The 115343-nt window shown below is 40.7% G+C and carries 97 protein-coding genes and 12 tRNA genes (1 of these 109 running past the window's edge); 70 read left to right on the top strand and 39 right to left on the bottom strand.

Annotated elements, in window-relative coordinates; all coding sequences use genetic code 11:
• Both CDG62_RS14525 and CDG62_RS14520 read left to right on the top strand, forming a co-directional pair.
• Positions 1 to 2253, top strand: the 3' portion of a protein-coding gene (locus CDG62_RS14525; RefSeq protein WP_087528504.1) for a DUF6160 family protein. Its footprint begins 33 nt before the window's first position; the window shows 2253 of its 2286 coding nt (coding positions 34-2286); the start codon falls outside the window, past its left edge; its stop codon occupies positions 2251 to 2253.
• Positions 2254 to 2277: 24 nt separating this feature from the next.
• The gene (locus CDG62_RS14520) at positions 2278 to 3630 is read left to right on the top strand and encodes a hypothetical protein (protein ID WP_087528506.1); all 1353 of its coding nucleotides are present in this window, start codon (positions 2278 to 2280) and stop codon (positions 3628 to 3630) included.
• A gap of 58 nt (positions 3631 to 3688) precedes the next feature.
• Here CDG62_RS14520 and CDG62_RS14515 read toward each other — a convergent pair whose 3' ends face one another.
• The 4 genes from CDG62_RS14515 to CDG62_RS14500 form a co-directional block, all read right to left on the bottom strand.
• On the bottom strand, positions 3689 to 5407 hold the full coding sequence (locus CDG62_RS14515) for a proline--tRNA ligase (RefSeq protein ID WP_087528507.1): 1719 nt from the start codon (positions 5405 to 5407) through the stop codon (positions 3689 to 3691).
• Positions 5408 to 5502: 95 nt separating this feature from the next.
• Positions 5503 to 8607: an efflux RND transporter permease subunit gene (locus CDG62_RS14510; RefSeq protein ID WP_087528509.1), complete on the bottom strand. Its 3105-nt coding sequence runs from the start codon at positions 8605 to 8607 to the stop codon at positions 5503 to 5505.
• A 20-nt stretch (positions 8608 to 8627) separates the two neighbouring features.
• Positions 8628 to 9755 carry an efflux RND transporter periplasmic adaptor subunit gene (locus CDG62_RS14505; protein WP_087528510.1) on the bottom strand — a complete coding sequence of 376 codons (1128 nt, stop codon included), beginning with the start codon at positions 9753 to 9755 and terminating at the stop codon, positions 8628 to 8630.
• Positions 9756 to 9812: 57 nt separating this feature from the next.
• Entirely contained in the window at positions 9813 to 10451 is a 639-nt protein-coding gene (locus CDG62_RS14500; RefSeq protein ID WP_087528511.1) for a hypothetical protein, read from the bottom strand.
• Positions 10452 to 10731: 280 nt separating this feature from the next.
• On the opposite strand from CDG62_RS14500, the gene pilG reads away from it, so the two are divergent.
• The 6 genes from pilG (at position 10732) to CDG62_RS14470 (ending at position 19321) form a co-directional block, all read left to right on the top strand.
• Positions 10732 to 11115 carry a twitching motility response regulator PilG gene (gene pilG / locus CDG62_RS14495; protein ID WP_004694493.1) on the top strand — a complete coding sequence of 128 codons (384 nt, stop codon included), beginning with the start codon at positions 10732 to 10734 and terminating at the stop codon, positions 11113 to 11115.
• 27 nt (positions 11116 to 11142) lie between these two features.
• Positions 11143 to 11511: a response regulator gene (locus tag CDG62_RS14490; protein ID WP_004694491.1), complete on the top strand. Its 369-nt coding sequence runs from the start codon at positions 11143 to 11145 to the stop codon at positions 11509 to 11511.
• Between the two features lie 5 nt (positions 11512 to 11516).
• The gene (locus CDG62_RS14485) at positions 11517 to 12053 is read left to right on the top strand and encodes a chemotaxis protein CheW (RefSeq protein WP_004694490.1); all 537 of its coding nucleotides are present in this window, start codon (positions 11517 to 11519) and stop codon (positions 12051 to 12053) included.
• A gap of 50 nt (positions 12054 to 12103) precedes the next feature.
• The gene (locus CDG62_RS14480; protein WP_087528512.1) at positions 12104 to 14176 is read left to right on the top strand and encodes a methyl-accepting chemotaxis protein; all 2073 of its coding nucleotides are present in this window, start codon (positions 12104 to 12106) and stop codon (positions 14174 to 14176) included.
• Between the two features lie 164 nt (positions 14177 to 14340).
• Positions 14341 to 18855, top strand: a complete 4515-nt coding sequence (locus tag CDG62_RS14475; RefSeq protein WP_087528514.1) for an Hpt domain-containing protein — start codon at positions 14341 to 14343, stop codon at positions 18853 to 18855.
• 4 nt (positions 18856 to 18859) lie between these two features.
• Positions 18860 to 19321 carry a hypothetical protein gene (locus CDG62_RS14470; protein ID WP_087528515.1) on the top strand — a complete coding sequence of 154 codons (462 nt, stop codon included), beginning with the start codon at positions 18860 to 18862 and terminating at the stop codon, positions 19319 to 19321.
• 59 nt (positions 19322 to 19380) lie between these two features.
• Here the strand turns inward: CDG62_RS14470 and dapE are convergent, their stop codons facing one another.
• The 3 genes from dapE to CDG62_RS14455 all read right to left on the bottom strand — a co-directional run bounded on the left by dapE (position 19381) and on the right by CDG62_RS14455 (position 21811).
• Entirely contained in the window at positions 19381 to 20514 is a 1134-nt protein-coding gene (gene dapE, locus CDG62_RS14465) for a succinyl-diaminopimelate desuccinylase (protein ID WP_026056444.1), read from the bottom strand.
• Positions 20515 to 20634: 120 nt separating this feature from the next.
• Positions 20635 to 20775 (bottom strand): entericidin A/B family lipoprotein, encoded by a 141-nt coding sequence (locus CDG62_RS14460; protein ID WP_087010462.1) that lies wholly within the window; start codon positions 20773 to 20775, stop codon positions 20635 to 20637.
• Between the two features lie 157 nt (positions 20776 to 20932).
• Positions 20933 to 21811: a DUF1853 family protein gene (locus CDG62_RS14455; protein WP_087528516.1), complete on the bottom strand. Its 879-nt coding sequence runs from the start codon at positions 21809 to 21811 to the stop codon at positions 20933 to 20935.
• A gap of 97 nt (positions 21812 to 21908) precedes the next feature.
• Between CDG62_RS14455 and CDG62_RS14450 the strand changes: the two genes are divergently transcribed.
• The 13 genes from CDG62_RS14450 to CDG62_RS14390 all read left to right on the top strand — a co-directional run bounded on the left by CDG62_RS14450 (position 21909) and on the right by CDG62_RS14390 (position 24810).
• Positions 21909 to 22301: a YbaN family protein gene (locus CDG62_RS14450; protein WP_087528517.1), complete on the top strand. Its 393-nt coding sequence runs from the start codon at positions 21909 to 21911 to the stop codon at positions 22299 to 22301.
• Positions 22301 to 22804 carry a cell wall-recycling L,D-carboxypeptidase ElsL gene (gene elsL, locus CDG62_RS14445; protein WP_087528519.1) on the top strand — a complete coding sequence of 168 codons (504 nt, stop codon included), beginning with the start codon at positions 22301 to 22303 and terminating at the stop codon, positions 22802 to 22804. Before CDG62_RS14450 ends, elsL begins: the two co-directional genes overlap by 1 nt.
• Before the next feature lie 307 nt (positions 22805 to 23111).
• A tRNA-Val gene (locus CDG62_RS14440) sits at positions 23112 to 23187 on the top strand.
• Between the two features lie 25 nt (positions 23188 to 23212).
• A tRNA-Asp gene (locus CDG62_RS14435) sits at positions 23213 to 23289 on the top strand.
• Between the two features lie 49 nt (positions 23290 to 23338).
• Positions 23339 to 23415, top strand: a tRNA-Asp gene (locus tag CDG62_RS14430).
• 21 nt (positions 23416 to 23436) lie between these two features.
• Positions 23437 to 23512: transfer RNA gene (locus CDG62_RS14425), tRNA-Val, on the top strand.
• A 13-nt stretch (positions 23513 to 23525) separates the two neighbouring features.
• Positions 23526 to 23602 (top strand) — tRNA-Asp (locus CDG62_RS14420).
• 68 nt (positions 23603 to 23670) lie between these two features.
• Positions 23671 to 23746 (top strand) — tRNA-Val (locus CDG62_RS14415).
• 10 nt (positions 23747 to 23756) lie between these two features.
• Positions 23757 to 23833: transfer RNA gene (locus tag CDG62_RS14410), tRNA-Asp, on the top strand.
• Between the two features lie 63 nt (positions 23834 to 23896).
• Positions 23897 to 23972 (top strand) — tRNA-Val (locus CDG62_RS14405).
• A 50-nt stretch (positions 23973 to 24022) separates the two neighbouring features.
• A tRNA-Asp gene (locus tag CDG62_RS14400) sits at positions 24023 to 24099 on the top strand.
• A gap of 88 nt (positions 24100 to 24187) precedes the next feature.
• Positions 24188 to 24263 (top strand) — tRNA-Val (locus tag CDG62_RS14395).
• An 85-nt stretch (positions 24264 to 24348) separates the two neighbouring features.
• The gene (locus CDG62_RS14390; RefSeq protein WP_087528520.1) at positions 24349 to 24810 is read left to right on the top strand and encodes a DUF2750 domain-containing protein; all 462 of its coding nucleotides are present in this window, start codon (positions 24349 to 24351) and stop codon (positions 24808 to 24810) included.
• A 14-nt stretch (positions 24811 to 24824) separates the two neighbouring features.
• On the opposite strand, the gene CDG62_RS14385 is transcribed toward CDG62_RS14390, so the two are convergent.
• The 4 genes from CDG62_RS14385 to yccS all read right to left on the bottom strand — a co-directional run bounded on the left by CDG62_RS14385 (position 24825) and on the right by yccS (position 31361).
• Positions 24825 to 25394 carry a YdcF family protein gene (locus CDG62_RS14385; RefSeq protein WP_228254399.1) on the bottom strand — a complete coding sequence of 190 codons (570 nt, stop codon included), beginning with the start codon at positions 25392 to 25394 and terminating at the stop codon, positions 24825 to 24827.
• A 305-nt stretch (positions 25395 to 25699) separates the two neighbouring features.
• Entirely contained in the window at positions 25700 to 28366 is a 2667-nt protein-coding gene (locus CDG62_RS14380; protein WP_087528521.1) for a PepSY domain-containing protein, read from the bottom strand.
• A 174-nt stretch (positions 28367 to 28540) separates the two neighbouring features.
• On the bottom strand, positions 28541 to 29101 hold the full coding sequence (locus tag CDG62_RS14375) for a YcxB family protein (protein WP_004981126.1): 561 nt from the start codon (positions 29099 to 29101) through the stop codon (positions 28541 to 28543).
• Positions 29102 to 29186: 85 nt separating this feature from the next.
• Complete coding sequence (gene yccS / locus CDG62_RS14370) at positions 29187 to 31361, bottom strand: YccS family putative transporter (RefSeq protein WP_087528522.1); 2175 nt, start codon at positions 31359 to 31361, stop codon at positions 29187 to 29189.
• 141 nt (positions 31362 to 31502) lie between these two features.
• Between yccS and CDG62_RS14365 the strand changes: the two genes are divergently transcribed.
• From CDG62_RS14365 to CDG62_RS14340, 5 genes are all read left to right on the top strand, one after another.
• Positions 31503 to 32702, top strand: coding sequence for a multidrug effflux MFS transporter (locus tag CDG62_RS14365; RefSeq protein ID WP_087528523.1), 1200 nt, complete (start codon positions 31503 to 31505; stop codon positions 32700 to 32702).
• 152 nt (positions 32703 to 32854) lie between these two features.
• The gene (locus tag CDG62_RS14360; RefSeq protein WP_119496091.1) at positions 32855 to 33802 is read left to right on the top strand and encodes an IS30 family transposase; all 948 of its coding nucleotides are present in this window, start codon (positions 32855 to 32857) and stop codon (positions 33800 to 33802) included.
• Between the two features lie 935 nt (positions 33803 to 34737).
• Positions 34738 to 36039 (top strand): DcaP family trimeric outer membrane transporter, encoded by a 1302-nt coding sequence (locus CDG62_RS14350; RefSeq protein WP_087528720.1) that lies wholly within the window; start codon positions 34738 to 34740, stop codon positions 36037 to 36039.
• A gap of 505 nt (positions 36040 to 36544) precedes the next feature.
• Positions 36545 to 37786: a sodium/glutamate symporter gene (gene gltS / locus CDG62_RS14345; RefSeq protein ID WP_087528719.1), complete on the top strand. Its 1242-nt coding sequence runs from the start codon at positions 36545 to 36547 to the stop codon at positions 37784 to 37786.
• A 74-nt stretch (positions 37787 to 37860) separates the two neighbouring features.
• The gene (locus CDG62_RS14340) at positions 37861 to 39336 is read left to right on the top strand and encodes an alanine/glycine:cation symporter family protein (RefSeq protein WP_087528718.1); all 1476 of its coding nucleotides are present in this window, start codon (positions 37861 to 37863) and stop codon (positions 39334 to 39336) included.
• A gap of 72 nt (positions 39337 to 39408) precedes the next feature.
• On the opposite strand, the gene chrA is transcribed toward CDG62_RS14340, so the two are convergent.
• The gene (gene chrA / locus CDG62_RS14335) at positions 39409 to 40578 is read right to left on the bottom strand and encodes a chromate efflux transporter (RefSeq protein WP_087528717.1); all 1170 of its coding nucleotides are present in this window, start codon (positions 40576 to 40578) and stop codon (positions 39409 to 39411) included.
• A 138-nt stretch (positions 40579 to 40716) separates the two neighbouring features.
• On the opposite strand from chrA, the gene CDG62_RS14330 reads away from it, so the two are divergent.
• Together CDG62_RS14330 and CDG62_RS14325 are read left to right on the top strand one after the other, a co-directional pair.
• On the top strand, positions 40717 to 41715 hold the full coding sequence (locus CDG62_RS14330) for a patatin-like phospholipase family protein (RefSeq protein WP_087528716.1): 999 nt from the start codon (positions 40717 to 40719) through the stop codon (positions 41713 to 41715).
• A 302-nt stretch (positions 41716 to 42017) separates the two neighbouring features.
• Positions 42018 to 42539, top strand: a complete 522-nt coding sequence (locus CDG62_RS14325) for an acyl-CoA thioesterase (RefSeq protein ID WP_058869179.1) — start codon at positions 42018 to 42020, stop codon at positions 42537 to 42539.
• 244 nt (positions 42540 to 42783) lie between these two features.
• Here the strand turns inward: CDG62_RS14325 and CDG62_RS14315 are convergent, their stop codons facing one another.
• Complete coding sequence (locus tag CDG62_RS14315; RefSeq protein WP_004694446.1) at positions 42784 to 42987, bottom strand: hypothetical protein; 204 nt, start codon at positions 42985 to 42987, stop codon at positions 42784 to 42786.
• A 475-nt stretch (positions 42988 to 43462) separates the two neighbouring features.
• Here CDG62_RS14315 and CDG62_RS14310 point away from each other — a divergent pair, with 475 nt between their 5' ends.
• The 4 genes from CDG62_RS14310 (at position 43463) to CDG62_RS14295 (ending at position 47455) form a co-directional block, all read left to right on the top strand.
• Positions 43463 to 44467 carry a CobW family GTP-binding protein gene (locus CDG62_RS14310; RefSeq protein ID WP_213070680.1) on the top strand — a complete coding sequence of 335 codons (1005 nt, stop codon included), beginning with the start codon at positions 43463 to 43465 and terminating at the stop codon, positions 44465 to 44467.
• 68 nt (positions 44468 to 44535) lie between these two features.
• Positions 44536 to 45066, top strand: a complete 531-nt coding sequence (locus tag CDG62_RS14305) for a YaeQ family protein (RefSeq protein ID WP_087528713.1) — start codon at positions 44536 to 44538, stop codon at positions 45064 to 45066.
• 48 nt (positions 45067 to 45114) lie between these two features.
• A complete protein-coding gene (locus CDG62_RS14300) occupies positions 45115 to 45453 on the top strand; it encodes an FKBP-type peptidyl-prolyl cis-trans isomerase (protein WP_004981094.1) in 339 nt (112 codons plus the stop codon).
• A gap of 127 nt (positions 45454 to 45580) precedes the next feature.
• A complete protein-coding gene (locus tag CDG62_RS14295) occupies positions 45581 to 47455 on the top strand; it encodes a diguanylate cyclase (protein WP_087528712.1) in 1875 nt (624 codons plus the stop codon).
• 32 nt (positions 47456 to 47487) lie between these two features.
• Here the strand turns inward: CDG62_RS14295 and CDG62_RS14290 are convergent, their stop codons facing one another.
• Positions 47488 to 47934 carry a GNAT family N-acetyltransferase gene (locus CDG62_RS14290; RefSeq protein ID WP_087528711.1) on the bottom strand — a complete coding sequence of 149 codons (447 nt, stop codon included), beginning with the start codon at positions 47932 to 47934 and terminating at the stop codon, positions 47488 to 47490.
• Between the two features lie 337 nt (positions 47935 to 48271).
• Between CDG62_RS14290 and CDG62_RS14285 the strand changes: the two genes are divergently transcribed.
• Positions 48272 to 48748: a hypothetical protein gene (locus CDG62_RS14285; RefSeq protein WP_171405717.1), complete on the top strand. Its 477-nt coding sequence runs from the start codon at positions 48272 to 48274 to the stop codon at positions 48746 to 48748.
• 3 nt (positions 48749 to 48751) lie between these two features.
• On the opposite strand, the gene CDG62_RS14280 is transcribed toward CDG62_RS14285, so the two are convergent.
• The 3 genes from CDG62_RS14280 to CDG62_RS14270 are packed head-to-tail and all read right to left on the bottom strand — an operon-like array spanning position 48752 to position 51096.
• The gene (locus tag CDG62_RS14280) at positions 48752 to 49330 is read right to left on the bottom strand and encodes a TetR/AcrR family transcriptional regulator (protein ID WP_087528709.1); all 579 of its coding nucleotides are present in this window, start codon (positions 49328 to 49330) and stop codon (positions 48752 to 48754) included.
• Positions 49331 to 49336: 6 nt separating this feature from the next.
• Complete coding sequence (locus CDG62_RS14275; RefSeq protein WP_087528723.1) at positions 49337 to 50245, bottom strand: alpha/beta fold hydrolase; 909 nt, start codon at positions 50243 to 50245, stop codon at positions 49337 to 49339.
• A gap of 53 nt (positions 50246 to 50298) precedes the next feature.
• On the bottom strand, positions 50299 to 51096 hold the full coding sequence (locus CDG62_RS14270) for a crotonase/enoyl-CoA hydratase family protein (protein ID WP_087528708.1): 798 nt from the start codon (positions 51094 to 51096) through the stop codon (positions 50299 to 50301).
• Positions 51097 to 51295: 199 nt separating this feature from the next.
• On the opposite strand from CDG62_RS14270, the gene pnuC reads away from it, so the two are divergent.
• From pnuC to CDG62_RS14255, 3 genes are all read left to right on the top strand, one after another.
• Positions 51296 to 51871 carry a nicotinamide riboside transporter PnuC gene (gene pnuC / locus CDG62_RS14265; RefSeq protein WP_087528707.1) on the top strand — a complete coding sequence of 192 codons (576 nt, stop codon included), beginning with the start codon at positions 51296 to 51298 and terminating at the stop codon, positions 51869 to 51871.
• 8 nt (positions 51872 to 51879) lie between these two features.
• Complete coding sequence (locus CDG62_RS14260) at positions 51880 to 52149, top strand: hypothetical protein (RefSeq protein ID WP_087528706.1); 270 nt, start codon at positions 51880 to 51882, stop codon at positions 52147 to 52149.
• Positions 52150 to 52285: 136 nt separating this feature from the next.
• The gene (locus tag CDG62_RS14255) at positions 52286 to 52795 is read left to right on the top strand and encodes a DUF2505 family protein (RefSeq protein WP_058869189.1); all 510 of its coding nucleotides are present in this window, start codon (positions 52286 to 52288) and stop codon (positions 52793 to 52795) included.
• A 71-nt stretch (positions 52796 to 52866) separates the two neighbouring features.
• Here CDG62_RS14255 and CDG62_RS14250 read toward each other — a convergent pair whose 3' ends face one another.
• Positions 52867 to 54144, bottom strand: coding sequence for an MFS transporter (locus tag CDG62_RS14250; RefSeq protein WP_087528705.1), 1278 nt, complete (start codon positions 54142 to 54144; stop codon positions 52867 to 52869).
• A 213-nt stretch (positions 54145 to 54357) separates the two neighbouring features.
• Here CDG62_RS14250 and def point away from each other — a divergent pair, with 213 nt between their 5' ends.
• Entirely contained in the window at positions 54358 to 54843 is a 486-nt protein-coding gene (def, locus tag CDG62_RS14245) for a peptide deformylase (RefSeq protein ID WP_087528704.1), read from the top strand.
• A 34-nt stretch (positions 54844 to 54877) separates the two neighbouring features.
• Here def and CDG62_RS14240 read toward each other — a convergent pair whose 3' ends face one another.
• Positions 54878 to 55663, bottom strand: coding sequence for an AraC family transcriptional regulator (locus tag CDG62_RS14240; protein WP_087528703.1), 786 nt, complete (start codon positions 55661 to 55663; stop codon positions 54878 to 54880).
• A gap of 96 nt (positions 55664 to 55759) precedes the next feature.
• On the opposite strand from CDG62_RS14240, the gene CDG62_RS14235 reads away from it, so the two are divergent.
• Together CDG62_RS14235 and CDG62_RS14230 are read left to right on the top strand one after the other, a co-directional pair.
• Positions 55760 to 56980 carry an MFS transporter gene (locus CDG62_RS14235; protein WP_087528702.1) on the top strand — a complete coding sequence of 407 codons (1221 nt, stop codon included), beginning with the start codon at positions 55760 to 55762 and terminating at the stop codon, positions 56978 to 56980.
• Positions 56981 to 57117: 137 nt separating this feature from the next.
• Positions 57118 to 57585 carry a hypothetical protein gene (locus CDG62_RS14230; RefSeq protein ID WP_087528722.1) on the top strand — a complete coding sequence of 156 codons (468 nt, stop codon included), beginning with the start codon at positions 57118 to 57120 and terminating at the stop codon, positions 57583 to 57585.
• On the opposite strand, the gene CDG62_RS14225 is transcribed toward CDG62_RS14230, so the two are convergent.
• Positions 57582 to 57785 (bottom strand): amino acid transport protein, encoded by a 204-nt coding sequence (locus CDG62_RS14225; RefSeq protein ID WP_087528701.1) that lies wholly within the window; start codon positions 57783 to 57785, stop codon positions 57582 to 57584. The two genes, CDG62_RS14230 and CDG62_RS14225, sit on opposite strands and share 4 nt — an antisense overlap.
• A gap of 239 nt (positions 57786 to 58024) precedes the next feature.
• On the opposite strand from CDG62_RS14225, the gene CDG62_RS14220 reads away from it, so the two are divergent.
• The 4 genes from CDG62_RS14220 to CDG62_RS14205 all read left to right on the top strand — a co-directional run bounded on the left by CDG62_RS14220 (position 58025) and on the right by CDG62_RS14205 (position 62781).
• Positions 58025 to 59115, top strand: a protein-coding gene (locus CDG62_RS14220; protein ID WP_085940648.1) for an IS4-like element ISAba1 family transposase whose coding sequence is annotated in 2 segments (ribosomal slippage) — positions 58025 to 58565 and positions 58565 to 59115 — 1092 coding nt in all. Because the reading frame shifts where the segments join, the coding sequence is not laid out codon by codon here.
• A 35-nt stretch (positions 59116 to 59150) separates the two neighbouring features.
• On the top strand, positions 59151 to 59438 hold the full coding sequence (locus tag CDG62_RS14215; protein WP_213070679.1) for a hypothetical protein: 288 nt from the start codon (positions 59151 to 59153) through the stop codon (positions 59436 to 59438).
• A 53-nt stretch (positions 59439 to 59491) separates the two neighbouring features.
• Positions 59492 to 60624, top strand: a protein-coding gene (locus CDG62_RS14210) for an IS3-like element ISAba14 family transposase (protein WP_223155595.1) whose coding sequence is annotated in 2 segments (ribosomal slippage) — positions 59492 to 59744 and positions 59744 to 60624 — 1134 coding nt in all. Because the reading frame shifts where the segments join, the coding sequence is not laid out codon by codon here.
• Positions 60625 to 61026: 402 nt separating this feature from the next.
• Complete coding sequence (locus CDG62_RS14205; protein ID WP_213070678.1) at positions 61027 to 62781, top strand: P-loop ATPase, Sll1717 family; 1755 nt, start codon at positions 61027 to 61029, stop codon at positions 62779 to 62781.
• Positions 62782 to 62838: 57 nt separating this feature from the next.
• On the opposite strand, the gene metH is transcribed toward CDG62_RS14205, so the two are convergent.
• The gene (gene metH, locus CDG62_RS14200; protein ID WP_087527186.1) at positions 62839 to 66525 is read right to left on the bottom strand and encodes a methionine synthase; all 3687 of its coding nucleotides are present in this window, start codon (positions 66523 to 66525) and stop codon (positions 62839 to 62841) included.
• Between the two features lie 427 nt (positions 66526 to 66952).
• Here metH and CDG62_RS14195 point away from each other — a divergent pair, with 427 nt between their 5' ends.
• Positions 66953 to 68572 (top strand): inorganic phosphate transporter, encoded by a 1620-nt coding sequence (locus CDG62_RS14195; RefSeq protein WP_087527187.1) that lies wholly within the window; start codon positions 66953 to 66955, stop codon positions 68570 to 68572.
• Between the two features lie 91 nt (positions 68573 to 68663).
• Here CDG62_RS14195 and CDG62_RS14190 read toward each other — a convergent pair whose 3' ends face one another.
• The 3 genes from CDG62_RS14190 to CDG62_RS14185 form a co-directional block, all read right to left on the bottom strand.
• On the bottom strand, positions 68664 to 70211 hold the full coding sequence (locus CDG62_RS14190) for a hypothetical protein (protein WP_087527188.1): 1548 nt from the start codon (positions 70209 to 70211) through the stop codon (positions 68664 to 68666).
• Between the two features lie 145 nt (positions 70212 to 70356).
• The gene (locus tag CDG62_RS19375) at positions 70357 to 70524 is read right to left on the bottom strand and encodes a hypothetical protein (protein WP_087527189.1); all 168 of its coding nucleotides are present in this window, start codon (positions 70522 to 70524) and stop codon (positions 70357 to 70359) included.
• A gap of 118 nt (positions 70525 to 70642) precedes the next feature.
• Positions 70643 to 71260 carry a rhomboid family intramembrane serine protease gene (locus CDG62_RS14185; protein ID WP_087527262.1) on the bottom strand — a complete coding sequence of 206 codons (618 nt, stop codon included), beginning with the start codon at positions 71258 to 71260 and terminating at the stop codon, positions 70643 to 70645.
• Positions 71261 to 71420: 160 nt separating this feature from the next.
• Here CDG62_RS14185 and nfuA point away from each other — a divergent pair, with 160 nt between their 5' ends.
• Positions 71421 to 72059 (top strand): Fe-S biogenesis protein NfuA, encoded by a 639-nt coding sequence (nfuA, locus tag CDG62_RS14180; protein ID WP_087527190.1) that lies wholly within the window; start codon positions 71421 to 71423, stop codon positions 72057 to 72059.
• 174 nt (positions 72060 to 72233) lie between these two features.
• Complete coding sequence (locus tag CDG62_RS14175; RefSeq protein WP_087527191.1) at positions 72234 to 74294, top strand: TonB-dependent receptor domain-containing protein; 2061 nt, start codon at positions 72234 to 72236, stop codon at positions 74292 to 74294.
• A 55-nt stretch (positions 74295 to 74349) separates the two neighbouring features.
• Here CDG62_RS14175 and CDG62_RS14170 read toward each other — a convergent pair whose 3' ends face one another.
• Together CDG62_RS14170 and CDG62_RS14165 are read right to left on the bottom strand one after the other, a co-directional pair.
• On the bottom strand, positions 74350 to 75351 hold the full coding sequence (locus tag CDG62_RS14170) for a hypothetical protein (protein WP_087527192.1): 1002 nt from the start codon (positions 75349 to 75351) through the stop codon (positions 74350 to 74352).
• Between the two features lie 15 nt (positions 75352 to 75366).
• Positions 75367 to 76398 (bottom strand): alpha/beta fold hydrolase, encoded by a 1032-nt coding sequence (locus CDG62_RS14165; RefSeq protein ID WP_087527193.1) that lies wholly within the window; start codon positions 76396 to 76398, stop codon positions 75367 to 75369.
• 309 nt (positions 76399 to 76707) lie between these two features.
• Here CDG62_RS14165 and CDG62_RS14160 point away from each other — a divergent pair, with 309 nt between their 5' ends.
• Positions 76708 to 77322: a carbonic anhydrase gene (locus CDG62_RS14160; RefSeq protein ID WP_004694391.1), complete on the top strand. Its 615-nt coding sequence runs from the start codon at positions 76708 to 76710 to the stop codon at positions 77320 to 77322.
• 30 nt (positions 77323 to 77352) lie between these two features.
• On the opposite strand, the gene CDG62_RS14155 is transcribed toward CDG62_RS14160, so the two are convergent.
• Positions 77353 to 77994, bottom strand: a complete 642-nt coding sequence (locus CDG62_RS14155; RefSeq protein ID WP_087527194.1) for an arylesterase — start codon at positions 77992 to 77994, stop codon at positions 77353 to 77355.
• Between the two features lie 11 nt (positions 77995 to 78005).
• Here CDG62_RS14155 and CDG62_RS14150 point away from each other — a divergent pair, with 11 nt between their 5' ends.
• Together CDG62_RS14150 and CDG62_RS14145 are read left to right on the top strand one after the other, a co-directional pair.
• Complete coding sequence (locus tag CDG62_RS14150; protein ID WP_087527195.1) at positions 78006 to 78734, top strand: ABC transporter ATP-binding protein; 729 nt, start codon at positions 78006 to 78008, stop codon at positions 78732 to 78734.
• Position 78735: 1 nt separating this feature from the next.
• On the top strand, positions 78736 to 81225 hold the full coding sequence (locus CDG62_RS14145) for an ABC transporter permease (RefSeq protein ID WP_087527196.1): 2490 nt from the start codon (positions 78736 to 78738) through the stop codon (positions 81223 to 81225).
• 30 nt (positions 81226 to 81255) lie between these two features.
• Here CDG62_RS14145 and CDG62_RS14140 read toward each other — a convergent pair whose 3' ends face one another.
• On the bottom strand, positions 81256 to 82071 hold the full coding sequence (locus tag CDG62_RS14140; protein ID WP_087527197.1) for a rhomboid family intramembrane serine protease: 816 nt from the start codon (positions 82069 to 82071) through the stop codon (positions 81256 to 81258).
• A gap of 77 nt (positions 82072 to 82148) precedes the next feature.
• On the opposite strand from CDG62_RS14140, the gene mtgA reads away from it, so the two are divergent.
• Positions 82149 to 82823: a monofunctional biosynthetic peptidoglycan transglycosylase gene (gene mtgA / locus CDG62_RS14135; RefSeq protein WP_086208461.1), complete on the top strand. Its 675-nt coding sequence runs from the start codon at positions 82149 to 82151 to the stop codon at positions 82821 to 82823.
• Between the two features lie 110 nt (positions 82824 to 82933).
• Complete coding sequence (gene ppk1 / locus CDG62_RS14130) at positions 82934 to 85018, top strand: polyphosphate kinase 1 (protein WP_087527198.1); 2085 nt, start codon at positions 82934 to 82936, stop codon at positions 85016 to 85018.
• A gap of 86 nt (positions 85019 to 85104) precedes the next feature.
• Here ppk1 and oxyR read toward each other — a convergent pair whose 3' ends face one another.
• The 4 genes from oxyR to rubA form a co-directional block, all read right to left on the bottom strand.
• Entirely contained in the window at positions 85105 to 86007 is a 903-nt protein-coding gene (oxyR, locus tag CDG62_RS14125) for a LysR family transcriptional regulator OxyR (RefSeq protein ID WP_004981021.1), read from the bottom strand.
• A 13-nt stretch (positions 86008 to 86020) separates the two neighbouring features.
• Positions 86021 to 86959 carry an alpha/beta fold hydrolase gene (locus tag CDG62_RS14120; RefSeq protein ID WP_087527199.1) on the bottom strand — a complete coding sequence of 313 codons (939 nt, stop codon included), beginning with the start codon at positions 86957 to 86959 and terminating at the stop codon, positions 86021 to 86023.
• Between the two features lie 57 nt (positions 86960 to 87016).
• A complete protein-coding gene (locus CDG62_RS14115; RefSeq protein ID WP_087527200.1) occupies positions 87017 to 88195 on the bottom strand; it encodes an NAD(P)/FAD-dependent oxidoreductase in 1179 nt (392 codons plus the stop codon).
• 68 nt (positions 88196 to 88263) lie between these two features.
• Positions 88264 to 88428 (bottom strand): rubredoxin RubA, encoded by a 165-nt coding sequence (gene rubA, locus CDG62_RS14110; protein ID WP_004694381.1) that lies wholly within the window; start codon positions 88426 to 88428, stop codon positions 88264 to 88266.
• Between the two features lie 514 nt (positions 88429 to 88942).
• Here rubA and CDG62_RS14105 point away from each other — a divergent pair.
• Positions 88943 to 89485 carry an adenine phosphoribosyltransferase gene (locus tag CDG62_RS14105; RefSeq protein WP_087527201.1) on the top strand — a complete coding sequence of 181 codons (543 nt, stop codon included), beginning with the start codon at positions 88943 to 88945 and terminating at the stop codon, positions 89483 to 89485.
• 35 nt (positions 89486 to 89520) lie between these two features.
• Here CDG62_RS14105 and CDG62_RS14100 read toward each other — a convergent pair whose 3' ends face one another.
• Positions 89521 to 90027 carry a YqiA/YcfP family alpha/beta fold hydrolase gene (locus CDG62_RS14100; RefSeq protein ID WP_010326266.1) on the bottom strand — a complete coding sequence of 169 codons (507 nt, stop codon included), beginning with the start codon at positions 90025 to 90027 and terminating at the stop codon, positions 89521 to 89523.
• Between the two features lie 277 nt (positions 90028 to 90304).
• On the opposite strand from CDG62_RS14100, the gene lysS reads away from it, so the two are divergent.
• The 5 genes from lysS (at position 90305) to CDG62_RS14075 (ending at position 96992) form a co-directional block, all read left to right on the top strand.
• Positions 90305 to 91831: a lysine--tRNA ligase gene (gene lysS / locus CDG62_RS14095; RefSeq protein ID WP_087527202.1), complete on the top strand. Its 1527-nt coding sequence runs from the start codon at positions 90305 to 90307 to the stop codon at positions 91829 to 91831.
• A gap of 138 nt (positions 91832 to 91969) precedes the next feature.
• Complete coding sequence (locus CDG62_RS14090; RefSeq protein ID WP_087527203.1) at positions 91970 to 93415, top strand: capsule assembly Wzi family protein; 1446 nt, start codon at positions 91970 to 91972, stop codon at positions 93413 to 93415.
• Between the two features lie 478 nt (positions 93416 to 93893).
• Complete coding sequence (cysD, locus tag CDG62_RS14085; protein ID WP_087527204.1) at positions 93894 to 94808, top strand: sulfate adenylyltransferase subunit CysD; 915 nt, start codon at positions 93894 to 93896, stop codon at positions 94806 to 94808.
• 150 nt (positions 94809 to 94958) lie between these two features.
• On the top strand, positions 94959 to 96575 hold the full coding sequence (cysN, locus tag CDG62_RS14080; RefSeq protein WP_087527205.1) for a sulfate adenylyltransferase subunit CysN: 1617 nt from the start codon (positions 94959 to 94961) through the stop codon (positions 96573 to 96575).
• Between the two features lie 144 nt (positions 96576 to 96719).
• A complete protein-coding gene (locus CDG62_RS14075; RefSeq protein ID WP_087527206.1) occupies positions 96720 to 96992 on the top strand; it encodes a hypothetical protein in 273 nt (90 codons plus the stop codon).
• A 126-nt stretch (positions 96993 to 97118) separates the two neighbouring features.
• Here CDG62_RS14075 and CDG62_RS14070 read toward each other — a convergent pair whose 3' ends face one another.
• Complete coding sequence (locus CDG62_RS14070; RefSeq protein WP_087527207.1) at positions 97119 to 98285, bottom strand: sterol desaturase family protein; 1167 nt, start codon at positions 98283 to 98285, stop codon at positions 97119 to 97121.
• A gap of 247 nt (positions 98286 to 98532) precedes the next feature.
• Here CDG62_RS14070 and CDG62_RS14065 point away from each other — a divergent pair, with 247 nt between their 5' ends.
• The 6 genes from CDG62_RS14065 (at position 98533) to CDG62_RS14040 (ending at position 102360) form a co-directional block, all read left to right on the top strand.
• Complete coding sequence (locus tag CDG62_RS14065) at positions 98533 to 99054, top strand: PadR family transcriptional regulator (RefSeq protein WP_087527208.1); 522 nt, start codon at positions 98533 to 98535, stop codon at positions 99052 to 99054.
• Between the two features lie 9 nt (positions 99055 to 99063).
• On the top strand, positions 99064 to 99366 hold the full coding sequence (locus CDG62_RS14060; RefSeq protein ID WP_087527209.1) for a DUF3861 domain-containing protein: 303 nt from the start codon (positions 99064 to 99066) through the stop codon (positions 99364 to 99366).
• A 28-nt stretch (positions 99367 to 99394) separates the two neighbouring features.
• Entirely contained in the window at positions 99395 to 99655 is a 261-nt protein-coding gene (locus CDG62_RS14055) for a DUF2798 domain-containing protein (protein ID WP_087527210.1), read from the top strand.
• A 230-nt stretch (positions 99656 to 99885) separates the two neighbouring features.
• Positions 99886 to 100878: an NAD(P)H-quinone oxidoreductase gene (locus tag CDG62_RS14050; RefSeq protein WP_087527211.1), complete on the top strand. Its 993-nt coding sequence runs from the start codon at positions 99886 to 99888 to the stop codon at positions 100876 to 100878.
• 202 nt (positions 100879 to 101080) lie between these two features.
• Complete coding sequence (locus CDG62_RS14045; RefSeq protein ID WP_416232130.1) at positions 101081 to 101311, top strand: hypothetical protein; 231 nt, start codon at positions 101081 to 101083, stop codon at positions 101309 to 101311.
• A 146-nt stretch (positions 101312 to 101457) separates the two neighbouring features.
• Positions 101458 to 102360, top strand: a complete 903-nt coding sequence (locus CDG62_RS14040) for a helix-turn-helix transcriptional regulator (RefSeq protein WP_087527213.1) — start codon at positions 101458 to 101460, stop codon at positions 102358 to 102360.
• 141 nt (positions 102361 to 102501) lie between these two features.
• On the opposite strand, the gene CDG62_RS14035 is transcribed toward CDG62_RS14040, so the two are convergent.
• A tRNA-Leu gene (locus tag CDG62_RS14035) sits at positions 102502 to 102587 on the bottom strand.
• A 10-nt stretch (positions 102588 to 102597) separates the two neighbouring features.
• Positions 102598 to 102671: transfer RNA gene (locus tag CDG62_RS14030), tRNA-Cys, on the bottom strand.
• Positions 102672 to 102823: 152 nt separating this feature from the next.
• Between CDG62_RS14030 and folD the strand changes: the two genes are divergently transcribed.
• Positions 102824 to 103672: a bifunctional methylenetetrahydrofolate dehydrogenase/methenyltetrahydrofolate cyclohydrolase FolD gene (gene folD / locus CDG62_RS14025; RefSeq protein WP_087527214.1), complete on the top strand. Its 849-nt coding sequence runs from the start codon at positions 102824 to 102826 to the stop codon at positions 103670 to 103672.
• Positions 103673 to 103934: 262 nt separating this feature from the next.
• Positions 103935 to 104621, top strand: a complete 687-nt coding sequence (locus CDG62_RS14020; protein WP_087527215.1) for a class I SAM-dependent methyltransferase — start codon at positions 103935 to 103937, stop codon at positions 104619 to 104621.
• A gap of 24 nt (positions 104622 to 104645) precedes the next feature.
• Here the strand turns inward: CDG62_RS14020 and CDG62_RS14015 are convergent, their stop codons facing one another.
• A complete protein-coding gene (locus CDG62_RS14015) occupies positions 104646 to 105074 on the bottom strand; it encodes a hypothetical protein (protein WP_087527216.1) in 429 nt (142 codons plus the stop codon).
• 173 nt (positions 105075 to 105247) lie between these two features.
• A complete protein-coding gene (locus CDG62_RS14010; RefSeq protein ID WP_087527217.1) occupies positions 105248 to 106567 on the bottom strand; it encodes an MFS transporter in 1320 nt (439 codons plus the stop codon).
• A 538-nt stretch (positions 106568 to 107105) separates the two neighbouring features.
• On the opposite strand from CDG62_RS14010, the gene glpD reads away from it, so the two are divergent.
• On the top strand, positions 107106 to 108623 hold the full coding sequence (glpD, locus tag CDG62_RS14005) for a glycerol-3-phosphate dehydrogenase (protein ID WP_087527218.1): 1518 nt from the start codon (positions 107106 to 107108) through the stop codon (positions 108621 to 108623).
• 109 nt (positions 108624 to 108732) lie between these two features.
• Here glpD and CDG62_RS14000 read toward each other — a convergent pair whose 3' ends face one another.
• A complete protein-coding gene (locus CDG62_RS14000) occupies positions 108733 to 110565 on the bottom strand; it encodes a phosphoenolpyruvate carboxykinase (GTP) (protein WP_087527219.1) in 1833 nt (610 codons plus the stop codon).
• A gap of 415 nt (positions 110566 to 110980) precedes the next feature.
• Here CDG62_RS14000 and CDG62_RS13995 point away from each other — a divergent pair, with 415 nt between their 5' ends.
• The 4 genes from CDG62_RS13995 (at position 110981) to groL (ending at position 114864) form a co-directional block, all read left to right on the top strand.
• Positions 110981 to 111904 carry a diacylglycerol/lipid kinase family protein gene (locus CDG62_RS13995; protein WP_087527220.1) on the top strand — a complete coding sequence of 308 codons (924 nt, stop codon included), beginning with the start codon at positions 110981 to 110983 and terminating at the stop codon, positions 111902 to 111904.
• The gene (locus tag CDG62_RS13990) at positions 111901 to 112659 is read left to right on the top strand and encodes a metallophosphoesterase family protein (RefSeq protein WP_087527221.1); all 759 of its coding nucleotides are present in this window, start codon (positions 111901 to 111903) and stop codon (positions 112657 to 112659) included. Before CDG62_RS13995 ends, CDG62_RS13990 begins: the two co-directional genes overlap by 4 nt.
• Before the next feature lie 212 nt (positions 112660 to 112871).
• A complete protein-coding gene (locus tag CDG62_RS13985) occupies positions 112872 to 113162 on the top strand; it encodes a co-chaperone GroES (protein WP_010326285.1) in 291 nt (96 codons plus the stop codon).
• A gap of 67 nt (positions 113163 to 113229) precedes the next feature.
• On the top strand, positions 113230 to 114864 hold the full coding sequence (groL, locus tag CDG62_RS13980) for a chaperonin GroEL (RefSeq protein ID WP_087527222.1): 1635 nt from the start codon (positions 113230 to 113232) through the stop codon (positions 114862 to 114864).
• Positions 114865 to 115343: the final 479 nt, after the last annotated feature.

Genomic DNA, 115343 nt, shown 5'->3' with positions numbered 1-115343 from the left:
CTGTGTATCTGTGCAGCGAATCAAAGTTATGCATTACAAGCTTTGAATGATCAGATTTTAAGTGATGTAACGGGTCAAGATGGTATTTCAATTACTCATGAAGCTTCAAAAGTTGACATTAAACAGTTGAATTGGGTCGATCCAGCGGAAGCCGGAAAAACACCGATTAAACTGGGTTTACATAATATTGAAGTGAAAACGGCGACTGGTTATAACAATATTAAAACCAAACTCGATTTTGATGTGGGAACAACACAATTGGCCAATGGTACGCAAGGGGTTGGCATTCAGCTTTCTGCCAGTGTGTCGCCTTTTACCGCAACAGCTGCCCAAATTATGCTGATGTGTTCGCCGAATTGTGCAACGGGCGAAACAGATCAAAATTTAGGAAGTTTTAAGCTTTCGACTATTTCACCTTTTGAAGTGTACTTGGCAACGACGAATGGTCTGTTTAACCGCGACTCAAAGGCGCATTTAGATTTTAAATTGCAGAATGCCAGTATTAGTTATGGGCAAAATAATCAAGATTTAACCTTAAAAGACTTCAATTTCAATTTATCTGCTGATGGATATCTTTATATCGATGAAACGGAAGGTATAGTTCTTACTTCAAAGAGCAGCGTTGGCGATAATATTGTTGTTTTAGGTCGAGTGGAAGATAAGACTGATGTACATGACAGCCGCGTAGGCAATGCCACAAATCCGGGGTTAAACGTCGATTTACGTTATGGCTCAGCAAATTCGACTCACCGAAATTTAATTCGAATAGGGGCATCAGGTGCTTTAACCAATGGCAAGATCGCGTTAAATGCTGATCAGACTGGCGTTGCTAAGTTTAATACGGTCAATCGTGTTAACGGTAATGTTCAAGAAAATGAGGTGGTTGCCTCTGCAGGTTATAGTTTTAAGAATGCAGGTGGACTACATTTAAATGTATCGGCTGACTTTACCCGTGCAGGAAATAGTTTGCTCGGCGCTGCCACACCAACAACATTTGAATTAGGGCACACTGGCACAGGCAGTTATGCCATCGAGTTTTCAAATTTATCACCGCTGAACGTACGTACATCTACTGACCCCAACTCTGCAATAAACATTCAAAATGCCTATATTGATTTTGGACAAATTTATATCAATAACATCCGCACCAATTCAATGGGGTTCGTGGTCAATGATCAAATTAAGACGATATTGGGTGCGCAAAACTATGAGTTGATTTATAACCCATCACCAACGGGCAATGCTTCAAATATGGCTTTTATTGCTATACGTGGGCTCGATTTTCAAGCAATTGCACGTAAAGCCCGTTTTATTTCAGATAATTCAATTGCAGTCAACAATACTAACGAAGGAACATGGGGTTTAGGTATACCAATTTATAACCTAAATGCCAATGCAGCATTTTTTGCCAAGAAATATACCAATACCGCTGGAACAGTGAAGGATGGGTTGGGCTACGACATCGCAGTATCAACTGATGGTTATGGTGAAGATAGTCAGGGCAACCCTAAAACAACATCTATTATTGTCATTGATGGTGCGATGAGTAAGCATGGTGAAGAAGTTAACTACTATACAGGCTTACGCAATATTGACTCATATTTTAAAGCCAATGGTGTAATTGGTTTTAATGAAAATGAAATCTATATCAAAGCTGATAACTTATTGTTTGCAGCGAATGCGGAAATCGCAATTGGCCAGCTTCCTGGCTCATTATATAACTGTCCCGAAGGTGTTAATACCTGTGCCAAAGAAGTGGTAGCTATCAATAACTTTGCCAAAAAAGATGACGTTCTCGCATCGATTGCTTTTATGTTAGATGGGAAAGGTGAGCTTTTTATTATTCCAGGGCTTGAGGCTGTAGGTGGGACGCCGCAAAGCAATTACCTCTCATTTAAATCTAACTTTGAATTTAATACGTTAAGTAGCGCAGATTTGAGTAATGAAAGTAAAAAAGGCAGTTTTATAAGCCTCAGTAATACCGATAGCAATGGAACAGCAACAAAAACCTCAAGTTTTAACTTAAACAAAATGCAAGGTCACTTAGGCTTGAATGGCAAAATTCAGATGCAAAAGGATTCAGTTGTCATAGACAATCAAGTGCAATTTAACCATAAGGCATTAGCAGGAGGACAAGGAACTGCCTTTAGAGCGGAGGTTGCATTGTCTCCAACAGGTACCATGCAGAAGGTTGCAGATATTGCCATTACGGGTGGGGCTATGCGTAGCACATTAGGGATTACGCCGCGCTAAAAAGAATGACAAGGAATAAATAAAATGAATAAGTCTTTAATTTCAATTCTAATCACAGCAACATTAGGCTTGAGTCAAAGTTATGCGATGACCGCTTTAAATGACGAGGAATTGTCAGAAGTTGAAGGTCAGTCTTTAATGAATCTAGAGTTTCAGCAGGGGACGAATACAACCGATGCACAAGGGAAAACATATAATCAATCAAACATTGGTTTTTATAAGTTGGCCCTTAGTGCGGAATTGGAGCTGAATGCCAATATTAAAAAGCTTCAATTGGGATGTGGTGGCGACAATAATTCAATTCGAGCCAACAGTTGCGATATTGATATCGATCATATTGGGTTAAGTGGACTACCTGATGATCCAAACTATACATCGGATCAGCGCGCAGCGACTTCGGCATTAATCACAAATCCATTTATTCAGTTCGCTATTAAAAATCCGACCTCAGCAGCAACACGTGAGGTACTTGGTTTTCGTGTCAGTGCTGAAAAGATTAAAGGTTTGATGACCTTGGGTACTAATAATGATGTAGATGCAAATAATAATGCGATACCTAATGGAATTAATACCTTTAGTGGTTATATGAAAACCAAGACGGCATCTGGCACTGCAGTGACATCTGCTCGTAGCATGACTTATGCAGATACAGGTTTAACTATGAATGGTATTGTGCAAGGACGATTACTCGGAAGTAGCTCTGGTACAACTTGTGTAAGTGGCTTTTTAGACCCTTGTTATAACATTTCATATACATCTGATACTTATAATTTAAATCTATCTTCAACTACAGCACCTTTTACGATTAATTCGACAGTTGTGTCGGGGACTCGAATGAAAGATGTAACTTTAAAAGGGACGGGTACTGTTGGGCAAATTAATTTTAGTGGGCAATTAACAGCTCAAGTACTCGGTTTCTTAAACTTAGATAAACAGGTGTCAGGCAATATTACTGGGCTTAAAACGGATATCACTGTGAACCAAAGTTTAGGTTTAATTCATGCTTTGTATTTAAATAACCCTGCATCATTATCTTTGCAATCACAAGATATCCTATGGACGGGCGCTGCGGTTGGAGCAAATAAGGGATGGTGGTTGGCCATGGAGGATGAGGTGGAGTTGGGTAGCCTAAGCCCAACAACCAAAGTGGCAATTACCAATGAGGTCTTAAAACAAACTATTGCGGGTATTAATAAAGATCTAACGGATAATCCTCGAAATTGCGGTAACCTTTTAACAGGATGTGTTGGTGGTTCTGCATTAGTTGTTGGTAATGTTCCAATGAATACGACAACTTTGGATTTTCCACTGACTAATTTAAGCTTACAAGGGCAAAACTTTCGATCGAACTGCTATGGTGGTTTAAAATTCTGTTAGATATATGATCTAATAAAAAAACCCGCGATAATCGCGGGTTTTTTTATTCTAGAATGAATTATTTTGCAATTTTCGCCAATAACTCTTCTTTAGAAATGTTTACAGACTCAGCATCACGACGGCCTTTATATTCAAAAGTGCCTGCATCCAAGCCTTTTTCACCAATCACAATACGGTGAGGAATACCTGTAAGCTCTAGGTCAGAGAATTTCACGCCTGGACGTTCGTTACGATCATCTAGTAAAACATCATAACCTGCTGTCGTAAGTTCAGCGTACAGTGCTTCAGCTGCTTCTAAAGTACGTGGAGACTTATGTGCATTCATAGGAACAATGGCAACTTCAAATGGTGCAATTGCCACAGGCCAAATAATGCCTTTTTCGTCAAAGTTTTGCTCAATTGCAGAGGCAACCACGCGTGTTACACCAATACCGTAACAACCCATGGTTACCGTAAATGGCTTACCATCTTCACCTAGAACTTTACAGCCCAAAGCTTCTGAGTACTTTTGACCGAGTTGGAAAATATGACCGACTTCGATACCACGTTTAATTTGCAACGTACCTTTACCGTCTGGAGATGGATCACCCTCAACCACATTACGTAAGTCATAAACTTCGGTGAACTGTGCATCACGTTCCCAGTTTAGGCCAGTCACGTGTTTATCAACCTCATTTGCACCAGCAACAAAGTCAGACAGTACAGACGCAGCGCGGTCGACAATGACCGTTAAGCCTTTTTCAACTAAGCCTTGTGGTCCACAGAAACCAGCGGTTAAACCCAGTGCAACAAGTTGTTCTTCTGTTGCAAAAGTTAATGGTGATGCGATACGTGGATGCTTCTCCGCTTTAATTTCATTTAGCTCATGATCGCCACGTAAGAATAATGCAACTACTGGTGTTGTTTGGCTCTCTTCGGCTGCAATACCTTGTACTAACAAGGCTTTTACAGAGTGAGCAGGATCAGATTTTAAGAAGTTAGAGACGTCTGCAATGGTTTTTTGATTTGGGGTATCGACAATTTCTAATGCTTTGGTTGGCGCTGCACGTTCACCGACTAAAACGGCCTCAGCCATTTCAATATTTGCCGCATAGTCAGATTCAGTCGAGAAAGCGATATCATCTTCACCACTTGATGCTAATACGTGGAATTCGTGTGAGCCTGAACCACCAATTGAACCTGTATCTGCTTGTACTGGACGGAAATCTAGACCTAAACGGCTAAAGATTTTGCAATACGCGCTGTACATGATGTCATAAGTTTCTTGCAGTGATTCTTGGTTTGCGTGGAAAGAATAAGCATCTTTCATGATAAATTCACGTGAACGCATTACACCGAAGCGTGGACGAATTTCGTCACGGAATTTGGTTTGTACTTGATAGAAGTTTGCAGGCAATTGTTTATAGCTTTTGAGTTCATTGCGCGCAAGATCGGTTATGACTTCTTCGTGGGTAGGACCAAGCACGAAAGGGTTGCTATGGCGGTCTTTGAAACGAAGCAGTTCAGGGCCGTATTGGACATATCGACCAGATTCTTCCCATAAAGACGCTGGCTGAGTTACGGGCATCAGGACTTCGAGTGAACCCGCATTGTTCATTTCTTCATGAACGATCGCTGCAACTTTATTTAATACGCGAACGCCCATCGGCAGCCAAGTATATAAACCTGAAGCCAATTTACGAATCATCCCAGCACGCAGCATTAGTTGATGTGAAATCACTTCTGCGTCATTTGGGGTTTCTCTTAACGTTGCAAATAAAAAGCGACTCGCGCGCATGGAAACTGTCCTAAAATTTTAAACTTTGAAAGTCAAAGATTATACGATAAAAAATGAGGAGGCATGTCGACACCGCCTCAGAAAAATGTCGATTATTATGACATGATTTTACGTGCTTGACGCAGCATAAAGTTCTTAAAGTCATCTAAATAGGTGAAGATCACAGGAACCACCACCAAGGTCAGCAGTGTCGATGTAATGACACCGCCGATCACTGCATGTGCCATAGGTGCGCTTTGTTCACCTCCTTCACCTAGCCCTAAAGCCAGAGGTACCATGCCCATCACCATAGCACTAGTAGTCATCAAAATGGGGCGTAGACGTGTTTTACCCGCATCAATAATCGCTTGATAACGATCAACGCCGTGATCCATGGCTTTTTTAATGAAATCGATCAATAGAATTGCATTTTTGGTCACCAAGCCCATCAACATGATAATACCGATAATAGAAAACAAGTTCATGGTGGAGTTAAATAAGAAGAGCGCTAAAAATACCCCAATTAATGATAGTGGCAGGGAAGCCATAATCGCTGCAGGGTGAATAAAACTATTAAACTGCGAACCTAGCACAATATAAATAAACACAATCGATAAGGTGATTGCGGTCATGGCATAACCTGCGGATTCAGCCATGTCTTTGTTTGAACCTTGTGTGTCAAAACTATAACCTGCAGGAAGCTCAAAGTTGTCTTCAATTTTTTTAATATCCATGCCAATATCGCCTGCAGGGCGACCTGAAGTGTTGGCCTCAATCAGAACTTCCCGTGTTAGATCGCGTCGATTAATCTGCGATGCGCCCAGACTTTCTTCTAAATGGGCAACGCTAGAAAGGGGAATCAATAATGCTTGACCATTGGCATCCGTTTTTTGCGATGTTAGGTAAAGGTTTTGTACATCACTAGGTAAGCTACGTGCAGTTTCGGTTAGGCGTAGGTTAACGTCATAAGTTTCGCCTTTGTTGTCTTGCCATGTGGTGACATCATCCCCTGCAATTAGTGGGCGAATCACATTGGCAATTTGGTTGACTGATAGGCCCAAATCGCTGGCTAAGACCCGATTAATATGCACGCCTAAAGTCGGTTTAGGAGCTTTAAGTGAACTTTCTAAGTCGACAATGCCTTTGACTTGCGCAATTTCTGCCATAAAGCGGTCTGAAATTTTTTGCAATTCGGCTAAGTCTGGACCTTTGATGGAAATCATCACTGGCTTTTGTCCGCCCGATACCGTTTCATCTGCGGAGGCAATTGAGGTCACAGTAATGCCACCGACTTGTTGTAAGCGTTGGCGGAATTCATTGTTTAAATCGGTTAAGCTTTTCTTTCGTTCTGTACGTGACGTAACGGTTACGCGAATACTGACATGGTTTTTACCACGATCCGTAACACCATTAATCACGGCATAGGTTGCTCGAACGTCAGGGTGCTGCTGAATAATTTTATCGACTTGCAGCAGTTTGGCTTGTGAATATTCCAAAGAGGCGTCGACAGGTGTTTCGAATTTAATCCGAATCTCACCTTTATCTGGAACAGGGACAAACTCTGTTCCAATTAGTTCAGATAAGCCTAATGCGCCGAACAGTGAAGCTACAGCAATTATGAGGGTGATAAATCGGAAGCGTAAAGCAAGCTTGAGGAGTTTCTCATAGCCATGGCTGAGATTATTTAGTTTGCCAGAAATCCAATTGAAAAAACGTTTGATTCGATTGGGTGGTTTATTTGGATTATGCTTTTCGGCCCAATGTGCAGATAGCATTGGATCTAAAGTAAAGCTGACAAACATGGAGATCAGCACAGCAGTACTGACGGTTACGCCAAACTGATAGAAAAAGCGACCGATAATCCCCCCCATAAATGCCACGGGTAAGAACACCGCAACAATAGTTAAGGTGGTGGCTAGAACTGCGAGTCCAATTTCTTTGGTCCCATCAAGGGCTGCTGTGACAGGGTCTTTGCCCATGTCTGCATGTCGCACAATATTTTCACGCACGACAATCGCATCATCAATCAGTAAGCCAATGCTGAGTGACAGTGCTAGTAAGGTCATCATATTGATGCTAAATCCAAAGATCCAAATAAACGTCAGAGTGCCAAGAAGGGCAATCGGCAACGTCATACCTGTAATGGCAGTGGAACGGAATGAACCTAAAAACAGCAGGACAATCAAAATGGCAAGAGCGGCACCTTCAAGAATGGTACGTGCAACATCGGTGATGCTGTTACGAATCCCTTTGGATGAATCCACCACGACTTTTGCCGTAGTGCCTTTAGGCAATTGTTTTTGAATATCTGCTAAGGTCTCATAAGTACCATCGACCACGTCAATCACATTTGAATCGGAACTGCGTAAAATATCAATCGCAACTGCGGTTTTACCATCTAAATAGGCACTCGACTCAAGTTCGGCTTGGCTGTCTGAAATGCTTGCGACTTGGCGCAAATAAATTGGTACACCATTTTTATTGGCAATCACCAAATCGCCGAAGGCTAAAGGATGAATCACTTTAGACTTGATCTCGACCACGAGTTCACTGTTACCATGTTTCAACGTTCCACCTGGAACTTCGACATTTTCAGCTTTTAGCGTGTTAATGATCTGATCAATACCAAGCCCAAAACTTTGTAATTTGTGGGGTTCAATCTGTATGCGAATTTGTCGCTTGGCATCACCTAACAAGTTAACTGTACCGACACCAGAAACGGTTCTAAACTGTGGAATGATGCGCTGATCCAAATAAGAACTGAGCTCTTTCAGTGACATGTTTTGTGATTCAAATACAATCGACATCACGGCATTGGCAGAAGGATCGTAACGTTCAACAATCGGGTCTTGAATTTCATCTCGAAATTGAGCAGAGACCGGTGCAATTTTATCGCGGACATCTTGTGCGGCTACAGCAGAAGAAACATCAAGCTCAAACTCAGCAATAATTGTCGATAAGCCTTCGCTAGACTGAGAAATGACCTGTTTTAAACCTGAAATGGTATTGATTTGATCTTCCATTTTCTTGGTGATTTCAGACTCCACCGTTTCAGGCGATGCCCCTGGATAGGTGGTATAAACCACCACGAAGGGGAAATCGACATCTGGAAACTCCTCAACCCCCATTCTTTGCCAAGAGGCTAAGCCCAAAACCATCAGACAGAACATCATCATGATGGTAAAAACAGGATATTTCACACTAATACGGGTTAACCACATAGCAACAACCTTTTCTTATTTTATGGATTGATTGTCACCAGTTGATGCAAATCTTTTTCATTAAACTTGATACGACTAATCTGGTCGCCTGTTTGTAGTCCCTGTACTACGGCGCTGTTATTGCTATAGCGTTGTTCCAAGACTTCTATAGGGCTACGTTCAATTTTATTTTGACGAATCACCCATACATATGGTGTATTTTGTATATCTTGAATGGTATCCAGCGGAATAATTTGTCCTGTAATGGATTGTGAACCAAGTATATCACCCTCTACAAAAGTCCCAATACTTAATGAATTAATAGTTTCAATTGGCTGAGCAAAGAACTCGATTTGACGGCTCGCAGGGTCAGCAACCGGAGAAATACGAGTAATCTTGGCTGTCCGTTTTTGAGGATTGCCTTGCAGACGATATTCTATTTTTTCTCCCAAGCTTAAAGTGGCTTGTAGATCACTTGGAATTTTGGCCTGTATTTCTAAATGATTCGGGTTAATGATTTCAAATAGGGTTTGTCCTGCGGTTACGGTTTGCCCCGGTTCAACCTGACGTTGAGTAATAACTCCTGAAATTGGGCTTAGAATAGTGCCATCGCGATCCGCTTTTTCGGCAATGTCGACATTGGCTTGTTGGGCACGAACATTTTCTAATTGAGCTTGATAGTCCACAAGGCTTTGTTCATATTCCACTTTGGAAATAAAGCCCTGATTGAGTAAACGTTTTTTTCTTTGAACCATGCTTTTTGCAAGATTGGCTTGGGCTTGGGTTGAAGCAAAATTGGCTTGAGCTTGGGCAAGACGTGCAGCATTATCTTGATTATTCAATCGAACAAGCACTTGGCCTTTTTGAACGGCTTGTCCAACTTGAACGGAGACGGCGGTTGCTGTCGCTGTCACTTGAGCCTGAATGGAACTCTGATAGACGGCTCGAATAGTGCCAGTAAAAGCTGTACGTTGAACAGAAGGACCTTCTTGGAACTGGACCAAGTCTTGTGCTATCAGTTCAATTTTAGCTCTAGATGGAGTAGAGGGTGTGACATCGTCTTGTTTTTGGCAGGCAGAGAGGAGTAAGCACAAACACAGCGGGCTGAGTTTTAAAATAGAGAGCACTTGGCGGCTTAATTTGGGGTTTATACGTGGTGCAGCCTGCATTGAGTCAAATCCTTTGGTCTAGCGGCGAAAGTCAGCACACTGTAAATAAGACGCAGATTATTCAAGTGTTTTTAAACGAGCAATAATTCTGTCGTATTCAGCTCTGGTATTACGATAGTGACTTTGTAACGATTGTATTTGCTCTTTTTTCATGACAATATTTTTTGAATTATAATCAATCATATCTTGCAGCGGTTTCGGATTGCTTTTACCTTTACGCATGTTCTCTTTTTCTTGGCGTAAGAATCCAATACGGTCATTCTGTAATTGTTTTAATTCATCTTGCTGAAACTTAATCTGTTTTAAGATATAAGAAAGGGAAGTATTGCGTTTTTGAGTAGCGACTTGGCTGTTGGTATAAGCGCGTTTTAATTTAAGATCCGATTCGCGTTGCTTGGCTGCTGCTGCCCGTTGTGGAGCATATTGCGCATCTTTTTCTGCGTTGTATGGACGTGCTCGTTGAATCACTTGCATGTTGCTATCGAGTGCTTCATAACCATAGCGAATATGGTTTGGGGTGACATTGCTACTGACGTTTGCGATGCCTTTACTGTCGTAATATCGATACCAGACCGCTTTAGGTGGCTCGGCCATAATCGAGAAGGTCTGCAAACTTAGCAAAACCAGCAAAATGACTTTCGCAGTCATCCTTTTTTTTACGATCAAAGCAAGTTTGTGATTAAACTCCCTAAGCATCGATACCCCCAGTTTAAAGTTGACTAAATTACTTATTTACAAGCAATAAATAGTGCTATATTAGTCCTAAATTTAGGAATAAAAAATATAATCAGTCAAAAAAAAATCGACGGGTATAGGAAAGTGTGAAGCCGTTCTTAAAAAGAAGATGAAGTGTGGTTTTATGCGGAAACTGTTCGTTGAAAATATAAGTAAATATATGTTAAAAGTGTACGTAACTTGTAAAGCGTCTACGAATCTGTTTCTACAAACATTCTAAAAATGGGAAGGGTCATATTAAATGGACGATAAATTCCAGAATCTAAAAGTAATGGTCATTGATGATTCAAAAACCATTCGTCGTACAGCTGAAACATTATTACAACGTGAAGGTTGTGAAGTTGTGACTGCTGTCGATGGTTTTGACGCATTGTCAAAAATTGCTCAAGCAAATCCTGATATCGTATTTGTCGACATTATGATGCCGCGTCTAGATGGCTATCAAACGTGTGCATTAATCAAAAACTCACAAAATTATCAAAATATTCCTGTCGTGATGCTCTCTAGCAAAGATGGTCTATTTGACCAAGCCAAAGGGCGTGTTGTTGGTTCAGATGAATATTTAACAAAGCCGTTTAGTAAAGATGAATTATTAAATGCGATTCGTAATCACGTTTCAGCATAAATAATATAAGTGTAATTGGGGAAAATTATGGCGCGTATTTTAATTGTGGATGACTCACCTACAGAGACCTTCCGCTTTAAAGAAATTTTGGGGAAACACGGTTTTGAAGTGATTGAAGCGTCGAATGGTGCCGATGGTGTAACCATGGCTCAAGCTGAACTTCCAGATCTAGTGTTGATGGATGTGGTGATGCCAGGCGTTAATGGGTTTCAAGCAACCCGTCAAATTGCGCGTGGCGCAACAACAAAACACATTCCTGTAGTGATCGTCAGTACTAAAGATCAGGCTACAGATCGTGTATGGGGCAAGCGTCAAGGTGCGTGTGATTATTTAACTAAGCCTGTTGATGAAAACCAACTGATTGATGTAATTAAGCAACACCTGAACGCAGGATAAGCTCTATGGCAGCAAATGGATTTATCGAATTACTTCGACTTGCTAAACGTGGTAATAAAAACTACGTTTCAAACGAAAATGAGGTAAACCGCTGGTCGGGCATTGCTTTTGAGATGATGGGGCAATATTTCGTTGCGCCATTAGGTGAAGTTGCAGAGGTGATTTATCCTCCGAAATATACCTTAGTGCCAAATACTCAACCTTGGGTTGTGGGTTTGGCCAATATTCGAGGACGTTTACTTTCTGTTGCCGATTTAGCGCACTATGTATCAGGGCATCGTAGTGCATATTCACCGACTCAAAAAGTACTCTGTATTAGTCACAATGACCACTATGTCGGTTTAGTTGTCGATCAGGTTCTGGGGATTCAGCACTTTAATAAGAAAAGTTTCTTTTCTAAACACGAAGATTTAGATCGGAATTTAAAAGAATATTGCCAAGGGTATTTTCACCAACACAACCAACAATGGCATGTTTTCTTATTCAGTCGCTTATTAGACAATCCAAAGTATATGAACGCATCTATAAAATTTATAAATTAATATCATTGTCGCGCGCGAAATTATAAGGGCGTAAATCGGGGAGAAGCTGCATGGGCTTTAAACTTAAAAAGAAAAATACGGATGGAAGCAGTAACCGCTCAGGTGGAAATGCTTTAGTAGCAAAACTTCAATCACAGACGGAACAGTTTTCACGTGTATTTGGTGATAGTGAAAAGTCCAAGCCATTAATTTTGGGTGCGGCATTTTGTATCGTACTGGCAATTTTCTTACTGTTGTACCTATTCTATAGCGTACCTCGAAATAACGAATTCACCCGTAGCTTGGGTGATTTACGTCTTTTATCGCAAACGATTTCGCGTCAGGCAACTGAAGCAACAGCATCAGGTACACCTGAGGCCATTAAAAAACTGACAGAATCACAAAAGTCTTTTGCTGAAAATTTAGAAACAGTAAAAGATATTCACCCAAGCACAGATGCATTGCGTGAAGTCGATACACAGTGGAAAAAGGTTTCTGAAAATATTGATTTAATTGCATCGCAACAAAAAATCATTAACCAACTCTACGATACCAACATCGCGATTAGTGAAAGTATTCCGGGGATTCAGGCCGAATATAACTTAATGGTTGACCAAATGGCACGTCAAAATGTGCCAGCCAACCAAGTCGTGATTGCAAAAAACCAAGTATTCATTGCGGAACGTATTTTACGTTCAATTGGTTCTGTCTTGACGGGTTCAGCAAACTCACGTGAATCTGCGGATGACTTTAGCTCAGATACAGAAACCTTCGCGTCATACCTAAACGCTCAGTTAAATGGTAGTGCGGACTTAGGTGTAGAGCGTATTAATGATCCTGAAATGCGTGATTCTTTGACCAGTATTCAATCAGAATATGATGATGTACTGAAGTCGGCAGCAGCAACGGTTTTAAAGAACTCATCACAAATCGTTAAAGTACGCCAAGCGTCATCATCGATTTTTGAACAGTCGGATGCTTTGTTAAGCAATTTGAACAAATTGTCAGGTGGTACAGGTTTAGCAATTGCAATTCCTGCCTTAGGTTTAATTCTAGCCCTGATTGCTTTCTTATTCTGCGTATTTAAATTACTCGTACTTCGTGGCGAATCAGATAAAAAACGTGTATCTCGTCTACAAGATGAATATGACCGTAACCAAAACGCGATTTTACGTTTACTGGATGAGATTGCTGATCTTGCAGATGGTGACTTACGTTCATATGCAACAGTATCTGAAGACTTCACGGGTGCAATTGCCGACTCGATTAACTTCGCAATTGACCAATTACGTGACCTTGTTTCTCGTATTACCGAAACTTCTCAAGAGGTTGCACAATATACGGCAAGTACGCAGGGGATTACCAACCAGTTAGCCGAAGCATCTGAACACCAAGCGCAAGAAATTGCGGGTGCATCTGCCGCGATTAACGAAATGGCAATGTCGATTGACCAAGTATCTTCAAACGCTGAAGAATCTGCAGTGGTAGCAGAACGTTCAGTAAAAATTGCTGCAAATGGTGCGAACGTTGTAAACCGTTCAATTGAAGGTATGGATATCATTCGTGAGCAGATTCAAGAAACGTCTAAACGTATTAAACGTTTGGGTGAATCTTCACAAGAGATTGGTAACATCGTTGCCTTGATTAACGATATTGCTGACCAAACCAACATCTTGGCTTTAAACGCAGCGATCCAAGCATCGATGGCAGGTGAAGCAGGTCGTGGTTTCGCCGTGGTTGCGGATGAAGTACAGCGTCTTGCAGAACGTTCAGCTTCAGCAACTAAACAGATTGAAACACTGGTAAAAACCATTCAGACCGATACCAACGAAGCAGTAATTTCGATGGAACAAACCACGTCTGAGGTTGTACGTGGTGCGAACTTATCTAAGGATGCGGGTGTTGCACTGGATGAGATTCAAAACGTATCGGGTAATTTGGCAAAATTGATTGCAAATATTTCGGATGCAGCAAAGCTACAGTCAGCATCTGCGGGTCATATTGCAACTACGATGAACGTCGTACAAGAAATTACCTCACAAACCACCACGGCGACTTTCGATACAGCACGTTCGGTCTCAGAACTTGCGAACATGGCGGAAGCGTTACGTGAGTCTGTAACAGACTTTAAACTGCCTGATTAAGCGCATGCTTTGGGGGAGGTATGCTGCTCATGACTTGAGTGGCATACCAAATCAGGATATACATCAACTCAATTAGCTTGAGTAAAAAGACTGGTTTGGGATGATGGTTATAATGAAGTTTATGCACCTTTTTTGGGTAGCTGACAACGCAAGAAGCCTTAGCTATGAAAGAAATATTAAAACATTTAGTTGAAACGACAACGCTTCCGGAAGATAGTTATCTAGATCAAGATGCAGAAATTCTTGAAATTTTTGTTGAAGAAATTGAAGAAATCTTCGTTGAGTTAGATCCATTATTTGAAAAGTGGTACGCTGAACCGACACATCAAGAAACATTGTTGAGCATACGTCGTCACTTCCATACCTTAAAAGGTTCTGGTCGTATGGTGGGGGCAAAGTCAGCAGGTGAAACAGCGTGGGCAGTTGAAGACACTTTAAATCGTGTGATTTCAGGGGCTGTACCGCTTACAGCAACGGTCCAAAAATTTGCTAAAACAGTATTCAAACTGTTTCAATTTAAACTGTATCCGATATTCAAAGCGGTACAGGAAATTGATCTTGACCTTCGTCCACTGGTGTTAATTGGACAACAATTACAACAAAATCAAAGTTTAGAACCTGCACTAGAAGATTTGCTACAACTGTCTAATCATCTAAATAGTGATAATGATGTGACAGGATTAGAGCTGAGTGATATCGAGGTTGTTGATTCTGAGCCACAAGTTGCAGATGCTCCTGAACAGGATGATCAAGTGCATGATGTTCTAGAAGAAACTTTAGCGATCTTTATTGAAGAGGCGGAAGATCATTTAGCGACTATTGATCAGTTCCTAAATGCAGATGAAACCAAAGTACAAGATTACAATGGCTTAATCCGTGCTTTACATACACTGCGCGGTAGTTCGTCTATGGCGCAAATTGAGCATGTTTTTAATGCCAGCTCAAAAGTCGAAAATCTATTTAAAACCTTGGTTCAAGAAGAGATCGTTTCTACCTCGAAGGAAATCTCTTTACTCACCCAATATGCTGAATTTGTACGTGACTATTTACACGTGCTTGGGCGAGGTACGAACGAACAGCTTGACGTGGTTTACGCCACGTTCACTACGGCTTGGGATAATTATGGTTTCAGTATTGAAGACGTAGATAATGAGCTAAACCCACAAGGTATGGTTTCTAAGCTGATTGAGTTAAATATTGATCTGTTGCTTGATGCTGAGTTTGAGTTTGATCAGCGGGCTAAAGTTGAATATCCAGACTATATTCAGCACTTAGGTGAACAAGCAAAACAATTACTGGAATTCACCAATAACCGTGCTGCTCAAGGAATTCATGACTTTACTTCTGAGCTGTATGCTGGTTATCAGGCCTTATTGGAAAAGCCGGAATTACTCAATGTAGATTATGCATACGAGTTATTTGGTCAGGCACATCAAGAATTTATCCATTTATTTGATACTTTAGCTGCTGGTCAGCGCGTCATTCTGACTGAAGAAGTGCATAAAGCTCTCAATGAATTAATTGCTTTCGTACAGCAAGATGTTGAATCGACTTCGGCAATGGTAATTGAACCTGTCGCTGAGGCTATTGTTTCTGGAAGTACTTCACAACCAAGCCTTGATCTTGCACTGATTTCGCAGCAAATTGCATCGGATCATCAGCACAAGCAATCGAATACGGCCAACACCGATTTTGATGATGATTTGCTTGATATCTTCTTAGAAGAAGCCGAAGAATTATTAATGGGGATGGATCAGGATCTTAATACTTGGTCTCAAAATGGCAATGATCCAGCAGCACTCAATAATTTAATGCGTTATTTGCACACCTTAAAAGGTGGTGCAAATATGATTTCTGCACCTTTTATTGGTTCGATTGCACACGAATTAGAGTCTATTTATGAGCGTGTGATTCGTCAGCAAATAGCCACAACGCCACAGTTGATCAGCATCTTACGCTTAGTACAGGATGACGTCGCAGACCGAATTCAGGTCATTCGTACGGAGAAGGTTGATTATCCAGCAACATCGACCATCAATGTACTGCATAACATTCAGAGCCTAGTAGAGGGTACGGTTGTTACAATTTCTGCATCTGAGCCATTGGCTGAGACGTTTGTTGCCGCAATTGAAGAGGCTCAGGCTTCAGTTGAAGAACCTTTATCTAATGTAGATAGAATAGAAACAGAAACAGAAACAGAAACAGAAACAGAAACAGAAGCAGAAGCAGAAACAGCTGTTGTTGAGTCAGTAACTGCAATTGAAGCGTCGAGTGTAGTTGAACAGCTGGATACTCCGTCACTTGCACAAAACGAAGCAGTCAGCGCTGTTGAAGAAGCAGTTAGTCTTTTATCAATCGTTGAAGAAACCTTTTTGGAAGAAGCTGAAGAGATTTTAGCAACTACGGATGGCTTACTGAAACAGTGGACTGAACAACGTAGTGACCGTAGTGTGTTACTGCAATTGCAACGTGCTGCGCATAGCTTAAAAGGCGGCGCGCGCATGGCGGAGAATGAACCTGTTGGTGCGATTGCTTATGAGCTAGAAACTACATTTGAGCAATTTGCTGTACATAATTTCAGTTCAAACATGTATGACCCTTTATTGCAAACCGCATTTGAATGGTTAAAACAAGCTATCTTCAAACGTGATTTTAGTAATTATGATGGTCTAAAAAACAGCTTAGCATCTATTGACTATGTGGATGTGATTGCACAATTACCAACGCGTGTAACACAAATTGATTTACTCAATGCGGTACCAAGTTTTGAGTTTGTACAGGGTGATGGTACTGAGCCGCCAGCAATGCTGGGTGAGTGGAAAGAAACGACTCACTTGGATGGTGGTAATGAGATGATCCGTATCTCAGCTGATTTGGTTGAGAAAATGATCGACCTGTCAGGTGAAAATGCGATTAACCGTTCGCGTATCGAGATGGACTTAGGTCAGCTCGGCAATACGTTGAACGAGATGGAGCTTGCAATTAAGCGTTTGGCGGATCAGTTACGTCGAATGGAAGGCGAGCTTGAGAGTCAAATTATTGCGAAGCATGGTTCTGAAAACTCGCGCTACGCAGACTTTGACCCCTTGGAAATGGACCAATATTCATCGCTGAATCAATTGTCTAAATCCTTAGCCGAATCAGCTTCGGATTTGGTTGACTTCAAGAGCACTTTGGCAGAGAAGATTCGTGATGCGGAAGGCTTGTTATTACAACAATCCCGTATTCAAGCGGAAATTCAAGAAAGCTTAATGCGGACACGTTTGGTGCCGTTCTCACGTATGTTACCTCGTTTACAGCGTATTGTACGTCAGACCGCATCAACCTTGAATCGTCCAACGGAACTGGTCGTCCACAATACTGAAGGTGAGTTGGACCGTACGATTCTTGAACGTTTGGTTACACCGTTTGAGCATATGCTACGTAATGCAATCGACCACGGTATTGAAGATGCGGAACAACGTAGCGTTGCGAAAAAATCAGCGGCAGGCCAAATTGAGCTGAACATTAGCCGTCAAGGTACAGATGTGATTGTCAGCTTTAAAGATGATGGTAAGGGTATTGATGAAAGCGCAATTAAAGCGAAAGCGCTAAACTTAGGTTTAATTAAAGTCGATCAAGTGCTGGATAAACAGGAAATCTTACAGTTTATTTTCCATCCAGGTTTCAGTACAGCCAAAGAAGTGACGCAAATTTCTGGACGTGGTGTCGGTCTTGATGTGGTGCAAAGTGAAATTAAAGCACTGGGTGGACATGTCACGGTTGAATCGGAAATTGGACTCGGCACGACATTCATTATTCGTGTACCGACTACGGTAGCGGTGAGTGATGCCTTGATGGTAAAAGCAGGCGATCAACAATATGCAATTCCATTGGCACAGATTGATCGTATTGTGCGTATTGCTCCAACAGCATTGGATCAGTATTTCCACAGTAAAGATGACCAATTCAAAATTGATGGTGTAAGTTATAAACTACGCTATCTATCTGAGTTTTTATCTAATCAGCCGATTCCACGTTTGAGTAATATTGGACATTCATTGCCAGTGTTGTTGATTAAAGGCAATAGCGGACAAACCATTGCGTTATTAGTCGATCAGCTTATTGGTTCTCGTGCGCAAATTGTAGTGAAGCCAGTTGGGCAACAGTTTGCCAGTATTGGTGCAATTGCGGGCGCAACGATCTTGGGTGATGGTCATGTGTGCTTGATTTTAGATGGTCAGAACATTGCACGTCAGATTTTAAGTACCAAGCGTGTGACGCATGCAGCCGATCACCGTGACTTTGGTCGTCATCAGGATACGCGTCGTTTAGTGATGATTGTGGATGACTCGGTTACGGTACGTAAGGTCACATCGCGCTTATTAGAGCGTCAAGGCTTTGATATTGTGACTGCTAAAGACGGTGTCGATGCGATGGAGCAGCTTGAGAGCGTTAAACCAGACTTGATGTTGCTGGATATTGAAATGCCACGTATGGATGGTTTTGAAGTAACGAACTTGGTTCGTCACCACGAAATTCACCAGAATCTGCCGATTATTATGATTACATCGCGTACGGGTGAAAAACACCGTGAACGTGCTTTCAGCTTGGGTGTGACACACTATATGGGCAAACCATTCCAAGAGGCAGAATTACTTGCCAACATTCAGCAGTTATTGGCTGAAAAGCAGGGGTAAATAAATGAATGCAAATGTTTCAAAGAGTATGAATGAGCAAATCAGTCAGCAAGAATTGCAATATCTGATTACAGTATCAACAGGTTTTATTGATGCTTATATCATTGAATGCCATGGTAAAAATGCCATGCTCTTGCCTCAAAATATTGTTCTGTCTGCGCTCGACAGTGATACACAGGTGAAAACGGTAGAATGGCATGATCTTCATCTGCCTGTTTATGCCATCAACCGTCCAGACCAAATGGAAGGGGTGGCACTGGTGATTGAAGGGGACGATGCTTCTCAGCGCTTTGCTTTGATGTGTAATGAAATGCCGAAGTCAATTCGTTTACGTATTTCTGAAATTGTTGATGATGAAAGCCCTGCGAATGATCCCACTATTTTCCAATTGGTGCGTATGGGTGATGAGACTTACCACGTACCGAATTTAAATAAAATTCAGGCCAGTTTAGGTCTTTCTACTTAAGTTTGAATGTAATAAAAAAGGAACTCAATTGAGTTCCTTTTTTATGTGATTTTGAATACTTATGCCAAAAGGCCTTCTAAAATTTGTTCGTAAATTTCAGCAAGTGGTTCAAGATCAGCGACATTCACATGCTCATCAATTTGATGGATGCTGGCATTGAGTACACCAAGTTCAAGTACTTGAGCACCCGTAGGAGCAATAAAGCGACCATCAGATGTTCCGCCTGAGGTTGAAAGCTCAGTTTCTACACCAGTCACATTACGAATGGCATTTTTAGCAGCATTCACCAACTCACCCACTGGCGTCAAGAATGGTAAGCCTGAGTGCGTCCATTTAATGTCGTAGACTAAACCATGACGATCCAAAATCTCTAAAACACGTGCTTTTAATTCTTCAGCGGTCAATTCAGTTGAATAACGGAAATTAAAAGTTACGGTCATGGTGCCTGGAACGACATTGGTTGCCCCTGTACCAGCTTGAATATTTGACACTTGGAAAGACGTCGCAGGGAAGTATTCGTTGCCCTGATCCCAAACCGTATCACAAAGTTCAGCAACGGCTTTAGATGCCATGTGAATTGGGTTAATGGCCAAATGTGGATAAGCCACGTGACCTTGTTTTCCTTTCACTGTCAGTACTGCATTGAGTGAACCACGACGACCATTTTTAACAATATCACCGAGTTGATGTGTACTTGAAGGTTCACCCACCAAACACCACTTCATTTTTTCATTACGGGCTTCGAGTGTTTCGATCACTTTGACTGTGCCATTGATCGATGGGCCTTCTTCATCTGAGGTGATGAGGAACGCAATTGAGCCTTTATGATTTGGGTGTTTTGCAACAAAGCGCTCAGAAGCAACCACCATTGCGGCCAAGGCGGTTTTCATGTCTGCACTACCACGACCATAAAGTTTGCCATCACGAATTTCTGGGGCAAATGGGTCTGAGTTCCAAGCATCCAAATTACCTGTAGGAACGACGTCGGTATGACCCGCAAAGCAGAATACAGGTGCTTCGGTGCCTTTTCGCGCCCATAGATTATCAACATCATCAAAGCGCATAGACTCAATGTTGAAACCAATTTTTTTTAAGCGTTCAGCCATAATATTTTGACAGTTGTGGTCCACAGGTGTAACCGATGGCTGACGTAAAAGTTGGAGGCTTAAATCGAGAGTAGCAGAAGAGGTCATGCGCATTTCAAAGTCAATAAAACAGTCGGCACTATAATAGGCGATTAATCTCTGGAATGCGAAACTTAACAATAAAAAAACCTTATCGTTTAGATAAGGTTTATGGGACTTACAAGCAGATTATAATTTATCAGCAGTTTTATCAGCAGAGTTGGTCACGACATCGCCTACTTTGGACACATCTTTCCCTACACCGGCCACGGTATTACAGCCTGTTAAAACAAAAAGCATCACCAGTGAACCTAAAACAATTTTTTTCATCGCTGTCTCCAAAATTTTTAGTGTATTCATCAAATGATTTTGTTCTGATGTAGTTAGAGATTAAAAAATAAACACTTTAAAAAATAGCATGGTTTTGCAGGAGATAAGTAACTGTGTGTTGCGTTATGTATTTTTGTATAAAGTAACTTCTGAAAAATCAAGTTAAAATCAAATTTGGATTTCTGTACATATAAAACTGATTGTTTTGATTTTGTAAGTACAGTCCATTGGTCCACCAATGTGCCATTTGGCTGCTGACTTCAGCATTTGGGCAAATCCACTCTTGGCGTTGTAGGCGATAGTAATTCAAGTCGGCCTTTGGAATGACGTTACCCCAAGTGCCTAGTCGACGGTCTGGGTTGAGCCAATTGGGGAGGGAGTATGGGTTTAAAGCATCAACTGCTGTGAAACCATTTGTTAGAGGGAGAAAGAGTTGCCCTTTTACAACGGCAAAGCGAACTTGAATGTCTGTGTCTAAAGCTTGCTGGAATTGAAACTGTTTATGGGTAAAGTGTTTTAATTTTCTATTTAAAGTATCGGTACGATTCAAACCATACCATGTGGTTAAGCTTAGATCTGCTTCACCTAAATAATATTTCAACGCGACTTCCCAATGCTCGACTTGATTGGTTTCGGTATTTTTAATTAAAAAGTCTAGCTCACCTGTAGTCCGAGCACCATCAATGATTTGAATACTATGCCCCAATAACTCATATGGATGATAGTGATGATCTAGTAACCAAAACCAGATGAACATTTCAAAGCGCAGACCCAAACGGGTACTTTTCAGTTGAGCCATAAAATCTTCAAGTTCTTTCGGGTCTTGATCGAGCTGTTTAAGGCGAGATAAATAGGTATGGAAGTGTTGTTGCCAGTGCTCACTTGGATGAAAAAGAAAAGCATGAACTATAGCGAGTTCGGAAGGTGGTGCAGATAAAATATTTGGACTAGCTACAGCAAAAGCCAACTGGCGAACCAATGGATGTTTGAATTGGAGCCAAGGTTCGAATAACTGATGCTGTGAAATGAGATGCATGTGAATGCCTTAAAAAAGAAGCTAAATATGCAGAAGGACAACGGATAAACTTAAAAAACACTTTATACTACCGCAATTCGGTGCTCAGGAAAGTGGTATGAAAACGTTGTTTTGGCGTTGTTTAGTGGTGATCTTTGTCATCCTAGGCTTCATCGGTGCGCTGTTGCCGGGTATGCCAACCACTGTTTTTCTGATCTTGGCAGCTTGGGCTGCATCTAAGGGTTGGCCACAAATGGATGCCTGGTTACTCAACCATCCAAAATATGGCGCAACGTTAAGAGCATGGCGTGCCAATGGCACTGTACCACGTAAAGCGAAGTGGTTTGCCAGTATCATGATGTTGATCAGTGGTCTGCTCATGCTACTCACCAATGCTCCATTTTTAGTGAAATTATTTACCAATACGACCATGTTGCTTGTCGCAATATGGTTATGGTTCCGCCCAGAACCAAATGCAGTAATAGATAAAAAACAAATAGAGGACAACTGATGTCTTATGTAATTGCTGATGCAGACGTCTTGATTGATTTGGCTGAACAGACTTTAATGCTGCCTAAAAAGAATAAATTTTATCTGATCTCGTCGGGGAAAAATGGCATTGGCGAAACTGAAAATAGTGGTAAAACGCCGCGGGGGTGGCATCTCGTTGCTGAGAAGCATGGTGCTGAGCAACCTAAAAATGCCGTTTTTATCGCTCGAAAGCCTACAGGGGAGGTTTACAATACCGATTTAGCCAAGCAGTTTCCTGAGCGGGACTGGATTTTGTCTCGGATTTTATGGCTGAGCGGTTTAGAAGAGGGCTTTAATCGCGGGGAAGGCTGCGATACCTATCAACGTTATATCTATATTCATGGAACACCAGATAGTGAACCAATGGGGATGCCGATGTCGCATGGCTGTATTCGTATGCGTAATACGGATGTTATAGAGTTATTTGAATTAATTGATTGCAATGCACTGGTTTATATTTCTGAACATAAACTTGAAATATAAAATGAGCTGTTAAAAAATGTGCAAGCTTATTTTATGGAGTATTCAACGCTGTAATTTAAAAATATCAATATTCAATAGAAGAAGAGGATTAATCATAGAAACTGTGTATTTTGAGGAAAAAAAATTTAGGGAATAATCATTTTAATTTTCGCAAATATGTTAAATAACATACAGAAAATACTTATTTTTATACCATTTGACCTATTTTTTAATCACTCGATTGCAAAAAAGTGAAAACAAGCCGAAAAGCGTTTGACAGCCTGTAAAGATTCTCTATAATGCACCTCACAAACGATAAAGACGTTAAGGGCGCTTAGCTCAGTTGGTAGAGCGTCTGCCTTACAAGCAGAATGTCGGCGGTTCGATCCCGTCAGCGCCCACCAAGCCTTTACGTTAAAGATCTTACGTGCAGCGGTAGTTCAGTTGGTTAGAATACCGGCCTGTCACGCCGGGGGTCGCGGGTTCGAGCCCCGTCCGCTGCGCCACTTAAGATTTTTAATATTGTTTGTACCACATTGGTGACTTTGTGTAAGTGCAGCGGTAGTTCAGTTGGTTAGAATACCGGCCTGTCACGCCGGGGGTCGCGGGTTCGAGCCCCGTCCGCTGCGCCATTTATACAAAATCCTTAATGAGGGCGCTTAGCTCAGTTGGTAGAGCGTCTGCCTTACAAGCAGAATGTCGGCGGTTCGATCCCGTCAGCGCCCACCAGATTTTTTGCGATGCAGCGGTAGTTCAGTTGGTTAGAATACCGGCCTGTCACGCCGGGGGTCGCGGGTTCGAGCCCCGTCCGCTGCGCCATTCAAAGAATCAATTAAATTTAAGTTCCTGAGCTTAAGTTTAAAATCTAAGACTGACAATCTTAATCAGGGCGCTTAGCTCAGTTGGTAGAGCGTCTGCCTTACAAGCAGAATGTCGGCGGTTCGATCCCGTCAGCGCCCACCATATTTACGACGCAGCGGTAGTTCAGTTGGTTAGAATACCGGCCTGTCACGCCGGGGGTCGCGGGTTCGAGCCCCGTCCGCTGCGCCATTTAAATATAAATTTAAGTTCCTGAGCTTAAATTTGAACACTAAGACTGACAATCTTAAATCAGGGCGCTTAGCTCAGTTGGTAGAGCGTCTGCCTTACAAGCAGAATGTCGGCGGTTCGATCCCGTCAGCGCCCACCATATTCAAGCTGTAAAGCTTAATGACCCTAATTGCATTCGCAATTACCGTTGCAGCGGTAGTTCAGTTGGTTAGAATACCGGCCTGTCACGCCGGGGGTCGCGGGTTCGAGCCCCGTCCGCTGCGCCATTTCCTAGATCCCTTGTGCTAGTAAATGGAATCAAGCAAGATTTCTTTCTTGCATCATAAAAATAGCAATGCTATTTTTACTTCTCAAGGGCGCTTAGCTCAGTTGGTAGAGCGTCTGCCTTACAAGCAGAATGTCGGCGGTTCGATCCCGTCAGCGCCCACCATATTCCCTAGTCGTAAAAACCTTGCTTATCTCAAGCTGTTTTCATACACTTCTGTGCAATAATAATTTTAAAACATGACAGATTTATGAGAAATCCATATCAACGCAAAGCTGCATCTAAAAACCAAAATACTGCTTACGATCCTCTCCAAGTTTATCGCCTTTTTATTGAAACTATTGTGCATCAGGGCCATGTTTTGGCGTTGTATCATGATGGGTGGGCACTCTGTGCTACACCAACTGGACAGCGTTCATTTGCGGTGTGGCAGAGTAAAGGCTTAGCACAGCTTTTAGTGAAAGATAATTGGGCCGGTTATGAAATTCAGAGTATTGGTTTAACGGACTTGGTTGAAAAAGTGATTCCTTTTTTACGTGTTGAAAATACGACAGTGTCGATGAATTTAACACCAGAAGGGCAGAATGTTTTGGTTGCTCCTGAAAAATTACTATTAGATATTAAAAATTATCTGTATCAGTTTTCGATACAAAAGCCTGATTTATTCAAGCAATTACAATTACCTTCACCACGACATATTCGTCTGCATTAATATGTTGTTTTGCTTTAGTATTCGTTGAGTAGCCAACCGCTAATAAAGGCAAAATACTCCCGTAACCTTGCGTTATAGCGAGTTTCAAGTGGTGTTTTAGCACCGATCATGATGGGTGATTGATAACCTTGGCGAATTGCAATCGCACGACTACGTGGAATGTGGAAATCGCTGGTGACAATCGCAATCGGTTGTTCAATAGAGATATGTTGTTGAGCTAAAATCTTTTTGCTATTGAACAGGTTTAACTCTGTACTGGTACTTTGTTCTTCGGTGTAGATGCGATGGGCTGGAATATGGTGTTGATCCACCAAATATTGACGCATTGCGTTGGCTTCGCTGATGTTCTGCTGTGGAGATAGCCCACCACTTACAACAAGAATAGTTTCTGGATATTGTTTTACGTAATGAGCCGCCTGATCTAGGCGACTGGCTAAGGTTGGACTTGGTTTACCGTGCTTTAGCCCACTGCCAAGAACTAAAACGGCGGGTGCATTGACATGGGGTACGTTTTGTTCATTTGAAAATTTTAAAAAGAGAAAGAAAATGGCTAAACTACAAATCCATAGCAAGAAAATAGCCAAGTGTAACGCCATATTGATTGTCGGATTTTATTGGTTTGAATATAAGCCCTAAGCCTAGGGGCGGTGAGTGCATAAATCAGCAGACCTAATCCAATAAATAAAGGCAGGAGGATGCCGAAATCAAAGTGTAGTTGTAAAATAAAATACAAGCCATCTGCGAAAAGTAATGAACCGATGATAAAACTAATGATTCTTTTTGATTTTTGCATGTAGGCTTGTGAGTTTAGGCTTTGCATGGATTTTAGCAAATTTATATATAAAAAAACCGAGCACTGTGGCTCGGTTTTCTTATCTTGATTTAATGTTTAATAAACATCACGACGGTAACGACCTTCTTGGCGGAGTTGATCTAATTTTTCTTCGCCTAAGATTTCAATGAGGGCAGCATCAACATCGCTCGCCATACCATTAATGCTACCGCAGACATAAATGATGGCACCATTCTCAACCCATGCTTTAAGCTCTGTGGCTTGTTCACGCAGTTTATGATGTACATAAACTTTCTCTGCTTGGTCTCGTGAGAAGGCCAAATCTAAGCGCTGTAGCATACCTGTGGTTTGCCATGCTTCAATTGTAGTTTGATAGAAGAAATCATGTTCACGTTGACGCTCACCAAAGATCAACCAGTTTTGCGTATAGTCTAGACGGGTACGTGCATGGAGTAGACTCATTAAGCCTGCTATGCCTGTGCCATTCCCAATACAAATGATAGGACGGTTGTCATTGATTAAGTGGAATGATTCATTGGTACGAATACGTAGTGCGATAGGTTGCTGAAGCTCTGCATGTTGGGTTAACCAACCAGAACCTAAGCCCAGTTCACCTTCTGTATCTTGCTGTTGGCGAACGACCAAACGTAGCACTTGTTGAGTCGGTACACTTGCAATCGAATATTCACGTGTAGGTAAAGGACTCAATTGTTCCAGTAAATGTTCCAAGTTGGCAAAAGGTTCAACTTCTATGCTGAGGTTCTTATCCCAAAGTGCTTGCTCAATCGAAATGGCTAAAGACTCAACGATGGTTTGTGCTGCAATGTGATGCTTTTGCATAAAGGCTTGGATACGTGCGGTGCTGTTACCTGGCTGAACTTCGGCAATGTCACCAGCTTGCCATGTTGCATCGAAGTTGGTTTTGAGCTCAATATTATAGGCATGTGCTCCGACACTGTTTGGATTAAGTACTTCACGGTGTGCCAATGTCCATTGATCAAAGGTTTTGTCAATATTCATGGCTTGCAGTTCAAGCTTTGTTGCAGAGGCAAGAGCACTATTCCAACGCTGAATATCGCAGTTGTCTGCATTATTGACTTCAATGGTTGCAAATAAAGTATGCGCTCCATTGGCTTTTAACCAATGGTCAATGCGATGCCCAAAACTACAATAGGAGTCAGGGTATTCTTGAGAGCCTAAAGCCAATACGGCATAGTGAAGGTGTGACAAATCCAAAGTTGTATTTAAAAATTTCTTTTCAAAACTACTAGCTAAGTCAGGTGCTTCACCTGTGCCATAAGTACTTGCAATAAAAAGGACTTGTTCGACCGTTTTTAAGTCATCAAGTGTTAAGTGTTGCACCGCTTTTACACTTACTGGCTGTCTTGCTTCTTGTAAGCTGGTTGCAGTACGCCAAGCGATTTGCTCAGAAACACCCGTTTGGGTTGCATAGGCAATCAGCCACGGTTTCGCATTTGGATCAACTGGAACATTCAACGCTCCACCACGGGCTTGTTGGGTCAGTTTCTTCTGCTTACGACGTTTTAGATATAGCATCCAACCCGTTACAAAGAACAGTGGCATCATCAATGATGCAAACATAGCAAAGAATTGATAAATTGGGCCAAAGAAGCTACCACGGTGCACAGGAAGCATACTGCTCATGATTTTTTCATTCAGCTTCTTCTGCTCATACAACTCCATTTTTTCAATTTTTGAAGTTTGATAGTTGAAGACCGCTGAGTTTCGCGCCCGCTCATGCTGTGGAATTGCATCTACAAATGAAAGCTCAAGTGTACCATCAGGCTTTTTCGGAATATTTAGGGTCAGGGTTGAATAGTCACGACCAACTTGTGCATTAAAGCCTGTCCACGTTTGGGTTAAAGCAATTTGCACTTGTTCAGGAGATAAGCCTTTACGCTCACCATGTTGTTCGCCTTGGCCACGTTCGCCACGTGCAGTATGTTTACCTTGTGGACCGCCACGACCTTGCTCATGTGATTCTCCACCACGAGCACCAGTTTGTTCGCCGCGTGGGCCTTGAGCTACATCAGCATTGGGACGAGGTCCTTCTTGCATTTGTGCTTGTGGGCGTTCAACACCAAGCACTTTGAACATGCCATCGCGCCACCAATCATAAGACCAATACAGTCCTGTACAGGCCAAGATCAGATAAAAGATCACCACCCAAGTACCAACAACAGCATGCAAATCCCAAATGAAGTTACGTCCTTTCAATTTAGGTTTAATAAAAAACCATTGTTTGATGGAATGACGCTTTGGCCAACGTAAGTATAGGCCACTCAATACAAAGAAAATAAGCATGAGGGTACAAGCGCCCGTAATTTGTTTACCGACAGGACCGACAGTTAAATTACGGTGTAACTGTTGAATAAAGTTAAAAAACTCACGGCCTTTAACTTCGGGTAAGACTTCAGCAGTATACGGGTTCACCATCATGTTATAACCACGACGTGCGCCTTCTTTCTCTATATTGACTGTACTTGAAGTGGTTGGCTCCTGAGCAATCGTAATACTATTGATTTTGATGCTAGGATCTTGTTTTTGGAAATGTAGATACAGATCAGCAGGGGTTAATTTATTGTTTTGTGTTGCTTGAACGGTATAGCTGTCTGGGTTCATCCATTTTAAGATTTGTTGTTCATAGGAATAGATGGCCCCTGTGACGCCCATAAGCGACAGGATAAGACCCGCAGTGATTCCCAAAAACCAATGCACTTGGAAAAATGTTTTTTTAAACATGGCGATACTTAATGGTGAGCGATTTGTTGTGTGCAAATTATACCTGAAGATTGAGAAGATAATATGGATTTAGAAATTAATATTTATTCTCATTATCATTTATATTCGAGGGTTTAGGAGATAAAAAAACCTCCAAAAGTTGGAGGTTTTTTTTACAGAGGAGAAAGGCAGAACTTAAAGTGGCTGCGCTTCACCGACTGTTTCTTTTAAATGTTTACGAATCGTATTAAACGAGAAGTTTTTGCTATCCATGCGTTTTGGCAAAATGTAAGCACCTTCTTGGCCTTTCACCTTGAATTTAATCAACAAAAACTCAGGTGTGTTGTACCATTCGTAGATATCTTTCCAACCAATCGCACCGACACCTTCTTGCATGCCCATTTGCTGGCGCATAATCAGACCGTGAGGTTGTACGCCTAAACGAATGCCTTTAATTTCCTGAACTGGAAATTCATTCATTTTGCGTTTCACATACCACTCTAAACCGAATTTACGAACTAAAAGGTAAACCACGACGCAGGCGATTGCGACCCAACAAAAGATGGTTGAATAATTCTTGAGTAAAATTAGGCCAAGAATCGAAAGAGCTGTAACGACAGCCATGATGATCCAAGCTTTCATGCTAATTTTGTTTGTGCTACGCCAAATTTTTAATTGAGCATCGCGTTGTTCAGCTTCAGTGATTTCATAGGTCACAGGCTGTAAAGTATAAGCGTATAAATTTTTCGCGGTCATAGTGAAAGTAACAGATTTAAAACTGCAAAAAGTTTAGCATCATTTAGAGCATTTCAGTGAGTATATTGTTCCAAAATCACCCAAATTATAATGAAGCCAGTTCTGTGGCCTCATGATCCCGTTCGTGGCTTAAACTTTGCTTCAAACGACTGAACTGATTCAAGATGCTAAACATCAAGGAAAGCTGTTGTAAAATGATCAATGCCTTCTGATCTTCCTCATTATTTTGGCTTAAACGCTGACGAATGTTCTGTAGCATATTTTGCGCAGTTAAATCTGGCATTTCATCTCGTAGTAATGCGCCTTGGATATTGTCAAAAGCACGATCCATTAAATCTAGAATTTGTGGGTCGTCAACTTTTTCACGATGAGCCCCCAATGCTGCAATATAACTAATAAAGGTATGATTGAGACACAAGAATTCAAATGCCAAGCTTTTTTGCGTTGGGTCAAAGTCGGGCTCGGTGGCTAAAGTTGAAATGAGTGAAGCCACTTCGGCATCCGTATTGTGTGCAGCACGGCGGACCACGCGATAATTCAGACCATTGTTACGTCCAGACTTATACTGTTCAATCACCTCAGCCAAATAATCACATTGAGCGGAAAGCGAACGGTAAATTGTGCGGGGGAGACGACGGAACTTCCAGTCAGGGAAAATAAAACTTACGCCTAACCACGCCAGACCACAGCCAATTAAGGTATCCATCATGCGCGGAAGGGCTGCTGCATATCCCATGCCATCTAAGTTGAAGTTAATCAGTGCCAAGATAGTAATGAAAGCGGTGGCTTGTGCATATTGCTTACTGCGAAGCTCAAAGAAAAGTACACCACTGATGACTAAGACGAGAAGTTGTCCTTCAATCGAAGGCACAAAGTACAATACGGCATACCCTAAAATGATCCCAATCAACGTCCCTACGATACGTAAACGTAAACGACGTTTGGTTGCATTGAAATTGGGCTGACTGACAAAGAGTGCTGTTAGTAGAATCCAGTATCCATATTCAATGTTGGTGACTTGAACAAAGATATACCCGACTAATAGTACGATAGATAAACGAATCGCATGTCGAAATAACACCGATTCAGGGGTGAGATTTTGTTTAATCCGAACTTTAATGTCATCCCAACCTTTAAGGTCATCATCTTTGAGTTGGCTTTCGATATGTTTGGTTTTATCGAGTTTAATATTGCGCTCAGTTTCTAAGTTACGTAGCTGTGCATCAATTGATTTTAAATTTTGATACAGCGAAAACAGAGCATTGACCCAAATTTGGTCGTATTGTTGTTCGTCTCTGAGCTTTTCTAGTGATAAACGAAGGTTCTCAAACGCATGTTTAAAGCGTTTATTATGAGTATAAGTTTGACGGTTTAAAATGCTGCTGCTCAAGTCTTTACAGGCTTTGGCTTGTATAGATAAAATCCGTTGAAAGCGGAATAAAATATCGCTGTGTTGAAAAATTTTCGCCAGTTTTTGATAGTCAATATGTGCTGAATCTGCACGCTCGTGAATATCTTGCGCTACAAAATAATATTGCAGACTGCGTCGTGTATCTCGTTGTCCGCGGTCACCTTTTAAACGGGTGAGTAGGGCTGTTTTCATGTCGTTGAAAATCGCAATTAATTTGCCATTTTCCAAAGACAGTTCAATCATGCTTTGTTGATAGCTGTTTGCTGTCATATCGACATCAAACAGGTTGGATTTGGCAAACAGAAAATCGGCGAGTGATGAATAGCATTTCGATAGATTGTCTTGTACCTGACGAACGGGAAAGAGCAGAAAGCTAATGGTTGAAATAAGGCTATACCAAATTGCTCCAATCACCAGTAGGGAAGGTTGTGTATACCAGTTGTCAAAAAGCCCGACGCCGAGCATGGAGTAAACGGAAACCACTAAGCAACCATAGGAAATGGTGGCATAACGACGTCCCAGTGAGCCCAGTAAAATCAGGCCAATACACGAAATGATCAGCCCCAGTGCGAATAAAATTGGGTGCGGAAATAAAAAGTAAATCGATGTTGCGGTAATGAAAAAACCAATATAGGTAAAAATTAAATTCATGATCCGCACAGAAAAACGGTCATCAATATCGCTTAAACCCGCTGCAACTGCACCCAGTGTCAGTGGAATAGTTGCCAGTTGAAAACCCATAAAATATGGAACAAAAGCCGTCCCTGCAAAAGTAATAACCATGCGGAGGTTATACATGAAGGTTGTATTATAAGTAGCCTGTTTTAGACTCGTCAGCCATGCTTTCAAAGGACACCTTTGTGTGTGACTTGGGGTTGGACTATTTTCAAATATGAGAATATGTGAAATTTCACCTGCTCTGGTATAAATCATACTATGGAGCGTGTAAACTTGTCTGCAAACTCGTCTTCCAAAACATAAATTAATCCTATGTCGACTACACAGGAAAAAGCGGCCTATTCAAACGCTTGGATTCTTTTACTTGCTTCCTTGACGGCACTCGGTCCACTGTCGATTGATATGTATTTGCCCGCTTTGCCACAAATGGCAAATGACTTTGGGGTAAGTACACAAATGGTGGCTAACAGCTTACCTGCGTACTTCTTAGGCTTGGCCATTGGACAACTGATTTATGGACCAGTAAGTGACCGTATTGGGCGGAAGAAACCGCTGTATTTTGGTCTGAGTCTCTACATTATTGCCAGTTTACTGTGTGTGTTTGCAAACAGTGAGTGGAGTCTCATTGCTGCTCGGGTTTTACAAGCTTTAGGTGGTTGTGTGGGGGTGGTGATTGCCCGTGCTGCGATTCGTGACCGTCTGGATATGCAAGCCTCAGCCCAAGCATTTGCCAGTATGATGATTGTGTCCACCATCGCACCGATTATTGCACCGAGTTTAGGGGCGCTAGTGCTGAGCTTTAGTAGTTGGCATAGTATTTTCGCTTTTTTGATGGTCGTTGGCTTGGGAAGCCTGTGCTGCGTACACTTTTTCTTTGAGGAAACTTTAGATCCGAAGCGTCGTTTAAAGCTGAACTTCAATCAAGTTTTAAACCTTTACGGCGCGATTTTGCAAGATTCGAGTTTTAGACGCCCGATGTTTGTTGGATGTTTTGCTGGGGCTGTACTCTTTTGTTACATCAGTGCTTCTGCTGCCATTCTGATGGATGGTTACGGTTTAAGTCAGCAAGTTTTTGCCTATGCCTTTGGTGCCAATGCAGTTGGGATTATGCTGTTCTCGACTTTCAATAAACGTATGGCACAAAAGTTAAGTGTTTTTCAGCGTTTAAAATTAGGCAGTTTTTTGCAACTGGCTGGTGTAGGGCTGTTGTTGGTAGCGGGTAACATGACGCATGCACCCTTATATATCGTATGTGCAGGGATGTTTCTCGCTGTCGCAGCAATCGGTTTTACAGGCCCAAATGCAATGGCGATTGCAATGTCTGAGCAGGGTGCACGGGCAGGAACGGCCAGTGCGATTATGGGCAGCATGCAATTTGGTTGTGGTCTACTTTGTGGCGTGATTCTTAATTTTCTACTTTGGTCGGCACTTTTGAATATGGCCATTGTCATGGCTATTTTTGTGGCTTTGGCTTTGTATTATGTGTTTAAGCTTGAGCACGAAAAAGACTAAAAACTGAAGTCGTTATTATATAAAAAGAGACTCATTTTAGTCTTTTTTATTTACTTAGATTCTCAAATGAAGTGCAACAGAGATTAAATTATTGGAAAGAAGCAAGATGAGCTAGCATTTTGCTTCCGACCGACCAAAGTCAAAGTTGCATCATGAACTATACTCATCTTACCCAAGAAGAACGATATCAGATTTATACATTGTTACGTGAAGGTTTTTCTAAACGTTATATCGCTTGGAGACTGAATCGTTCACCTTCAACCATTTCTAGAGAAATCAAACGTAATCGAGCTAGAAATGGCTATTTCGCTAAACATGCCAATAAAGTAGCTCGAAGACGACATTGTCCTAATCCTAAAAGAATCCCTTGTGAAATGTGGGCACATGTCATCTCTTATCTTGATCTTCAATGGAGTCCTGAACAGATTGCTTCTCATGTTCCAGTCAGTTTGCATTCAATTTATCGCTTTATACGACAGGATAAAAACAATGGCGGTACACTCTTTCATCACCTACGTTTCAGAAATCAAAGAAAGAGGAAATACGGCTCTCCTGAAACCCGTGGTCAGCTGAGTAATCGTAAAAGCATTCATGACAGACCTATCGAGATTGAGCGGCGGAATCGCTTTGGTGATCTGGAAATAGATACGATTGTTGGTAAGAACCATCAGCAATCATTGGTCTCTATTGTGGATCGGAAGACAGGTTATTTATGGCTGAAAAAGTGTAGCTCACGCAAGGCAGAGGAAATTTGCCAAACAACCATCAGCCTTCTTAAGCCAATCAAAGATCAGCTAAAGACTATTACCGCAGATAATGGTAAGGAGTTCAGTCTGCATAAGTATGTTGCTCAAGAATTAGAACTAGACTGGTATTTTGCTGATCCTTATAGCGCTTGGCAACGAGGCACGAATGAAAATACAAATGGTTTAATCAGACAATACATTAAAAAAGGCAGTAATTTAAATGCCTATACGGATGAATATATCTCAGAAATCACTCAACGTTTAAATCATCGCCCAAGAAAAAGACTCAGCTTTAAAAGTCCGAGTCAGGTATTATGGCAACAACATGGTGTTGCACTTCAAATGCTAATCTAAGTTAAATGAATGCTTTAAATGTTAGTCATTATTTAATAATACTGCAAAATCGTCAACTATATGCCAGAAGTTATAAAGCGGTTGAAGATCTGCTCTGGATCTGCATAACCTAGTGCCATGCCATAGACCAATTTTTAATCTTGTGCAGTATCTTGTACATTCAGTCCGATAGCATAAAAGTGATTCCATGCGGTTCGTGACAAGTGTCTGAACCTTGTGCTTTGACTGAAATAATCAAATTTTGCATCATTATGGCAATATCCATTTTCTCGCTGATGACCATGACTTGATTGACTGTGAAGAATATTTCAAAACGCAACTCCAGATTTAAGAATAATATGCAAACGTTTTTGTATTGTGTTGATTTTTCCAGATGTTGAAATAATTTAAGTTGAATAGGGCAGATCTACTCAAGAATTTCGTTGTTTTTTGCCCTGCGATCACATGTATTTTTTATGGTTATGTATTGGTGACTGAATACATCCAATGCACTATAGTTAATAATCATTTGAATAGTTGAGTTTTTTTGGTGTAAAGGTGTAATTTTTACCCATCACTGTGCATAGGTGCTTATCTATTAGACTAAGACTTTAGTTATAAGAAAAAAATATAGATCTCAAATAAAACTCAGTCTATATTTAAGAAAATATGAAGAATTGTTACTTAATCATTGCAAAAGTCTAGCTAAATTGTAATTTGATGCTTCAAAGCCAATCGCGAATAACATCAATTATCGTTTGAAATTGTGTGCATTAGACTTTAGTTGCAAGAGTAATAAAAGGTCATATCTTAAAACATCGAAATGTGCGATTTTTCATCTTTATAAGATTGTTCTATACACAAAGAGACCGAAATGGAATGGTTTTTGTATAGTAAATTTTACTGAAATGGAATTTTTGACTCACCACTAACAATGTAATAAAGGAAGCTTGCGTATGCGTTTAGCCCTCAATAAAAAGCCATTTATCGCTCAAAGCCTAGCACTTAGTGTGGCTGCTCTGATGATGACAACAACCCATGCTGCAACCAAAGAACAACAAGAACTTGCTCAGTTGCGTGCCGAAGTTGCAGAGCTAAAAGCATTGATGCAACAACAGCAACAAGTTCAACAACAGCAAGCAGTACAGATTCAACAAGTGAAAGCACAACCAGCTCCGGTAAAAGCTGAATCTCCACTGTCTTCGTTCAAATCTAAGTCTGGCGCAGACATTAATCTATATGGTTTTGTACGTGGCGACGCAAACTACATTATTGAAGGTGCGGATGACGACTTCAACAAAGTTGCAAGTTCAGATGGACAAACTAAAGATAAACTTCGTGCAACAGCAAAAACTACGCGTTTAGGTTTAGATTTCAATACCAATGTTGGTGGCGACAACAAACTTGGCGGTAAAGTGGAAGTTGACTTCGCAGGAACAAATGAAGCACTACGTATTCGTCATGCATATTTAACTTATAACAACTGGTTATTTGGTCAAACTACATCTAACTTCCTGTCTAACCACGCACCAGAAATGATTGATTTCGGTACCAACGTGGGTGGCGGTACAGCACGTATTCCGCAAGTACGTTATGGCTTTAATTTAGCACCTGCAACGAAACTATTGCTTGCTGCTGAAGAGGGCAATAGCTCTGCGACACAGTGGAATGCTACGGACAGTAAAAACGTTGCATCTGATGTGAAATATAGCTTGCCAGTTTTAACTGCGAAATTAACGCAAGGTTTTGCAGATGGTAAAGCAAATGCTTCTGTACGTGGTTTAGTCGAGCAATACAAATCTGAAGAGTCTGGAGATGACAAAACAGGTTGGGGTATTGCTGCTGGTGTGAACTATCAAGTGATTGACCCATTAAAACTAAGTGCAGATGTATCTTACGTACAGGGTAATAGCAACTACTTATACGGAAGCAACACTGCATTTTATGTAGATCCTGCAAATGGTAATATCGAACAAAATGAAGCATTTGGTGTGCAAGTTGGTGGTACGTATAAATTCAACGAAAAATTACGTTCGACTTTAGCGTATGGCGCACTTTTTGCGGATGACGGTACTGATTATGCAACTTTAAACCCAGCAGCAAATGAAGAAGTTTACCAAGCATGGATTAACTTCATCTATTCACCAGTTAAGCCTTTAGACTTAGGTGTTGAATATATCAATGGTAAACGTGATACCTTTGCTGGTGATAGCTACAAAGACAACCGCGTTGGCTTAATGGCGAAATACAGCTTCTAATCATATGATGAAATAGTTGTGGTTTTAAAAACAGGAGCTTTAGGCTCCTGTTTTGTTTAAGTCGAGAATTTATACAGACTAAATACATTCTGAATATAGACTTAAGTATTAGGCCAGAAAAGAATAAGTGAAATAGTTGGAAATTATTGTAAAAAAATAAAGATTATCTATAAAAAATCTGCATAATGTCGGTCTTTCGCCCATATTGTACTTTTATTGGTTGTTTTTGAGCCAATATGGGGCGGTTTTGTGATTTTTTTCAAAAAACCGTATCTGTGTCCAAACATTATTGGGCATTACGTTATTTCAGTTTACTCATCGTGTAGAGCTGAACATGTTATGCATCAGATCGCTTAGTTTGTTACCAATTTACCCGTTGCCTGAATTTCCATACGCAAGACTGAGTTTGTCTCAGATTTACGAAATATCTCTTGAAGTATCAATGGATTCGGTGGCTTATTAGCCAGATAACAAAATCTAAGCATCCGTTTTATGGACAATTGTCATGGAATTTACTTTTAACGCTTTTTATACCTTGATTGCTGCTGTTATCGTTTTGTTACTTGGCCGCTTCTTGGTAAATAAAATTGGTTTCTTGAAACGCTACAACATTCCTGAGCCTGTCGCAGGTGGTTTAGTTGCAGCGATTATCTCCTTGGTTGTGCATAGTCTTTGGGGCTATAGCATCACGACCAGTAGCGAATTGCAAACAAGTTTTATGCTGATTTTCTTCGCCTCAATTGGTTTAAGTGCAAACTTTGCCAAATTACGCGAAGGCGGAATCGGTCTGGTTATTTTCTTGATGGCTGTCGCTTCATTTATTGTGGTGCAAAACTTTGTCGGCATTAGCCTTGCAACTTTATTGGGTATTGACCCACTTATTGGTTTGATTGCAGGTTCAATTACCTTAACTGGTGGTCATGGTACTGCGGGTGCTTGGGGTGAAATTCTAGAAGTTAAACATGGTATCCAAGGTGCATTAGCTTTGGGTATGGCGAGTGCGACATTTGGTTTGATTATTGGGGGGTTGATTGGTGGTCCTTTAGCAAAGTTACTTATTAACCGCTATCAATTGGCAACACCTCGTACCAATGAACAAATTGAAAAGAGTGATAACACGCCACTGACTGATATTAATTCAACAGAATATGTACCGTTTGAATATCCACATCGTGTGCGTTTAATCACTGCGGATAATGCGATTACAACATTAGGTTTGTTTGCAGGCTGTCTGGCTTTTGCTGACTTTATGACCGGTCATATGAAAGGCACAATGCTTGAGTTACCGACTTTTGTTTGGGCGCTTGCAGGTGGTGTGATTTTACGTAATGTGTTGGAAGGTATTTTCAAAGTTCAAGTCTTTGACCGTGCGATTGATGTATTTGGTAATGCATCATTGTCGTTGTACCTTGCGATGGCTTTACTTTCATTGAAATTATGGCAATTGGCTGACCTTGCTGGTCCGCTTGTAGTGATTTTAGGTGCACAAACGATTACGATGGGCTTATATGCTGCATTTGTAACATTCCGTGTAATGGGTAAAAACTACGATGCTGCAGTGTTATCTGCGGGTCACTGTGGATTTGGTATGGGTGCAACCCCAACTGCGGTTGCAAACATGCAGGCCATTACCAACATGTATGGCCCTTCGCACAAGGCATTCTTGATTGTGCCTCTATGTGGCGCATTCTTTGTAGACTTGATTAACGTTGCTGTCATTCAGTCTATTTTGCAATATTTTAACTAATTGGAAATGCAATTTGCCCTAGGAAACTAGGGCTTTTTTGCTTTCAGGTCTCTCACAATAATTAGGATATCGAGATGAATGATCAATTAAATGAAACATTACTCGGGTGGGTGAATACACTGAATGGACCTCTGTGGGACTTTTTGGTGATTTTCCTTGTTGCGGTAGGTGTGTTTTACACGCTAATTACGGGTGCAGTACAGGTTCGCTTATTTTTGCACAGCATCAATGTCATGAAATCAAGCCGTAAGGAATGTGATGATGATCATGGCATCACACCTTTTCAGGCTTTTGTCACTGGGCTTGCTAGTCGTGTAGGTGTGGGTAATGTCGCGGGTGTTGCGATCGCAATTGCGATTGGTGGACCAGGAGCAGTATTTTGGATGTGGGTCACTGCATTTTTAGGCATGAGTTCAGCTTTTGTTGAGTCATCTCTGGCGCAGTTATTTAAAGTACGTGACCAAGAAAATAAACAGTTCCGTGGTGGACCTGCCTACTATATTACTCAAGGCCTGAAACAAAAATGGTTGGGTGTAGTCTTTGCCGTTGCCCTCATTTCAACCTATGGTTTTGTGTTTAACGCAGTACAAGCAAATGCGATTACAGGCGCAACAGCGCATGCATGGGGTTGGGATAAAGCCAATCTGGCATTTGAACTCGGCGGCATTCATATTGTGGTGTCTTGGGTTGGACTAGCTTTAGTCTTGCTGACCGCGATGATTATCTTCGGTGGAATCAAGCGTATTGCCAAAGTTGCAGAAAGTTTCGTGCCATTGATGGCCTTGTTGTATTTGGCTGTTGCGTTATATATCGCCGTAATCAATTACGCTATTTTACCCGATATCTTCCAACTCATTTTCTCTAAAGCTTTTGAGTTTGAAGCTGCTGCTGGTGGTTTCTTCGGTGCGATGGTTTCTATGGCAATGATGATGGGGATTAAACGTGGTTTATTCTCTAATGAAGCAGGTATGGGGTCGGCACCGAATGCAGCAGCTGCATCGGATGTAAAACACCCTGTAAACCAAGGTTTGGTACAAATGCTTGGTGTATTTGTGGATACCTTCGTGGTGTGTTCATGTACAGCGATTATTATTTTAGCCTCAGGACTTTATCATGACGCAGGCTTTGAAGGCGTAGCGCTCACCCAAATGGCTTTAGAGAGCCAAATTGGTTCTTGGGGGGATGACTTCCTTGCGACAATTTTGTTCTTGTTTGCTTTTTCATCGGTCATTGGTAACTATGCCTATGCGGAAGGAAATGTACAATTTATCAATAACAATGCCAAGGTGATGTTTGTCTTCCGTATCTTTGTTTTGATTATGGTGTATCTCGGTTCAGTGATGAGCGTGCCTCTCATTTGGAACACTGCGGATTTGTTCATGGGCATTATGGCTACCATTAACTTGTTTGCTATTTTGTTATTAACACCATTCTTATTGATGCTGTTAAAAGACTATTTAGCGCAGCTGAAACAAGGTGTGAAAGAGCCTGTATTTAAATTGGATAACCATCCTAAATTTAAAGACAAAGTGAAATCAGACATTTGGTAATTATTTAGTAAATTAAAAAAGCCTCTACATTGATAGAGGCTTTTTTATCGCTATTTAGCCGCTAAAGTAAAACTACAGCTGATAAAATGCAAAACTTAAAATCAGGCTTAGCCAAATCGGGAGTTTGGTTTGAAGCAGTAAAATAACAGCAATTACAAAAACTAAGTCAGTCCAATGCTTGAAATAACTTTGTCCCATTTGTATCACTAAACACAGCAGTAAACTTACCACTGCAGCATTGATCCCAATCACTGCTTTTCGGATCGCAGCCTGTTGCATAAGCCAAGACCAATAGGGCAAGGTTGCAAAGATTAAAAAGAATGAGGGTAGAAAGATTGCTAAAGTGGCTAGAACCACATTCAGCCAAACAAACGGCGTTAAAGGCAGTAAAGCACCTAAGTAACTGGCGAAACTAAATAAGGGGCCGGGCATGAGTTGAGCTAAGGCATAACCCAAGTCAAATTGTTCGGCAGATAAGATTTGGTTGGCAACAAAGTCCTGATGTAAAAGTGGCAAAATAATATGCCCACCACCAAAAACCAAAGATGCGGCTTGGTAGAAACTAAACAGACTTTGTGAGAAAAGTGAAGAAGATGGATACCACACAATGAAAAGTATAAAAGGCATAGCAAAAGCAATCAGCCAAAGATAAGCCTGCTTTGCTTGGACTTTTGCTTTTAAGCTACTGTCCTGAGCCTTTGCTACAGAAGATGATGCGAAATAAATACCGACCAGAGCTGCAATTAAAATGACGATGACTTGGCTGAATGGCGATGGAACAAAGTAAAGAAATAAGGTGCTAAATAACATCAAGACATATTGCCAAATGCTTTGACAGAAACTTCTCAACATTTGCCAAAAGGCCCAGATCACCACTGCAAAAACGATCAACTGAATGCTATGCAATGTCGTTGCACTGAGTTGGTTGAAGTACTGCTGGCCCAGTACCGCAAGACATGCCATGAGGAGCATAGATGGTAAAGTAAAGCCGAGCCAAGCCGCACACGCGCCACGGTAGCCTTGGAGTTGATAACCAATGGCAATACCCACTTGGCTACTGGTTGGCCCTGGAAGTAATTGTGCGAGAGCAACCAGCTGGGCGTATTCAGCATCACTCAACCATCGAAGTTGTTGTACAAAATGACGGTGAAAAAATACCACATGAGCAGCAGGCCCACCAAAAGACAAGCAGCCCAATTTTAAAAAGTGCAGAAAAATTTGAGTGATATGCTGAGTGCACATGTTGAATTATGCTGACAAATTGAAACAGATTATAATGGGGGAATATGACGCTTTTACGAAAAGCAACAGTACTTGGACTGCTGATTTTCATACACTATGCTGTTGGAAAAATTCGCTTTATCTCAACCTCGGTGAATCATGTTGAACATTAAACTTAGCCTTATGTCGTTTACATTGCTCGCTTTAGTCGGTTGTCAAAGCATACCCAAAGTTGCTCAAGAAACGCCAAGTCAGGCATTTTCAGCCGAAACTGACTCAGGTGAACCTCAACAGCGACTCAACCAGATCAACTTTAAACAGCTCAAGAAAGAACAAAACCGCCCAATCATTGCGTTAGTGTTGGGGAGTGGCGGTGCACGTGGTTATGCACATATTGGTGCAATTCAAGTTTTAGAACAGTCGGGGATTCATCCCGACTTTATCGTGGGAACCAGTGCCGGTAGTATCGTCGGCTCACTGTATGCCAGTGGTAAAAATGCCAATCAAATTCGGGATATTGCGTTGAACATGAAAGCCAATGACGTGCGTGATATTCGTTTGGACATGAAAGGTTTCTTTGATGGACAAAAAGTTGAAGATTATGTGAATGAACAAGTGAGCGATATTCCACTTCAGCGTTTACCTATTCCGATGTATGTAGTGGCTACGCAGTTAAAAGAAGGCAAAAAAGTCGTCTTTAACTATGGCAATACTGGGCAAGCGGTTCGAGCATCGGTATCGATCCCGAGTATGTTTATTCCAACTAAAATTGGTGCTGATGAATATGTGGATGGCGGTTTAGTCAGCCCAGTACCTGTGGATGTAGCACGCAAGTTAGGAGCAGATATTATTATTGCGGTCGATATTTTGGCGCAGCCGATGTATACCGAAACCTCAAATGTCTGGGGGCTGTTTAACCAAAATATCAATATCATGCAAAAGAGCCTTGCACAAATTGAGCTGAAAAATGCAGATGTTGTGATACAGCCAGACTTACGCGAAAAGGTGCATATCTTTGATGTCAGTGGACGTGAAATGACTATGCAAGCTGGGGTCGATGCAACCGTTGCGCAGTTAGGACAGATTCAAAAAGTTTTTGCGCAGAAAAATTATAAGCAGAAATTGAATATTCAAAATATTCAAGCACGAACACATTGATCACGCATGATTTCAACATAAAAGCCTGAATGGGCTTTTATGTATCTTAATAACTCGAAATTTAGTCAATCAGGCTCGAAGTCATTTATATGCTATGAAAATACTAAAGGGTCAATGTTTTGAATAAATTAAAATTTGAAGAAGGTCTATAGATTCAAAAGCTTAGTGTTCTTTATATATATATTTCTGAATGATACTTAAATCACTATAAATAATAATGATGGTTTTGTTACCAAATTTAGTGTTCAAAACCGATATAATAAATGTCACATATCCTATTATCTTACCAATTAGAGAACGTGATGTCCCCATTAGATCAAATTGCTGCGGCTGCGGATGACCAGTCTGAACTCACTATGTCGGTCTTAATGACACCTGATATGGCGAATTTTTCAGGAAATGTGCATGGTGGCACCATTTTGAAACTGTTAGACCAAGTAGCATATGCGTGTGCAAGTCGTTTTTCAGGAAGCTATGTGGTGACCTTATCGGTTGATAAAGTTAATTTTAAAGAGCCGATTCATGTCGGTGAGTTAGTCACTTTCTTGGCCAGTGTGAACCATGTCGGTCGTACTTCGATGGAAATTGGTATCCGTGTTGAAGCACAAAATATTCAAAAGCGTACAGTGCGCCATACCAATAGCTGCTACTTCACTATGGTTGCGGTAGATGAAAATGGTAAGCCAAAACAAATTCCTGCATTGAACTTGGACAATGACTGGAAGCGTTGTCGTTTTGAAGCGGCAGAACAACGTAAAGTCGCGCGCTTACAAGAGAACCATCATCCTTCGTGCAGTATTTATAAAAAAACATCGCATAGTTAAATGCAATGAAAAGATCTCCTATATAGGAGATCTTTTTTATGTCTGACGTTTATGTTTTGAATAGACGCTTATATGGGAAAACTACGCAAATTTGGTTTTCAGTACCTGTTGATCTCGAATTTCTAAAGTCCTTATGCATAAATAAAAAGAAACCAAGACAGGATATATCTTGGTTTCAAATGACGCTAAAAAGTTGTTGCGATCCAGCAGGAGAGTAAAGACACTGGATCTCTCAACATTTCAATTATTTAGCGGCTTTTTCTTGATTCGGTTGTTCCGCTGATGCTTCCGAAGCAGGTGCATTTGCACTTAAGTCTGTAGTTTCAGCTGTTTCTTGGGTTGATACCACAACTTTGTCTTCTTGAGCTGGCGCTTGTTGAGGTGCAGCAAAAGTTGCAAAGCTTGCAGCTGTTAAAGATGTTGCAATAATTAAGTGTGAAAGTTTCATGGTTTTGGCATCCTTATATTTTATAGATAAAAATAGTTCAGACTGATCATCACATCAATTTGAACTGAGCTTCATGCTATCGCCTGAATATCTGCGGTTCAATCGAAGCAACAATGTGAAAAGTGCACATTACCTAAAACTACAGATGATGAAAAAATAGTAAGCTTTAAGTAACAAGTAGAAGTTTTTTGTGAATAGATTAAGAGGATGTGGTGAATTAATGATCAATATGGATGTTTGAAAACTCACATAAACTGTACAAAGCATGCGAATTAAGTGCGGAACTCTAATTACTGTGTTGAATAAAATGTAAGGAAGTTTGTCCAATAGGGAGATAAATGAATGAAATGCTAGCCGATTGAATGTTGAGTTTTCAATGCCATGGATTTGAGATGAGAAAATTGGTGATTTAAATTAAGATGGAGGCTTATTTTATTGCGCTGTTTTTATCATATTCCACGCTAGGTATAAAACTTTGAAACTGATGTCGATGTCACAGGCGGTTCCTACGCATATTATTTCGGGCTTTCTTGGCGCGGGTAAAACCACTTTACTCATACATTTGTTGAGCCAGAAACCAGAACATGAGGTCTGGGCTGTACTGATGAATGAGTTTGGGCAAATTGGTGTAGACCAACAACTTATGCCACAAACGAAAGGCTATGCGGTGCAAGAATTACTTGGTGGCTGTTTATGTTGTAGTAGCCAACTACCGATGCAAATTTCATTGTCTCGTTTGCTCACAGAGCAAAAACCTGATCGACTGTTTATTGAACCCACAGGCTTGGGACATCCAGCGCAGTTACTGGAGCAACTGACCGAGCCACATTGGCATTCGACCTTACAGATGCGTGCGCCGATCACAGTGCTGGATGGTTCACGTTTACATGATCATGCATGGACAACACAGAATTTGTATCAGGATCAATTAAAAGCGGCGCAGATTGTGGTGGTTTCACATCAAGCTCAAATGCAAAAAGCAGATCAAGACGCTCTTGAAAAACTGCAAAACGAATATCAACCTTATGCTCAGCAGTGGTTGATGGCAGAGCAGGGCAAGATTGAGCTTGCACAAATTGATTTTCAGTACATCGGAACAAAACGCTTAAAGCAACCTTTACTGAACATTCAGCAACAGTTAAAAATGACTCAACAAGATTTTCCCGACATTAAACAGCTGCCGTATCACTATGTAGAAATGGCACAAGGCTATAGTGTTGCGGGTTGGAAAATGCCGAAGCGTTGGGTTTTTGATTTTTACGATTTATTAGATTTACTGTGTGAACAGCAAGATTGGCGCCGAATTAAAGGAATTTTCCATACCAATCAGGGGTGGAAAGCATTTAATTTCAATCCCGAACAGTTTAACTATCAAGATGTTGAAGAAGGAATTGATAACCGAGTTGAATTGATTGTTCAAAACCAAAGAGATTGGATGGGTTTTGAAAACGCACTTTTTGAATGTCGCATAGAGCAATAACTTCAATTGTTTTAAGCAAAAAAAGCCGAAATCTTATATGCTAGTCGGCAAATTTGAGGATGGTATGTATGGCGCTTAAAGCTACAATTTATAAGGCAGATTTGAATATTGCCAATATGGATGTTCACCAATATGGGGACTATCAACTGACTTTGGCATTACATCCTTCAGAAACCATTGAGCGTTTGATGGTGCGTTTGTTGGCATTTGCACGTTTTGCGGATGAAGCTTTAGAGTTTACCAAAGATTTATTTGAAACCAATGAGCCTGCGCTGTGGGAAAAAGACCTCACGGGTCAGTTGGTGAAATGGGTTGAAGTGGGCAGCCCAGACGAAGATAAAGTGAAAAAAGCCAGTGCACGTTGTAAGCAAGTGGCGATAGTCACTTATGGAACAGCGGTCGATGAATGGTATAAGCGTAACAGTAAGTTGAAAACATTGAACAATGTTGAAATCTGGCAATTGTCGACTGCAAGTACTGAAGCGGTTCAAGCCCTGTGTGAGCGAACCATGCAACTTCAGTTGAATGTAATGGATGGTGAGTGGACCTTAATTGGTGACAATGCTCAAGCCATTATTGAATGGACGCAATTGCAATAAGCAAGCAGTTTAACGAGATCTATTGATTGAACAGGTTGGAGCGAGAACATGAGCGCAGAATTAGAAATTATTGATTTGGTTGTCGGTGAAGGCAAAGAAGCAGTCAAAGGTGCTTTAATCACTACACATTATACGGGCTGGTTAGAAGATGGAACCAAGTTTGACTCATCTTTAGACCGCGGGAACTACTTTGAAACTGTAATTGGGACAGGCCGTGTCATTAAAGGTTGGGACCAAGGGATTATGGGGATGAAAGTGGGTGGTAAACGTAAACTCATCGTGCCGTCACATTTGGCTTATGGTGAGCGTAAAATGGGCAATATCATTCCTGCCAATTCAAATTTGATTTTTGAAATTGAATTGTATGATGTAAAAACACGTGATTAATCAAAATTAGTGATAATTAGGCAATTACAAGGATGTATTTGATTAATTTGTAAAAATCACTTGGTTTTTAAGAAAAACATTTGTAGATTAATTCTTAGGCAGAGCGTATTTAAGGGAAGAGTCGCTTTTGTATAGCTCATTGAGCAAACAGTCTTTGTTTAGGCTTATTTTAGGCTGTTTGCTGTTTTTAAGTTTAATACCTTCGACGTGGGCACAATATGAAGCTGAGCCTACGCAGTATTATTTGCACCAAAAAAATGTCAATGACATTCAATTCACCGAACAAACCACCAGTTACTTAAAAGGTACATGGTCTTATTATGACCAAGTGCTGATTTCTCAGCCCAATCGTAAACTCCCTTCTAAAACGACCGAACTGCCAATTTCATTTCAAGAACTTACAGGCAGTAATGTGGGGTATGGGACTTTTGTTGGTCATTTCAAAATTCCAGAGGAATTTATTGGCCGAAGATTAGCCATTCATATCCCCAATCAAAATTGTGCTTATCGGGTTTATCTCAATGGCGATTTCTTAGTTCGTTTAGGGGATGTCGCGGATAATGCAGGGGAACAGCAAACAGAAAATGCACCGCGGATTGCTTATTTTGTTCCTGACGGCCCCTATTTTACTTTAAGTATACAAGCCTCAAACTTTAATAATTTACGAGGTGGCCTTGAAAGCCCAATGCATATTGGTATTTCCAAAACGATTAATCGACATTATCAGCAACTGATGATGAGTATCGCCATGATTTGTGGTGTGGTGTTTGGTGTGGGAATGTTCACCACCATGTTCTCGATGTTCCGTGGTTCAGATGAACGGAATAGCAAAAGTATTTTTGTTTTTGGTATTTTTATTTTATTTCTTGCTCTACATAATCTTTTTACCGCACCATATGCCTATACAACTTTCTTAGATATCAATTGGTTGTGGGGCATTCGATTAGAATATTTATTTATCTATTTAGCTGTCATGTTTTTTTTGAGTTATATGTATTTACTCAATCAGCATTATTTACAGTATTGGATTTATACTATTTCCATGCTGGTTTTGACCCTGAATATTGTCATTACCTTATTGTCTGAGCAAATTGTTTTTGAGCGGTTGGCTTTTTATAGCGCATTCTTCAGTATTATTATTTTGATTAATTTTGCCTATGGTTTTTACATTACGTTAAAGACTAAACAAAAGTATTCAAAACTCAATTTATACGCTGTGGTATTGTTGTGTATATCGTTTATCCATGATTTTTTGCTGACGTTACATGTGATTGATTCGATTCATCTCTCTTTTATTTCTACAAGTTTGTATGCCCTTTTGGTGATGTTCCAACAATCGCGTAATTATGCCTATCAGACATACCATACTGAACGCTTAAATAATAATTTAATTGAATTGAATGATTCTCTAGACCAAAAAGTGCAACAGCGTACTTCTCAATTACATGACTTAAATGAAAAACTCGAATATCAAATTCAAATTGATGCTTTAACAGGCGCCTATAATCGGCGTGCATTGAATCAAGAAATACAGCAGCGTTTTGTTGAAACACAACAAGATAGTCATGCAACTTTGGCTTTTGCTATGATGGATGTCGATTATTTCAAAAATTATAATGATTACTATGGGCATCTAAAGGGCGATGAAGTCCTGCAAAATCTGGTCAAAGTGATTGGTGCAGTCTTGCCACATAATGCCTACTTAGCACGCTATGGTGGGGAAGAGTTTGCTATTGTTTTATATAATGTCCCAATTGTGATTATTCGCCAGATTATGCAAACCGTTTTAGATGCAGTGCGGAGTGCATGTTTTGAGCATCGTAACCGCCAAGATGGCAAAGATTACGTGACTTTGAGTATGGGCGTGTCGTGGATGGATCGTGAAACAAGTTATGCCAATATTCACGATCTCATGAAAGCAGCCGATTTAAAACTCTATCAAGCCAAAGAAGCGGGCCGTGATCAGATGAAAATGCCCAATGAATCAAATGAAAATGAGTGAATTTAGTTGAGTCATACTTCTGTTAATAAACCTTAGGATAAGAGTTTAACCATGGTCACCATTTTGGGATTTGGTATGTCTTGGGTGTGGATTTGAAAGCCATGTTTTTGATAAAAAGAGCATGCCGTTTGGGTGCTTTCTAAACTCATTTGACGAATTTTTTTACGTTTAAGATGTTCAATAACCGTTTCTAATAATGCTCTACCAATGCCGCGTTGTTGTTCAGCGGATGAAATGTAATTAAGTAGAATACGACCTTGATCACTGACCATAATAAAACCGACCACGTGCTGATTGAGTACATAGACCCAGCTGTCGTTATAGTGCATCCACATAATCAGGTTAGATTGAGTCTTATTTTCTAGCCAAATTTGAATCGTACTTTCATGGCGATGGTGGTCTTTGATACATGATCGAATACTGTCGTGTACGACATCTAAAATTTCAGGAATGTCCTGAAGTTGCGCTGCCCGTATCATCTTTTCTTCTTAGAGCTATAGAAACAGCTATTTCATGCTAGCGACTGTATTTATTAAATTGAATTACTGTTAGTACGGATGTAACTTTGTTGTTCAATCACGCTAACTTAATTATTTTTTATAGTGATTTTGTGAGTGAAAAATCATATTTTGTGATGCTTTTCACATTCATTAAAATATGTGTTGAATCACTTGAATTGGTTTGAGAATCAACATCCAATTACAAGTCATCGAAATGAGCATTGGAGTTCATCTGGAGTCTGCTTTTATTAATTTGGTGTTTATTTAAGCGATAATGCTGTATTTTAAAAGGGAATATTTGTTACGAGAGCAGGGCATGGCGACATTTTTACTGATGATTTGCATACTCATTGCTTTGGTTGCGGCATCTATTATTGTAATCAAAATTCAAAAAAAGCAACGTTTTCTGAAGCGACAAAAACAAGTGGTTGAATCAGAAGCAGCATCTTCTCAAATGACAACGCATACCAATAGAGAACCTCAGGTTGAGCGTGTTATTGAAGTTGATGCTTATGAACAAGAGCTGTTCGATGACGTGGCGACTCTATTTCTAGATCAAGCGATATTGCTCACGGCTGAAGAAGATGCAACATTGATGCAAAGCACCTTATTGGTCAAAATGCCTGCGAAAACCCAGACGCAAATCCGAAAAATGGATTTAAATGAATGGTCTATTTTTTGGAGTTTCTATGATCAGTCGCTTGAATATTATGTAAGTCGTTATGGCATGTTTTATACGCATATTGACCGCAGTGGACGTGAGCATAAAAAAAGCCACCGTACTCGCGATTAATCTCTACGCTTTAGCCTCTACAGCTATGAATAACTGTTTAAAGATTCGTTCTGCAACATGAGTCAGATAGAAGTCATCTTGTTTCAAACGTGTCATTAAAATTGCGCCCTCATAATCGGCAACACTGATTTTAGCCAGTGCCTCAGCTTGAGCAATGGGCATGACCTGCTGAAAGTAGTGGAACAATGCCAACTCCCAATCTTGGAAAATCGACTGAATTTTGAGATGGATTTGTTTGGATAAATGCGGGATTTCCAAAGACAGCATCCCGACTAAGCAGCCTTGAACACCAACACTAAAAAAGGTGACAGCTTGTTGGTGCAAGTGTTCAAAGCGAACACAATACTCTAAGTGTGTATCATTCAAAATGCTGAATAGTTTATGGTTTAAGTATTGCTGGCTGACGTGCAAAATATCTAAAACCAAAGCTTCTTTATTGGGATAATAATAATAAAAGGCCGCTTTACTAAGCCCACAAGACTTTGCCAATAAATCCATACTGGTGCCTGCATAACCATGGGTTTTAAAGGTGTGCATGCAGTGCAACTGGATTTGTTCTTTACTCAGTTTTTGTGGGCGCATAGAGCTTTAGAGTTCCGTAGTGGTTGGTGATGATAAATAGCGATTGAAAGTGTTCAGCATATCTTCCCAGATGGCTTCGGCCCCCTCGCGGAAATATCCCATATGTCCAATTACTTTCAAGCCGTAGTCATTGGCTTCAATATTAAGATAATGCATGTTCGCTTGCCGATAATGTTGCATAAATGCATGCCTTGAGTTGGGTAAAGCCCAGTCATCATCAAGTGCTGAAATAGCATAGATAGGGGTTTTAACCTGTGCATATTGTTCCAGTAAGTGTTGTTGCTCAGGATCTGCAAAAAAGTAGGTCGGATTTTTACACCATTTTCGCCACTGTGTGTAGACATCTACAGGTAAATCGGTGCCCATTTTCAACAGGCTCCAAGGCAGATAGCCCTTTAGTGCAACCATCGGCGGGAAAATAATATTCCACATGACATGTACTTTCATTTTCTCCCGAAACGGCATATAGCCATGCCAGCCTGCACCTGTGCCAAAGCAATACATCGCAGTGACTTGGTCATGGTTGTGGGTTAAACCTAAGGCTTGGCCACCATAGGAATGCCCAACCACAAAAATGGGTTTACCGTCTTGTGCGACGAAGTCAATTGCACCAGATAAGTCCAATTGTCCCCAGTCTAAATAGGACATACTAAAACCTTTTAACTGCTTCGGTGCAGAAAGCCCCACACCGCGATAATCAAAAGTTAGGACTTGATAACCTAAAGTGACTGCATACTCGGCAAAGCGACGATAGAACTGCTGTGGTACACCTGTTGCACTGGCCACAATAATGTTGGCTTTGATTGGCTCAGATGAGCGATAACGTGTGCCAACGAGTACATAACCATCGGTTGCTGAGAATTGTATAGTTTGTTTCTCTATTTGAATCGAATCTAAATGGGCGGTGGCTTGCATCATCATTTCTTCTTTTTTGTTAATTACTAAAGTGGGTTCTAGGCTTTTAAGTTTTATTGCCCTTTAAACTGAGCAGGGCGGCGTTGCAGCATCGCCATGACGCCTTCTTGGACATCTTGGGTTTTGAGTAGCGGGCTGAGGTGCTCTTGTAAATGTGCAAAGGCATAGTCTGCGCCGTGTTGTACTGCTTGTTGTGCAGAAGCTAGTGTGGCTTGAACGGCGAGTGGTGCAGCTTGCGTAATTGACTCTGCAAGGGTAAGTGCTCTCTCTAATGTAGCATTTGAGGTGGATGCTTCTACGATCTCGGTAATTAAGTTCAGATCAAGAGCTACTTGCGCATTGAAGCTGTCACCTGTGAGTAGATAGCGCATAGCCTTGTTCCAACCTGCCGCTTGTACAAAGCGAACCGTTGCACCGCCAAAGGGTAAAATACCGCGCTGCACTTCAATTTGGGCAAATTGTGTATTGGCATCGGCAATCACCACATCGGCATTGAGTATGAGTTCAATTCCCGCGGTAAAGCAAAAGCCTTGGACTGCCACAACCACGGGTTTGGTGCGAGGTCTAGAGCTGGTGCCCCAAGGGTTAATTTGTGACGCAGGAAAGTCGAAAACGCCTGCATTGAGTTTGGGTTGTAACTCAACTAAATCAAGCCCAGCGGTAAAGTGTTCCCCGTGGGCAAAAATTACAGCACAGCGCAGTGAAGGATCATCCTCATATTCGGTAAGGGCTAGTGATAAGTCATGAATCATATGACTATCGAAAGCATTGCGCTTGGCTGCGCGATCTAAACCAATTAAATATAACGAACCGCGAACTTCGCGACTGACACGACCTTGTTGTTCTGACATTTTGATTATTCCTGTATCGTTTTATAAGTTTTTAAACGATTGTTAGAAAACTGTCAAAACTTATGTGTATACATTCTGTGACTCGACAGTTTGCTCAGATTCTCTGAAAAGAAGCTCAAATTTGGATTGAGCGGAATTGTCTTGCCTTTATTGAGTTTTTTTTCATAATAGCAGCACTTCTTTGAATGCCAGTTGAACCATGTCTAGCCTTGAAATATTTGCAGTCATCATTAGCTTAATCGGAGTGACGTTGACCATTAAGCGCAATATGTGGTGTTGGTGGTTTAACTTCGCTGCTTTCTTGTTATATGCCTATTTGTTTTATACCTATAAGCTATATGGCGAAACCATTTTGCAGTTTTTCTTTGTGGTGGTGAACTTTTACGGTTTTTATCACTGGTTCAAAGGTAAACAACAAGATCATGAGATTCGGATTGAACCGATTACAGCTCGGCAAGTGATGTTGCAAATGCTGCTTGCTGCTACGGTTGGCGCAGTATTTGGTTTGAGTTTAAAGTATTTGACCGATGCCGCTGTCCCTTTACTGGATGCGCAACTCGCTGCATTTAGTCTATTGGCGACCTATTGGACCAGTCGTAAACATATTGCGACATGGGTGCTGTGGGTATTTGTCGATATTGTTTATGTCGGTATGTTTATCTATAAAGATTTGTTCTTGACCGCGGGTTTATATGCCTGTTTTGTCGGCTTAGCGGCTTTTGGATGGTGGCAATGGACACAGGTACGTCATAGACAACAACTGAAAAGCGTATAGGCCGGGCAATGTTGATTGACTTTAAATATACACAATTGGCTCAATTTGAGTCGGTCATTGAGCGGTTAAGGAGGAGTCCAAAGCAATATTTAGACTTTGCTTCGGTTGCTGATTTTTATCAGGCCACTTGGCTGGGTGATTTACCCAGCAGTGCAAGTTGGGCGGTCACAGGACTGGATGATGGGGCAGAGCATTTTGAAATTCGCTTGGCTTGTTTTGAGCGCGTGGTTTTTATTCATATTGTAGATGATATTGTCATACAGAATGGCACACATTGATATCCTAGATCGCGGTATAGTCGGTGCTGGAGCATCGTCTAGATTTGCCCTTTTTACAGGATGACGAGATTCAGTTTTTCAGCCCTGATCAGGGCATGGATGTTTTACAAAAACAAAAAATAAAGGATTTAATGCTATGGCACATCAGTTTGTAGTCAATGCCACCATCAAAGGTGTTTCATTGGATGACTTCCGTCGACTCGCAGCCGATATCAGCTTACATGAAAATGTTTGTCGTCGTATTCCTGGAGAGAAGTTGGAAATTTTGGAGTCGAATAAAGTCGGCGATATTTATACCCTCAAGCGCGCGTATAACTTGGATGTCAATATTCCCGATATTGCGAAGAAATTTCTAAAAGATGCCTTTCGCTTACAACGTACCGACGTCAGTAATTTAGTTGTGCTCAGCTCGGAAGTCCGTTTAGACCCCAACTTACCTTTAGAAGCTGTGTGCCAACGTAGTGTATCGGGTAATGATGAGCAGATTCACTTCCAATTGGAGTGGACGGTAAAAGTGAAAGTGCCATTGATTGGCGGTATGTTAGAAAAACATGCTGAAGGCGAAATTCGGAAGTTTAGCCAAATCGAGCTTGATATTGTGGAAGATGAACTGCGCCAAAATTTGCATGCAGAAACTTTAAGCTGAAAGCTTTTACCTTATGTTTTTCAAAGTAGCTTACATAAAAAGAAACCCTTCGATTGAAGGGTTTTATTATTTTAGTGTTTTGCCTCGAACTGAGTTCGATAAACCCAAGCTGTGAAGAAGCAAACCAAACAGACCAGCCAAATATAATACATCGCGCCAATCTTGCTATAGAGACTGAGCCATTGAACCAAAGGCAGTGTAATGCCTCCTGCAATGGCATAGGCGACATTGTAGGAAAACGAAATGCCTGAAAAGCGGATCGGAGCAGGGAACATTTTGACCATGCTATAGGACACAAGCCCTACCGTGCCTGAAAAAAATCCCAAAAGCATATACAGTGCAAATACCGTAGTTGGACTAACCACACCTAAACTGTGATAGAAAATGGTCGCAATAGTGGCAACAGCAAGCGAGCCAAAAATCAAAACCTTGGCTGCACCCAAACGATCGGCCAATGTCCCTGCGAGTATACATCCCAGCATTTGCATGATGATCGCAGCACTTTGCATTTGAAAAGCATCGCTACGTTTAAAGCCAAAGACACCTGTCAGTAAGTTTGGCATGGCTAAAATCAGTACCACCACGCAAGCGGTTAAGAACCAAGTCAAGAGCATGCCTATCACCACGGCAGTTTTATGGTTGGCTAAGACTTGTTTTACTGGCATTTCTTTAGACAGCTCTTTACGTGCTTGTATGGCTTTGAACACTGGTGTTTCTTTCAAATAACTACGTAAATATAAGGCCACTAAGCCAAAAATACCGCCCACAATAAAGGGAATACGCCATGCCCAATCATGTATAACTGCTTCACTAAACTGAAGAGAAATGAACAGTGACATTAAAGCACCGAGCAAGATGCCGAGTGACAAACCTGCGGTGAGTAAGCCATTGGCAAAACCAATTTTTCCATAGGGAACATGCTCGGAAACAAAGGTCCAAGCCGCTGGAATTTCTCCACCAATCGCGATGCCTTGTATTACCCGCATAAGGAGTAAGAGCAGTGGTGCGGCATAACCAATCGTTTCAAAGGTTGGCATAACCCCGATCATGAGGGTAGGTAAAGCCATGAGCAAAATAGATAAACTAAAGAGACGTTTACGCCCGATGAGGTCACCAAAGTGCGCCATGACTACACCACCAAGTGGACGGAAGAAGTAACCTGCGGCAAAAATGCCGTAAGTATTCAGCATGGCCCAAAATGGGCTGAGTCCTGCAGGAAAGAACAACTCAGAAATAATTTTGGCGTAAAAAACATAAATAACAAAGTCATAGAACTCAAGTGCGCCACCGAGTGATGACAGCCCAAGGGTACGTTTGTCTTCTCCGGTCAAACGTGGTGTTGCATCCATGCGTATATTTCCAAAGCTGAATAAAGGTTTATATTTGATTTTAAAGAAGCCTTTTTTGAATGAATAATCAATCTTTCTTTACTGGGTTTGAACTAAAAATTATACATGAATCAACATAGTTGATTTGACGGTCAACGTAAATATATAACGCAGACGAGATAAAAAGCTTATGATATAAAAAGAATAAATAGGTATAAAAATTAGGATTTGTGTATGAGTATCATTTTACCTGTTGCACAACGTGGTGAAGATATCTTAAGACTCAAAGCTGCTCGCGTCGCAGATGCAGAATTTAATAGCGACTGGCTCATGCAGTTGGCTTCTGCCATGATTGTGACGATGTTGGAACGAAGCGGTGTGGGTATTGCCGCACCACAAGTCTATATTTCAAAGCGGGTCATTATTGTAGCTTCACGGCCAAATTTACGCTATCCCGATGCGCCTGAAATGGACGCCGTGGTCATGGTTAATCCTGAAATTTTAGAGTTTTCGCAAGAAGCTTGCTTAGGTGAAGAAGGCTGTTTAAGTGTGCCAAATGAACGTGGTCAGGTACAGCGTGCGCAAAGCATTAAGGTGTTGTATCACACTCTAACCGGTGAGGTAATGGAAAGTACTTTTGACGGTTTTCCTGCACGCATTGTGCAACACGAAGTAGATCATTTGAATGGTATTTTATTTGTGGATCACCTCTCAAACTAGAACAATTCAATGTTGCTTTCCGACTTGCTAAAGATTAATCCTGATACTTAAATTGCTGCGGGGTTTGTCCCAAATGGCGCTTAAACATGGCACTAAAGGCACTTGGGTTACCATAGCCGAGAGATGCTGCTATTTGTGCAATGGACTCGCCACTGGCAATTTTACTCATGGCTTGGGCAATATGCATTTGCTGTAACCAAGCCCGATAAGACAGCCCCGTTTCCTTCTGAAACAACCGCATCAGGGTTCGAGTACTGGTGCCAATTTCATCTGCCCATGTGCTTAAGTCTTTATGATGTTGTGGTGCTTGTAACAGGGCTTGGCAGATACTCATCAGACGCTTATCTTGTGGCCACGGAATTTGAATGGGTAAGGAATTGGCTTTCTGAATTTCATCAAAAATTAGAATTTGGATGGCATGAGAAAGCTCATCGGAGCTGAGTAATTCGGAAGTCGGAATGTGTTCAATTACATTTAAACGAATCAGCAGTTCATGCAATAACTTGCTCACCCGAATAATAAAACATTGCTGACCCAGCACCGATGCCGCTTGAGCTTCGACCAGCGCAGTATTCATTTTGACCCGACTTAAAGAAATCACACTATGTTCCACATAGGCGGGAATCCACAGTGCGCACATGGGCGGAATCAGCCAGACATGATTGGGCGTGTAGACCTGAATAATGCCAGTCGAGGCATAGAGAAATTGTGCGCGTGAATGATGATGCGCAGGCGTAATTTCACGGTACGTATGTTCAGAGGAACGTCCAATCACCAGTTCGGACATGTCCGTTTCAATCAGCGAATCGGATAATTTCATGAAATTTGTCACTTAGACAGGGATTATTGGAAGATAACGTTCTGAATGACAATTTACAATATTGGTTGAAATATCAATGATTGGAGTTTTTCAGCTATGACGTCTTCAATACAGGCGAAGGAAAGCATGGATGAAGCTGTGGCAAGTCTTCAGCCACAAGGCATGATTGTTAAAATTGTAGGTGCCGTGGCCGTGGCACATCTACTGAACGACTTGATTCAAGCCGTTCTGCCTGCCATCTATCCTATGCTGAAAACCAATTTCTCGCTGAGTTTTGCTCAAGTTGGGCTCATTTCATTGGTCTATCAAATTACCGCATCGCTGCTGCAACCATGGATTGGTCTATATACCGACAAAAATCCGAAACCGTATTTATTGCCTTTGGGTATGGTGGTGACGTTTAGCGGAATTTTATTGTTGGCATTTTCGCCCAATTTTGCCGTGTTATTGATGGCATCGACTTTAATTGGGGTTGGTTCATCCACCTTTCACCCCGAAGCTTCACGTGTGGCACGTATGGCATCGGGTGGACGTTTTGGTACGGCACAATCGACCTTTCAGGTCGGTGGCAATACGGGTACTGCAATTGGACCTTTGCTGGCTGCATTAATTATTGTGCCATTTGGACAACATGCAGTAGCTTTGTTAATTGTATTTGCCTTGCTTGCCATTTGGGTACTGTTTGGAGTGAGCCGTTGGAGTATTAGCTACAGTAAAAAACAATTGGCTGCCAAGGCACAGCAGGCACACAGCAAATTGCATGGTCGTCAGTTGGTGATTGCCTTATCCACCATCTGCGTGTTGATGTTTGCCAAATTTACCTATATCGCCAGTATCAGTAATTACTTCACGTTTTACTTAATGCACAAATTCCATATCAGCCTGCAATCGGCACAGTTACATCTGTTTGCCTTCTTGGCAGCGGTGGCTTTAGGCACATTTGCAGGCGGACCGATTGGTGACAAAATTGGACGTAAAGCCGTCATTTGGGTGTCTTTTGTCGGCATGGCACCGTTTGCGTTAATGATGCCCTTTGCTAATCTGTTTTGGACCACGGTGTTGTCAGTCATGACTGGCTTGGTGTTGTCTTCTGCCTTTGCTGCCATGGTGGTCTATGCGCAAGAAGCTGTACCTGGGCGTGTCGGCATGATTGCAGGATTAATGTTTGGCTTAATGTTTGGGGTAAGTGGAATTGCCGCAGCAGGTTTGGGCTATTTGGCCGATTTAAAGGGCATTGAATGGGTGTTTGGCCTATGTTCATTATTGCCATTACTTGGTTTTGCCACTGCATTTTTACCGAAGACCCAAGCAAACTAAACTGTTTATAGCAGAATTTTAGTGATAGACACGCTATCTTAAAAGAATAAGATGGCGTGTTTTCTTTTGCATGTTAGTTTTAAAACACTAATGAATATATTGGCTGTTTGCACGGTAGGGTGTGGAGGATGATGATCATGGTGAATCCTGATACGGCAATTAAATTTTCCCTTGGTTTGGAACAGCTCAGTTTTGATATAGACGGGCAGCACTTCCAGGTCGATAAAGGGCTCAGCTTTATTCAGTCGAATAGTATGCGTCATGGGGTGTTGGATGAGCTTGCCATAGAATTGATGATTTATGTCATTGAAGAAATATTAGAATCCGTTCCCATCCAATATGGACAGCCTAAAAGCGCCATCAGTGCCGATACTCTGCTTCAAGAGGTACTGAATTTATTTTTTCCGAATCTATACCGCATAGACCGCGTACAACTTGAAAGCGGTTTTAATGCATTTATTGATCGTCGTGAATATTATGTGCATCAAGTGGCGGAACAAGGGGTATTCAGTCTGGTTTACTTTGTGTTTTTACGCGAGATGATGCACCACTGGAATGTGACTGACATTAAATTTGAATCGCTGGAAACGGCTCAATTACTTTAAAAGCGTAAAAAGTAGGGGATGATTGACAGCAAAATTCCAATGCTACTAAGCAAGACATTGCTTTCTATAAAATAAGGGAAAACCATGAGAACCAGACCGACTACAAAAGGCACGGTCATTTTTTGTTTTTTGCCATAGAGAAAATAGCCTAAACCAATTGAGCTAAAGATCACGCCGAGTAAGAGTTGAGTACTGTTCATGATGATGAAGCTTAAGTTCCGTTTGTTAGGGATTTATAAAAGCTTGAATAGTTAGATGTAGTCTTGAATATTTCTGTATTACCAAGCTTTAAGCATCTAAAAGTATTAAAAATCATTGTATGTAAAATAGACATTAATTACTATAACATGAAGGTTTATGACTTAATGCTCTGTACACGACAAAAATAGATAACTCATTGAAATAATGTCACAATAATTGTTTTCTAACGACGAATACTATGACACATCTCAATGAGTTATATCTTATCTTAAACAAATCTCTAAAATGGAACAAGTCACATTTAAAGTGCTTTGCGCTCATCATGCTTGTGATTATTTTAAAGCAAACATGTAATCTTTCTTCTGCATCTAAAGCCTTGCCCATCAAGTGTTTACCACAATCATTTTATCGACGTATGCAGCGCTTCTTTGCAGGTCAGTATTTTGATTATCGTCAAATTTCTCAGTTGATTTTCAATATGTTTTCATTCGACCAAGTGCAACTGACTTTAGATAGAACCAATTGGAAATGGGGAAAACGAAATATTAATATCCTGATGCTCGCAATCGTTTATCGTGGAATAGCGATACCTATCCTTTGGACATTGCTTAATAAACGTGGAAATTCAGATACGAAAGAGCGTATTGCTTTGATTCAACGCTTTATAGCCATTTTTGGTAAAGACCGTATTGTGAATGTGTTCGCAGACAGAGAGTTTATCGGTGAGCAGTGGTTTACATGGTTAATTGAACAAGACATCAACTTCTGCATTCGTGTTAAAAAAACTTCATTGTCACCAATCATTTAGGAAAGAATCATAAAATTAGTGATTTATTTCGCCATCTTAAAGTTGGTCAAATTGAATGTCGTAAACGACGGATTTTGGTTGGTCGGGTGAAACTATATATAAGTGCACTACAGTTAGAAAATGGAGAGCTTTTACTCGTCGTTTCTCCTCAGTTTAATGCCAATGCTATTCAGGATTATGCATTACGCTGGGAAATTGAAACCTTATTCAGTTGTCTCAAAGGACGCGGGTTTAATCTTGAAAATACGCGCTTGACAGACCCTAGACGAGTGAAAAAATTGATTGCGGTGTTAGCTATAAGCTTCTGTTGGTGTTACTTAACGGGTGAATGGCAACATAATCAAAAAAAAGCGATAAAAATAAAGAAGCATGGACGACTCTCAATGAGTTTATTTCGCTATGGTTTAGACTATGTTCAAATGGCGATTCAGCGTTTAATTGGTTTTGGGAAAAAAGAAGAGTTTAAGGAAATTTTGGCAATTTTAAGAAAGCAGAATCCTGATAGGATAAGGGTTCTGTGAAATTTGTCGTGTACAGAGGACTTAATGATACTATAATGAAGAAGATTGGTTTTTATGCTTATTGTGCGAACCCTAGTGAAGTTGGAGATTGTATAGAATCAGCTGTTTCTATAATTAATAGGAAAAATCTTGAAATAGAAATAAAGACTTGGAAACATATGGATATTGCAGGTCATTTTATAGCTAATGAGGTTTTAAGTGGAATAGATGAAGCTGATTTTTTGATAGCAGATATAAGTATTCTAAATTTAAATGTGACTTATGAGATTGGTTATGCAATTGGAAAGGAGAGATGGATCCGTAAATTTGAACAACTCCTATAAGTGATATTCTGCTCCTCAAATGATGTTATAAACATCAATATATGGAGTATTTTATGGCACGTAGACCAAGAAGAAATCATTCAAATGATTTTAAAGCTAAGGTAGCACTTGCTGCGATTAAAGCAGAAAAAACACTTGCTGAATTGAGTGCTGAGTTTGATGTTCATCAAAACCAAATTATTGACTGGAAAAATCAATTGATCTCAGCTTCCTCGCAAGCTTTCGATCAATCAAAAGCTCCAACAGAACCACCCATCGATCTAAAAAAACTACATGCAAAAATCGGTGAGCAGGCATTAGAAATTGATTTTTTAGAAGGTGTGTTGAAGAAACTGGGCCGCTTCAACCACAAAAGTTAATCGACGACTCACTTCAGATTTCAGTATCTAAGCAAGCTAAGCTGCTGAAAGTCTCCCGTGGTTGTTATTACTATCGCCCAAAACCTGTGAGTGCATCAGATCTGAAGCTGATGCGATGTATTGATGAATTACATATGCAATATCCTTTTGCAGGCAGTCGTATGATGCGTGATTTGTTGAATCGTCAAGGACATCATATAGGACGACGTCATACACGTACTTTAATGAAGAAAATGGGTATTCAGGCGTTATATTGCAAACCAAATTTAAGCCAGGCTAATCAAGCTCACCGTAAATATCCATATCTGCTCAAAGGGTTGGCTATTCAGCGCAGTAATCAAGTGTGGTCTACGGATATAACGTATATCCCTATGGCAAAAGGCTTTGTTTATTTATGTGCTGTGATTGATTGGCATAGCCGCAAGGTACTTGCGCATAGGGTATCGATTAGTATGGAGGTGGATTTTTGTATTTCGGCTTTAAATGAAGCGATTGAAAAATATGGTCGACCTGAAATATTTAATACAGACCAAGGCAGCCAGTTTACCAGTGATGCATTTATTGATGTATTGAAATCAAATGGCATTCAAATCAGTATGGATGGTAAAGGTCGATGGGTAGATAATGTGATGGTTGAACGATTATGGCGGAGCGTTAAATATGAAGAGGTGTATCTCAAAGCTTATAGCAGTGTCACAGATGCGAAAAAGCAATTAAGTGCATATTTTGAGTTTTATAATTTGAAACGACCTCATTCGAGTCTAGACAAAATGACACCAAATGAGTTTTACTATGATCAGCTACCCCAACAAAACAAGGTGGCTTAACTAGAGCGGAATATCACTTATAAATACGCTTTTAGTTGTTCAAACAAGTGGGACCACCTCTAGGGAAAGCGAATATTACTTACAAAGAATAACTCATTAAGTATAGGGCAGCCTAAAATACACGATGTAGGTATTTTTGATACGTTAGGTTACAAAGAATATGTTAACCAGCAACAGTTAGGTGACTTCTTAAGTTCTGGACAGTTTAATGACCCTATATTTTTAGAGAAAAAATTAAATAAGCAAGCTCCTGTTTATTTTGTATTAAGCAAACATAAAACTGATTGGATTAGTCGAATTGAATCCAGAATAAAAAAATCTAGATATATATTTAGAACATTTGATCCATCAGAACAACCACGTTTATCAGCACATGAAGCAATTCATCAAGTTACAGAATCTATGGGTATTGTGATTCCAATATTATCAAGTCATATAGATGGCTCTGAAATTCATAACATTAGAAGTGCATTCATTGCTGGCTTATCAAAGGGATTAGAAAAACCACATATTTTGATCCAAATGGGTCATGATTCAGCTCCTTTAGATTATAGAGATTTAGTTAAGCATTGCTATAAATTAGATGATATTAATGAAGTGATGGCTGATTTCGCAGCTTCTGTAGCAGCATTTTTTCAACAAGAAAATGAGCTTTCAACTAATGACTATATAACTGAATTACAAAAAATTGATTTGGGTTCTACTTCTGCTGAAAATGAAATGAGAAGTTTGCAAAGATATTATTTAAAGACTGAACAATATCTTAAAGCTATACGTGGAGAGGCTAATTTAGTAGTAGGAAGAAAAGGATCAGGTAAGTCAGCAATTTTTTTACAAATTAGAGATAAAGAACGATCTTCTAACCAGAATCTTGTCCTTGATTTGAAACCAGAGGGTTATAAATTTGTAAAATTCAAAGAGCAAATTTTAAATTTTCTACAAGAGGGTACTTTTCAGCATACTATTATGGCCTTTTGGGAGTATGTCTTACTTTTAGAGTTGTGCAATAAGATTTTAAGTAGTGATAAAGAGTTACACTTACATAATGAATCACTATATCAGCCTTATAGAGAAATTGCAGATTTATATAAAGCTGAGGGATATGATACAGAAGGTGATTTCTCAGAAAGAATGTCAACGCTAATGACAAGAATTTCAACTGATTATTTCGAAAAATATGGAGAAGATTCAGGAGTAAGATTGTCTTCACCACAATTGACAGAGTTATTATACAAGCATGATATTAAAGCTATTACAGATCAATTGAAAAAGTATCTAAAATATAAAAAAAATGTTTGGCTTTTAATTGATAATATTGACAAAGGATGGCCAACATCTGGCTTACAAAAAGAAGATTTATTAATAGTGAGAGCGTTGATTGATTGTACTAAGAAGATTCAAAGACAATTTTCTCATATAAATAATGAAATAAAGATTATCATTTTTTTAAGAAATGATGTCTATGAGCTTTTAGTACAACATACAGCTGATCGTGGTAAAGAAGGAAATGTTTTATTAGATTGGACAGATACAGATCTTTTAAGAGAAATGGTAAGACTAAGAATAGTAGCTAATGAAGGTTTCAATAGTGGATATACTTTTGAGCAAGCTTGGAAACAGCTTTTTGTAAGCCATTTTAAAGGTGAAGAAAGTTCACAGTATCTTATTGAAAGATCATTAATGAGGCCACGATTTTTACTTAATCTAATAAATCAATGTAAAAGTTTTGCAGTAAACTTAAACCATCAGCTTATAACTGAAGATGATATTTCAAAAGGAATGAAAGCATATTCGACTGATTTATTAACTGATATTAGCTATGAGTTGAATGATATAAATAATGAATTACATGATATTTTGTATAGTTTTATTGGGGTAAAATCATTATTGTCAGTTGGAGAGTTGAAAAACATAATAAATATGAATCAGAATGTAGCTTCTAGTAATGTTGAGGATATAATTAATATTTTGCTGTGGTATGGGTTTATTGGGGTTTGCATAGAAAACCGAGAAATTAAGTTTATTTATCATTTTAATTATAATATGAGGTTGATGGACGGTTTTATTAAAACTAAAATGCAAGATATTAATTTTATTATTAATCCAGCATTTTGGGATGCATTATTAATTGAAGTGGATAAAGACTTAGCAGCATAATTTACCATTTTAAAACCCCCTCAATTGAGGGGGTAGTCAATTAAAGAAAGTTATGAATTAAACAATCGAATCATCCAAATTCGGTGCTAACCAACGCTTCGCCACATCTAGTGACCAACCCTTACGCTTCGCATAATCCTCAAGTTGATCTTGAGAAATTTTGCCCACATTAAAGTATTCACTTTCAGGGTGAGAGTAATAGAAACCACTGACAGAAGAAGGTGGCATCATGGCAAAGTGTTCAGTCAACTTCGTACCAATCTTCGCTTCAGAACCTAACCAGTCAAACAATGCCGCTTTTTCAGAATGCTCTGGGCAAGCAGGGTAGCCTGGCGCAGGACGAATACCGACATACTTCTCTTTAATCAGTTCTTCATTATTCAGCGTTTCATCCGCTTTATAACCCCAGAATTCTTTACGAATACGTTCATGTAAGTGCTCGGCAAAAGCTTCAGCAAAACGATCCGCTAAAGACTGAACCAAAATTGTAGAATAGTCATCACCTTTGGCTTTATATTCATTCGCCAACTCTTCAGCACCGAAAATAGACACTGTAAAGCCGCCCAAATAATCTTGCTGAGTTGTCGTCGGCTTAATATAGTCCGCCAAAGACAAGTTTGGTTTGCCCGTCACTTTGTCCGACTGCTGACGTAAATGCTCGAAGGTATGCGTAACAGTCTGACCAGCTTCATCAAACACGCTGACCGTATCCGCACCTGTACGTTGCGCAGGGTATAAGCCAAACACCGCACGTGCATCAAAACGGTTATTGTCGATAATATCTTTCAACATCGCTTGCGCTTGGTTGTACAAATCTGTCGCTGCTTCACCGACGACTTCATCTTCTAGAATTTTCGGGAATTTACCCGCCAAGCTCCAAGAAATAAAGAATGGTGTCCAGTCAAAATATTCAACCAAAGTTGCTAAAGGATAGTTGGTGATGACTTGTGTACCTAAAGCATTTGGCTTTGGTGGTACATAATTGTCATCAATTTTAAAGCCATTCTCTACTGAATCGGCATAGCTCAATTTCGCAGCTTTCGGTTGCTTGTTGGCTAAACGCTCACGAATTTTGGCATATTCAGCACGATGCTCAGCAATGAAGTTGCCACGCATTTCTTTAGACAGTAGGGTAGTTGCCACGCCGACTGCACGTGAAGCATCCGCCACATAAATTACGGCATCATTTGAATATTGCGGGTCAATTTTCACTGCGGTATGTGCTTTAGAGGTGGTTGCACCACCAATCAATAAAGGAATGTCGAAGCCTTTACGTTGCATTTCTTTGGCAACAAACACCATTTCATCTAAAGATGGAGTAATCAAACCTGACAAACCAATAATGTCACATTTTTCATCAATCGCGGTTTGTAGAATTTTTTCGCAAGGTACCATTACACCAAGGTCGACAATGTCGTAACCGTTACAGCCCAAAACTACGCCAACAATATTTTTACCAATATCGTGCACGTCGCCTTTTACGGTCGCCATCAACACTTTACCTTTAGATTGGCTACCGGTTTTTTCAGCTTCAATGTACGGGTTGAGCCAAGCAACAGCTTGTTTCATCACGCGCGCAGATTTTACCACTTGCGGTAAGAACATTTTGCCCGAACCGAACAAGTCACCCACCACGTTCATACCATCCATCAGTGCGCCTTCAATCACATCGAGTGGACGTTTCGCTTTAAGGCGTGCTTCTTCAGTATCTTGGTCAATATAGGTGGTGATGCCTTTAACAAGTGCATATTCAAGGCGCTTTTCTACAGATTCATTACGCCATTCCAAATTCTCAGCTTCGCGTTGTGCGCCACCTTGACCACGGAATTTTTCAGCCACTTCAAGCAGTTTTTCAGTTGCAAGTTGACCTGATTCACCTTGGTTCTGGTTCAAGATCACATCTTCAACCGCTTCTTTCAGCTCTTGCGGAATGTCATCATAAATCGCCATTTGACCAGCGTTTACGATGCCCATAGTCATGCCTTGTTTGATGGCATGATAAAGGAACACAGAGTGAATTGCTTCACGTACAGGTTCGTTACCACGGAAGGAGAACGACACGTTAGACACACCACCAGAAATCATGGCATGGGGTAGGTTTTGTTTAATCCAGCCTGTCGCTTCAATAAAGTCCACAGCATAGTTGTTGTGTTCTTCAATCCCTGTTGCCACCGCAAACACGTTCGGGTCAAAAATAATGTCTTCAGCAGGGTAGCCAATTTCATTGACCAAAATGTCATAAGAACGCTTACAGATTTCACGCTTACGGGCAGCAGTATCCGCCTGACCGACTTCGTCAAATGCCATGACAATAATTGCAGCACCATACTGACGGCATAAACGGGCTTTCTCGACAAACTCGTCATAACCTTCTTTTAAGGAAATCGAGTTCACTACAGGCTTACCTTGTACGCACTTCAAGCCTGCTTCAATGATTTCCCATTTCGATGAGTCAATCATGATCGGCACACGTGAAATATCAGGTTCAGACGCAACCAGATTCAGGAAGTGCACCATCGCATTTTGCGAATCGAGCATGCCTTCATCCATGTTGATGTCGATGATCTGTGCGCCGGCTTCCACTTGTTGTTGTGCAACCTCTAAAGCTTCGGCAAAGTTTTCTTCACGAATTAAACGTAGGAATTTTTTCGAACCTGTAACGTTGGTACGTTCACCTACGTTTACAAACAATGAGTGATCATAAATGTTAAATGGTTCTAAACCACTTAAACGGCAGGCTGGAACCGTTTCAGGCACTTGGCGTGGCTTAATGTCTTTTACTGCATTGTAAATAGCACGAATATGGTCTGGTGTCGTACCACAGCAACCACCAGTAATATTAATCAAACCACTTTCAGCAAATTCTTTTAAGAAGGCTGCGGTTTGTTCAGGGGTTTCATCATATTCACCAAAGGCATTTGGTAAGCCTGCGTTTGGATGCGCTGATACAAACGTGTCGGCAACATCGGCAATGGTCTTGATGTGTGGACGCATCGCATCTGCACCCAAGGCACAGTTAAAGCCTATAGAAAGCAAGTCGCCATGGCGCACTGAGTTCCAGAAGGCTTCAGCAGTTTGACCCGTTAAAGTACGACCTGAAGCATCGGTAATGGTGCCTGAAATCATGATTGGCAGTTCACGACCAATTTGCTTGAACACTTCTTTTACGGCAAAAATCGCTGCTTTACAGTTCAAAGTATCAAAAACGGTTTCAATCAGGATGATGTCAGCACCACCTTCAATCAACGCATGTGTTGCTTCAATATAGTTTTCTTTCAGTTCATCAAAGGTGATGTTACGAAATGCAGGGTCGTTTACATTTGGTGAAATAGAGCAAGTACGTGATGTTGGCCCCAATACACCTGCTACAAAACGTGGCTTTTCAGGCGTTGAATATTTTTCACAAGCGGCTTTGGCTAAACGCGCTGCTTCACGGTTAATTTCAGTAACCAAATCTTCCATGTGATAGTCAGACATGGAAACGCGGGTGCCGTTAAAGCTGTTGGTTTCAATAATGTCTGCACCAGCATCGAGGTAAGCTTCGTGAATGCCTTGAATAATTTGCGGTTGCGTCAATACCAACAGGTCATTGTTGCCTTTTAGGTCATGTGCCCAATCGGCAAAACGCTCACCACGATAATCTTCTTCTTCTAGCTTGTGGCGCTGAATCATGGTGCCCATTGCACCATCAATAATAAGGATGCGCTCGGCAAGAAGTGCTTTTAAGGTGGCAAGTGTAGACATTCAAAACTCACAAACAGGTTTTCAAAACGTGCAATATTTTAGCAGAAAAGCAGGTTCATTGATGCCTAATTCAAGTGGTATTGGCTATATGGCAAATAAAAAAGGCTGATTTAGCTTTAGTTTTCACTAAAGTGAAATATAGACCCGCTATGTTAATAGATCACAATAAATAGAGATGAAAAAATATTGATTGGAGCAGATTGTTACAGACAGCATAGCCAAATGTAAGAAAATAATTCAGCATAATCAGCACCGAAAAATTAAATTTTGAATCAGTGCAGGGAGTTCAAGGCTTATAGCTGATTTACTGCTGATCTAAAATAAGCCAATTATGAAAAAATTGGCTTCATGTGACGCGCATTTGTCATATAATTGTCACAATTAAATTGAACAATAGGGGATATTGATATCCTCTTTAGCCGTCTGCATGAATTCTAATATTCCTCCCGTCCAAGATCAGGTGCACGTGACACAGGTCAAGTCGACGAATGTGCACGTACCTACACCGAAATTTTTTATGCCGGTGTTTTTAACGGTCATTATTTCAACGCTAATTTATATTGGCTTTCAGCTTTCAGCTGACTTATCGCATGTTCCTGCACTAAATCTTTACTCTTTAATTCTTTTAGCGACGGCATTGTTCATTGCTTTGGGTTTTGAATTTGTAAATGGTTTTCACGACACGGCCAATGCGGTTGCAACGGTCATTTATACTAATGCACTATCAGCGCCTGTTGCGGTGATGTGGGCTGGTTTCTGTAACTTCCTTGGGGTTATGGTCGCAAGTGGTGCCGTGGCTTACGGTATTATTGCGCTGCTGCCCGTTGAGTTGATTATGAATGTCAGCTCAGGCGCAGGTTTTGCTATGGTCTTTGCCATGTTGATTGCTGCGATTTTGTGGAACTTGGGCACATGGTTCTTGGGTATTCCAGCATCAAGTTCACATACTTTGATTGGTTCGATCTTGGGTGTAGGCATCATGAATTACCTGATGCATTCGGGTAGCGGTGCTTCAGGTGTCGATATGGATCAGGTGATTAAAGTCGGTAAAGCTTTACTGTTTTCACCTATGATCGGTTTTGCTTTTGCAGCAGTGTTGTTTTTATTGGTGAAAAAAATCTTTAAGAAACAACTGGAACTATTCCAACCACCTGAAGGTAACAAACCACCACCTCCACTGATTCGTGCCATTTTGATCTTCACCTGTACTGGTGTGAGTTTTGCTCATGGCTCAAATGATGGTCAAAAAGGTATGGGACTAATCATGCTGATTTTGATTGGTATTGTGCCTTTGGCTTATTCTTTAAATAAGAATTTAGATTCACAGCATATTCAGTCATTTGCTCAACTATCAGATCAAACTGCGGCGGTGATTTATCCAAATCATGATGATATTGCAGATGAAAAAGCCCGTACGGTGATCACGCAATATATTCAAACCAAAGAAATGACTCCAGAAGTTGTACCTGCTTTAGCCAGTCTGACAGACCATTTGGGTGAACGTGTTGGCCATTATGGAGATCTTAAAGATATTCCTGAATCTGAAGTTTCTGCATTACGTAATGACATGTACTTAAGTACGACTGCGTTCAAACGTTTGGATAAAGCGGATCAATTGCCAGCGATGTCTGAAGAGGGTAAGAAGACAGTAAAAGAATATCGTAGTAACCTTGATGGTTTCTTACAGTACATCCCAACATGGGTGAAAGTTGCTGTGGCATTGGCTTTAGGTCTAGGTACGATGGTCGGTTGGAAGCGTATTGTCGTGACTGTAGGTGAGCGTATTGGTAAAAACCATATGACTTATGGTCAAGGTATGTCAGCCGAGTTGGTGGCGATGACCACGATTGCAGCCGCTGATGGCTTTGGTATGCCAGTATCGACCACACATGTATTGAACTCTGCGGTTGCAGGGACCATGGTGGCAAATAAGTCAGGTCTGAATTTTGCAACTGTGAGAACCATTCTTTCGGCTTGGATCTTCACTTTGCCAGCAACGATCTGTTTATCAGGTGGTTTATTTTGGTTGTTCCTACAGTTCGTTTAATCTGATTGGTGAAACCGAATGATAAAAAAAACGCTACTTTGAGTAGCGTTTTTTTTTAGCACTGTATTTTATGCGTGATGCTATTCATATTTTATTTTTTGAACTTCGCCCAGACCTTGTCTAGAGGCAGTTTATCTGCTGCAAAGCCATAGAGTGCAGCAAAGGGTAGTGCGGTCCGAGCCAAGTAGGCTACACGCCATAGGCCACCGTGATTGGCACCATGCATCATGAGCTCTAAAGGATGTTCAATATTGACTTCTGGATTGGCTACAGACTCAGGATTACGCAAGTCATGTATCCATAAAGCCGCCATGATGGCATTGGTGGTTTCAGGCTTAAAGGCTTCAACATCAAACAAGCTAGCGCCATTAAATGCGGCTTTGAGCAGGGGGTTTTTAGTGACTGAGTGTGTGGTGGTTGATGGTGCAATGTTGATGCTGACACGCTGGCCTTGTGAGCGAGCAAGCGTTGCACGCCATTGCTGAATACGTTTAGCCAACGCATAGTTAGGCCCTTGTTCAATCACTAAACAGTCGGTGATGCCATAAGACTTGTTATTATCCGACTCGACGAGATCATGTAAGTTTTTCTTAAAAAACAGTTGCCCGCTAAGGGTTGAAATACTTTTACTGACCATCTGTTGGGTTTTAGAGCGTCCACTGAACTTTTGCTCAGATGCTGTAATGACCTCTTCTGGGACTGCGTAGACATCGGTTGGTGTACACATATACATCAAACTGGTATCTGCTTTTTGTTCGCTGACATATTGCATAATCACATCCATCGCGACGGAAACACGGACATGCTTTTCACCGTCTAGATATGCAATTGCTGCCAAATCTAGTTGATGTGGATTTTGCGCAAGCCATTGTGCAATTTCAGGCGTCTGAGTTAAAAGGTTAGCACCAAGCTTTTCCCTTAACACTGAAACAGGCGTATCGGCATTCAATGCTTCAACAGATGGAGCATATAAGGTGGCATTGCCATGTTGAATGGTGTCTAAAATTTTGCCCCATACGCGTGGATTGGGTAGATCTACCGCTACGATATTGGCTTTCCATTGCGCTAACCAGGTGAGTGGACCTGCTTCTGAGGCAGCACCAAAGAGCACCATGGTCCGATCAGATAAATCAAACCATTCAGGGTGTTCAACACAGGCAACCAATGCTTCAGCATGGCTGGGTTCGATCACGCCTGCATTTAACCATGTTTGGATTTGGTCTAGTAAGGCCTGACCTTTGAGTTGTTGGCCTTTATAAGGCACTGACCACTCAGGCAGAGCAGTGCTTTCGCCTTTGAGTTTAATAGTATGCAAGGGTGTTGTTTCAAGCGACATTACATCTTTAACAAGATATTTTTGATTGTCACGATAGAACTCAAAAACATTGTGGGTTTTATTTAAACCATCTTGCGCAATTTGAATTGGAGCTGTTTGATTGGCAATACCGAATTCAACCAATGACTTAAAATATCGAGGATATTGTTTACGCCAGTTTTGCTCTGCCAGTAACTCAACAGCACTTTGATGATCAACATTGGCTAGGGCTTCGGCAATAATCGCTTTCCCCGTATGTGAAGTACTGGTTTTTTGGGTTTGAGGGTTAATGGGGAATTGTAGACCGTCTAGGGGTGTGGACATGCAAGAAATCTCACTGGCATTTGCTATTTATATACAGTTGTATACATTATCTATGCCAAATTGAAATGTCACTTGGCATTTGCTACCAAATTTGTGTAAAAGTATGTGCCAATAAAAAAGCCTTCATCTTGAAGGCTTTTCAATTTTAGCAACGGCCTTTTTTAGCTTGACCAGGTGGGCAAAAGTCTCCATGACCATCGGGGTAATAAGAACCATGTGGATCAACAACAATACTCCCCTCACGTGTGTGTACAGCGCAGGCTGTTAAACTCAAGCTAACCATCAGTGTTGCTAAGATTGACATTATTTTCATGGGAATTTCCTTCAGTTTTTATAATCATGAGTTTATTGTAAAAATCATGACTTGATTTTATTGTGAAAAATTGTAATGGCTCTGCCACTTGCAATCATCGTGGAAATGAACGATATAATTAAATGGGTAACTGCGTTAATTTGCTCAGAAAATGTGGGATAAGACGTGGCTCTAAAATTAAGGTCATAAGAACCCCATAAGCAGCTCCCCAAAGGTGGGCACTATGGTTGATGTTGGAGTTTCCTTTTTTACCTGACCAGATGCTATAAGCCACATAGAGCACAGCAAAAATAATTGCAGGTACTGGAATAAAAAATACAAAAATCAGCTTCCAAGGTTCAAACAGCACATACGCGAACAATACTGCAGAGACTGCACCAGATGCCCCAAGGCTTGCCCAGCGCACATCATTTTTATGTTTTAAATAACTTGGTAAAATGGCAAAAATTAAACCACCCAAATAAAATAAAACAAAGCCTAAATCATAGAAATATTGGCGGTAAAAACTTTCAATAATGCTGCCAAAGAAAAACAAGGTGAACATATTGAACAGGAGATGCATACCATCGGCATGAATAAAGCCATGTGTAATGAAACGATCGTATTGTCCGCGTTGCATCGCAGGAGGCCAGAAAATCAGACGATTCATAACATTCTGATTTGAAAATGCCACCATAGAAATAATGACAGTAATAATAATGATCGTAACTGTATGATTAAAAGGTAAATCCAACATTTCTGAGATGTTCTGCATATAACTATCGTGTGGTCATAATGCCATTAAATTGAGCGAAAAGATGAACTTTCACAATAAATCCGACAATTTTGGTTGATTTTTTTTCATTACCCCACATCTTCAGTTAAAATAGCAACTTCAGCTTGAGGAAATGATTGTTATGTCGACTGAGAACAGCAGCACTGCAGTTGCAGAGGAAATTCCAAACTTATTGATTACTCCAACTGCACAAGAGTATTTACGTGATTTACTAGAAAAACAAAATACACCAGGCATTGCTGTACGTGTATTTGTTGAAAATCCGGGTACACCACGTGCTGAATGTTGTATGGCATATAGCGCGCCTGAAGAAGTAATTCCAACTGATTATCGTCAAGATTATCCGGACTTTCCTGCATATATCGACACACCGTCTATTCCATATTTGTTGGATGCGGTGATTGATTACAATAAAGACCGTTTTGGCGGGCAATTGACATTCCGCGCACCGAATTCGAAAGTGCCACGTGTCGGCCCTGATGCATCGATTGAAGAGCGTATTACATATATTCTTCAGTCTGAAATTAACCCAGGTCTAGCTGGTCATGGCGGTAACTGTGCATTGGTTGAAGTTATTGAGGATGAGGAGCATGGTTTAACGGCTGTATTGAAATTTGGTGGTGGTTGCCAAGGTTGCTCAGCAATTGATGTTACCTTGAAACAAGGTGTTGAAACGACTCTGCAACAACACATTCCTGAGTTACGTCGTGTCATTGACCAGACGGATCATACGCAGGCAGAAGGCGCATACTTCAAATAATTTTTAAACCATTTTACCAAATAACCTCCTTAAATTAGGGGGTTATATTTTATCCAAAGGTAAAATGTAATTGAGAATAGTTATCAATATTTATTGCAATATGTTTATCATTTGTTAAGATACCCTACGAAATTTACACAATCTCTCCTTCTTTTGTATTTGGGTGTATGCGTTATGGGTAAAAATCTGACGAGATCAACTTTAGCTTTGGCTGTTGTAGGGGCAATGAGTTCATTTGCGATGGCGAATGACGTTGTGGAAACCACAAAAGAGAAAGAAGCAACACAATTACAAACGATTGTTGTATCGGCAACGGGTTATGAGCAAGATGTTTCAAAAGCACCAGCATCAATTACTGTCATTAACCGTGAAGAATTAGATAAACGTGAATATAACGATATTACAGATGTCTTGAGAAGTGTTCCGGGTGTTGTCATTACGGGGGAAAATGCAAGTCAAACAGTTAGTATTCGAGGAATGTCTTCGAATTACACCTTGTTCTTGGTTGATGGAAAGCGTCAATATTCTAAAGATGTTAACCCAAATGGTGATGACTACGGTATGGAGAAAAATATTCTTCCTCCAGTTGCATCCATTGAACGAATTGAAATTATTCGTGGTCCAGCATCTACATTGTATGGTTCTGATGCAATGGGTGGCGTAATTAATATTATTACCAAAAAAGTGACGGATGTTTGGACTGGGAATGTTGAGTTAGGCACAACTATTCAAGATAAAAATAATTCTGGAGACATTCGTAATGGTTCTGTTTATTTAGCAGGGCCAATTATTCAAGATAAAGTTGGCTTGCAGTTAGGTCTAAATCGTTTAGAGAGAAAAGAAGACTCTTATTTAGGTGGCTTTACAGGCCATACAACGGAAAGTTTAAATTCACGTTTAACTTATGTGTTTAATGATCAACACGATTTAGCCGTAGAGGCAAACTTCTTCACACAAGAGTCTGAGGCAACGGCAGGTAAAACGGTTGCAGCCACAGGTACAGACTCTGCAAGTCGAAATATACGTAGTGTTTATGCGTTAACGCATAATGGTCGATATACCGATAATTTGGATAGTAAATCTTATATTCAATACGAAAATTCTAAAAACCCAGATCGTGAAAATACAGTCGTGGGAACAAAGGGGATTGATTTAGAAACATGGACTGCAAATACACAGTGGAACTGGTTGTTAGGTAATCATACACTGGCTTTTGGTGGTTATTATAAAGATGAAAGTTTGTTAGATCGAGCAACAAACCGCAATCCATTGGTTCCAGAGTTTGATGAGTTGACACGCTGGTCCGCTGCTGCATTCTTAGAGGACACATGGAGTTTAACAGATCGTTTTAACTTAACGCTGGGAGCGCGTTATGACTACGACGAACTATATCAAGGAAATATTTCTCCGCGAATTTATGGTGTTTATAACTTTACTGACCAATTCACAGTGAAGGGTGGGGTTTCTACAGGTTATAAACAACCAGATATTCGTTCTGTGACGGACGGCTTCTATAGTGTGACAGGAGGAAGTGGTTCTCCAACAACAACGGGTCGAGGAATTATTAAAGCAAATCCAGACCTAGAGCCAGAGTCAACTGTTACTTCAGAGTTAGGTTTTTACTGGAACAATGATCACGTTAATACCTCTATCACAGGTTATGTAACTCAGTTTAAAGATCGAATTGAAGAAATTCGGGAATGTGATTCAACGGGTAATGCTGACTACAACCGTAATGATGTTTCAACGTGGAAGTGTTCTGAAAATGGTATTCCATTTGCATTTATCAGCACACGTGAAAACATTGGTAAAGCTGAGTTACGTGGTGTAGAGGTGACATTTGATGCCAAATTAGCTGAATATACAACCTTAACTGCAAATTATACGTTCACAGATACAGAAATTAAATCAGGTCAATTTAAAGGGCAGCCTTTAAATGGAATGCCTGAACATGTATTTAATGTAACAGTAGATCATGACTTAACAGATGCTTTGAATATTTGGAGTCGATTACATGTGCGCGGAGAAACTACGCCGTATTTAGGTCGTTCAAGTATGTCTGAGCCAATTCCGGGATATAACTTCCTCGATGTTGGTTTTAACTATAAGTTTGCACCAAACTTGAAAGGTAAATTTGGTGTTTATAATGTGTTAGATGAAACTGCACAGAATGCTGATGGTGAACAAACTTTAGATGGTCGTCGTTACGGTGTAAGTTTTGTTGCTAATTTTTAATACATAGAAATAAAAATTAAATTAAAAGACCCGCTGAATAAGCGGGTCTTTTAATTTAAGGATTTAAAATATTCTGTGCTTGATCAGAATAATAAAATTGTTCTAAATAATAACGTGCTCGATCGCGCAAGTAATGTGATTGGATAAGCTCTTGAATAATAGGATCCAACAAATTTTGAAGTTCATTTTGAATTAAAGCTTCGTCAATATTTAAGTCACGTAAGAGTAAATCAAAAGGACGTTCTTGGTTGCGAATGTACCAAGCATAAACACCATCATGTACCTGTTGCTGCAGATAGTTAGTTTGACGTATATGTTCCCAAATTTCGTGACCCATAGCTACGGTTTGAGGCAAGTCTTGCACTTCTACATAATTTTTTAAAACTGATAAAGGCATGTCTTTGATTTTATGCCAAAGATTGGCTTGAAAATGATACAGCTTTTCATCATTAAAATTTTGATTTAACACTTGTTCGCTCATTTGACTGAGTTTTAAGATGTTCTTTTGCAAATAATGACCGATGGTGTCATTTAGATTTGAGTCCGTGACGGTTTCAAGTACCGACTTGCCCATTTTCATAAAACTAGAGACACCCGGCACACGTTTGGTCATGACGGAGTTACTTAAATAGTCTTGAATTGAGTGCTGAATGAGCTGAGTAATCATGGCTGAAAAAGCTGGGTTATTGACCACAGTTTTAATCAGACGCTGACGATGCCCACTTTTACTCGCGACATACTGCGCAATTTTGTCGATAGTGAGTACTGGGATCACATCGGCAATTTTTGTTGATTCATTGATGGGGTGAATCAAAGCAAACTTGATGTGCTCTGCAATTTGTGAAATCAGATGTTCTGTTGCAGGTGTGGCTAGGATTTGTTTTTGCAACAGCGCATTGATGTCTTCAAAGCTCCACAGTTGCTGCAAAGTTTGTTTTCTAAACCAGTGATAAAAGAGGGTGAATTCATTTTGTACGGTACTTGCTTGCGAAAACTCATGATCTAAAAAATTAAGATGAGCTTCAATGAGCTGCTCAATCATCGGGTGTTTCTGCATACGTACTCAACAAAATTAATTTAGTGGAATCAGTTTATCAGCCAATGGGTTTTTTAACTTTTGGGTTTTTGCAAGAAAAGGTAGGTAGTGCTGTGCAACGGCCTGTTCTGCTTCCAAAAGTGGCATATGACCAACATTGTTAAGGATGACAGGAGCTTCAGCACGTTTCAATAAGGATTTGAGTTCATTCGCCACTTCAACATTAATAATTTTGTCCTGCTTTCCCCATAAAATGAGGGTAGGCGCTTCAATATTACGAGTCACTCGGGCGAAAGAGTCGGTGGTGTATATTCGGTTCAATGTTACTAACTGATCAATCACTTTACTGTTTTTTTCAGCCTGAGTAATTAACTGTTTTTCTTGGGCACGTTTTAAATAATAGGGCATTTTGATTGGGGTTTGCATGACACGTTGCATTACGTCATCTAAATCGCCCGGTTTACTCACAATCAAGTGCTTTAAATATTGCGGGTCTTTGGCATAGTTGGTGTTAGCATTTTTATAAATGCCTGCACTGTTCAGTAAAAATAAACTTTGCGTATCAAAAGGATATTGCGCCGCATATAGTGTTGCAATTGAACCACCAATCGAATGTCCTGCAACATTCAGTTTATCTTGTATATGAATGGCTTCAACAAAACGACGGAGCCGTTCTGTGACATTTGGCATAGAGATATCAAAATCATCAGGGACTCTGGTGTCGCCATTGGTCGGAAGGTCGGGAATAACTACATGATAATAAGGCGTTAGAAACTGTGCCACACGGTTCCAATTGTCCCGATTTCCAGCAAAACCATGAATGAGTAAAATAGTCGGTTTATCAACTGAACCGCCTTCATTATAGCTCCAAACAATGTCATCGACTTTAAGGGTTTTGGATTTTAAGCCTGCGGTGACGCGTTCTTGTATAAGGTAGCTTTGTAAACTGAGTTTGTCTTTGATGATGGCATTTTCCACCGCATGACTGGCGAAAGAAAATGACAAGGCGAAAGCGAATAGACTGGCCTTTAGACTTTGTTTCAAGACGGATTTTGAGCGCATCATCATGGTTCATCCTTAAACGGAGATGAATGAAAAACTGACCGAATAAGATAAAAATGCTCTGATTTTGAATAGTTTTTATGTTTATTTACAGGTCTGTTTGATTCTAATCGCTTTCATGCAAATGTCATTAATTATTTATTTGAAAGGATTTGCGTCATTTGAATAAAGTGTGAACTGTATAATGTTTTTGTTGGTATAAAATGCAACTTTAAAATTAAGCAAAAAAATAAGACGCTATGTTTTTTGCAAGTGACAATCAATTTCGCTGGGATTAAACTAGTCCAACTTAATAACAATCGAGTGGGAAAGGGAATGCTAACAGCTCAAGAAGCTTTAAGCCGTCTAAAACAAGGTAACCAACGTTTTGTAGCGGGTGAGACAACCCACCATAAGCAATTGTCTCACCAAGAACGAGCAGAGATGGCAGAAGACCAAAATCCATTTGCCATTGTACTGGGATGTTCTGATTCTCGTGTGCCTGCAGAAATGGTGTTTGACCAAGGTTTGGGTGATCTGTTCGTTATTCGTGTTGCAGGCAACGTGGTTGCACCGTCGCAAGTTGGCAGTGTTGAGTTTGCGGCTGAGCGTTATGACTGTGCAGTAGTTGTGGTACTTGGCCATAGTCACTGTGGCGCGATTCAAGCTACCATTGACACCTTGATGAACCCAGATAGCCCGCCTTCTGCAAACCTGATGTCGATTGTAAACCGTGTCCGTCCTTCGGTTGAAACTTTGATGCAAACCGAATTGAAACATGACTTATGCAAACTGTCTAAACATGCAGTGCGTTCAAATGTTTTTGCTTCTGTCAATCAGTTACGTCATGGCTCAGCTGTGCTTGAAAGCTTGATTGCCAAAGGCAAGTTACAAGTGGTTGGTGCTGAGTACTCACTTGAAAGTGGTGAAGTGGTTTTTTTTGACTTCTGATCCTATGTGCGGATCAGAGTAAAAGGCGCTTTATAAAGCGCCTTTTATATAGGGATAAGCTAAATTTAATAAAATAGGCTGTGCTTTGGTGTTTGGATGGACCAAATCTTTTTGCATCAGGCTTTTATTTCCAGCTACACCTTCTAAGAAAAAGGGCAGCAATTTCACTTTGAACTGTTGACTGACCACTTGGTAATTATTTTCAAATGCCTTGCTATAGGCGGTGCCATAGTTTGGCGGTATTTTCATCCCCAAAACAACCACGGTGGCATTGGCTTTTTGACTCTGTTGAATCAATTGCGCTAAATTTTTTTGAATCATTTGAGGGGGCTGACCACGCAGTCCATCATTCCCGCCAAGCTCAATCACCACCACATTTGGCTTATGCGTTTGCAACAGCTTAGGTAAACGGGCTAAAGCACCACTGGTGGTTTCACCACTCACACTGGCATTGACCACTTTGTGCTGTTTCGGATACTGTTGGTCTAACCGTTTTTGCAGTAAATTTACCCATGCTTGCTGTGGTTCTATGCCATAACCTGCACTAATGCTATCTCCTAAAACCATCACAGTTTTTGCAAAAACCCAAGTGGGGTTTAAGCATAGTGCAAGCAAAACCAAGTATGAATTGATACGTTTTTTAAATTTGCGATTTTGCACGAATATTTGCATATAGGGATGTTATGACCCAAGTTCATAGTGATGTAAACATCATGCCACAAGTGATTATTTCTGCCCAGCAACTGACACAAAAGATTAAACTTCCACAAAAAGAACTCACTATTTTTTCAGATTTGAATCTGAGTATCACAGCAGGTGAACAAGTGGCCATTACAGGGCGTTCAGGTTCAGGAAAGTCCACACTGCTTGGTATATTGGCGACTTTGGATCAGGCCAGCAGTGGTGAGTTAAGCGTTTGTGGTGAAAGTATTTCCAAGCTCAATGAAGAACAGCGGGCGCAGGTGCGTTTAAAACATATTGGCTTTGTGTTTCAGTCCTTTCAACTGCTACCACACCTGACTGCTGTTGAAAATGTGATGCTGCCGTCACGGCTTCATCCATCATTTAACTTTGTAGAAGCTGAACGTCGCGCTTTGAGTTTGTTGCAAAAAGTTGGATTAGAGCGACAGGCCACCCAAACACCAAAGGTACTTTCGGGTGGGGAGCAACAGCGTGTTGCAATTGCTCGTGCGCTGATTGCTGAGCCAAAAATTATTTTTGCCGATGAACCAACAGGAAATTTGGACAGTCAAACTGCGCGAGAAATTGAGCAATTATTGTTTCAACTGAATCGTGAGTTGGGTACGACCCTGATTTTAGTGACGCATGACCATACGCTTGCGGAGCAGTGCCAACGGCATTTTGAATTACTCGATGGGCAGTTGATCGAACATCCTCGAACGGGAGGATAAAATGAATTCTCTATTTCAACCCTTACTGAAGCAAAGTTTTAAAAGTAGCGGTGTGTATTTATTGATTATTGCGTTGATTCTCGCGATCAGCGCCACGACTGCACTCAAGTTTAGTAATGAACAAATTCAAAACGCCGTAGCGTTGCAAGCCGCTGAGATGTTAGCAGGGGATTTGGTTCTAACTGACAGTGAAAAGCTCGATCCGAAATGGAAAGCACAAGCGACAGCGCTTGATTTAAAACAATCCGAAGTCACTGTCTTTAGTTCGATGGCATATACTAATGATCAGTTTGTTATGGTCAATGTCAAAGCCATCGATAAAGCCTTCCCTCTGCGTGGAGAGTTACGCATTCAGCCTGCTGCGAAGCATATTGCTTCAGGTGAAGTGTGGTTGAGTCGGCGTGCTTTGGATTTGCTACAGGTCAAATTGGGAGATCAACTCAATATTGCAGATGGCGTGTTTAAGATTACAGGCTTGATTGAGCATGATTCCAATCAGGAGTTAGGTTTTTCTGGTTTCTCGCCAACGGTGATTATTTCAGAAGCGGATATTGCCAAGACCAATGCCATACAAGTCGGTAGTCGCATTGACTATCGTCTACTGATGGCAGGGACAGCACAAAATACTCAGCAGTTTGAAGCAAATTTTAAGAAGCAAAATGTAGCGTCTGAAGAGATCAATGCGACAGCTCAAAGTCCTAATGCGGAAGAAGCACAAAACAGCTTACGCTTACGCAATGCCAGTGAGGGTAATACCCGTTTAATGAAACCGATTGAAAATTTGGACACATTTTTGCAGTTGGCGAATATCTTAACGATTTTGCTGTGTGGAATTGCGATTGCTTTGACCAGTCAGCGTTTTGTGCAACAAAACCAAGATCACATTGCGCTATTACGCTGTATGGGGGCGGCGAAGTCACAAATTCTCTGGGCTTATCTCAGTTTGTTGGGTGTAGTGTTCGTGCTCGCTATGCTGGTCGGGAGTGTTGTGGGAGTGGGGTTGGGTTATGGCCTGTTACAGTTGATGTTACAACTGATACCACACTTAAGTATTGCTTTTTCAGCGTGGGATATGCTGCTCGGGCCGATTCCGATTGCCATGTTGACCAGTGTCGTAGTACTACTGGGTTTTGTCTTGCCTAGTTTTTGGGAACTGTTGAATACTCCACCGATCCGTGTCATTCGCAGTCAAGAAAAATCAGTTTCGTCTATGTTTTGGATGTTACTTACAGGCACGGCAAGTCTGGTACTGTTTAGTATCGTTCTGACTGAAAACATAGTACTGACAGCCATGGTGATTGGGGCAATTATCATTCTATGTGCAGTGTTATATGTTGTGGTCTGGCTGAGTTTGAAGTTCCTGCGTAACTTGAAAAATGCAGTTTCTGCCTATGTCCGCATGCCTTACCAAACTGCGTTTCAGATTACAGCTTTGGCTTTGGGACTCAGTTTAATTACGGTCTTAGCCGTGCTACGAACCGATTTGTTAGAGCGTTGGCAACAGCAAATTCCTGTAGGAACGCCGAATCAGTTTGTATATGGTTTACCGCCTTTTGACATGCCTGAGTTAAAAGCGAAAATTGAACAAAACCATTGGAACAGTACGCCGCTCTATCCCAACATTCGTGGCAGGCTGATTGCCAAAAATGGACAGCCTTTTGCTAAGGATTTGGTGAAGCAAAATAATTCCTTACGCCGTGAATTAAATTTGACTCAAGCAGACCGTTATCCTAAAGACAATGTGATTGTCTCTGGAGTATCAAAACTCACAGCAAAAGGACAAGTTTCAGTAGAAGCTAATACCGCAACAGAGCTTGGGATAAAAGTGGGGGATCAACTGACCTTTAGCTTACCTGAGGGTGTCATTCATGCCAAAGTAGCAAACTTACGAACTGTAGAATGGGAAAGTTTTAGCCCAAACTTCTTCTTTATTTTTGCGCCCCAAACTATGGATGAAAATGCGGGCAGTTATTTGGGCAGTTTCTATGTGCCTGCGTCAGACAAAGCAAAATTGGTCAGTATCATTCAACAATTTTCCAATACCGTCTTTATTGATGTCAGTTTAATTTTAGATGAAATTAAGCGCATCGTGACGGTACTGGTACAGATTGTCACGATCCTTGCAGTTTTAGTGAGCATTTCGGGCATTTTGGTTTTAATTGCTTGCCTGAACTTACTTATGGATGAGCGTAAACGTGAAGTCGCATTGTTGCGCTCATTTGGGGGGGGCAAGCAAAAACTTAAAACTATGCTTAGCTTAGAAATTGGCTTTATTGGTTTTATGGCGGGTGTGGTTTCTTGTTTGTTTGCTGAAGCGATAAGTGCGGTCGCATGTTATCGCATGGGCTTAGCCATTCAGCCACACTGGGAAATCTGGCTCATTTTACCGCTCTTTATGACTGTACTTTGTGCGTTGATTGGGCGCTATCGCTTAAGTTATTTGAGTGATATTCCACCCTTACAAAGTTTGAGAGAGATCAATCAATCGTGATTGACCTCTTAATGCGTGAAGAATTGAATTTTAGAAATTGAGTTGTTGGCGCATCATCATTAATACTTCAGACCATAGGGGCTGAATGTGGGTTATCAGGTTTTGGCAGTGTAAGTAAAACCAATACGAGCCGAAGGTCGCCAGAACAAGGCTCAGTGGCATAATCCAACGCTGTTGTGTCTTTTGGGAGAGATACCAAAGTGCCGCCAAAACAGCACCCATCAACATGCCGCCAATATGTGCGGCATTGTTAATCCCTGTAATCATAAAGCCCATGGCTAAGTTGATTCCCATCACAATGAGTAAAGTCTTTTTATCTAAAATAAAACGTTGCTGTGGGAGCATTGGCAGTAGTGATAGAACAGTCAGTGCTGCACCCAACCCCATGACGGCACCTGAAGCCCCTGCACCGACACGCGGCAAGAGTTCAGGATTTGCTAAACCCATACGAATTAGTTCATAACTGTCTTGAATGGCAATATAACCACTGAGCAAGCTCCCCATGAGACCAGCAAGAACATATAGCGCAAGAAAATAGACACGCCCAAACATTTGTTCCAGCACACTGCCAAAAATATACAGCGCCCACATGTTTAACATCAGGTGAACCAAGCCAAAATGAAAGAACATACTGCTCAATAAACGTATCGGTTCAGCCAAGAAGGTAAGTGGTGCATAGTCTGCTCCCCAGCGGATGGCATCCGCCGTGCTTGGATTGCTGACATCCATGCCATGCAGGACTTGCCAAAAAAACAATCCAACATTGATGGTAATAATGAGGGCGGTAATCCGCCATAAATGCACGTCGAATTTTGTTTTGATTTGCGGAGGTGTAAGCTCGGTCATGCTATTCTTGCTAAAATTTTGCTATATTTGCCCAAGCTTAGCATGAATAAAAATGATTTTTGGAGTAAGCCACTGGCATGAAAGTTTTTATTGTTCGTAGTTTGTTAGTCGTTATCAGCTTCGTGCTTTTGGTACAGTTGTGGATTTTTGCAAGCCTCGCGTGGTGGCGTTACAAGCCAGTGGAAACCACCATGTTTATGCGGATTGATTATTGGTCTGAGCCGTCTAAACCCATTCAACACGAATGGCGTGATTATGATGAGATCAGTGAATACATGAAAAAGGCCATTGTTGCGGCTGAAGACGGCAAATTTATGCAACATCATGGTTTTGACTGGGACGGGATTCAAGCAGCACTTGAACGTAATAATGACACGGGCAAAGTTGTTGCCGGTGGTTCAACAATTTCTCAGCAATTGGCCAAAAACTTATTTTTATATAACAAGCGTTCATTCATTCGAAAAGGTCAAGAAGCTGTTGCAACGTGGATGATGGAGCGGATGTGGAGCAAAGAACGCATATTAGAGGTATATCTGAACTCGGTAGAGTTTGGCGATAATATTTATGGCATCGAAGCGGCTACCCAACACTACTTTGGTAAAAGTTCACGTAGCTTAAGCCGAGAGCAGGCGGTCTTTTTAGCGGCTATTTTGCCCAATCCGAAATACTACCAAGACCATCAAAATGACCGTAAGTTGCAAAACCGTGAGCGCATGATTCGAAAGTATATGCGCTATAGCGATATCCCTTAATTTGATTGATGTGAAAAAGCCCAAATTTATGGGCTTTTTTTTATGAAATTGTCACAAAATTGAAGCATACTTATCATGATAAAACGCATTCAAATAATCAAAGGTTAGCTATGAATACGGCAGCAAGCACATCTCCGATACTACAACCTGAATACGCGTATAACGATCGCTATATTAACCGTGAGTTATCGATATTAGATTTCCATTTACGTGTATTGGAACAAGCCGTAGATCCTTTACATCCGCTGTTAGAACGGATGAATTTCTTACTGATTTTTTCACGTAACTTAGATGAGTTCTTTGAAATTCGTGTTGCGGGTGTCATGGAACAGTTGAATCTGGGTAATGAAAGCCGTAGCCCCGATGGCTTAACCCCGCGCCAAGTCCTCGACCAAATTTCCCAAACCGCACATGCCGCAATTGAGCGTCAGTATCGTATTCTCAATGATGAAATTCTGCCAAAATTGCGTGAGGAAGACATTTGCTTCTTACGCCGTGGGGAACTGACACCTGCACAGTCTTCATGGGTGAAGAAATATTTCCAAGAACAGGTCGCACCTGTTTTAACGCCGATTAGCCTTGACCCTGCGCATCCATTTCCGCGTTTAGTGAATAAAAGTCTCAACTTTATTGTGACTTTGGAAGGGAAAGACGCATTTGGTCGTCAGATTGATTTGGCCGTTGTTCCTGCACCACGTTCATTGCCACGTGTGGTGCGCTTACCTGATGAACTCACAGGTGGAAAAGAGCATCATGTGATGCTTTCAGCGATTATCCATGAGCATGTTTCTGACTTGTTCCCAGGGATGACCGCAACTGGCTGTTATCAGTTCCGTGTCACACGGAATGCTGATTTAGCGCTTAATGAAGATGTGGAAGACTTAGCCAAAGCACTGAAAGGTGAGTTAAGTTCACGTCGTTTCGGACGTGCGGTACGTTTGGAAGTTACCCAAAACTGTCCAGAACATATTTATAACTACTTGCTAGATGAATTTGATCTGCATCAAGAGCAGTTGTATAAAGTCGAAGGACCTGTGAACTTGGCGCGTTTATTGTCCAATTTTAAACGCCCACATCTACGTTATGACGCGCATATTCCAGTTATTCCTAAAGTGCTGAAAAAGTCGGAAAGCATGTTCTCCGCCATGCAGAAGCAGGATATTTTATTACATCATCCGTTTGAATCTTTCGCACCTGTGATTAACTTGTTGCGTGAAGCGGCACGTGACCCACAAGTGTTGGCGATTAAGCAAACTCTCTACCGCAGTGGTGCAGACTCTGAAATTGTACAAGTTCTAGCAGAAGCAGCGCGTAATGGTAAAGAAGTTACCGCGGTGATTGAACTACGTGCGCGTTTTGATGAAGAATCAAATATTGAAGTGGCAAATGTGCTACAAGAAGCTGGCGCAGTGGTTGTTTACGGTATTGTAGGTTATAAAACTCATGCCAAAATGATTCTTGTGGTACGCCGTGAAAATAATAAACTCGTTCGTTATGTGCACTTGGGAACGGGTAACTACCATGCGGGTAATGCACGAATTTATACCGACTATGGTTTGCTCACAACCGATAAAGAGTTGTGTGAAGATGTACATCGTATTTTCCAAGAATTGACAGGTATGGGGAAAATGGCGAAGCTGAAAAAGCTACTCCATGCACCGTTTACGCTCCATACTCAACTGATTAACTTTATTGATGATGAAATTGCCAATGCGAAAGCAGGTAAGAAAGCGCAGATTATCGTGAAAGTGAATGCACTAACTGAGGTGCAACTGATCAATAAGCTGTATGAGGCATCGCAGGCAGGTGTACAAATTGATCTCATTATTCGTTCAATTTGTTGTCTACGCCCAGGCTTGCTGGGGCTTTCGGAAAATATTCGTGTACGTTCGATCGTTGGGCGTTTCTTAGAACATACCCGTGTTTTCTATTTTAGTAATAATGGCGATGCGCGTATTTATGGTTCGAGTGCTGATTGGATGGATCGAAATCTATTTAATCGTGTTGAGGCCTGTTTCCCAATTGAAGATCCAGCTTTGAAGAAACGTATTTATCAGCAAGGGTTGTTGACTTATTTGCAGGATAATCAACAAGCTTGGTTATTACAGGGTGATGGAACATGGCTTCGTGCGACACCTGCAGAAGGCGAAACTGAGCATAATGCACAGCGTTATTTGCTAGATGTGATTAAATAACTTTAGGGATTGTGCTTGAGTCTACAAAAGATTCAGGCATAAAAAAGGAGTCATGTTTGACTCCTTTTTTATGCACTAAAATAAGCTTAGTGCAGATCTTGAGTAATTTTTTGCAGGATTTGTAATAGCACATCAAATTCGCTTTGTAGTGGGGTGCTTTTACGTGTTACCAAAGCCAATATGCGGCTTGGAGCAGCTTCAATTTGTTTAACCATCAAATCTGGATTCGCTTTAATCATATTGGTATGAATTGCGATTTCTGGTAATAAGGTAAAACCAAGGTCAGCCGATACCATTTCTACAAGGGTCGGTAAAGAACTTGCTTTTAAACGATGGTCATTCTTACGTTCACCAATGGGGCAAGCACTTAAAGTGTGGTCACGTAAGCAGTGGCCTTCTTCAAGCAACATTAAACGCGAAAGGTCTAAGTCATCCAGCGATTTGGCTTGGCTTGCGATATCTGATTTATTACAGACCAAAAACAAACTTTCTTTTGCGACTTCAGCAACTTTTAAGCCACGAGTATCAAAAGGTAGAGCCAAAACGACCATGTCTAAATTGCCATGTTCAAGTTTTTCTACAATTTTCTCACTTTGCGCTTCGTGCAAATGTAGTTGAATTTTAGGGAGTTGCTTATGCACTTCATCTAACAATTGCGCCAGAATAAATGGCGCAATAGTTGGAATAACACCTAGATGTAAATCACCCGTTAAAGGCTCACTCATTTCTCGACTTAAACGCATCAGGTCTTGAGCATCTGCCAGTAGAACACGAGCACGAGCAACGACTTGCTCGCCTAGAGGAGTTAAGCGCACATTTTGGCGATCACGCTCTACAAGTACGCCACCGAGTAGGCGTTCAAGTTCCATAATCCCGCCCGACAAAGTCGATTGGGTTACAAATGAACGGCGTGCAGCTTCAGTAAAATGCAGCGTTTCTGACAGTGTAACGAGATATGACAGCTGTCTTAAGGATGGTAATGCAGCCATAGTGTCCTAATGATTATGATTTAAAGTGTTGTGCAAATAATTCGCTAAGATTTGGAATGAAGTGCGGTGGGATATCATGCCCCATTCCATCAATTAATTCAAATTTAGCGCCCATAATTGCCTTCGCAACGGCCTTTCCGTGACTAGGCGGGAGTAAACGGTCTCGCGAACCGTGCACCACAAGGGTCGGCTGTTGAATCTGTTTGTCCAGTTGCAATAAAGAACCTGTACATAATATTGCTAAAAACTGTTGAAGTACACCCGCAGGGTAATAACTTCGGCGATATAATTTGCGAGAAGTCTGAATTGACTCGATTGGATTGTGATAATCAGGTGAGCCAATAAGCTTAAACACTTTCAAAGAGTGACTGACAATTCCTTCTTCATCGGTCGATTCAGGTCGACCAATTAGACTAAAGAGTTGCTTTGGAAAAGGTGGTGGCAGTAAAGGTTGATTGTTACTGGTGAACATCAGGCCGAGCTTTTTGACTTTTTGTGGATGACGCGCTGCTAGAATTTGTCCAATCATACCGCCCATGGATGCGCCAATCACATAGCTTTCATCCAAACCTAAACGGTCTAAAAGCAGTGCCACATCATCAGCCATGTCGTATAAGTCATAAGGTGCACCACGGTTATCTAAACCTAAAGCAAAACGTCCCATTAGTTTGAGGGTATTTAAGCGTGGCCCTTGATGTCTAATTTTTGAAGATAAGCCAATATCACGGTTGTCAAAACGAATAATACGAAACCCTTGATCAATCAGAGATTTACAGAAGAAATCAGGCCAAAATAACAGCTGTGCTCCTAAACCCATGATTAAAACAATAGTCGGATGATGGTCTTCGCCACCGATTTCCACATGGAGTTCAATACCATTGCCTAAGTCGACTTTAGTTTCGCGCATGAAAGAGGTATAGGGTGAAAGATTATATTGTAGTGCGCTGTTCATTATTGTAATCCTCACATAAAGGACATCTATTGTTATAAATGTCCTTTTATTTAAACTCTAAACCTGTGCTGGAATCAAGTCTGGAACCAGTTTTGTTAATGCTAAACGTTGTTTTGCTGCAGTTGCGCCGAGCAATACGAAGCCACGAAGAGTACCTTGACTGTCTAAGGCTTTGGCAATCATGCCATCGTCTAACTCTTCAGTTTCCCAGTTTACCTCTGCATCAATTGGTGCAGGTAAAACAGTGAGTGGCGCAGCGGGCGTTTTAACCGCTACAGGCATAGCAGGGTAATGCACCGCAGTGGTTTCGCCATTTAAGGTTTTCGCTAAAGCACGTGCTTGCTGCATGATCGGCATGACATAAGGTAGCAAGAGTCCATTGACCTCAGCACAATCTCCGACGGCGTAGATATTTGACTGATTAGTCTCAAGTTGTGCGTTGGTCAAAATACCACGACTGGTTTGAATATCCGCTTCTTTTGCCAGAGAAATGCTCGGTTGTAAGCCAATGGCAGATAAGACTACATCTGCGACCAAAGACTGACCATTGGCCAAGGTCACTACATAGTCACCATTTTCAATTTTTGAAACTTTTTCAACTGTGGTGCCAAGGACAAAATGAATACCCGTTGCTTCAAGGTTTTCTTTAAAAGCACTCGAAACATGCGCTGGCAATAAACGGCCCAAAGGTTGGTTTGCTAAGTCGATGACGGTAGCTTGATGGCCTGTATGTTGTAAATCATTGGCAAATTCGCAACCGATAAGACCTGCACCTAAAATGACTACACGTTTATCTGCACGTTTATCAAGTTGTGCACGGAAGGTTTTATAGTCGTCAAGATTGTTTACAACTTGAATGTCATTGCTTCCATCGCCCGCAATCGCTAAGCGAATTGGGTTTGCACCTACCGCTAAAACCAATTGAGAGTAGGGCTGGGTAGATTCAGCGCCATCTTTTATAACGGTTAACAGCTGTTGTTCAGCATGAATCTCTTTCACCCAAGTATGCGTGGCAATCTGCATTTTCAGTTGTGTTGCCATTTTCTCTGCATCACCCAAAGCAATTTGTTCAGGCGCTTTGTTGGCAACAAAGGCATTGGACAACGTTGGTTTGGCATAGTTAGTCGCATCATCTGCACATAGCATAAGCAGCTCTTGTTCAGGGTTCAGCTTACGAAATTCACGTGCTACAGCATAGCCTGCCATACCTGAGCCAATGATGACGATGGGATGCATAAGGTTCTCCAGAGATTATTTTAAAGACGTAAAAAAAGACCATACTGCATGGTCTTTAACACTATGAATTAAATTTCAACCATTTCAAAATCGATTTTTGAAACGCCACAATCTGGGCAAGTCCAATCGTCAGGGATATCGTCCCATTTTGTTCCAGCCACGATGCCATCTTGCGGCCAACCTTCTGCTTCGTCATAAATCCATCCACAAACGATGCATTGATACTTCTTCATTTGACTCTCCAAAACGCTGAACAAGAAAGGGTTCAGCAAAATAATCCATTACGCAAGCTGCTACTCATCTGAGTGGTTAGCATACTTCGCTAGTCTAAATTTTTACGCAGTTCTAATACGAATGTAAAGTAAATATCGGAGTTTAATGACTGAATCTATCTACTAAAAGCGATGATCAGGACAAAACGTATCATTTAAAACCAGATCGTATTTTGCAAAAGAGCGAAAGATGTAGATGATTACAAGTCAAAAAGATGCGTTTTTCAATTGGCTAGTCTTTTAAAATACTTAAAAATATAGACTATGGTCGTGCTGTAAATGCAGCATTAAATTGCTATTTTATTATTGAGTAAATCTATAACTAATATTTACTAAATAAATGATTTAATTTAAAACAATAACTTAGAGGAATATATTGATTATTCAGTCGACTGCATTACCAGTACTTGACTGTTTTTTTGACAGATAAAGTTGTAAAATTCATCTATTCCTTTTCAAATTTTATTGATCTCCTATGAACAACTTGTCTACAACGTTGTGGTCGCACATTCGTACGGTCCAAGATTTTCCAAAACCTGGGATTTGCTTCTTCGATTTAACGCCATTGTTTATGAGCAATATTGAGCCTTTAACCGATGCGTTAATTGCAAGTATTCCTGAGGAGCAGTTAGCGGAAGTAGACAGTTTTGTTGCTGTAGAAGCGCGTGGCTTTGTACTTGCAAGCTTGCTTGCACAACGTTTGGGCAAAGGTTTATTGCTGGTACGCAAAGCAGGCAAGCTGCCACCACCAGTCGTGGGTGTGGGTTATAGTTTGGAATACGGTTTAGACCGTTTAGAAATGGCAGCCAATACGCCATCGCAAAAAGTGATTATTGTGGATGATGTTTTAGCGACAGGCGGTACTTTAAAAGCCGTTAAACAGCTGGTGGCAAAATGTAATCATGAAGTACTCGGTGCTAGTATTTTTCTTGATTTGCCTGATTTGCATACTGACTTAGGTTTAACGATTTGGTCAGTGTTAGATGACAAATCGAAACCAGAATCTGTTGCGGCATAAGCAGATAAAAAAGCCTTGGAAACTCCAAGGCTTTTTTATTTATACAAATATTGTTGTTCTAGATGTTCAATCAGTTGATTAATATTTTCTGGTTTAAGTAGTCGGTGATGTCCACCTTCAACTGCTTGAATCAACATATAATTTTCTAAAATTTCCTGTGCTGCATACATATCGATTAATTCATCTCCCAGCTCCAAATAGGCCACTTGCGGTACATTGTGATCTAAGTCAGTATCATTAATGCTCGGGTAATCATCGCGAAAGTCAGGGGCTAATCGTGGGTTGGCTATCACACATGGAATTTGATGAAGCAGGGACATTTTCAATGCCCAATACGCACCAATACAATGCCCAACAATAATCTCAGGTTTTATTTTTTCAATAATATCGTCGTAGAAACTAGCTACGGTAGAAAAATTGAGATAGCGATAATCGATATCGATACAAAATTTCTGCTTTGCATCAATGGCATGGAATTTAGTGGACTCGCGCGAGGAGTCTAATCCATGCAAAAACAAAATTTTAGATTCGCATCTGCTCATGATTTATCATTCAATTAAAAATACTCAATTATTTTATGAGTGGAAAAAGTTTACTTTTCCACGATTTATAGTACCCATTGTAGAGGGATTAACAGTGAAAAGAAGTTAGCTTTTGGTCTAAGAAATAGACAGACCTTTTATACGGTGGGTGTCTTAGCTCTGAAATAAACAGGATGTATACTTTTTTATATACCTCGCGGTTTTTGATGATGCTCATTCGTCTGGAATTCTGCTATGCTATGTAACTTCCGTTTTTTAATACATATACGAGGCAGAGATGACGCAACAAAACGCTCAATCGACTTCTGAACAAGCCATTTCCGAAAACGATTTAATTGCACAGCGTCATGCCAAGTTAAAGCAGATTGAAGATCAAGCCAAACAAGCGGGCACTAGCCCATGGCCAAACACGTTTAAACGTGAACATTATGCGCAAGACTTACAAGATCAATTTGCAGACAAAAGCAAAGAAGAAATTGAAGCAGCAGAGCATGTTTATGTGTCAGTAGCGGGTCGTGTGATGTTGAACCGTGGCTCATTCATCGTGATTCAAGATATGACGGGTCGTATCCAGTTATATGTGGCGCGTAAAGAATTAGCACCAGAAACTTTAGAAACCATTAAGAGCTTAGATCTTGGCGATATTATCGCGGTGAAAGGTTATATCGGTCGTTCAGGTAAAGGTGATCTTTATGTGCATATCGAACATTTTGAACTTTTAACCAAGTCGCTTCGTCCGCTTCCAGATAAATTCCATGGTCTAAATGACACTGAAGTTAAATATCGTAAGCGTTATCTTGACCTGATTGTGAATGAAGAAACACGTAAGACTTTTGAAATTCGTGCCAAAGTGGTTTCAGGCATTCGTGCGTTCTTAACTGAACAGCGCTTCATGGAAGTAGAAACACCAATGATGCATGTGATTCCTGGTGGAGCGTCAGCGCGTCCATTTGAAACACATCATAATGCTTTGGATATGCCACTTTTCTTACGTATCGCACCTGAGCTTTACTTGAAGCGTTTGGTTGTTGGTGGTTTTGAGCGTGTGTTTGAAATTAACCGTAACTTCCGTAACGAAGGTGTTTCGACGCGTCACAACCCAGAATTCACCATGATTGAATTCTATCAAGCTTATGCAGACTATAAAGACTTGATGGAACTGACTGAAAATATGCTTGAACGTTTAGCACTCGACATCTTGGGTTCAACAGATGTGCCTTATGGTGAAGAAGTGTATAGCTTCAAAGGCCCATTCAATAAAATCTCGATGTTTGATGCCATTCTTGCGCACAATCCACAGTTCACACCTGAAAATGTCAATGATCGTGAGTTCTTGGCAAAATTTGTGCAAGAAGAACTGAAAGAGCAAGTAAAACCAGGTTTTGGTTTGGGCAAACTTCAAACCATCGTATTTGAAGAGACTGTTGAAACGCAGTTACGTCAACCGACTTTCATTACAGAATATCCAGCTGAAACTTCGCCATTGGCACGTCGCAATGATCATAACCCACACATTACGGACCGTTTTGAGTTCTTTATTGGTGGCCGTGAACTTGCGAATGGTTTCTCAGAGTTGAATGACCCGATCGACCAGGCTGAACGTTTCCAAGCTCAGGTTTCAGAAAAAGACGCAGGCGATGATGAAGCAATGCACTATGATGCAGACTTTGTTGAAGCGCTTGAATATGGTTTACCTCCAACAGCAGGTGAGGGTATTGGTATTGACCGTTTAGTCATGTTATTTGCTAATGCAGCAAGTATTCGTGATGTAATTCTGTTCCCACATATGCGTCATAAAAACTAAGTTTGATATGAACATAAAAGCCCGCATTATTGCGGGCTTTTTATTGATCTTTACAACATTACTAAATAGAAAAGCTTGAAAAAAAGAGATAAAAAAAATAAGGTAACACTTAGCTTTAAGTCCTGAGAATAAAACGGAATGTTTCTAAAAAAAACACTTGCAATTGCTGTGCTAATGGGTGCAACAACGAGTATCTTTGCTCAAGGTCTCGTTTTAAATGATCAAAATTTAAGAACGGATCTAAACTGGTTAAATCAGCAGGGTGTGATTCAAATTAGCACATCTACATGGCCAATGAGCGGTGATGAAATTCAAAGAGTATTGTCTCAGGCTAAAGTAGCGACTCCTGCTCAGCAGAAAGTTATTGAGTCAGTGCGAGCTCATCTCGATCGTGAGAACGCGATGTTTAAAGCGCGTTTATTTGCAGAGAGTGACCAAAAACAAATTCCGCAGGCTTTCGGGGATCAAGAAAAAGCACAGTACCAAGCAGGTTTGGAATTTAATGCTGGTGGTGAAAACTGGGATGTTCGCCTTAGAGTGAATGGAGAAAAAGACCCACAAATTGACAACGATCAAGACGTTAATGTTGAAGGATCTTACATCGCTGGGAAATTGTGGAATCAATGGTTGATTGCTGGCCAGATACCGACATATTGGGGGCCTGGTCATGATGGGAGTCTTCTACGAGGTGATGCGAGTCGCCCAGTCTATGGGTTTACCGCCCAGCGTGCAGATCAATCAGCTTTTGAAACAAAATGGTTGTCATGGATTGGCCCGTGGCAATATCAAGCATTTGCAGGTCAATTGGATGACTACTCAGCCATTCCAGATACAAAATTAGTAGGTCTACGTATTACAGCTCAGCCTCTTCCTTATTTAGAATTGGGTGCCTCCCGTGCATTTCAGTGGGGGGGAGAGGGGCGACCAGAAAGTTTTAGCTCATTCTGGGATGCCATTATTGGAAACAAGGATAATGGCGGTACAGGAGAACCAGATCCATCTAATCAGGTTGCTGGATTTGACGCTCGATTAAATTTTCAGCAGTTTTTGAATATACCTATGAGTCTGTATGGTCAATATGTAGGTGAAGATGAAGCTGGTGGTTTACCTTCTAAAAAAATGTATCTTGCTGGCGTGGATTATTCGTCATCTTTTAAAAACATGCCTTATCAACTTTATACAGAATGGGCCGATACACGTACCAACGGTGATGCGCTAGGGGTTTCATATAATCATACAACTTATACTGATGGTTACTATCAGCATGGTTTCCCGTTAGGTCATGCTATGGGTGGAGATGGTGAAATGGTATCTGTGGGGGGAGATATTCGATTCGATACAATGAACCGTCTAAATGGTCGATTATTATTTGCGAAAGTTAATCAATCTGGTCGTACTACCAATGTAGCCTTTCCTGAAACGGATGATATTAAAGCTATCGATTTAACTTGGTCACATTACATGAGACCATATCTACCAGTCAAAATTAATGGTTGGTTCAGTGATTCTGACTTACATGGTAATGATGCGGGTGCATCGATTGGTATAGAAATACCTTTGGATAAGCGCGTTTTTCATTATTAATATTTGAGAGATAGAACCCGCATTCATTGCGGGTTTTTTATGTTCTACGGATTAATCCGAGGGTAATTAGAATCCACATTTTTGGTTATGATGTTGATATTGAAAACCAATAAACTCGACTAAATCGAGATTTTTCGTCTTTTAGGCTAAGATTTGTTGAATTAGATGCACAGACCGTAAATTAAAGTGATTTAGGTATTTGTTGATGTATTCCCCAGTAGAAAACTAGAGGGGGAATCGATGCGTGGATTGGTAAATTGGCTTCATACTTTGAATGAAGCCGATGTAATATCTAGGTTTATTTTAAATGTTAGAGTTGTTGAATAAAACTAATAGGGCTTATCAATTTTGTTTTATATGATGTTTTTGCATATAAATATAATAAAACAAGCAATAGTGTGTATAACTAAATCTTTATAATGCATATATATTTTTACATGTGTAATAAGTACACGATTTTTGTGAGTTGGTGCTGTCAATGTCATTAAATGAGGAAAGACTTACTCATCTTAAACAGCTTGAAGCTGAGAGTATTCATATTATCCGCGAAGTAGCTGCTGAGTTTGAAAACCCAGTGATGCTTTATTCTATTGGTAAGGATTCAGCAGTCATGCTGCATCTGGCGCTCAAAGCGTTCTATCCTGCCAAGCTTCCATTTCCGCTTCTACATGTAGACACGGGCTGGAAATTTAAAGACATGATTGCTTTCCGCGACAACATGGCAAAAACACATGGCTTTGATTTGATCGTACATCAAAACAAAGAAGGGAAAGATGCAGGCATTAACCCATTTGACCATGGTAGCTCAAAATATACCGACATCATGAAAACCCAAGGCTTAAAACAAGCGCTTGATAAATATGGTTTTGATGCGGCATTTGGTGGTGCGCGTCGTGACGAAGAAAAATCACGTGCGAAAGAGCGTGTTTATTCATTCCGTGACTCGAAACACCGTTGGGACCCAAAAAACCAGCGTCCTGAACTTTGGAATCTTTACAACGGTAAAGTAAACAAAGGTGAAAGTATTCGTGTATTCCCTTTATCAAACTGGACTGAGCTTGATATTTGGCAATACATTTACTTGGAAAGTATTCCATTGGTTCCACTTTATTTAGCTGCAGAACGTCCTGTGGTTGAGCGTAGTGGCACACTGATTATGGTTGATGATGAACGTATGCCTTTAAAGGAAGGCGAAATTCCACAAATGAAATCGGTACGTTTCCGTACACTTGGTTGTTACCCACTTACGGGTGCAGTTGAGTCAACGGCAAATACCCTACCTGAAATTATCCAAGAAATGTTGCTTGCAACCAGCTCTGAACGCCAAGGTCGTATGATTGACCATGATGAAGCAGGCTCGATGGAAAAGAAAAAGCAAGAAGGTTATTTCTAACTGTTGATAAATCTCTCCCAACCTCTCTTTTTCTAAGAGAGGAGAAAAGCCCTTCTTTTGTAAAGGGGAAAGTCTCCCTTAACAAAGGGAGATTTTGAGGGATTAAAGAGATTAAAACCGATTTCTAAAGAATATGTGGAGTTTTGAGCAATGTCTCATCAATCAGAACTGATTAGCCAAGATATCTTGGGCTATCTAAAACAACATGAAAATAAAGACCTATTGCGTTTTTTGACTTGCGGTAATGTCGATGATGGTAAGTCAACTTTAATTGGTCGTTTGCTTTACGATTCAAAATTGATTTATGAAGATCAATTGCAAGCGGTGACACGCGACTCTAAAAAAGTCGGTACGACAGGTGATGCTCCTGACTTGGCACTGCTTGTAGATGGTCTACAAGCTGAGCGTGAACAGGGTATTACCATTGATGTAGCTTATCGTTATTTCTCAACTGAAAAACGTAAGTTCATCATTGCTGACACACCAGGGCATGAGCAATATACGCGTAACATGGCGACTGGCGCGTCGACGTGTGATCTTGCGATTATCTTGATTGATGCGCGTTATGGTGTACAAACTCAGACACGTCGTCATACATATATTGCAAGCTTACTTGGCATTAAGAACATTATTGTTGCGATTAACAAAATGGACTTGGTGGAATTTTCTGAAGCACGCTTCAATGAAATTCAAACTGAGTATGCAAGTTTTGTCGCACAATTGGGTGATCGTCAGCCAAGCAACATTATCTTTACGCCTATTTCAGCATTGAATGGCGATAATGTAGTGAATAAATCACCAAATACGCCGTGGTACACGGGTGAAACGTTGATGGGTACGCTAGAGTCGGTAGAAATTAACCGCAGTTCAGTGACCAATGATTTCCGTTTCCCTGTGCAATATGTAAACCGTCCAAACCTCGACTTCCGTGGTTTCTGCGGTACGGTTGCGCTGGGTGATGTATCAGTAGGCGACAAAATCGTGGCTTTACCATCAGGTAAGTCATCAACGATCAAAGAAATTGTTACTTATGATGGTAACTTAGAGCGTGCCGTTGCAGGTCAAGCGGTGACGTTGACGCTGAATGACGAAATTGATATTTCACGCGGCAACGTACTTGTACGTGCAGATCAAAAGATGCCAGAAATTTCACGTTCAGTGAATGCTACTGTGGTCTGGATGGCAGATCAACCACTGGTGATTGGTAAGCTTTATAACTTAAAAGTAGGCACGCAAACTGTTCCTGCAAAAGTAACTGCAATTAACTACCGTACCAATGTCAACACATTGGAAAAGGTGCAAGTGGATAGCCTTGAGCTGAACGCCATTGCCAATGTCACCGTTGAGTTTGATGCGCCTGTGGTATTTGATCGTTACCAAGACAGCCGTTATACAGGTTCGTTTATCTTCATCGACCGTTTAAACAACGTGACGATTGGTGCGGGTATGGTGGAAGAGTCTGTGGAATGGTCTGCTCATAGCAACCCTGTCACAGCGGAAGACCGTGCTGCACGTTTAGGTCAAAAACCTGCTGCGGTAACTGTATCTGTGAAAGCACTTGAAAATGCACAAGTACTTGAGAACTTGTTAATTCAACAAGGTGTGGTTGCGATTGCGAAAGCTGGTTTAACTGCTGATCAGGTTGCGCTAGTACGTGAAACAGGTGTGGTTGTGGTGACTGACCTTGTAGACGGTACGGATGTCTCATTTACGCAAGATGCGGTTGAAGAGCTGGCTGAAAAAATTGTGGAATTGGTTCGTCTGTAACTGATTGAGCGAATTTGAAAAGGAACCCACCGTAAGGTGGGTTTTTTAATTTTATGTTAGGTGTCTAAATATTAGTCAAATAAATAATGTGATATTTCAATAAAAATTGAGTGCTATAGAATACCTCTTTTGTAAAGGGGTTTTATGAAAAAAATAATATTATTTATTGGTTTATCTTTAACTTTGGGTGTTAATGCTAAACAGATCACCCAAAGTGATGAAGCGATTAAGCAGAAAATTATTCAACAATCGATACAAGCGTATTCGGAGAATTGTCCTTGTCCTTACAATACTGCAAGAAATGGAAGTCGGTGTGGTAAGCGTAGTGCTTACAATCGAGTAGGTGGTGCTGCGCCACTGTGTTATCCAGAAGACGTGAGTGATCGTATGGTAAAAGAATTTAAAGGGCGAGCGTAATTTAAGTTCGATTTACAAGGTTTGGAAAATGAAAGAAAACCTGCGGAGATACAGGTTTTCTATTTGGTATTGATTGTGGAGGAATGAGTTAAGATTAAAAATATTTAGATTTCTAATTAACAGGCTTTATGAAGAAGGATTATTGTCTTTGTTTAATCGCTTCTTCAACTTATTCACATAGCGTTTAAATGGCCACGTAAACTGCTTCACAAAACTGTTAGGAATTTTATAGCCCACTGTACCATATACACTGGCTAAATGATTGGGCATATAAATTGACTTAAAAATCACGTCATAAAGGGGGATAAAGGCAGCATAGTTTTTATCAATCGCAGGCTTTTCAGAAGAATGATGCCAGTGATGGAATTCAGGCGTTGCGATTAACCAGCGCAGATAGGGAAAGCGGAAACGTACATTGGAGTGAATAAAAATGGCATGGAAAGAAATAAAGACCAAATAAGCAAAGACTGCAGAGGTATGAAAGCCTAACAAGAAAATTGGTAAAGTTGCGATAAAACGAGTCATTAACACTTCAACAATGTGTAAGCGTGAAGAGGCTAGCCAGTCCATTTGTTCGGTTGAATGGTGAATGGCATGAAAGCGCCATAAGAAATTCACTTCATGCATCGCACGATGTAACCAGTAGGTGGTGAAGTCCACCACAATCAATAGCTCAATAAACTGCAACCAGATAGGCTGCGCTTGTACATAAGGCACTATTGGGTTATTGGGAATATGCGTAATCCAATATTGAATAGGCATAACCGTTAAAAACGAAAAAAGCTGAATGCCAATATGGCTAAACATGAAATATTTCATGTCTGTGACCCAGCCGACGCGCAGGATTTTCTGTTCAGTATTTTTTGCAAAGAATCCTTCAAGCGGGATAAAAACCAAAGCAAGGATGATTAAGGTAATAACGAAATAATCAAAACCTGCATAAAATGGTAGCGTAGGCAGTGTCGGTGCTTTGATTAAGCCACAACCTAAAACAGCTGCCAAAATGGTGATACACAAACCATAAAAACCATATTTATTCTGTTTAATGATCGCACTGTAGGTACCAAAACCAGCACTGACAACAATACCGAACAGTAGGGTATAGTAGAAAACATCATAGTGTTTGCTATATAGCGGGCGTAGTTCTGGTGTGGTGAACACAGTTGGAAATAAAAAGCATAAAGCAGCAAAAATACCCAAAAGGCCTAAGGAAACAGAAAGAAATGCACTGATCTTGCCTTGCCCAGCATTGAGTTGTAGGTTTTCAAATTTTTTTCTGAGTTGATCTGTCATTCTAATTTAATTCTGAATTTTAGGATATTTGTTAGAGTTCACTTGAGGAGGGGGAGCATGCAACATAGGTTAAATTTTAGCGGTATTGCAACTGTTCAGCAATCTTATCTAAAAATATCGAATAATCCTTCCCGGTTACCCATTTTATCTTAAATTAAATTTTGATGTTCTATTTCAGGATTTGAGGTTGCAATCATTAAAAATTTGATTAAGATATATCTTAATTATTTAAAGTTCTATCTTATGTATGGCTAAAGCACAAAAAGTTGAACCCTTTACTGATTTGGAAATAGCGCCAGTATTACGTAAGCAGCGCCGATTTGAAGCGGGTCAGATGAAACTTTTAGCCTTGCATCTCATTTCATTCGCACCTAAATATGGCTATGACCTCATAAAGGAGGTGGGTGAAATTGTGGGAGGGGGGTATTGCCCAAGTGCAGGAACGATCTATCCAACCTTGAATTATTTAGAAGAGCAACTGTTTGTTCAGGTAGAGTTAGATGGTACTGAACGCAAGCAATACCATATAACGGCCTTCGGTTTGGAACATCTTGAGGCTGAGCAAGCAAACGTAGAAAAGATCTTGTCTCGTTTCGATATGAGGAAACAAATTCAAAATAATGAACAATATCTTGATATTAAACGTGCTATGGAAAATCTCAAAGCTTCCCTAAAGCTCAAGATACAACACAGTGAGCTGAGCGCTGAACAAATTCGTGCTATTGCAGAACATATCGATCAAGCAGCGGTGAATATTGCACGTCTCTAGGAGAACACAATGAAACAACATCGTTATGAAGTTACACTCAAACATATTGCTGATGCGCAAGGTAACCCGTCGACCTATGCTGATACTTTGAGTTTTAACACCTATAACCACGACGACATTTTTAAAGTGTTAGAGATGATTCAAAGCAGTCAAATGCTGGATGATGAAGCTGCAAAATCATTTGCTGTTGGCTTAAAGCTCTTTAGTGAAGTGATGCTGGAGCATAAAGAGCTTCCATTATTTAAAGATTTCATGCCTCAGTTCGGGCAATTTATGAAGGCGTTAAAACAAACCATTAAAACGCCAAGCTAAAGCTAATTTATATTTATTCAGGTCGATTATGTTCAACACGCTCCCCAAAATTCATATCAAACACTTAAATTGGTTAATGCCTTTATTGCTTTCAGGTCTAATGAGTGGTTCTATTTCTGCTTTTAACTTACTGCTAAATAAAGGCTTAGTGCATAATTTCTTCCAGCTTTGGCTCAAAAGTTGGAGCTTATCTTGGTTAATTGCATTTCCTCTGATTATGGTATTTTTGCCTCTGGTTCGTAAATTTCTAATGCAGTTTGTATCTTTGTCTGATCAGACACGCAACTGAATACCTGTGCTTTTCATCTGGTCCTAATGGTTTTAAGTAATGTTTGAGAGGGATGTCAAATGCAGTCACATTCATGTCGCAGCTTGCTTTTTATATCAATGATCAGCGCTATCACGCAGCAAAATAGTCTTCAGACTATACATAAGTACGGTATTCTTCATTTCAATTTATTTCTATGATCAAATAGGTCTATGAAACTTGAAAAATATTGCAAGAGTTAGGAATAAATCATGTCACAAACAACGATGCAACAGGTCATTATTACAGAGCCGGGTGATGTGGATAAGCTGGCATATGAAACAGTGACGATCCCTGAAGCGAAAGTAGATGAGGTGTTGGTTAAGGTCCATGCGTTTGGTATTAACCGTCCAGATATTTTACAGCGCCAAGGGTTATATCCGATGCCACCTGGCGTAACACAAGTACCGGGGCTTGAGGTTGCAGGTGAGGTTGTTGCAGTTGGAGCTGAAGTTACCCAGTTTAAATTGGGAGATAAAGTTTGTGGTTTAACCAATGGTGGTGGTTATGCAGAGTATTGCGTGGTTCCACAAAGTCAAACTTTACATATTCCAGCAAATGTAAGCTTTGTGGAAGCGGCGGCTATTCCTGAAACCTTTTTCACGGTCTGGGCCAATGTGTTTCAAATGGGTAAAGCCAAAGCAGGGGAAGTGGTGTTGGTACATGGTGGAACCAGTGGTATTGGTACGACAGCACTCATGCTATGTAAAGCATTGGGCATTAAAACCTTTGCAACCGTAGGTAGCGATGAAAAAGTGCAAGCCATTGCGAATTTGACAGATGCCATCAATTATAAAACGCAAGACTTTGAGTACGTGATCAATGAGAAAACGGAAAATGCTGGTGTTGATGTCATTTTAGACATGGTAGGTGCACCGTATTTAGAAAAGAATTTAAACTTGCTCCGTCGCGATGGACGTTTGGTTTATATTGCCTTTTTAGGGGGGGCGAAGGCGAAAGAGGTTAAGTTGGGTCAAATTATGATGAAGCGCTTAACCATTACAGGTTCGACCATGCGTGCACGAAATACGGCTGAAAAAGCTGAAATTGCGCAAGGTTTACAAGATTATGTAGCACCACTATGGGCGAAAGGCGAGTGCTTGCCAATGATTTATCAAACTTTTGACTTTGATCAGATTCAAGCAGCGCATGCGTGTATGGACACGGGTGAACACGTGGGTAAAGTTGTGGTAAAAATTCTGTAATATTTCTATAGTATAAAAAGTAGAGCTGACCTAGTGTCAGCTTTTCTTTTATCTAAAATTTTCCAAAAAATAAAAATAATGCACTGAAAACAGAAAATAATTTAACAAAGATTAAAAAATGATAACTGTTCGACACAACCTGTCAAAACTGTGGTGTAAATTTTCAACTAAATTTAAACCTGACAAATTTACGTGGTTTTAAATGAAAAATAAAACAGAAAAGAGGGTTGTCATGAAAATTTTATCGACATCATATACACATGCGCATGGTTTCCGTGCACTCAAGCGATTGCATAAGGCGGTTATCTATAATAGTGTTTTACCTGATGACTTGCACAAGCTGTATAAAGCCTTAATTCATTTTGAGCGCTATATAGAGCGATTAGCGCATCAGCAAACTGCTGTAAAAAAGAAGAAATCTAACAAACATTGATCACCTTAGTTGATAAAAACATGATATAGCTTTAAAGCTAATCGTTTGTCTTTTACTTAATACTATTCAGTTACTTATATTGAATATAATGCTTAGGCATTTAACTATAAATAAAGACGCAACATTGATTGTGCAGCGAGGGTAATATGAAGCGTAAAGCTTCAACGCATGAACGCCTTGCGGAGCGTTTAGCAAATATTTTGACTAAATTAAATACTGGGTATCAATTGGGGGTTGCAGAACTAGCACATGAATTTCAGGTGAGTACGCGGACGATAGAGCGAGATTTTGATCGTCTCAATACGTACTTGCCTTTACTTCAAGATGAATATACCAAGAAGTACTTTTTAGATCCTGTTTATCTTGGGCGCTTTAAGCTACAAGACATTCAAAACTTTGCGCAGCTTTCTGGAATCAGTGAGCTCTATCCATCTCTAGATATGTCTTTTCTACGTGGCCTGCTTGATGAGAGAGCGAATCAAGTTTTCTCTGCTAAAGGCTATTATTATGAAAATGCACAGCAATTTGCTGAACATTTTCAGGTTTTTGCGGGCGCGATTCATAAGCGTCAAAAAATTAGTTTTATTTATAATGATCGATTGCGCCATGTTGACCCGTATCGATTAATTCATCATCAGGGGAGTTGGTATTTGGCCGCAGCTGTTGGTGATGAATTACGTGCTTATCGTTTAAGTAAAATAAATCAAGTGGTTGTACACGAGTCGGAAATTTTCGAGCACCATTTAGAGGTTTTAACTCAATTAGAACATAGTGATGGAATTTGGTTTGCAAAGCATAAGCAAACGGTGAAAATATCGGTCCGACCTGAAGTTGCCTTATATTTTAAGCAACGTTTGTTATTGCCAGAGCAACAAATCGTACGAGAAGATGCATCGGGTAGTTTATTAATTGATTGCCAAATTTGCCATGAAATGCAGCTTTTACCTTTGGTGCGTTATTGGATTCCATACATTAAAATTATTGAGCCAACTCATTTTCAAGAAAAATTAGAACAAGATCTGCAACATTATTTATTACCACCCTTATAGTGATAAGCGAATGGGGTATTGTTTCTAAGAGGGTTAATGTGCTCTCTTTTTTTGCGCATTGTATTATGACTTTTCTGTAGACATAAAAAAACCAGCTTAACGCTGGGTTCTTTATATGCACCATACTTAGAAGTATAAGAATGGTGCCCGAGGCCAGACTCGAACTGGCACGCTTTGTGGGCGGGGGATTTTAAATCCCCTGTGTCTACCGATTTCACCACTCGGGCTTTAACAAGATGGAGGCGGAGGTCGGAATCGAACCGGCGTCCACGGAGTTGCAGTCCGCTGCATGACCACTCTGCCACCCCGCCGCGTCTTGTTGATGCGTATATTAGCAAGGTCTGAAAAAAAAACAATAGTGCTTTCATTCATATGCGCATAAAAACAGCATATAGCGAAAAATATTTAAAATTATCATGTATTATGTGCAAAATTGATTCATATCAACACTTGGAGATGTGCCGTGGCATTAGTTTTAGATGGTCGTGCATTGGCAAAACAAATTGAAGCTGACTTGTTAACTCGCGTTGAAGCGCTCAAAGCAAAATCAGGTCGTACCCCAATTCTTGCGACAATTTTGGTGGGTGACGATGGTGCATCTGCAACTTATGTGCGTATGAAAGGAAATGCCTGTCGCCGTGTTGGTATGGACTCACTTAAAGTTGAACTGCCAAAAGAAACCACCACTGAACAATTGTTGGCAGAAATTGAAAAACTGAATGCAAATCCAGATGTTCACGGTATTTTGCTTCAACATCCAGTGCCAGAACAAATTGATGAGCGTGCATGTTTTGATGCAATCTCTCTTACAAAAGATGTGGATGGTGTAACGTGTCTTGGTTTTGGTCGTATGGCTATGGGTGAAGCAGCATATGGTTCTGCGACGCCTGCCGGTATTATGACTATTTTGCAAGAAAACAATATTGAAATTGCTGGTAAACATGCCGTTGTTGTTGGTCGTTCTGCAATTTTGGGTAAACCAATGGCTGCGATGCTACTTCAAGCCAATGCGACCGTAACGATCTGTCACTCACGTACTCAAAACTTAGCAGACTTTGTAAAACAAGCCGATATTATTGTAGGTGCGGTCGGTAAGGCGGAATTGATTCAAAAAGATTGGATTAAACAAGGTGCAGTAGTGGTTGATGCTGGTTTCCATCCACGTGATGGTGGTGGTGTAGGTGACATTCAATTGGTCGGTATTGAAGAAGTGGCTTCTGCTTATACACCAGTTCCAGGTGGTGTTGGCCCAATGACCATTACGACATTGATTCGTCAAACGGTTGAAGCGGCTGAGAAGGCTTTAGGTTAATTATTTAAAGTAGTCTAATACTTCCTCAAAGCGAGTATTGGATACACGATAACGTCATTCGCTGTTGTTTGAGCTAAGACTTTATTATTTAATGTTTCTGCGACTATTTTAAATAGATGGTGGCATTTAACGCGTTCAGCGAATGACTATGGTTTTGCCTACTTTTGCCAAAACAAAAGTAGGTCTAGCCGAAGGCTAATTCCTCAATCCAAACTTTAGCTGCAAGACCCCGCAGTAAAAGCATAAAAGTACTCAATGACTTATGACTTGTACTTTCCAATTCCCCAAAGCCCCAGATCATTTACTTCAAGCCTTGCATGAGGTGATTCCAAATTGTGAGCTTTTAGCTCAGCAACTTCCTGAGACACCCATTTCACTGTGGCTCATTCCTCCAGTATTTCCAACCGATAAACTGGATGATGAAATCATTCGTCGTATTTGGAATGAAACACCATATTGGATCTTTTGTTGGGCTTCAGGCCTAGCCATGGCACAGTGGCTACTGGCAGAGCCTCATCATGTCAAAGATAAGGTGGTCTTGGATTTTGGTGCAGGTTCAGGTGTGGTGGCGATTGCAGCCAAAATGGCGGGCGCAAAACGCGTGATTTGTTGCGATATTGATGTAATTAGTTTAGATGCTTGCCGTGCTAATGCGGAACTAAATAATGTAGAGCTAGAGTATTTGGATGACTTATATCAATCAGAACAGGTCGATGTTTTATTGGCTGCCGATGTTTTATATGATCAATGTAATCGATTTTTTTTAGATGAGTTTTTAAAGTTTGCACCCGAGGTTTGGGTAGCAGATAGTCGTGTTAAAAACTTTAGTCATCCGCAGTACATGAAGCTTGACGAGCGTAGTGCTACAACATGGCCAGATCTAGACGAGTCACCAGAGTTTCGTAACGTAAGTTTTTATCGAACTTTAAATGTTGAAAAAGGGCACTAAGCCCTTTTTTTACATTTGGAGGTATTAAGAACAGGTATAGCGCACAACATGTAGTGTGCTTGGTCGTGCTTCAAGTGATTCGCGTGTTGCAAAGTTTTCACCTTGGTGTAGGTCAGGTGTATTGCTTAAGCCAAAAGTTGCACGGGTTTGTCCAATTTGGCGTCCAAATTCAGGAACATCCGCTGCAGTGTTTGGAATTTCATTAATACTTAAAATTGACAATTTATAATTCTTTTGTGAGCCTAAAACTTTTTGGCAAGCACGTTGTAATTTGTTTTCATCGAGTTGCTGATTCTTACGAGCAGCAAGCGTATAAGCAAGAGTAGCACTCGATTCTGATTGATTTTCAATTTGATAACCAACATTACCATTGTATTGGCGAGGCGTGCTTTGACATGCAGATACTGCTAAAACAATACAAGTTAACCCTAAAAGTTTATACGTATTTTTCATATAAAAAGTTCCTAACATTATTCTTGTACTTAGTATGCCATACACAAGTGTAATTCACGATATTTCAATCAATCAAGTATCGGCAAAAAATTTGACTAGACGTAAAAAATGCCTTCATTCGAGAAGGCATTTTTTACGTCTAGTCTTATTAACTTACGTGATCAACTTGTGCATCAATGATCGGTAATCATGCTGTGCTTTTTGGTGTCTTTCATAAAGATGTAAGTCAGTAGGGATAAACCAATCATGAAGGTGATGTAATAAAAGAAGTAGTTTTCATGCCCCGCATTTTTAAAACTTAAAGCAACTAACTCTGCTGTACCACCAAAAACCGTATTGGCAATCGCATAAGGCAGGGCAACACCCAGTGCACGAATGTGTGCAGGAAACAGCTCTGCTTTCACGACAGCATTAATAGCAGTATAACCCGTTACAATCACCATACCGCTCATGCACAGCATGAATGCGGTTGTTGGGCTGCTCGTTGAACCTAGACCATTGAAAATTGGAATCGTGAAAAGTACCCCCAATACACCGAAAGTAATCATAATTGGTTTACGACCAATTTTATCAGACAGTGCGCCTACAACAGGTTGTAAAAGCATGAAGACAAAGATTGCAGCTGTAGTGATTTCTGTTGCTGTAGTTTTTTCAAAACCTGAGGTGTTGACCAAATATTTTTGTAAATACGTAGTAAAGGTATTGAATGCCAGAGTTCCACCTGCAGTCAGCATAATCACAGTGAATGCTTGCTTTGGATATTGAGTAAATAAAGCAAGTGCACTTGATTTTGGCCCACCATTTTTAGCCTGCTCTTGTGCATCTTTTGAGGACTGGGTTTCAACTAAACCGCGACGAATCCAGAAGACTACAATGGCAAGTACAGCCCCAATGAAGAATGGGATACGCCAACCCCATTCAGATAACTGCGCTTCACTCATTGTACGTTGCAAAATGATCAATACACAGAGTGCCAAGAGCTGACCTGAAATGAGGGTTACATACTGAAAACTAGAGAAGAAACCACGGTGGTTTTTCCCAGCCATTTCCGTTAAATAGGTTGCACTTGAACCGTACTCTCCACCAACACTTAAACCTTGCAATAAACGGGCAAAGAGTAATAAGGCAGGTGCGAGCATACCCACACTGGCATAGGTAGGTGCACAGGCAATAATTAAAGATCCCACACACATTAAAGATACAGACAGGGTAAGACCTGATTTACGTCCTTTACGGTCTGCATAAATGCCCATGATCCACGCGCCAATAGGACGCATCAGGAAGCCCAGTGCAAAGACGGCTGCAGCTTGTAAGAGTTTTACCGTGTCATCCCCTTCAGGGAAAAACTGTGGCGCGAAATATAGAGTAAATGCGGCATAGACATACCAGTCATACCATTCAACTAAGTTGCCAGCTGAACCACCGAGAATCGATTTTAAACGGGTCTTTTTATCGATGCTTGCTGGAGCAGCTTGGGGAGATAAATCAGTCACAACAATTTCCCAAAGAGAAGTTCGGAAAATACATCTTTTAACTTTTTAAGTAGAAAAAGTTAAAACAATATATTTTAAGATTAAACAAAAAAATTCTGTATCGTTATACGCCCCTTATTCTTGGACTTCATTCGACTTTAGTCTAAATGTTGGTATGATTTATATGCTGTTAAGTTTTTCTAATGAATATCTTTATTTTAATGGGAAATTATAATTTTACTTATTTAAAACAAAGTCTTGTGATTTTTAAATATGTGAATAGTCAATTAAAATACAAGGGGTTATGACACTTTTTCTTTTATGCGGATTGTTGTTCTTTTAAAGATAAAATTGTTTTTTAGCTTGGAAATTAGTCGACTTTTCACTGAACAGTAAAAATTAAAAATTAAATTGTAAAAATAAATGCGGTTATTAATTTATTTAGAGTAACGAATTTTCTCTAATTTGACTGGCTTTGGAATATGACAAGGTTGAATTTTGATGTTAAGTTTAGCGTGAAGAACAAAAATAACACAATAACTTAACGAGAGAGGTGAATATGCAAGACACAGATGCCATTTATGATATTGCCGTTGTAGGCGCAGGCATCAATGGGGTGGGTATTGCAAATGATGCTGTAGGGCGTGGTTTAAGTGTTTTCGTCTGTGAAAAAGATGATTTAGCCAGCCATACGTCTTCAGCCAGTAGTAAGCTCATTCATGGTGGATTGCGTTATCTCGAACAGAAAGAATTTCGTTTGGTGCGTGAAGCGCTATTAGAGCGCGAAGTCTTGTTAAAAAAAGCCCCGCATTTGATTCATCCTATGCGTTTTATTATGCCACATTTACCTTATTTACGTCCTGCATGGCTGATTCGTTCAGGCTTATTTATCTATGACTATTTGGCAAAACGAGAAACATTAGAGGGCTCGGAGCTTGTTCATTTTAATTTCGACAGCCCATTAAAAGACACCATTAAACGTGGTTTCGAATATTCAGACTGTACTGTGGATGACGCTCGCTTGGTGGTGGTTAATGCAATTCAAGCGCATGAGCTGGGAGCTCAAATTCGAACACAAACGCGATGTGTTTCTGCGGTTCAGCAGGAGGGTGTGTGGTGTCTAACATTAGAGCATCAAAAACAACACTACCAAATTAAAGCTCGAAGCTTAGTCAATGCAACGGGTGCATGGGTCACAGATTTTATTCAACAGCAACTGTCTCAAACGCCGAAGGCAGGGATTCGATTGGTTCAAGGCAGCCATATTATCGTGAAGCGTTTATACCCGGAACCGCATGCGTTTATTCTACAGAATGATGATCAACGCATTGTGTTCGTGATTCCTTATTTAGATGAATACAACCTGATTGGTACCACGGACCTAGAGTTTGAGGGGGATGCAAATCATGTCTACATTACCGAGCAGGAAACGGCTTATTTGATAGATGTGATTAATGACCATTTCAAGCTGCAATTGAAGCAAGAAGATGTAATCTCAAGCTTTGCTGGTGTAAGGGCGCTGTATGATGATGCAAGTACACAAGCTTCTAAGGTGACACGTGATTATGTACTGGCGATGTCTAAACCTGTTGCGAATGAAGCACCATTGTTATCTGTTTATGGTGGAAAGTTAACGACTTATCGAAAATTGGCAGAAGCAGCTTTGCTACAGTTGAAACGTTATTTTCCACATATGAAGGCGGAATGGACTGCAGCATCAAAACTCCCTGGTGCAGAAGGTTTTAGTTCAGTCGAGGTTTTATGTGCTGAGTTGATGCATGAAATCAAAGGGCTCGAGGTTCAAACAGCACATCGTTGGGCAAACAGTTATGGTAGTCGAGTGTGGCATATGCTCGGTGAGAACAAAGATGCACAAACTTTAGGTCAGTCTTTTGGCCATGGTTTGTATCAGCAAGAAGTGGATTATGTGGTGAAACGTGAGTGGGCTATCAGCAGTGAAGATATTTTAAAACGCCGGACTAAATTGTATTTAAAATTTGATTCGGATCAGATTGCTCGTTTGGATGAGTATTTGCAAGTTTTACATCAGCGTCGTACCCAGCTTGATGTCGCATGATATTTACAGCCTGTATGTTTATTATGTAATTTAGATGATTCTCAATTATAAATTGTTTTATAAAGATAAAAAAAGGTCGCATGTGCGACCTTTTTTAATTTTAACTGAATTAAGCAGATTGCTTAACTGCATCTAAAAGTTCGTTTTGACGAGCTTTAAGTGCAGCTGGTAGGCGGTCACCAAGTTTGTCGAATAGTTCAGTATGGCTTTCAAGTTCTTTGATCCATTGATCTTTGTCTTGAGAAGTTACAAGGTCAAACTGGGCTTTAGTGAAGTCAGAACCTGTCCAGTTCAACTGTTCGTAGGTTGGAACTAAACCAATTGGTGTTTCAACTGCATCAGCACGGCCTTCACAACGGTCAATGATCCACTCAAGAACACGCATGTTTTGACCGAAACCAGGCCATACAAAGTTGCCTTCAGCATCACGACGGAACCAGTTCACGTTGTATATGCCTGGAAGTTTGTTGCCCGCAGCTTTAGCTTTCGCTGCAACTTCTTCACCCAGCTCTAACCAGTGAGAGAAGTAATCCGCCATGTTGTAACCTGCAAATGGAAGCATTGCGAATGGGTCACGACGAACAATACCTTGTTGGCCAACAGCAGCAGCAGTTGTTTCAGAGCCCATAGTTGCAGCTTTGTAAACACCATCTACCCAGTCAAACGCTTCTGAAATTAGAGGCACTGTGTCCGCACGGCGACCACCAAAGATGAACGCTGAGATTGGAACACCTGCTGGATTTTCCCAGTCAGCATCGATAGAAGGACATTGACCAGCTGAAACAGTGAAGCGCGCATTTGGATGAGCCGCTTTTTCTGCGCCAGTGTGAGGTTGACCTTTCCAGTTGGTCAGGTTAGCAGGTACTTCTTTAGAAAGACCTTCCCACCATACTTCACCAGTGTCTGTTACAGCAACATTGGTATAAATCACGTCTTTGTGAAGTGTAGCCATACAGTTCGGGTTGGTCTTGGTATTTGTACCAGGCGCTACACCAAAGAAACCTGCTTCTGGGTTGATTGCGTATAAGCGACCGTCTTCACCTGGTTTGATCCAAGCAATATCGTCACCTACAGTTTCAATTTTCCAACCTTCGTAGCCTGCTGGTGGAATCAACATCGCGAAGTTTGTTTTACCACAAGCAGAAGGGAATGCCGCTGCGATGTAGTGTTTTTCGCCTTGAGGATTGGTCACACCAAGGATTAGCATATGTTCTGCTAACCAGCCTTGTTGACGACCCATAGACGATGCAATACGTAAAGCTAAGCATTTTTTACCTAACAATGCGTTACCGCCGTAACCAGAACCGTAAGACCAGATTTCACGTGTTTCTGGGTAGTGCACGATGTATTTTTCAGGGTTGCAAGGCCATGCAACATCTTTTTCGCCATCAGCAAGCGGCGCACCAACCGTATGTACGCAAGGAATAAATTCACCGTCTGTACCAAGAACGTCATAAACAGCTTTACCCATGCGAGCCATTTTAGACATGCTAACTGCTACATAAGGAGAGTCAGTTAATTCGATACCAATGTGCGCAATATGAGAACCCAATGGACCCATAGAGAACGGTACTACATATAAAGTACGACCTGCCATTGAACCGTCAAACAAACCATTTAGGCGAGCACGCATTTCAGCAGGCTCTTCCCAGTTGTTTGTTGCACCAGCATCTTCTTGTTTTTCAGAGCAGATGTAAGTACGACCTTCAACACGAGCAACGTCAGAAGGATCAGAATTAGCAAGATAAGAACCAGGATGCGTTTCTTGGTTAAGCGCTTGCATTGTGCCGTTAGCGATCATCAAGTTGATATAACGTTGATATTCTTCTTCGCTGCCGTCACACCATTCAATTTTCGCTGGTTTTGTTAATTTTGCAATTTCTTCCACCCACGCAATAAGCTTAGGGTGACGAACGAATTCTGGTGCGTTCACTTGGGTCATGGTGAGGCCTATCTCAAATATGTACACGTTTGTACAAAGTACAATCTCAGCAATAAAATTTACTGCGGAGATGAAAAGATGAAAAAAAGTGGCTGTATTAAAGCATAATTTGATAAAAAAAATAAGACCAAAGGCGTATCTAAATTATGATCAGTTTGATGGGGTTGTTTTATTTTAATTATTATAAAACAATATCTTGGTTTGATTTTTGGTTTTTATTTTTTGTATTTATTATATTTATGAGGATTATTCATTTAAGATATTAGTATTAAAATCATATGCTTGCATTTATTTAGTTGTTGGGATTTATTATTGATTAAATAAATGGTAGTCATTTGAATTTTACATAACAAAACTGTTAAGTGTTGAATATTTGGACAAAAATAGAGCAATTACTTCAAATTTAGGTGCAAAAATGTCAGAACAACTCAAACCTTTATCACTTATTTATAATAAAAAATCAGGTTTTCATGCTGCAAATAAAGATGAAGTGTATGAACAGTTGATAGCAGATTTGAGTACCGCGGGTTTTGAAATCCAGTCATTTGAGTTAAGTGAGTGCATGAACTTTGATCGGATGATGCAAGATATTTTACTACGTCATCGTCAAGCGGAAAATGTAGGGGTCGTGGTTGCTGCGGGTGGTGATGGAACTTTAAATGCAGTTGCATCTAAATTGATGGGAACGGATATTCCCATGGGGATCTTGCCTCTAGGTACATTTAACTATGTTGCACGAGTATTGAATATTCCGCTGGACTTATTAGACGCGGCCAAAGCCATTAGTGAAGGGCAGCCGCGCTCTGTACATGTGGCACAGCTGAATCAACATATCTATCTGAACAATGCCAGTTTGGGGCTGTATCCTTTGTTTATTCAAAAAAGAGAACAGTTTAATAAGCACTTTGGACGTTTTCCATTACATGCATATACTTCAGCATTGGATGTTCTCATCCGCGACCGTAAAGAGTTAAAACTTGAAGTGGAAGTCGATGGACAGCGCTATCCAGTGAAAACACCATTGATTTTCTTTGGCAATAACCAACTTCAACTGGCTGAAATGAAACTACGTATTGCCGAGGCGGCGGAAGCAGGCAAAGTGGCGGGCGTGGTAGTAGCAAAAAGTGATAAGCGGACTTTGTTCAAGACCTTATGGCAACTGATTAAAGGTAATTTGGATCAGGCTTCCGATGTCTATAGCTTTGCCGCAGATGAAGTGATTGTTCATTCAAAGCGTAATAAGCTCACGGTTGCGGTTGACGGTGAAATTGTCACAATCACACCACCGCTGAAAATTACAGTACGTAAACATGCACTGAATATCATGGTTCCCGCATGATTTTACATTTGTCTGATTTACACTTTGGGACTGAGCGAGAAGTCTGTTTGCAGGCCATTCGTCAGTTATGTGAGGAACATCCTTTTGAAGCCGTAGTGGTCAGTGGGGATTTGACCCAGCGTGCACGGTTTATTCAGTTTTATGCCTGTCGGCAGTTCTTAGACAGTTTGAGGCTGCCGTATTTAGTGGTGCCAGGGAATCATGATATTCCGCTGTACCATGTGTGGAATCGTTTTTTTAGCCCCTTTGCACGTTACCAACTGTTTTTTGGGGGGATGGAAAACACCTTAGAAACTGAACACTTCTATGTCATTGGAGTGAATAGTATTCGTCGGCGTTACCATACACGAGGGCATATTTCACTGAGCCAAATTCAAGAGATTGACCTAAAGTTACAGCAAGCACCTGCACACAAAATAAAGCTGATCGCCGCGCATCAGCCTTTTTATACTCCACCAGACCATAGTCATGGTGTGAAAGACTGCCCAATGCTTGGTCGTATTGCGTTAGAGCAATGGAGTCAACATGGTTTAAATGGACTTTTACATGGCCATTTACACCATGCTGCTGTTTATGATTTAAATCAGATTTATCAACTTGGGGTATCGCATCCAGTGCTGGATATTCATGCAGGAACGGCAACGTCTTATCGTCTACATGCGGGTTTGCCCAATAGCTTGAATATTATTTTACCGAATGCCGATGTACAGCATTTAAGCTTTAACTTTGCAACCAATCGCTTCGAGTTAATGTAGCAAAATACGTCAGATTGAATGGAGTGTCTAAACTTTGCTTAGGTTTGTTCAAAAAGAGCGCAAAAATATAAAAATATTTTGTGTTTGCCCTTGAAGCGTTTTATTCCATCCCCACAAAAGTGTCATATCAAAATTTTGTTGATGACCTAGGAATAAGAAGTCATCTTCACATCGTAAACAATGGCATTTTAAAAATGTCTATGGAGCTAGAAATGAGCAAAATTCGTCCTTTACATGACAACGTTGTGATTCGCCGTGTAGAAAAGGAAACTAAAACTGCAGGTGGTTTAATTTTGAGTACTTCTGCTGCTGAACAGCCAGCTCAAGGTGAAATTATTGCAGTAGGCAATGGCAAAATTACAGACAATGGCGTTCGTGCTTTAGATGTAAAAGTGGGCGACAATGTACTGTTTGGTGCATATGCAGGCACTAAAGTTAAAGTTGAAGGCGAAGAACTTCTTGTGATGAAAGAGTCTGATATTTTAGCGGTTCTTGAAGGTTAATTCAGAACGTTCATTTGCTATTTAAGCAATACAATTGATTAAAATTTAAGAATATTTGGAGTTTAGTATGTCAGCTAAAGACGTAAAATTTGGTGATTCAGCTCGTTCTAAAATGATTGCAGGCGTTAACGTACTTGCAGATGCTGTAAAAGTAACTTTAGGTCCTAAAGGCCGTAACGTTGTGATTGACCGTTCTTTCGGTGCACCGCACATCACTAAAGATGGTGTAACCGTTGCGAAAGAAATTGCTCTGAAAGACAAATTTGAGAACATGGGTGCTCAATTGGTTCGTGAAGTATCTTCAAAAACCAACGATATCGCGGGTGATGGTACAACAACTGCAACTGTATTAGCTCAAGCAATTCTAAACGAAGGCATCAAGTCTGTAACTGCGGGCATGAACCCAATGGACTTGAAACGTGGTATTGACCTTGCAGTTAAAGCATTGGTTGCTGAAATTAAAGCAACAGCAAAACCTGCTTCTGATACTAAAGCGATTGAGCAAGTCGGTTCTATCTCTGCAAACTCTGATGAAACAGTAGGGAAGCTCATTGCACAGGCAATGGAACGCGTTGGTAAAGAAGGCGTGATTACCGTTGAAGAAGGTTCAGGCTTTGAAGATGCTTTGGACGTTGTTGAAGGTATGCAGTTTGACCGTGGTTATATCAGCCCGTACTTTGCAAACAAACAAGACACGCTTACTGCTGAATTAGAAAATCCATTCATTCTTCTTGTTGACAAGAAAATCAGCAACATTCGTGAATTGATTACTGTTTTAGAAGCTGTTGCTAAAACTGGCAAACCACTTCTTATTATTGCTGAAGATGTTGAGGGTGAGGCGTTAGCGACACTGGTTGTTAACAACATGCGTGGCATTATCAAAGTATGTGCAGTGAAAGCGCCAGGTTTTGGTGACCGTCGTAAAGCAATGCTTCAAGATATCGCAATCTTGACGGGCGCGACTGTGATTTCTGAAGAAGTCGGCATGACTTTAGAGCAAGCTTCTCTTCAAGATTTGGGTACTGCACACAAAATTACTGTATCTAAAGAAAACACTGTGATTGTTGATGGTGCTGGTGATGCAGCTCAAATTGCTGAACGTGTTACTCAAATCCGCGCGCAAATTGAAGAATCATCTTCTGAATACGATAAAGAAAAACTTCAAGAACGCGTTGCTAAATTGGCAGGCGGTGTTGCAGTCATTAAAATTGGCGCAGCGACTGAAGTTGAAATGAAAGAGAAAAAAGACCGTGTTGACGATGCACTTCATGCAACGCGTGCTGCAGTTGAGGAAGGTGTTGTTGCGGGTGGTGGTGTTGCGCTTGTACGTGCAGCAGCTGCGCTTGACGGTGTAAATGGTGCGAATGACGATCAAAACGTAGGTATTAACATTTTACGTCGTGCGATTGAAGCGCCACTTCGTCAAATCGTTGCCAATGCGGGTGATGAACCTTCAGTTGTGATTAACGCTGTGAAAAATGGTGAAGGTAACTTTGGTTATAACGCTGCAACTTCTGAGTATGGCGATATGCTAGAAATGGGTATTCTTGACCCTGCGAAAGTAACGCGTTCTGCACTTGAGCATGCTGCATCTGTAGCAGGTTTAATGTTGACTACTGAATGTATGATTACTGATGTTCCAGAAGATAAACCTGCTATGCCTGATATGGGCGGCATGGGTGGTATGGGCGGCATGATGTAAACCGCCTATATGTAGTTTAAATTATTGTAATTTAATATGATTTTAACTATATATTTTTAACTTACTCATGATGTTACTCACTTTTGAGTTCGTTACAAAAAAGGTCACAAATTTTATTTGTGGCCTTTTTTTAATTTTATAGTTCTATGCTTAGTTTTCTTAAAGAAGTTATAGTATGGGTTAAGAATTTAACTATTGAATGAATGGGAATATTAAAAAAATACGCCTGAGAAAAATCAGGCGCTTTTGACTTCGAACAACATCTATTTCATTCAGACGTAAGGATGGAGTTTTCGTCATTCAGAATATAGGTAAGTACATAGCTATTAAGCCAATAATTTTTACGCCTGTCTTTTATTGGTCTTTTCACACGATCGCTTTTAATTCGATTGAAAAATGATTCAAGCGTAGAAAACTCCAAAACTAATGAATTATAAAGAGCAGTTTTTAGGTGTAGTGTATTAGGAGAATCAGAGGTT

This window comes from Acinetobacter sp. WCHA55, from assembly GCF_002165305.2.
Taxonomy (GTDB): domain Bacteria; phylum Pseudomonadota; class Gammaproteobacteria; order Pseudomonadales; family Moraxellaceae; genus Acinetobacter.
Note: the sequence above shows the minus strand (reverse complement) of the source record. Positions and strands in the feature narration are given on the sequence as shown.

Excerpts from the sequence above, each read along its gene's own strand:
- CDG62_RS14520 (WP_087528506.1), top strand. The coding sequence starts at position 2,278 with ATGAATAAGTCTTTAATTTCAATTCTAATCACAGCAACATTAGGCTTG.
- CDG62_RS14515 (WP_087528507.1), bottom strand. The coding sequence starts at position 5,407 with ATGCGCGCGAGTCGCTTTTTATTTGCAACGTTAAGAGAAACCCCAAAT.
- CDG62_RS14510 (WP_087528509.1), bottom strand. The coding sequence starts at position 8,607 with ATGTGGTTAACCCGTATTAGTGTGAAATATCCTGTTTTTACCATCATG.
- CDG62_RS14505 (WP_087528510.1), bottom strand. The coding sequence starts at position 9,755 with ATGCAGGCTGCACCACGTATAAACCCCAAATTAAGCCGCCAAGTGCTC.
- CDG62_RS14500 (WP_087528511.1), bottom strand. The coding sequence starts at position 10,451 with ATGCTTAGGGAGTTTAATCACAAACTTGCTTTGATCGTAAAAAAAAGG.
- pilG (WP_004694493.1), top strand. The coding sequence starts at position 10,732 with ATGGACGATAAATTCCAGAATCTAAAAGTAATGGTCATTGATGATTCA.
- CDG62_RS14490 (WP_004694491.1), top strand. The coding sequence starts at position 11,143 with ATGGCGCGTATTTTAATTGTGGATGACTCACCTACAGAGACCTTCCGC.
- CDG62_RS14485 (WP_004694490.1), top strand. The coding sequence starts at position 11,517 with ATGGCAGCAAATGGATTTATCGAATTACTTCGACTTGCTAAACGTGGT.
- CDG62_RS14480 (WP_087528512.1), top strand. The coding sequence starts at position 12,104 with ATGGGCTTTAAACTTAAAAAGAAAAATACGGATGGAAGCAGTAACCGC.
- CDG62_RS14475 (WP_087528514.1), top strand. The coding sequence starts at position 14,341 with ATGAAAGAAATATTAAAACATTTAGTTGAAACGACAACGCTTCCGGAA.
- CDG62_RS14470 (WP_087528515.1), top strand. The coding sequence starts at position 18,860 with ATGAATGCAAATGTTTCAAAGAGTATGAATGAGCAAATCAGTCAGCAA.
- dapE (WP_026056444.1), bottom strand. The coding sequence starts at position 20,514 with ATGACCTCTTCTGCTACTCTCGATTTAAGCCTCCAACTTTTACGTCAG.
- CDG62_RS14460 (WP_087010462.1), bottom strand. The coding sequence starts at position 20,775 with ATGAAAAAAATTGTTTTAGGTTCACTGGTGATGCTTTTTGTTTTAACA.
- CDG62_RS14455 (WP_087528516.1), bottom strand. The coding sequence starts at position 21,811 with ATGCATCTCATTTCACAGCATCAGTTATTCGAACCTTGGCTCCAATTC.
- CDG62_RS14450 (WP_087528517.1), top strand. The coding sequence starts at position 21,909 with ATGAAAACGTTGTTTTGGCGTTGTTTAGTGGTGATCTTTGTCATCCTA.
- elsL (WP_087528519.1), top strand. The coding sequence starts at position 22,301 with ATGTCTTATGTAATTGCTGATGCAGACGTCTTGATTGATTTGGCTGAA.
- CDG62_RS14390 (WP_087528520.1), top strand. The coding sequence starts at position 24,349 with ATGAGAAATCCATATCAACGCAAAGCTGCATCTAAAAACCAAAATACT.
- CDG62_RS14380 (WP_087528521.1), bottom strand. The coding sequence starts at position 28,366 with ATGTTTAAAAAAACATTTTTCCAAGTGCATTGGTTTTTGGGAATCACT.
- CDG62_RS14375 (WP_004981126.1), bottom strand. The coding sequence starts at position 29,101 with ATGACCGCGAAAAATTTATACGCTTATACTTTACAGCCTGTGACCTAT.
- CDG62_RS14365 (WP_087528523.1), top strand. The coding sequence starts at position 31,503 with ATGTCGACTACACAGGAAAAAGCGGCCTATTCAAACGCTTGGATTCTT.
- CDG62_RS14360 (WP_119496091.1), top strand. The coding sequence starts at position 32,855 with ATGAACTATACTCATCTTACCCAAGAAGAACGATATCAGATTTATACA.
- CDG62_RS14350 (WP_087528720.1), top strand. The coding sequence starts at position 34,738 with ATGCGTTTAGCCCTCAATAAAAAGCCATTTATCGCTCAAAGCCTAGCA.
- gltS (WP_087528719.1), top strand. The coding sequence starts at position 36,545 with ATGGAATTTACTTTTAACGCTTTTTATACCTTGATTGCTGCTGTTATC.
- CDG62_RS14340 (WP_087528718.1), top strand. The coding sequence starts at position 37,861 with ATGAATGATCAATTAAATGAAACATTACTCGGGTGGGTGAATACACTG.
- chrA (WP_087528717.1), bottom strand. The coding sequence starts at position 40,578 with ATGTGCACTCAGCATATCACTCAAATTTTTCTGCACTTTTTAAAATTG.
- CDG62_RS14330 (WP_087528716.1), top strand. The coding sequence starts at position 40,717 with ATGTTGAACATTAAACTTAGCCTTATGTCGTTTACATTGCTCGCTTTA.
- CDG62_RS14325 (WP_058869179.1), top strand. The coding sequence starts at position 42,018 with ATGTCCCCATTAGATCAAATTGCTGCGGCTGCGGATGACCAGTCTGAA.
- CDG62_RS14315 (WP_004694446.1), bottom strand. The coding sequence starts at position 42,987 with ATGAAACTTTCACACTTAATTATTGCAACATCTTTAACAGCTGCAAGC.
- CDG62_RS14305 (WP_087528713.1), top strand. The coding sequence starts at position 44,536 with ATGGCGCTTAAAGCTACAATTTATAAGGCAGATTTGAATATTGCCAAT.
- CDG62_RS14300 (WP_004981094.1), top strand. The coding sequence starts at position 45,115 with ATGAGCGCAGAATTAGAAATTATTGATTTGGTTGTCGGTGAAGGCAAA.
- CDG62_RS14290 (WP_087528711.1), bottom strand. The coding sequence starts at position 47,934 with ATGATACGGGCAGCGCAACTTCAGGACATTCCTGAAATTTTAGATGTC.
- CDG62_RS14285 (WP_171405717.1), top strand. The coding sequence starts at position 48,272 with ATGGCGACATTTTTACTGATGATTTGCATACTCATTGCTTTGGTTGCG.
- CDG62_RS14280 (WP_087528709.1), bottom strand. The coding sequence starts at position 49,330 with ATGCGCCCACAAAAACTGAGTAAAGAACAAATCCAGTTGCACTGCATG.
- CDG62_RS14275 (WP_087528723.1), bottom strand. The coding sequence starts at position 50,245 with ATGCAAGCCACCGCCCATTTAGATTCGATTCAAATAGAGAAACAAACT.
- CDG62_RS14270 (WP_087528708.1), bottom strand. The coding sequence starts at position 51,096 with ATGTCAGAACAACAAGGTCGTGTCAGTCGCGAAGTTCGCGGTTCGTTA.
- pnuC (WP_087528707.1), top strand. The coding sequence starts at position 51,296 with ATGTCTAGCCTTGAAATATTTGCAGTCATCATTAGCTTAATCGGAGTG.
- CDG62_RS14260 (WP_087528706.1), top strand. The coding sequence starts at position 51,880 with ATGTTGATTGACTTTAAATATACACAATTGGCTCAATTTGAGTCGGTC.
- CDG62_RS14255 (WP_058869189.1), top strand. The coding sequence starts at position 52,286 with ATGGCACATCAGTTTGTAGTCAATGCCACCATCAAAGGTGTTTCATTG.
- CDG62_RS14250 (WP_087528705.1), bottom strand. The coding sequence starts at position 54,144 with ATGGATGCAACACCACGTTTGACCGGAGAAGACAAACGTACCCTTGGG.
- def (WP_087528704.1), top strand. The coding sequence starts at position 54,358 with ATGAGTATCATTTTACCTGTTGCACAACGTGGTGAAGATATCTTAAGA.
- CDG62_RS14240 (WP_087528703.1), bottom strand. The coding sequence starts at position 55,663 with ATGAAATTATCCGATTCGCTGATTGAAACGGACATGTCCGAACTGGTG.
- CDG62_RS14235 (WP_087528702.1), top strand. The coding sequence starts at position 55,760 with ATGACGTCTTCAATACAGGCGAAGGAAAGCATGGATGAAGCTGTGGCA.
- CDG62_RS14230 (WP_087528722.1), top strand. The coding sequence starts at position 57,118 with ATGGTGAATCCTGATACGGCAATTAAATTTTCCCTTGGTTTGGAACAG.
- CDG62_RS14225 (WP_087528701.1), bottom strand. The coding sequence starts at position 57,785 with ATGAACAGTACTCAACTCTTACTCGGCGTGATCTTTAGCTCAATTGGT.
- CDG62_RS14215 (WP_213070679.1), top strand. The coding sequence starts at position 59,151 with ATGAAGAAGATTGGTTTTTATGCTTATTGTGCGAACCCTAGTGAAGTT.
- CDG62_RS14205 (WP_213070678.1), top strand. The coding sequence starts at position 61,027 with ATGGGTATTGTGATTCCAATATTATCAAGTCATATAGATGGCTCTGAA.
- metH (WP_087527186.1), bottom strand. The coding sequence starts at position 66,525 with ATGTCTACACTTGCCACCTTAAAAGCACTTCTTGCCGAGCGCATCCTT.
- CDG62_RS14195 (WP_087527187.1), top strand. The coding sequence starts at position 66,953 with ATGAATTCTAATATTCCTCCCGTCCAAGATCAGGTGCACGTGACACAG.
- CDG62_RS14190 (WP_087527188.1), bottom strand. The coding sequence starts at position 70,211 with ATGTCCACACCCCTAGACGGTCTACAATTCCCCATTAACCCTCAAACC.
- CDG62_RS19375 (WP_087527189.1), bottom strand. The coding sequence starts at position 70,524 with ATGAAAATAATGTCAATCTTAGCAACACTGATGGTTAGCTTGAGTTTA.
- CDG62_RS14185 (WP_087527262.1), bottom strand. The coding sequence starts at position 71,260 with ATGTTGGATTTACCTTTTAATCATACAGTTACGATCATTATTATTACT.
- nfuA (WP_087527190.1), top strand. The coding sequence starts at position 71,421 with ATGTCGACTGAGAACAGCAGCACTGCAGTTGCAGAGGAAATTCCAAAC.
- CDG62_RS14175 (WP_087527191.1), top strand. The coding sequence starts at position 72,234 with ATGGGTAAAAATCTGACGAGATCAACTTTAGCTTTGGCTGTTGTAGGG.
- CDG62_RS14170 (WP_087527192.1), bottom strand. The coding sequence starts at position 75,351 with ATGCAGAAACACCCGATGATTGAGCAGCTCATTGAAGCTCATCTTAAT.
- CDG62_RS14165 (WP_087527193.1), bottom strand. The coding sequence starts at position 76,398 with ATGATGATGCGCTCAAAATCCGTCTTGAAACAAAGTCTAAAGGCCAGT.
- CDG62_RS14160 (WP_004694391.1), top strand. The coding sequence starts at position 76,708 with ATGCTAACAGCTCAAGAAGCTTTAAGCCGTCTAAAACAAGGTAACCAA.
- CDG62_RS14155 (WP_087527194.1), bottom strand. The coding sequence starts at position 77,994 with ATGCAAATATTCGTGCAAAATCGCAAATTTAAAAAACGTATCAATTCA.
- CDG62_RS14150 (WP_087527195.1), top strand. The coding sequence starts at position 78,006 with ATGACCCAAGTTCATAGTGATGTAAACATCATGCCACAAGTGATTATT.
- CDG62_RS14145 (WP_087527196.1), top strand. The coding sequence starts at position 78,736 with ATGAATTCTCTATTTCAACCCTTACTGAAGCAAAGTTTTAAAAGTAGC.
- CDG62_RS14140 (WP_087527197.1), bottom strand. The coding sequence starts at position 82,071 with ATGACCGAGCTTACACCTCCGCAAATCAAAACAAAATTCGACGTGCAT.
- mtgA (WP_086208461.1), top strand. The coding sequence starts at position 82,149 with ATGAAAGTTTTTATTGTTCGTAGTTTGTTAGTCGTTATCAGCTTCGTG.
- ppk1 (WP_087527198.1), top strand. The coding sequence starts at position 82,934 with ATGAATACGGCAGCAAGCACATCTCCGATACTACAACCTGAATACGCG.
- oxyR (WP_004981021.1), bottom strand. The coding sequence starts at position 86,007 with ATGGCTGCATTACCATCCTTAAGACAGCTGTCATATCTCGTTACACTG.
- CDG62_RS14120 (WP_087527199.1), bottom strand. The coding sequence starts at position 86,959 with ATGAACAGCGCACTACAATATAATCTTTCACCCTATACCTCTTTCATG.
- CDG62_RS14115 (WP_087527200.1), bottom strand. The coding sequence starts at position 88,195 with ATGCATCCCATCGTCATCATTGGCTCAGGTATGGCAGGCTATGCTGTA.
- rubA (WP_004694381.1), bottom strand. The coding sequence starts at position 88,428 with ATGAAGAAGTATCAATGCATCGTTTGTGGATGGATTTATGACGAAGCA.
- CDG62_RS14105 (WP_087527201.1), top strand. The coding sequence starts at position 88,943 with ATGAACAACTTGTCTACAACGTTGTGGTCGCACATTCGTACGGTCCAA.
- CDG62_RS14100 (WP_010326266.1), bottom strand. The coding sequence starts at position 90,027 with ATGAGCAGATGCGAATCTAAAATTTTGTTTTTGCATGGATTAGACTCC.
- lysS (WP_087527202.1), top strand. The coding sequence starts at position 90,305 with ATGACGCAACAAAACGCTCAATCGACTTCTGAACAAGCCATTTCCGAA.
- CDG62_RS14090 (WP_087527203.1), top strand. The coding sequence starts at position 91,970 with ATGTTTCTAAAAAAAACACTTGCAATTGCTGTGCTAATGGGTGCAACA.
- cysD (WP_087527204.1), top strand. The coding sequence starts at position 93,894 with ATGTCATTAAATGAGGAAAGACTTACTCATCTTAAACAGCTTGAAGCT.
- cysN (WP_087527205.1), top strand. The coding sequence starts at position 94,959 with ATGTCTCATCAATCAGAACTGATTAGCCAAGATATCTTGGGCTATCTA.
- CDG62_RS14075 (WP_087527206.1), top strand. The coding sequence starts at position 96,720 with ATGAAAAAAATAATATTATTTATTGGTTTATCTTTAACTTTGGGTGTT.
- CDG62_RS14070 (WP_087527207.1), bottom strand. The coding sequence starts at position 98,285 with ATGACAGATCAACTCAGAAAAAAATTTGAAAACCTACAACTCAATGCT.
- CDG62_RS14065 (WP_087527208.1), top strand. The coding sequence starts at position 98,533 with ATGGCTAAAGCACAAAAAGTTGAACCCTTTACTGATTTGGAAATAGCG.
- CDG62_RS14060 (WP_087527209.1), top strand. The coding sequence starts at position 99,064 with ATGAAACAACATCGTTATGAAGTTACACTCAAACATATTGCTGATGCG.
- CDG62_RS14055 (WP_087527210.1), top strand. The coding sequence starts at position 99,395 with ATGTTCAACACGCTCCCCAAAATTCATATCAAACACTTAAATTGGTTA.
- CDG62_RS14050 (WP_087527211.1), top strand. The coding sequence starts at position 99,886 with ATGTCACAAACAACGATGCAACAGGTCATTATTACAGAGCCGGGTGAT.
- CDG62_RS14045 (WP_416232130.1), top strand. The coding sequence starts at position 101,081 with ATGAAAAATAAAACAGAAAAGAGGGTTGTCATGAAAATTTTATCGACA.
- CDG62_RS14040 (WP_087527213.1), top strand. The coding sequence starts at position 101,458 with ATGAAGCGTAAAGCTTCAACGCATGAACGCCTTGCGGAGCGTTTAGCA.
- CDG62_RS14020 (WP_087527215.1), top strand. The coding sequence starts at position 103,935 with ATGACTTGTACTTTCCAATTCCCCAAAGCCCCAGATCATTTACTTCAA.
- CDG62_RS14015 (WP_087527216.1), bottom strand. The coding sequence starts at position 105,074 with ATGAAAAATACGTATAAACTTTTAGGGTTAACTTGTATTGTTTTAGCA.
- glpD (WP_087527218.1), top strand. The coding sequence starts at position 107,106 with ATGCAAGACACAGATGCCATTTATGATATTGCCGTTGTAGGCGCAGGC.
- CDG62_RS14000 (WP_087527219.1), bottom strand. The coding sequence starts at position 110,565 with ATGACCCAAGTGAACGCACCAGAATTCGTTCGTCACCCTAAGCTTATT.
- CDG62_RS13995 (WP_087527220.1), top strand. The coding sequence starts at position 110,981 with ATGTCAGAACAACTCAAACCTTTATCACTTATTTATAATAAAAAATCA.
- CDG62_RS13990 (WP_087527221.1), top strand. The coding sequence starts at position 111,901 with ATGATTTTACATTTGTCTGATTTACACTTTGGGACTGAGCGAGAAGTC.
- CDG62_RS13985 (WP_010326285.1), top strand. The coding sequence starts at position 112,872 with ATGAGCAAAATTCGTCCTTTACATGACAACGTTGTGATTCGCCGTGTA.
- groL (WP_087527222.1), top strand. The coding sequence starts at position 113,230 with ATGTCAGCTAAAGACGTAAAATTTGGTGATTCAGCTCGTTCTAAAATG.